We start from the raw sequence: 115343 nt of genomic DNA, 5'->3' as shown, positions 1-115343 counted from the left end.
AGCAACTCGCGGCGGACAAGCGGTACGTCAGGGACGTGTACTGAGACGGAGACCTTTGGTAGCTGGGCAGATGCGAGGTGCAGATCCAATTTCGCTTCGCACAAGCTCGGCCAAAGTCCCATCCCGGTGTGCAGATGCGTTTGCCCGACACCGCCTCCCGGGTACCGTCTTGCGGGAGGTGGTGGCCCGTGAGCCAGTCCCTGACCCAGCCGGTCGCCGAGCTCGCCCTGACCGTGCCGGACCTGCTCGGCCGGCCGTAGCACCGGGTGCGGGTCACCTTCGAGTGCGCCACCAGCGGCCCGCAGTACCACCACTTCACGGGGCCGCGCCTGTACGACGTGCTCACCGACGCCGGACCCGGCTTCGACCCCCGCCGCCGCAAGGACAGGCTGCGCTTCCTGATCGCCGTCACCGGCAGCGACGGCCACCACGCCCTGCTGACCTGGGCCCAGATCGACCCGGACTTCGCGCACGCGCCCGTGCTGCTCGCCACGAGCATCGACGACACCCCACTCGACCGCGCGGGACCGCAACTGGTGCTGCCGCAGGACCGCTGCGGAGCCCGCTACATCAGCGGCATCAGCGCGATTCGCGTCGACGGGGGCTACGCACGCCGGTGAACAGGGCACCCTGATCGCATGCTGCTCCGCAGGCTCGAATACCTCGTCGCGCTCGCCCGCGAACGCCACTTCGCACGTGCCGCGGCCGCCTGCTACGTCTCCCAGCCGACCCTGTCCGCCGCGATCCGCCGCCTCGAACACGAACTGGACGTCCCGATCGTGCGCCGCGGCAGACGGTACGAGGGCCTCACCCCCGAGGGCGAGGTCGTACTGGCGTGGGCGCACCGCATCCTCGCCGAACGGGACGCCCTGCAACAGGAGTTGTCGGCCCTGCGGGACGGCCTGGCCGGCACCCTGCGGCTCGGTGTCGTGCCCACCGCGCTGCCCGCCGCCTCCCTGCTCACCACCCCGTTCTGCGACCGCCACCCGCGCGCCCGGGTCGCCCTGGAGTCGCTGTCGTCCGTCGACATCACCCAGGGACTCACCGAGTTCGAGCTGGACGCGGCGATGACGTACCTCGACGACGACACCCTGCGGCAGGTGCGCCGGCTGCCGCTGTACGAGGAGCGGTACGTCCTGCTCACCCCCGTCGGCGGCTCGCTCGCCGGGGTCGCGAAGGCCCGCTGGTCCCAGGCCGCCGAACTGCCGCTGTGCCTGCTCAACTCCCGTATGCGCAACCGCCGCATCATGGACGAGTCCTTCGCCGCCGACGGCGTCACGGCCACGCCCGCCATCGAGTCGGACAGCGTCGCGGGACTCTACGCCCATCTCTCCGGCGGCCGTTGGTCCAGCGTGATCTCGCACGCGTGGCTGTACATGTTCGGCGTCCCGGACGGCATGCGGGTCATACCGCTGGAAGGACCCGCGCACGGGCCGCGCGTCGGCCTGGTCGTCGCCCGCAGCGAGCCGCAATCCGTGCTGGCCGAGGCGCTGTTGAAGGTCGCACGGGAGGCCGGGGTGCGGGACGCGCTGGACGAGCTGCTGCACACGTATCTGAGCGACGGCGCCTGACGGACCCACGCTGCCGAGGGGGTTGATAGCCGTCGGCTATCCCGACATCACAAAGAACGCTTTGACCAGCACGATTGTCCGCGAGCATCGTGAACAGCATCTTCCCGCAACGCCAGTTGAGGAGCCGCGACATGGCCAAGGTGCTCTGCGTCCTGTACGAAGACCCCACCGACGGTTACCCGACCACGTACGCCCGCGACGACCTCCCCGCGATCGACCACTACCCGGGCGGCCAGACCACCCCGACCCCCGAGGCGATCGACTTCACCCCGGGCCAGCTCCTCGGCAGTGTTTCCGGCGAACTCGGCCTGCGTTCCTACCTGGAGAAGGCCGGCCACACCCTCGTCGTCACCTCCGACAAGGACGGCGCCGGGTCCGCCTTCGACCGTGAGCTGGCCGACGCGGACGTCGTGATCTCGCAGCCCTTCTGGCCGGCGTACCTCACCCCGGAGCGCATCGCCGCCGCGAAGAACCTGAAGCTCGCCGTCACCGCCGGCATCGGCTCCGACCACGTCGACCTGGACGCCGCGATCGCGCACGGCGTGACGGTCGCCGAGGTGACGTACTGCAACAGCATCAGCGTCGCCGAGCACGTGGTGATGATGACGCTGTCCCTGGTGCGCAACTACCTGCCCTCGCACCAGGTGGTCCTCGACGGCGGCTGGAACATCGCGGACTGCGTGGCCCGTTCGTACGACCTCGAAGGCATGCAGGTCGGCACGGTCGCCGCCGGGCGGATCGGGCTCGCGGTGCTGCGCAGGCTCGCGCCCTTCGACGTGAAGCTGCACTACACCGACCGGCACCGGCTGCCCGAGGACGTCGAGCGTGAGCTGGGGCTGACCTGGCACGAGAGCGCCGCCGCAATGGTGCCGCACTGCGATGTCGTCACCATCAACGCGCCGCTGCACCCCGAGACGGAGGGCCTGTTCGGCGACGAGTTGATCGGCACGATGAAGCGCGGCGCCTACCTCATCAACACCGCGCGGGCGAAGATCGCCGACCGGGACGCCGTCGACCGCGCCCTGCGCAGCGGGCAGTTGGCGGGCTACGCCGGTGACGTCTGGTACCCGCAGCCGGCCCCCGCCGACCACCCCTGGCGGACCATGCCGCACCACGGCATGACCCCGCACATCTCCGGCTCCTCCCTCTCCGCGCAGGCCCGTTACGCGGCCGGCACCCGGGAGATCCTGGAGTCGTGGTTCGCGGGCCGGCCGATCCGCGACGAGTACCTGATCGTGGAGGGCGGCCAGTTGGCGGGCACCGGAGCCCACTCGTACTCCGTGTCGGAGACCGAGGAGGAGAAGGGCTGACCCGGAGGCCGTGAAGTGGGGTGGGGGGCCGGTGCCCGGCATCGGCCCCCCACCCGCACGGTCAGCCCTTGCCGAGCAGCTTCTTCATCTCGGCGATCTCGGCGGTCTGGCCGGTGACGATGTCACCGGCCATGTCCTTGGCGGGACCGTAACCGCCCTTGTCCTTCTCGGTGTCGGCCATCTCCACGGCACCCTGGTGGTGCTCGGTCATCATGGTCAGGAACATGGTGTCGAAGCCGGTGCCGGACGCCTTCTCCAGCTCGGTCATGTCCTTGTCGGCCATCATTCCCGGCATCCCGGAGTGCGCCGAGTCGTCCATGCCGGGCATGGCGGAGGACGTGGCCGAGGGCACGTCCTCGCCCCAGGCCTTCAGCCAGCCGGACATGGTCCTGATCTCCGGGTCCTGGGCCTTCTCGATGCGCGAGGCCAGATCCCTGACCTGGGTGGACGAGGCCCGGCCGGCGGCGAGTTCGGCCATCTCCAGGGCCTGCCGGTGGTGCGGGATCATGCCCTGCGCGAAGACCACGTCCTGGGCGTTGTGGCTGCCGGCGGCGGTCGAGGACGCCGAGGAGGACGGGGTGGAGCCGTGGCCCTCGCGGCCGCTGTCACCGTCCTCACTGCCACAGGCGGCGAGGACGAGTGCGGCGGACACGGCCGCGGCCACCAGGGCGACGCGGCGGATCGGGAACGTACGAACGGTGTTGCGCATGCGGGAACTCCTGCTGTGCGAAAGGGATCTGAGGTGTGAGGGCGCGCAGGGGCACACCACGTCGCCCGACGGCGGGGCGCGGTGTGCGCAACGGCCTCTAGATCCGCAGGAGTTGGAGTTCGGCCAGGTCCGGTGGCGCACGGCCGCCGTCCGGCGCGGTGACGGCGTACGAGCACGGCGCCTCGGCGGGTACGACGGCGGCCATCGGGTCGGGCACGAGCGCGGGCAGTGCGGGCCCGCCGCTCACCGCTCCGGACGCGCAGGTCCGGTCGGCGTGATGCATCTGCCCCGAGCCGCAGTCGCCACCGGCGCAGTCCCCGTGCGCGGCGGCCGTGGCCGTCATGTGCCGGTCGGCGGAGTGCTCGTGCATACCGCCGCCGGGAGCCAGCGCGTGCATGCCCAGCAGACCGACCAGCAGCCCCAGCACGAGCAGCGCGCGCCACCGCACGGAGGGCGGCGCGATGCGTTGCTGTGCGCGGGCTGTCATGCCGCCCATGCTACGCACACCGCTTCGGACGGTCGACGATCACCCTCGGCCGGCGCCGCCGGTCACTCCCGACCGTCGCCGTCGCTCTCCGCCGTCCATACGATCCGCGGCGGCACCACGCGCGCGCAGAGCGGCCCGCCCCGGGCGTCCGTCAGCCCGAGCCGCCCCACCAACAGCCCCGAGCGCACGGCGGTGTCGAGCACCTCGGCCGGCACCGCGTCGAGCATCAGCTTGGCGCGCCGGAACATGGCGAAGCCACCGGCCTCGTCGACCGACCCCCACGACAGATAGACGAACCGCCCGCCCGGCCCGCCCTGCACATACGGCCCCCTCACATCCGTACCGTCCGCCGAGACGACGAAGGCGCACTCCAACGTCCAACTCGCGGACCCGGCGTCGCCGGGCGTGGCACCGAGCAGCTCGGCCGGACGGTTCCGGCGCTGCACGGCGACATGGATGTTGGTGTACGACGGGACGCCCTCGGCGGGTCCGCGGGCGCGGCCCGGCAGGTCGACGGCGTCGATACGGATGCGCAGACCGGCACTCACGCCGTCACCGCCTCGGTTCGTGGCCCTGTGGGTCTCCAGTGTGCGGCTGTGGGCTTCGGCATCCGCGGGGCGGGGCCGCACCGGCGCGTGGCAGGATCGGGCGCCATGAGGGCGTCTCCTTCGGTACGCGTGCTGCGCGCGGCGGTGTTCGCCGCGCTGTGCGTGCTGCTCGCCGCCGGGGGACACGCGTTGGCGACCGGTGCGGCACCGCCCGTGTGGGCGCAGGCCGCCGGGTTCGCGCCGGTCTTCGGGGCCGGGTACCTGCTGGGCGGCCGGGAGCGCTCGCTGGCCGCCATCGGCGCCGGCACCCTCACGGCCCAGGGCGGACTCCACCTGACCTTCGACGCCGCCCGCGCCCACGGCCTGGGCTCCCTGCGCTCGATGACCTCCATGCAGGGGATGTCGGGGATGCACGGCACGGCGTCCGCGCACGGCATGCGGATGGCCGCGCACGCGCAGGTCCACAACCACACCCACGCCCTGACCCCGCACGCCACCGCCGCCCACGTCACGGCCGCGGTCCTGCTCACCTGGTGGCTGCGGCGCGGCGAGGCCGCGCTGTGGTCGCTGCTGCGCCGGGCCGCCACGCTGGTGCCGGGACTCGCCGCGTGGTGGCAGGTGCGCGACGGCGCGCGGGGCGTGCCGGCCGCGCCGGACGCCGTAGCCCTCTGTGCCGTCCGGCCACGACCGCTCGGCCGGCGACTCCTCCTGCGACATGCGGTGCAGCGGCGCGGGCCGCCGCTGGGGACTTCGTACGCGATCTGACCCCAACACACCTTTCCAGTACGGAGATCCACCCACCCATGTCCCCAGTACGCACCAGCCTGCGCCGCGCCGGAATCGTCACCGGACTCGCCGCCACCGCGATCATGACCGCCGCGGGCATCGCCTCCGCGCACGTCACCGTCCACCCCGAGAGCTACGCGAAGGGCGCCACGGACGGCGTCCTGACCTTCCGCGTGCCCAACGAGGAGGACACCGCCAGCACCACCAAGGTGCAGGTCTTCCTGCCCACCGACCACCCCGTCCTCGGCGTGCTCGTCTCCCCGCAGGACGGCTGGACCGCCAAGGTCACCACCACCAAGCTCAAGACACCGGTCAAGACCGACGACGGCAACATCACCGACGCGGTCTCCGCGGTCACCTGGACCGGCGGGAAGATCGGGGCCGGCCAGTACGAGGACTTCAACATCGCCTTCGGTCAACTCCCAGACGACACCGACCAGTTGACCTTCAAGACCCTCCAGACGTACTCCGACGGCAAGACCGTGCGCTGGATCGAGGAGGCGCAGTCCGGCGACGAGGAGCCGGAAAACCCGGCGCCGGTCCTGAAGTTGACCGCGAAGGAGGCCGCGGAGGACGGCGGCACGGAGGCCGCGCCGACCGCGTCCGCGACCACACAGGCGTCCGCGTCCGACAGCCCGGGCAGCTCCGACGCCAGTGACTCCACCGCACGCGGGCTCGGCATCGCCGGTCTCGTCGTGGGCGTACTGGGCCTGGCGGCGGGCGCGTTCGCCGTGGTGCGCGGTCGCCGCTCGACCTCGTAGGCGATGCCCGTCCTCGTCCTCGTGTCCTGGATCACAGCCTGTGGGTTGAGTGTGGTGGCCTGTGCATTTCCGTACTCCCACCTGCCGGTGAGGACCCGGATGCGAGGATGAGGCGCATGAGGCCAGGGTGGTTTTCGCGCACGATACGGACCGCGGTGTTCGCGGCCGTGTGCGTGCTGCTCGCCGCCCTCGGCCACGTGATGATGTCCGGCAGCGAGGTGCCCCCGTGGGCGCTGGCCGCCGGAGCGGCCGTGACCGGCGCCGCCGGCTGGTGCCTGGCGGGCCGTGAACGCGGGCTCCCGCTGATCGTGGCCGTCGTGGTCACCGCCCAGACCCTGCTCCACTCGGCCTTCTCGCTCGCGCAGTCGGCGCACGCGGCGGCCGGGCACACCATGGACTCCATGGACATGGGCGCCATGCACATGTCCTCGACGGACTCCATGGACATGGCCTCGATGGGTGCGACGGCGTCCATGTCCGGGGGGTCGGCGGTTTCCGCCGGTTCCATGGACATGGGCCTCTCCACCGATGGCACCTCGTCCTCCCTCGGCATGCTCGCCGCCCACCTGCTGGCCGCGCTGCTGTGCGGTCTGTGGCTGGCGTACGGGGAACGGGCGGCCTTCCGCATCCTGCGGGCCGTCGCCGCCCGGCTGATCGCCCCACTCCGGCTGCTGCTCGCGCTGCCCGCCACCCCGAACCGCCCGCGGGTACGCCCGCAACGCCGACGCTCCGACCGGGCGCCGCGTCTGCTCCACCTCACCCACGCGATCACCTCTCGCGGGCCGCCCGTGGCCACGGCTGTCGTCTGAGGACAGCTGGTTCCCGGGGCGGCCCCTGCGCACGCCCCGGCCACGGCCGTACGCGCGCATCGACGCCGTAGGGCCGACCTCCCCTTGACCGGACCGCCCGCGCCCTCGCGCGCCCGCGGTCCGGATCGCGGATCCCGAGAAGGACCCCAGGTGATCACTCCTGCCCTGCCCGCGCGGCCCGTCGAAGGCGACCCGGCCGACGCCCTGCACACCCTCGACGAGTCCATAACCGCCTGGGCCCTCGCCGCCCGGACCGGCGACCAGGCCGCCGTCGAACGCTTCGTCCACGCCCTGCACCGCGACGTCCGGCGCTACGTCGCCCATCTGTGCGCCGATCCGCAGGCCGTGGACGACCTCGCGCAGGACACGTTCCTGCGGGCGCTCGGCAGCCTGCACCGGTTCGAGGGCCGTTCCTCGGCCCGCTCCTGGCTGCTGTCCATCGCCCGCCGCGCGGTGATCGACGGTTATCGGTACGCCGCCGTCCGGCCCCGGCGGAGCGACGCGGCGGACTGGGAGCCGGCCGCCGAACGCGCCCAGCCGCGCGGCCTGCCCGGCTTCGACGACGGCGTCGTCCTGCTCGACCTGCTGGCCGCGCTGCCGGACGAGCGCCGGGAGGCGTTCATCCTCACCCAACTCCTCGGTCTGCCCTACGCGGAGGCCGCAGCGCTGAGCGACTGCCCGGTGGGGACGGTCCGTTCACGGGTGGCCCGGGCGCGGGCCACGCTCGTGGACCAACTGGCGGACGCGGACGCGGTGTTGATGGCGTGAGCCGAACGCTGCGCCCGCTGCGCGATGGCTGAGCGGGGCTTGGCCGATCGCCTGCCGGGCGCGGCGCTCACCCTCCGGTGGCTTGAGCGTGGTCTTCACAGTGCGGTGGCCCGGACGCGGCCGTCCCCATCCGGTGGCCCGCGTCGGCACCCACCACACGTTGGCCGAGCGCGACCCGCGCCGCCCGGCCGCCGGTCGGGCGCTCACCACTCGGCGGGGGCTCGGCGACGGCGCTCGCCACTTACCGGGCCCCGACGACGACCCCCGCCACCGAGCGGGGACCCCACGCCCACGGCGCCTCCGCTACTCCGCGGTCGGCGCCCCGCTGTCCGTCCTCTGCGCCAGGTCGGGCAGCAGTCCGCACACCGCCTCCCGCTCGGCCGGTCCCACGAAGCGGGCGAGCGCCTTGCTGACGGTCTCGGTGAGGACGCCGGAAGCCCCCTGGAGGAGGTCGCGGCCCTTCTCGGTGAGGGCGACCTGGACGCCCCGCCGGTCGCCGGAGACCGAGGTGCGGGTGACCAGGCCGGCGTGCTGGATGCAGGCGATCTGGTAGGTGAGCCGGGTCTTCGGGCGGCCCAGGAGCTCCGCGACCTGCGTCATCCGCAGCCCCGTCCTGGGCTGCTCGGCGAGCAGGCACAGGATCAGGAACTCGTCGTGCGAGACGTCGAGCCGCTCCTTCACGACCGCCCGCAGCTGCTGCTCCACCGCGCCCGTCGCCGCCAGCAGGACCATCCACGCCCGCAACTCCGGGGGCAGCAGTCCCTCACCCTGCGCGGACGGGCATTGGGGCAGGTCGGTGGGGTGCTCCTCGCGGTCGGCCATGTCGCCCAGTCTACCTGTTGTCCAATTTTGGACAGGAGGGTTGTTCAGATTTGGATGATGGACTAGCGTGGCAGTCATCCAAATTTGAAGCAACCAAATTTGAACTACCCGGACTGGAGAACGATCATGACCGTCGCCGTGGAAACAGGCCTGTGGCAGCTCGACACCACCGCCTCCACCGTCGCCCTGCGGCACAAGACGATGTGGGGCATGGTCACCGTGAAGGGCACCCTCGACGTCGTCGGCGGCCAGGGCGAGGTGAGCGCCGACGGGTCCGCGACCGGCACCGTGACGCTGAACGCGGCCTCCATAGACACCAAGAACCGCAAGCGCGACGAACACCTGCGCTCCGCCGACTTCTTCGACGTGGCGAACCACCCCGAGATCACCTTCGCCGTCCGCACCGCGGAGCTGCGGGAGGGCGAGACCGTCGAGGTCGCCGGTCAGTTGACCGTGCACGGCATCAGCCGCCCGCAGCCCGTCACGGCGAAGCTGACCGGCGCGAGCGCCGACTCGCTCACCCTGGACACGGAGTTCACCGTGGACCGCGCCGAATTCGGATTGGACTGGAACCAGATGGGCATGATCCGCGGCCTGACCACGATCACCAGCACGCTCCGCTTCGTACGCGCGCAGGCCTGACGCCCATCAACGGGCCGTCCCCCGCGTTCACTTGACGTCCCGTCAACCGCCCTTGTGGACCCGCGTGATGGCGGCGCGGTCCACGAGACGCACGTACGCGCTGGACAACGTCTCCGGCGTCGCCGTGAACGCACGCAGTCGTATGCGCGCGCTCCGCTTCGTCGACAGGGCGAACTTCCCGGCGGCCGGCCTGATCTCGACCCGTTCGGTGCGGTGGGCGGGAATGGTGGCCGGGCCCGCCACCACGGACCAGTACGTGCTGGAGCCCTGGCTCATGGTCAGCATGTAGTGCGGGGTGAGGGCGGTGCCGTCCCTGTTGGTGACGCGCAGGGTCAGCCGGGTGAGGACGTTCGCCCGGATCCCGTGCGCGGCGGCGCGACCCACCGCGGCCACCTTCATCTGCAGCGGCGCCGAACCGCTGACCGCCAGAGCCGCGCTCAACAGCGCCGGGGTGAGCGCGAGTACGGCCGCGGCACCCAGGGCCGTACGGCGGTGCGGACCGGAAAACAGGCGCGGGCGCGGCTGCCAGGCACCGTCGAACTCCGCCGGGGGAGCGGTCACCGCAGCCGCGAGCCACAGCGGCGTCATCAACAGGTAGTAGCCGTCCTGCGAGCGGGTCGCCAGATAGAAGGCGCACCACGGCAGGACGGTCGCCGCGGGCCCGAGCCGGCGCATGAACAGCACCATCAGCACGAGCAGCCCCGCCGCCAGCAGCACACTCGCGTGCCCGTACCAGCCGAGGCGGTCGCTGCCGTCGGTGAAGTAGAGCGAGATGTCCGCGAGGCCCTGGCCGTGCAGCGTCGCGCCCTGCGTCAGCGGCAGCGCGACGCCCCTGATCCAGGTGCCCGGCTCGCTCACGATGAAGTAGGTGTTGATCAGCAGCCACACGGTGGCCGCGACGCCGGCGATCCGCAGCACCAGCAGCCCCGCCGCCCGGCTGCCCAGCTCGCCCCGGCGCACCGCGTAGACGCCGGCCAGCAGGAACGGCGCGAGGAACCACGGCAGTTGCTGTGCCGCGCAGGCCGCGCCCAGACACGCGGCACGGGCCAGGTCGGCCGCGCCGAGCCGGCCGCCGCGGCCGATCCGGGGCCAGCGGACCACCACCGGGATCAGCAGGGCCAGCGCGGTGATCGCCGGGTAGCCGAGCCGGGCGTACATCGGCAGGAAACCGAAGCCGAGGCACGCCATGGTCGCCGCCGAGCGCCACGGCACGGGCAGCATCCGCCACAGCACGACCGTGCCGACGAGCAGCGAACCCGTGCCCACCGCCGTCGCCGGGATGGCGCCGTGGCCCAGCCACAGCAGCGGCGCGGTCAGCAGCGGGACCAGTGGGGGATAGCCGTACGTCAGGTCGTAGCCGCCGGACACCGTCGGAGTGAGGGCGGCGCCGTGGCCGAAGAGCCAGGGCCAGGACTGTCCGTAGACGGGGTGTCCCGCGACCAGTGAGCGGGCGGCCTGGGTGGTCAGCAGGGCCTCGTCGGAGCCGCCGTGGTTCATGACCCAGGTGCACAGGGCGAGGGTGATCGCGGTCGCGAGGACGCACAGGTCCAGGCGGGCCAGCGAGCGGGCCCGGCGGACCACCAGGGCGAGCACCCCGGACACCAGGATCGAGACGTAACAGAGCGAGACCACCCCGGCCACGGGGAGGCGGTGGCTGGCGCCCTGGGTCCACACCGAGCGGGCGCCGATGAAGAGGCTGATGTCGGCGAGCAGGGTCAGGACGCGGTGCCATTGCGCGGGGGATTCCGGAGCGGCGGACACCGCCGACCGGGTTCGCCGACCGGGTGCCACCAGCTGAGTTTCTGCCAAGTGCACGTCACGGGACGCTAGTCGCGTCCGGTGAGCGGGGCGTCGCCGGACGTGAAGAGTCCGGTGTGAGGCCGGTAAGGGGTTCCTCCGTGGCCTCTCTACGGTCCTTCCGAGGGGTCGCGGACCGTGTCGCTGTTAGGCCGAACGGGTGACATGGCGTAAGAATGGCTGGTGCAGCAGTTGAGGACGAGTCAGTTCGGGGGGAGCCGGTGAACAGCCACGACGTCACCGATGAACAGTGGGAAGGGCTCGCCCAGGTCGTGCCACTGCGTGGCCGGGACGCCTGGCCGTCGGCCGTGGACCACCGCGCGCTGCCCGACGCGGAGACGGAGACGCGCCGCCGCTTCGTCGTCCTGCGGGTCAACATCTTCGCCGACGCCCGCGAGGTCGCCGAGACCCTCATGGCAGGCATCCCGGTCCTGCTCGACCTGAGCGGCGCGGAGACCGACGTCGCCAAGCGCGTCCTCGACTTCAGCACCGGCGTCGTCTTCGGCCGCGCCAGCGGCATGCACCGCGTCGACCGCAACGTGTTCCTGCTGACACCGGCGGACACCGAGGTCACGGACCTGATCGAGGATACGGGAACCGCGGGCACCTGAGCCGGTCCGCCGGCAACCTGTCGTCCGGCACTCGGTCCCTCGATCGTAGGAAGGTCTCCCGGGCGGAACGGTTCGCCTTCAGGCGGAGCCCTACGGTCCGGTCATGACCGTGCCTTCCGCGCGCCCCGAACCGGACGCAGCGCCTCCGCCCACCGACCGCCCGAGCGACACCGCCCCACCCCAGCTCGGCGGGCTGTCCACCGGCGAGAGCCATCCCTTACGAGGCGCCGAACCGCCCGCCTCGCCGAACGGCAGGGCGCATCCCGTCCGCCCCTGCGTCACCGAGCTCCGGCTCTCCGCGTTCGCCGGGCATCGGCAGGCCGGGCTCACCCTCGGGCCCGTCACGTTGTTCGCGGGGCCCAGCGGGGCCGGTAAGACGACAGCCCTGCGGGCGTACGAGGCCTTGGCGCGACTCGGCGGGGGCGGTGCGGTCGAGGAGGTGTTCCCCGATGCCGGGGACTGTGTGCCCGAGCGGGCCCGGCCCGACGCCCAGCGGCGCCGGGGCTTTCGGATCGGGTGCACCGCCGACGGGCCGCAGGGGCCGGTCCGGCTCGACGTCGCCGTGCAGGCCGAGCCCGAACTGCGCATCGTGGGGGAGCGGTTGACGGCCGGCGGGCTCGTGCTGCTGGAGACCGCGCTGCGCGACCCGTCACGCCCGTTCGTGCAGGCGGCCTGGCACACGGCGGGCTCGTCCCCCGTGACCAGGGCCCCGCTGCCCGACGACCGGCTCGGTACCGCGCTGCTGCCGCTCCGCGTGGCCGGCAAGACCGACGGCCAGCGCCGCGTGCTGGCCGCCGCCGAGCAGATGGTGGTCGCCCTGCGCTCCGTCTTCGCCTGCGCCCCGATCCCCGGCCGGATGCGCAACCCCGTGCCGACCGGCTCCGGCCGACTGCTCGGCGGCTGCGACAACCTCGCCGACGTCCTGTGGCGCACCCAGGCGGAGTGCGGCCGACGGCACGCGCAGCTCGTCGCCGCGGTGCGCGCCGGATGCGCCGGCGCCGTGACGGACGTACTCGCCGAACCGCTCACCGACGGCATGGTCCGGGCGCTGCTCGACCGGGGCGACGGACACCGCACGGCCCTGCGCCGGCTCGGGGACGGTGAGTTGAGATACGTCGCCCTCGCGCTGGTTCTGCTGACCGGGCCCGGGGTGCTGGAGGTGGACGCGGCCGGTGAGGTGCCCGCGGCGATGCAGGCGCTCACCGTGCTCGCGGACGGGTTCGACCACTGCCTGGACCCCGGCCAGCGGCGCGAACTGCTGCGGCTGGCCACGCGGATGGCCGCCCGCGGCCACATCCGTTTCGTCGCCGCGGTGAGCGACGCGTCCTGGGCCGAGGGGACGCCGGGTGCCACAGTGGTACACCTGGAGCCGTGACAGAACCACTCGACACCGGGCCCCTCGACGTGCCGAAACTGCAGCGCAGGCTGGCCGACTTCGCCGCCGCCCGCGACTGGCAGCCGTACCACACCCCCAAGAACCTCGTCGCGGCCCTCAGCGTGGAGGCCTCCGAACTGGTCGAGATCTTCCAGTGGTTGACGCCGGAGGAGTCGACCCGCGTGATGGACGACCCCGGCACGGCCCACCGCGTCACCGACGAGGTCGCCGACGTCCTCGCGTATCTGCTCCAGCTGTGCGAGGTGCTCGGCGTCGATCCGCTGGCGGCGCTGGACGCGAAAATCGACCGCAACGAGCGGAGGTTCCCGGCCCCGTAAGGAGCCGTTCGATCCGTTTTCACTCTCCGCAGTCGAAATCCCGCTCGAAATCGATTTGTTGTCCACAGATTTCCGTCTTCCTCTGGCTTTTCGCCCGACACGCGCTCACGCTGGGTAGTGGACAGCGGGGTTCGAGTGGACGTGCGGACAGCGCGTCGTGGCAGACGGGGACAGCGCATGGACGCGGTGCGGCTCATCGTGACGAGCAGACGTGCCCTGGCGGGAACCGGCGGTACGCCGGAGACCTTGACGGAGGTGTGGCAGGCGCAGGCCCTGGCGCAGGCGATAGGCAGTCGCCTCGCGGTCCACGGTCCGCCCGAACTGCGGGGCGAGGCGCTTGGATTGACGGAGCTGGCGGGCCGGGGCTGCGGCGTCCTGGACGCGCCGCAGCTCGCCATCGAGGACTTACGCGCGGCCCAACTCACCGAACTGGGCGACGCCCGCCAGACGCTGAGCTACCTCGGCGGCCTCCTCGGCGAGGTGGGCATCGCCCTCGTGGGCCTCGCCTGCGCCGCGGACGACGAGGGCACCTACTGGCAGTGCATGGAGGCCATCGACGCGGCGGACGAGTCCAGGGACCGGGTCCGGGAGATGCTGCGCAAGCTCACGGATGTGGACCAGCGGTTGACGGAGAAGGAGGCGGGCTAGCTTCTCGGGTGGTTGGTGGTTGGTGGTCGGTACCAGGTTGCGGTGGGCTTCAAGGCCGGCCGGATGGGAAGAGCGCGACGCCGAGCCGGCCTGAAGGTGATCCGCTCAGCCGGCCTCGGGCTCGTCGCCGACTCGGCCCGCCGACTGCAGGTCCGCGTCCAGTGCCGACAGGTCCGCGTTCAGCGCCGCCATGAGCTCCTCCATCTGCTGCAGCAACCCCTTGGGCTGGCCGGTGCCCCCGCCCTGCTGCGGCACGGATTCTTCGGACATGACGGCCTCCTAGGCCTGCCGGCCCCCGGGGAGGCCGATGCGGGTGACGCACCGGTGACGACGACCGACCGGTGCGGGTGCCGGTCGGCCCGGCTCCGCTCCGGCCAACGATCACTGTCGGGCCGGGTCACTGGCACGAGCACCCCGCGTGCACGGCGTTGACGCAATTTCACCCGACCGGGGACGGCCGTGCCCAGGGGGACCGGTGGGGTTGACCGGCACCGGAGCGTGCAGGATGGACGCATGGATCTTCGCATCTTCACAGAGCCCCAGCAGGGCGCCACCTACGACACGTTGCTCGCCGTGGCGAAGGCCACCGAGGACCTCGGATTCGACGCATTCTTCCGCTCGGACCACTACCTCCGCATGGGCTCGACGGACGGCCTCCCCGGCCCCACCGACGCCTGGATCACCCTCGCCGGCCTGGCCCGCGAGACCAAGCGGATCCGCCTCGGCACGCTGATGACCGCCGGCACCTTCCGGCTGCCGGGCGTGCTCGCCATCCAGGTCGCCCAGGTCGACCAGATGTCCGGCGGCCGGGTCGAACTCGGCCTGGGCGCGGGCTGGTTCGAGGAGGAGCACACGGCGTACGGCATCCCCTTCCCGAAGGAGAAGTTCGCCCGACTGGAGGAGCAGCTGGCCATCGTCACCGGCCTGTGGGAGACCAAGCCGGGCGACACCTTCGACTTCCACGGCACCTACTACGACCTCAAGGACTCGCCCGCGCTGCCCAAGCCCGCGCAGCAGAGGATCCCGGTCCTGATCGGCGGCCACGGTGCCGTTCGCACCCCGCGCCTGGCCGCACGGTACGCCGACGAGTTCAACATCCCCTTCGCCTCCGTCGAGGACAGCGAGCGCCAGTTCGGCCGGGTGCGTGCCGCCGTCGCGGAGGCCGGCCGCCCCGCCGACGCCCTCACCTACTCCAACGCGCTGGTCGTCTGCGTCGGCAAGGACGACCAGGAGGTCGCCCGCCGCGCCGCCGCCATCGGCCGCGAGGTCGACGACCTCAAGGCCAACGGCCTGGCCGGCTCCCCGGCCGAGGTCGTCGACCGGATCGGCAGGTTCGCCGAGATCGGCTCCCAGCGCGTCTACCTCCAGATCCTCGACCTCTCCGACCTGGACCACCTGGAGCTGATCTCCGCCCAGGTGCAGTCGCAACTGTCGTAGCGACGATCGGGCGCGGCGACAGACAGCGGCACCGGACGGCCGCAATAAACAAAGGCGCCGGTCGGTGCCGTGTGCCAAGGTGAGACGGTCGTCCTGAAGGCCCCCAGGATCACCCCCTGGGGGCCTTCGCGCGCACGGCACCGCACCAGTCACCCATCCGTCATCCACCCATCCCCGTCCTCCCATCCCATCCCCCGTCCACCCGGCCGGAGAGGCCCACCGCATGTTCCTGACGATCACCACCACCGGCACTCCAGACCGCCCTGCCACCGACCTCGGTTACTTGCTGCACAAGCATCCCGACAAGGCGCAGGCGTTCTCCACCTCCTACGGCACGGCGCACGTCCTCTACCCCGAGGCCGATGCCGAACGCTGCACGGCGGCGCTGCTGTTGGAGGTCGACGCGGTGGCGTTGGTGCGGCGAGGGAAGGGCAAGGGGCGCGGCGGGGCGCCCGACGCGGCGCTCGCGCAGTACGTCAACGACCGCCCGTACGCGGCCTCTTCGCTGCTCGCGGTGGCGCTGAGCAGCGTCTTCTCCAGCGCGATGAAGGGCGCCTGCCAGGCCCGCCCGGAACTCCCGTCGCAGGCACGGCCGTTGCGCGTCGAGGTGCCCGCGCTGCCCGCCCGCGGCGGCCCGGACCTGGTACGGCGTCTGTTCGAGCCGCTCGGCTGGACGGTCACCGTCGAACCGATCGCCCTGGACACGGAGTTCCCGGAGTGGGGCGACTCGCGGTATGTGCGGCTGGTCCTGGAGTCCGAGGCGCTGACCCTCGGCGCGGCCCTGCGCCACCTCTACGTGCTGCTTCCGGTGCTCGACGACGCCAAGCACTACTGGGTCGCCCCCGACGAGGTCGACAAGCTGCTGCGGGTCGGTGAGGGCTGGCTGCCGGAGCACCCGGAGCAGAAGCTGATCGTCGGCCGCTACCTCTCGCGCCGCTGGTCGCTGACCCGCGAGGCGATGGAGCGTCTTGAGCTGGTGCGGCTGGCCGAGGCCGACGACAGCGAGGTCGAGGCCATCGACAACGCCGTCGAGGCGGAGACCGAGACGGAGGAGAAGCCGACGCCGCTCGCCGTGCAGCGCAGGGACGCGATCGTCGCCGCGCTGCAGACGTCCGGCGCGGCCCGCGTGCTCGATCTCGGGTGCGGACAGGGCCAGTTGGTGCAGGCGCTGCTGAAGGACGTGCGGTTCACCGAGATCGTCGGCGTCGATGTGTCGATGCGCGCCCTGACCATCGCCTCCCGGCGGCTCAAGCTGGACCGCATGGGGGAGCGGCAGGCCTCGCGCGTCAAGCTGTTCCAGGGCTCGCTCGCGTACACCGACAACCGGCTCAAGGGGTACGACGCCGCCGTGCTCAGCGAGGTGATCGAGCACCTCGACCTGCCCCGGCTACCGGCCCTGGAGTACGCGGTGTTCGGCGCGGCGCGCCCGCGCACGGTCCTGGTGACCACCCCGAACGTCGAGTACAACGTGCGCTGGGAGTCCCTGCCGGCCGGCCACGTCCGGCACGGCGACCACCGCTTCGAGTGGACGCGTGAGGAGTTCCGCACCTGGGCGGGCGCGGTCGCCGAACGGCACGGCTACGGCGTGGAGTTCGTACCCGTCGGACCGGACGACCCCGAGGTGGGACCGCCCACGCAGATGGCCGTGTTCAAGGCCGAGAACGCGAACGAGAAGAACGACAAGAGTGTGAAGAACGACAAGAGCGACAAGAGCGAGAAGGAGGCGAAGGCGGCATGACCGAGACAACCGACACCCAGGTGTCCCAGAGGCGGGGCCGGGTCCTCCCCGTCACCGACCTCTCCCTCGTCGTCCTGGTCGGCGCCTCCGGCTCCGGCAAGTCCACCTTCGCCCACCGGCACTTCAAGCCGACCGAGGTCATCTCCTCCGACTTCTGCCGCGGCCTGGTCTCCGACGACGAGAACGACCAGGGCGCGACCAAGGACGCCTTCGACGTCCTGCACTACATCGCGGGCAAGCGCCTGGCCGCCGGCCGTCGCACGGTCGTGGACGCGACCAGCGTGCAGCAGGACTCCAGGCGGCAGTTGATCGACCTGGCCAGGCAGTACGACGTGCTGCCCATCGCCATCGTGCTGGACGTGCCGGAGGAGGTGTGCGCCGAGCGCAACGCGGGCCGTACCGACCGGGCCGACATGCCGCGCCGGGTCATCCAGCGTCACATCCGCGAACTGCGCCGCTCCGTACGCCACTTGGAGCGCGAGGGCTTCCGCAAGGTGCACGTCCTGCGGGGCGTCGAGGACATCGAGGGCGCGACGGTCGTCACCGAGAAGCGCTTCAACGACTTGACCCACCTCACCGGCCCCTTCGACATCATCGGCGACATCCACGGCTGCGCCGCCGAACTGGAGTCGCTGCTGGGCAAGTTGGGCTACGTGGACGGGACGCACCCGGACGGCCGTACCGCCGTCTTCGTCGGCGACCTGGTCGACCGCGGCCCGGACTCGCCCGGCGTGCTGCGCCGCGTGATGTCCATGGTCGGCTCGGGCGACGCCCTGTGCGTCCCCGGCAACCACGAGAACAAGTACGGCCGCCACCTCAAGGGCCGCAAGGTCCAGCACACCCACGGCCTCGCCGAGACCGTCGAGCAGATGGCCGGCGAGAGCGACGAATTCGTCGCGCAGGTAAGGGAGTTCATCGACGGGCTGGTCAGCCACTACGTCCTCGACGGAGGGAAGCTGGTCGTCTGCCACGCAGGCCTGCCCGAGAAGTACCACGGCCGCACCTCCGGCCGGGTCCGCTCGCACGCCCTGTACGGCGACACGACCGGCGAGACCGACGAGTTCGGGCTGCCGGTGCGCTACCCGTGGGCCGAGGACTACCGGGGCAGGGCGGCGGTCGTCTACGGCCACACACCCGTCCCGGAGGCGACCTGGCTCAACAACACCATCTGCCTGGACACCGGTGCCGTCTTCGGCGGCAAGCTCACCGCGCTGCGCTGGCCGGAGCGGGAACTGGTCGACGTACCGGCCGAGCGGGTCTGGTACGAGCCGGCCCGCCCGCTGCGCACGGAGGCACCCGGCGGACACGACGGCCGTCCGCTGGACCTGGCGGACGTGCACGGCCGACGGGCGGTGGAGACCCGGCACGCCGGCCGGGTGGCGGTCCGCGAGGAGAACGCGGCGGCGGCCCTGGAGGTCATGAGCCGCTTCGCGGTCGACCCGCGTCTGCTCCCGTACCTCCCGCCGACCATGGCCCCGACGGCGACCTCGCAGATCGAGGGCTTCTTGGAGCACCCGGCGGAGGCGTTCGCGCAGTTCGCACAGGACGGTGTCGCGCGGGTCGTGTGCGAGGAGAAGCACATGGGCTCGCGGGCGGTGGCACTGGTCTGCCGGGACGCGGAGGCGGCCGCCAAGCGCTTCGGCGTGGACGGCCCCACGGGTTCCCTCTACACCCGCACGGGCCGCCCCTTCTTCGACGACCAGTCGGTGACGGACGACATCCTGAACCGCCTCCGCACGGCCGCCACCGAGGCCGGCCTGTGGGACGAACTCGCCACGGACTGGCTCCTGTTGGACGCCGAACTGATGCCGTGGTCGCTGAAGGCGTCCGGTCTGCTGCGCTCGCAGTACGCGGCCGTCGGCGCCGCGTCCGGCGCGGTGTTCCCGGGTGCGCTCGCCGCACTGGAGGGCGCGGCGGCACGGGGTGTGGAGGTGACCGACCTCCTGTCCCGCCACCGCGAACGGTCCGCCGACGCGGCCGCGTTCACGGAGGCGTACCGCCGCTACTGCTGGCAGACGGACGGCCTGGACGGCGTACGCCTGGCACCCTTCCAGGTCCTCGCCGTCCAGGGCCGCAGCCTCGCCGCCCTGCCGCACGACCAGCAACTCGCTCTGCTGGACCGCCTGGTGGAGCACGACGGCAGCGGCCTGCTCCAGACGACCCGCCGCCTCTACGTCGACACCGCCGACCCGGAATCGGTCCGGGCCGGCGTCGACTGGTGGCTGGAGATGACCGGCCGCGGCGGCGAGGGCATGGTCGTCAAGCCCCTCGACGCGCTGACGCGCACCGCGGAGGGCCGCCTGGTCCAGCCCGGCATCAAGTGCCGGGGCCGGGAGTACCTCCGGATCATCTACGGCCCGGAGTACACCCGCCCCGACAACCTCACCCGTCTGCGCCGCCGCTTCCTCAACCACAAGCGCTCCCTTGCGATCCGCGAGTACGCCCTGGGCCTGGAGGCCCTGGACCGACTGGCGGAGGGGGAGCCGCTGTGGCGGGTGCACGAGGCGGTGTTCGGGGTGCTGGCGTTGGAGTCGGAGGCGGTGGATCCTCGGCTGTGAACAGGCGGACGGCTCCACAGCCGTTGCCCAGGGTGGCCGGGCCGGTTCCGGCCGGGCCACCCAGCCGTAGGCATACCGGCCCGGTGCGCTCTTGTGAACTTCACCTGGTTCAGCCGAAGTCGGCGTGCTAGCTTCGCTGGTCAGTCAGGTGAACCGGCTCATGGGGGAAGGTCGGTGGAAACGGCGGCGGGATTAAGTGAGTTCGGGCGCGCACCGGGCAGGGACCTGCTGTTCCGTCTGACCGAGGCCCTGTGCGGGCTCGGTTGCCTGGAGGACCAAGCCGGTCGCACATACTTTGCGACGTTGCTTTCCGAGCAGTTGAACCTGCGTGTCGACCTCCGCGGTGTCAAACAGCGCGAGGACGTCATCGCCATGGCTCGGGCGGCGCTCAGCGTCATGGCGGGGGAGCGCATCCTGATCGATGTCGTCCGCGTCTTCGAGGGAGCTTCGGTCGCCGACCGATTCGAGCAGTTGCTCACATCCCCTGCCGCGTCCACCGGCATCGCCTCGCCACTGTTCGGCCCACTCACCGAGGAGGACGTCGGTTCCGCCCTCGCACTTCTGGACGATGCCGAGACGAGGCTGTCCGAGATCGGGCTGCGGGACGGGCTCGCTGGTGAGCTGCATCTCGACCTCCCTTTACACCTGTCTGTGATCCAACTCTTCAGCTTTGTGCTGGAGTTGAACGTCCAGCCCGACGGGTTGCCTCCCGCCGTCCTGCTGATGGAGCACGCGGCACAGCAGTCCAGGACCCCGGGACGCAGGCTCTCCTTCTCCGCCTGGGCCCACCGTTGGGCCGACCGCGCCGGCCTGCTCGCGGAACTCGAGCAACGCAGGTCCGAACGGTCCGTTGTGACAACGGACGCGTCGATTCCCAGGTGCCTGGTCGTCGCCGTCGACCCGGCACGCGACGGCTCCGGAGACATCGTCGTCCGTCCGTGGCTGAACACCGTTCCCGGGCGTTGGCACCCGCAACCCGCCGAACCCGAGACGACCGGCCTCGACGGGCTCGGCCCGGCGGTCGAGCGCGCCCTGCGCCAGGTGATCCGCCTCTCGCCCAGGCGGCAGGAGCAAGTCCCGTTGGGCGTTCCGCAATCGCCTCCCTACGTCGAGTTCGTGCTCCCCTATGACCTCCTCAACCACGATGTGGCCGGGTTGAAGCTGCGGTCCGGTGACGGCAAGCCCTTGCCGCTGGCACTGAAGTACGGGGTGCATCTGCGCAGTCTGGAACGGATGCGCACGGACGACGCCCTGGTCCGGACGCAGTGGCTGGAGCGCTGGAACACCCTGCAGAGCCAGGGCGTCGGCGTGCACGGCTGGCAGGCACGTGACGCCGACCGTCTCGACGAGTGGCTGGCCTCCCTGGCTGCCGAGCCGAGCCGTACGGCTGTGGTGATCGACGCCCCTGACGGCGGCGCCGCGACGGATGCGCTCAAAGCGGCCATCGCGGAAGGGGTCGGCCTCGCCGTCTGGGATCGGCGCGGCGAGTTCCTGGAGGAGCGGCGCGAGGTGGTCACGGCAGTGTTCGCCGCGGTACCGGCGTGTGCCCAGATACCCATTGCGATTCACCGTTTGCGCCGTACGGCCGAGCTCGATGTCGCCGGACTGCTTCTGCTGGGCCGCCATATCGCGTTCTTCTGGGACGACCCGTATCGGCTGGTGGACATCCAGGTCGTCGTGGACGACGTCGCCGTGAGCGGTAAGAGCGCCGAGAGCACAGACAGCGAGGAGAGTCCGTGATGAGCGTGCCAGAGGCACAGGGGCGGCAGGAATGGCACGTCTTCCATGCCACCGGACGCGCCCCCGACGGCATGCCGCCGGAGATGCCGGAGCCACCGCCCTGGCGCAGGTTCCGCGGCGGACCGCCTCTACCGGCGCCGCCCGACGACGAGGAAGCCGCACTGCGCCGTCTGGGGCCCGGCGACGTGATACGGCAACTCGGCGCCGAGGAGAGCGACATCATCAACGCGGCGCTTCTGCTGCGCCGGCCGCTGCTGATCACCGGGCCGCCCGGCATCGGGAAGTCCACCCTCGCCTTCCTCATCGGACGCGAACTCGGCCTTGGGCGTGTCCTCGAATGGAACATCGTCAGCCGCACCACGCTGCGCGACGGACTCCACACGTACGACGCCCTGGGACGGGCACAGGCCATCGCCGCCTGGCGAGCGGGACTGAGGGAAGCGGTCGGCGAGGAGCCCGGAGAAGAGGCGGTCGACGACATGCAGAGCGTCCTCCCGCCTGACCGTCAACCGACGCCCACACTGGGGGAGTTCATCTCGCTCGGCGCTCTGGGGACTGCCCTGCTGCCCTACGGCCGTCCCCGCGTCCTGCTCATCGACGAGTTGGACAAGAGCGACATCGACCTGCCCAACGACCTGTTGCACGTCCTGGAGAACGGAAGCTACGAGATCCCCGAACTGGTGCGTGACGCGGCCGAGTCGGCCCGTGTCCACACCAGCGACCCCGGCGGGCACGCGGTGGTGCGTGAGGGCCGGGTGGAGTGCCAGGAGTTCCCTGTCGTGGTGATCACCAGCAACGGGGAGCGGGAGTTCCCGGCGGCGTTCCGCCGACGCTGCCTACCACTGGAGATGCGACCGCCCACCCGAGAGCAGCTACTGGCCATCGTGGAGAGCCACTTGAGGGCGCGCCCGGAGGGGGCGGAGCGCCTGGTGGACGAGTACATCCGCCGTGTACGGAGTGGGGGCACCCACTCGCTCGACCAGTTGCTGAACGCAGTGCAGTTGACTACTGCGGGTGGTTTCCAAGCCGACGCCGACGGGCGTAAGCTCGTTGAAATGCTGCTCCGCGACCTCGCGAAGGGCCGCTGAATGACCGGCTTACCCCGGGAGCGGGCACCTGGACCCGACGAATTCGGTGCGGGGCCAGGGGATCCTGCGTATGAGCCGGGAGGGGCGTCAGCCCCTCTCCCGGACCGTTCCGAATCCGCTCCCCACTGGCAGGAGCTGGCGGACGCAGTCTGGCTGAGCGCGTACTGGCACCGGACAGGACGGCACACCCCGCCGGCTGCGGTGGAGGACACCCAGGAGAGCGAGCCCAGCGGCGGGACACCATCGTCAGCACCCACTCCACCGCTCGGAGAACGCCCCGAACAGTCGAACGACGAGAGCTTCCCGGTCTCTCGGCCGTTACCCGCGCCCGACCCGGAGGGTCCCGACCAGGTACATCTGGGGCGGCCCGTCCTGACACGCCCCGACAGCGCGCCGGGGTCGGGGCGTCAATCCGCACTGCTGGCCCGTGCACTGCACCGACTGGCGCGCCGTGTGCCGTCGCACACCGCCGTGCAACTGGACGAAGAGGCCACGGCCGAGCGGGGAGTTTCGGACGGGCTGTGGATGCCGTGGTTCCAGCCGGCCACCTCGACGGCGTTCGATCTCGTTCTCCTGGTCGACCATGCTCCCACCATGGCGGTCTGGCGTGAGTCCACGGCCAGTCTGTCCCTCGCCGCAGAACACAGCGGCGCTTTCCGGGCCGTACGCATCGTCGGGCTGGACGTGCCTCGTATCGGACAGCCGACACTGCGGTGGGGCGCGGAACGCATCACGGCCGATCTGGGGGAGATCCTCAGCGGGAGGGGAGACCGGGTCTTCCTGGTCGTCACCGACGGGCTGGGGCACGGGTGGGCCGGACCCGCCGCCGACCAGTTGCTCGAGTGCCTCGGCCGGGCCGGTCCGACGGCCGTCCTGCATCTGTTGGCGCCCTATGCGCGGCATCGGTCGTCCCTCTATCCGTACCACGTGATGCTGGAAGCCGGAGGTTTCGGGGCGCCCAACCGACGCCTCGGCGTACGGCTGCCATGGGGCGGATCCGACCCCATGCGTCCTCTGCCGGAGGCTCGGGACACCACCGTGCCGGTCCCGGTGCTCTCCTTGAAACCGGGGTCCATCGGAGCCTGGGCCGAACTGGTCACCGGAGAGCCGGGGGTAGGCCGTGAGTTGCCCATGGTGCTGGCCGGAACGCTGGAGAAGGGAGCACCGGCACCCGGCTTGCGCGCACCCCGTCATCCCCGTGCCGCTGCCGCGGCGGTAAGGCGCTTCTTCACCCTGGCCACGCCCACGGCCCGTCGGCTTGCCACCCAACTGGCTGCCGTTCCCTTCGAGTTCGACCTCATCGACGAGCTCCGCAAGCGGACGATGCCGGAGAGCGGACCTGATCATCTGGCCGAGATCCTGATGGGCGGACTGATCGACTGGGGTGGCTTCGGTACGGAACCCGAATTCGCCGAAGGAGTGCGCGAGGCTCTTCTTGCCACGACCACCCGCTCTCAACTGGCCGCCATAGTCAGCATTCTGGGCGAGCTGCCTGCCGCCGGCGCACGCGGTGTAGCACTCCGTGCCGCCTTGCGCGATCCGGCGGGAGCCACCCTGCCCGATCCGAGTGCTCGCGGCTGGCACCACTCCGAACTCGCCGTCATGCGCGCGCTTTCGGGGCCGTACTCCGAGCGGGCCCGTCGGATAGAGGAGAGCAACCCGGCTGTTGACGGAACCCCGTCGGCGCTGGAGGGACTTCAGGGTGATCAACCGACGACGGGGACATCACTCGAAGACGAGCAAGGACCGCGTCCCGACCGGACTGGGAACCTCACGGAGGCACGGCCAGGCATGGAGATGAACTCGACGGGAGGGCCCGCCCTCCTGGTGAACGTTCCGCTGAGGAACACGTCGTTCGTGGGCCGCGCAGCTCTGCTGCAGGCAGTCGAGGAACAGCTCGCGGGGCAGGACACCGCGGCCGTGCTGCCGCACGCGTTGCACGGAATGGGGGGCGTGGGGAAGTCCCAACTGGCGCTCGAGTACGTGTATCGGCACCAGCTCGACTACAAGGTGATCTGCTGGATCCCCGCCGAACGGGAAAGTCTCATCCTGACCGCGCTCGCCGGTCTGGCCGCGCGGTTGCGGCTCCCCCTCGCGGGGCAGGACGGCGGCGGTGCTCCCGCGGCCAACACGGCTGTGCCGGCGGTCCTGGAGGCGTTGCGCACGGGAGTGCCGTACGACAACTGGCTGCTGATCTTCGACAACGCCGAGGACGTCGAGGCCGTGCGCAGCTACTTCCCTGCAAACGGTCCTGGGAAGATCATCGTTACGTCCCGCAACCGCGAATGGGAGCGCGTGGCAACCCCGCTGCCGGTGAACGTGTTCGAGCGCGAGGAATCGATCGAACTGCTCCAGAAGCGCTCCCCGGACCTGTCCGAAGTCGATGCCGACCGGCTCGCCTCGGCCCTGGGGGACCTACCGCTCGCCGTGGAGCAGGCGGGGGCCTGGCGTGCGGTCACGGGGATGCTGGTCGACGACTACCTCGAACTGCTGAATAGGCGCAGCCCCGAAATCCTGCATCTCGACCCGGCCCCCGACTATCCGGTTTCGGTCGCGGCGGCGTGGGACATCTCGCTGGAGCGGATCAAGGAGAACAGCCCGGGAGCCCGAGAGCTCCTCGACATCTGCGCCTGCATGGCTCCCGAGCCGGTCCCACTGGCCATGCTGCGCAAGGGCCGCGGCATCGACATCACACCCGAGGTCGACCCCATTCTGCGAGAGTCGATCAAACTGAGTCGGGCCATCCGTGACTTGACCCGGTTCTCGCTGGTGAAGCTGGACCTTCGGTTCGACACGCTGCAAATGCACCGACTGCTGCAGAACGTGCTCCTCGCCAAACTGGGTCCCGAGGAACGTGAGCGCATGCGGAACGCGGCCCACCAGCTCCTGTCGGCGGCCAAACCCGGCCACTACGCCTCCTCTCAGGAATGGCCCGCCTACCAGGCCCTGTTGCCGCACGCATTCAGCTCGCAGACGGCGACGAGTACGGACACGTATGTACGCGACCTGGTCTACGACACCGTGCTGTTTCTCTACTACTGGGGCGATCACCAAAGCGCTGTCGATTTCGCCAGGCAGGCCTACTCCGCATGGCTCGACGCGTCGGGCGAGGAGAACATCCACGTCATCCGTATTTCGAAGATCCTGGCGTTCCTGCTGCGCGTCGTCGGCGAGGCCGGTCAGTCCATCCCGCTCAACGAGACGGCGCTGGAGGTCTCGCGCCGGGTGGACGTCGACCCGGAGGATCTCATCGACTCCATGATCGAGCTGGCCGACGCGCGGCGCTACCAGGGCAGGTTCGCGGAAGCGCGAGATCTGGGGAAGGAAGCCACCGAATGGGCCCGTACCGAGGTCGGACTCTATGACCAGGTCACGCTGCGGGCAGCGCACAGTTGGGGGGTCGACCTGCGGCTGTGCGGTCAGTTCCGTGAGGCGCTGCCTATGAACCAGGAGACAGCACGGCTGCGCGAGGAACTGTTCGGCCCGGCCAGCTCGCTGACGCTCAACACCCTCAATGGCGTTGCGATCGACATGCGAGAGAGCGGCGACTACCCCGCCGCCCGTGTCTTTCTGGAGGACGTCTACCGCCAGGCGCATGCCTCGCTCGGCGAGGACAACCCCCTCACGCTCCGCATCGCAGGCAATCTCGCCGTGTGCCGGCGCCGTGACGGAGCGATCGCCGATGCCGCCAAGCTCGCCGAGCAGGTTCTGCGCCATCTGGTGACCGCCTACGGCCCTGATCACACCGACACGATGTCGACCGCTATCAATGTCACCGTGGATCGCCGCGTCGCCGGTGATCTCGAGGGTTCGCGATGGCTTGGTGAGGACACGATACGGCGCCTCACCCGACGATTCGGTGAGAACCACGGGCACACCTTGCTTGCCAAGGCGAATCTTGCCGCCACGCTGCAGGACCTCGGCGACCTCGACGCCGCCCAGCAATTGGAGGACGACGCGGCTCGCAGACTTGCCGAGGTGGTCGGTCCCCACCATGTGACCACGCTGACAGTCGACCTGGGCAGGGCCAACGCGGCGTACGCACGCCTCGACTTCGGACAGGCCCACGAGATGGACCGTGCCAATCTTCCGCTGCTCACCCAGGTCGCGGGCGAAGACCACCCACTGACCTTGTCCTGCATCGCGAACCTGGCCCTGGACCTGCGCGGGCTGGGCCGTGGTGCCGACGCGGACGAGATGGAGCGCAGGGCGGTGGAGGGATTCACGCGGGTGGTGCGTGGGGATCACCCGTGGCTCCAGGCGGCACGGCTGCGCCGACGGATTCAGTGCGACATGGCGCCCATGCCGCTGTGACGGGACCAACGGTGGCCTCCGGCTGCCGTCTTGAGCCCTGCATCGACGGGCCCCGACCTGGGCGCCAAGGCGTGCTTCGGCGCCACAGAGCGCCGTGAAGAGACACAGGGAATCTTGTGCAATGATCTGGCGGGGCTTCGCCGCAACCCACCGGCACAGTTGGCCCGTAGACCGCCATGAGAACGAAGGGGGAGGCACCTTGCACCGGCCGCTGACCCATGTGCCCGACGTCCAAGCCACCGTCGGTGAAGGGGTTTCCAGCGTCGGAGCCCGGGTCTGGGAGTCGGATCTGACCGACCTCGCCCACCTGCCTCTCACCGCCTTCGACACCCTGACGCCACTCGGTCGCAGCGACCGCCTCCTGGCGGAAGTCCTGCGCCCGCGCAGCAGTATGCGAGGCGGCGGCGAGCCGGGGAGAGCGGAATAGCGAGGGTGCGGCCGCCCCGCCCCACACGCGAGGAGCGGACAGTTCCTCCCGCCTGATCGCACGCACGACGGAGGTTCTCCGGCAATGACGACCGAGCAGCCCCAACCTCCGTTGCGCATGCCCGACCACCTTCTCGCCGAACTCGCCACCGGTGGCGGCTCGTACGAGGCCCTGGCCTTCCTCGAACGCGGCGAACGAGTGCGGCGGCTCCTGCTGTTGCGCACCGTTCAGGAGCACCTCGAATCCCTGCCGACACCACTCACTCCGCATTCCAAAGCCTGGCGCGTCCTCCAGGCCGCGGCCGGCCAGGCTCCCGAAGCGGTCGAGAGGCTCATCCTGGCCCCCCAGGTCGGCAGCTGGCTGACACACGTACTGCGGCGCCTGCACGGCATCTCGGAAGGCCCGCTCCTGTGGGCAGAAGCCGGCCGACTGGGGGCACTGGCCATCACGGCGGCACTCCGCGCCCGCATCGAGGCGGACCTCCTGGTTCCGCTCACCGACGGTGCGCTGCACCTTCCCTGCCTGGGAATGGCTCAACTCGCAGCCGCGGAAGCCGGGGTGACGGTCGCCAGGGCGCAGACGCGCGACGGCGAGCTGACCTTGACGCTCCCCGCGGTCGCGGGCTCGGAACCCTCCGAGCCGGGCGCCGTACTCACCTGCCGCCCCTCGACGGCTCCGGCTCGCGGGGAGACCGATGCTGTCGGCACCGGCACGCGTTGGGTCCCGCTGCGCACACTCGTCCACTCCGGACCATCGGGCGCCGTCGACATCCCGCTCGACGACCTGGACCCGTACCGCGATCTCGACGAGCCCATCGCGCCGGCTCGACTGGACGCCGACGAGGCCGCTGTCTGGCAGACGTTGTTCGAAGAGGCCGCGGGACTTCTCACCGGGGCGGAAGAGGAATCAGGACTGGGTCGGCTCGACCCTACGGCGATCCGGGCCGTCGTCCCGTGGGGGCGAACGAGCACCACTCCGCCGCCACCCCCCGACGTGCGGGTCTCCGCCACCAGTGGTGACTCCTACGGCGCCATGGTGATCGCTCGCCCCTCCTCCTCACTCGCTCTCGCCGAGGCTTTCATCCACGAGTTCCAGCACAGCAAGCTGGCCGCGCTGCTCCATCTGTTTCCGCTCCTCGACGACGACCGCGAGGAGCGCTACTACGCTCCATGGCGCGCCGATCCACGGCACCTCACGGGGCTCCTGCACGGCGCCTACGCGTTCATCGGCGTCGCCGGCTTCTGGCGGGAACGTCTGGCCGATGCGGAGCATGCCGAGACGGCCGCGTACCACTTCGCGCTGCGCCGGCTGCAGGGCCGACTGGTCGTACGCACCTTGCTGGCGAGCGGCAGGCTCACGGCCCAGGGGCGGGTGCTCGTCGCCGGGCTGGCCCGGACGCTCGACGGCTGGCTGCGTGAACCCGTGGACCGGTCCGCCCTCCACCGGGCCCGTACCGCGGCCGCGCTGCACCGCACCGAATGGCGACTGCGGAACGTCGCACCGCACTCCGTCGCGGCGAACGATCCGGCCGGCCTCCGTTTCCGTCCCGACCGAGGGTCCTGGCCCGACGTACGCACCTATGCGTTCGCCGACCGTCCGAGTGCCCCCTTCACCGCAGACGAGCACTTGGCTGCCGGAAACCCGGCCACCGCACTCGCCCGATACGCCGACGCGCTGGACGCCGATCCGGCCGAACCGCACGCTCTCGCGGGCTGGATCGTCGCCCGCGCGGCCCTCACCCCGGGCCGGACGTCCCGCCACATGCTGGCCCGTCCCGAACTGCTCCAGCCACAGCACAGAGCCTGACGGCTCCTGCCGCCCCAACTTGTCTTCTGTCGAGTTGAGTTCGGCTCAACTCGGACCTCTGGTAACCGTGACCGTTCAGCAAGAGTCCCGGAGGCTGAGTCATGCAGAGCACCACGTCCGCAACGCCAAATATGCCCGATCTTATGGTGAATGTTCCGCTGCGGAACGCCTCGTTCGTCGGTCGGCAGGCGCAGCTGAGACTGTTGGCGGATCAGCTGGGAGCCCACGAGACTGCGGCCGTACTGCCGCACGCGTTGCACGGGCTGGGCGGCGTGGGCAAATCTCAGCTTGCGCTGGAGTATGTGCACCGCCATCAGCGGGAGTACAAGGTGATCTGCTGGATCCCTGCCGGACGGGAAAGTCTCATCCTGACCGCGCTCGCGGGTCTGGCCGTGCGGCTGGGGCTTCCCCTCGTGGGGCAGGACAGCGGTGGCGTTCCCGCGGCCAACACGGCTGTGCCCGCGGTCCTCGAAGCGTTGCGCAGGGGAGCGCCGTACGACAATTGGCTGCTGGTCTTCGACGACGCCGAGAACGTTGACGTGGTCCGCTCCTTCTTCCCCGTCAGCGGTCCGGGGAAGATCATCGTCACGTCGCGCAACCGGGACTGGGAGCGCGTGGCGACACCTCTGCCGGTGACCGTGTTCGAGCGGGAGGAGTCGATCGAGCTGCTTCAGAAGCGCTCTCCGGATCTGTCCAAAGTGGATGCCCACCGGCTCGCCACAGCCCTGGGCGACCTGCCGCTCGCTGTCGAACAGGCAGGAGCCTGGCGCGCGGTCACGGGAATGCTAGTTGAGGAGTACCTCGAACTGCTGGAACAGCGCAGCCCCGAGATCCTTCACCTCGACCCGGCCCCTGACTATCCGGTCTCCGTAGCGGCGGCATGGGACATCTCGCTGGAGCGGATCAAGGAGAACAACCCAGGAGCCCGCGAACTCCTGGACATCTGCGCCTGCATGGCTCCCGAACCGGTCCCGATCTCGATTCTGCGGAAAAGCCGTGGGATCGACATCACTCCCAACGTCGACCCCATTCTGGGCAAGGCCATCAAACTCGCCTGGGCCATCCGCAACCTGACCCAGTTCTCCTTGGTGAAACTGGACCTTGGAACCGACACCCTGCAGATGCACCGTCTTCTACAGCATGTGCTCCTGGCCAACCAGGCACCCGAGGAGCATGAGCGCCTGCGAAATGCTGCCCACCAGCTCCTGTCGGCGGCCAAACCCGGCCACTACGCCTCCTCCCAGGAGTGGCCCGACTACCAGGCACTGCTGCCCCACGTGCTGAGCTCCCAGGCGGTGACGAGCACAGACACCTTTGTCCGTGAACTGGTCTACGACACCGTGCTGTTCCTCTACTTCTGGGGTGACCATGCAGGCGCCGCCGATCTCGCACGGCAGGCCTACACCTCATGGCTCGCCGCGTCGGGCGAGGAGAACATCCACGTCATCCGTATCTCGAAGATCCTGGCGTTCCTGCTGCGCGTCGTCGGTGAGGCCGGCGAGTCCATCGAGCTCAACGAGCGGGCGCTGGAGCTCTCGCGCCGAGTGGAGGTCGACCAGGAGGACCTCATCGACTCCATGATCGAGCTGGCTGACGCGCGACGCTTCCAGGGCAGGTTCGCCGAGGCCCGGGACCTGGGACGGGAAGCCACCGAACGGGCCCGCTCCCAGCTGGGACCGGACGATGCGATCACCTTGCGAGCCGCCCACAGCTGGGGCGTCGACCTGCGGCTGTGCGGGCAGTTCGCCGAGGCGTTGCCCATGGACCAGGAAACAGCGCGGTTGCGCGAGGAGTTGCTGGGTCCCGCCAGTTCTCTCACCCTCAACACGCTCAACGCCTTGGCGATCGACATGCGTGAGAGCGGCGACTACCCAGGCGCTCGCGCCTTCCAGGAGGACGTCCACCGCCAGGCCCGCGCCGCCCTGGGCGATGAGAATCCCCTCACTCTGCGCATCGCCGGCAACCTGGCGGTGTGCCGACGCCGTGACGGCGAGATCACCGCCGCCGCCAAGCTCTCGGACGAGACACTGAACAGCTTCGAGACAGGACTCGGCCGCAATCACCCGGACTACCTCTCCACGGCGATCAACGTCAGTGTCGACCAGCGCCTCACCGGCGACCTCGACGGCTCGCGTCAGCTGGGCGCCCAGACAATGGAGTACTGCACCAGTCGCTTCGGCCCGAACCACGCCTACACCCTGCTCATGAGGGCTAATCTGGCCGCCACCCTGCGGGTCCTCGGGGAACCGGCCGCCGCGCAGGAACTCGAGGACGATGCCGCCACCAGGCTCGCGGCGACGGTCGGCCCCCACCACGTGACGACACTGACGGTCGCGATCGGTCAGGCGAACACGGCGCATCAGCAGTTGGACTTCGCCTTGGCCCACGAGATCGACGAGGCCAATCTCCCGCTGCTGGCAGAGGTGGCGGGAGCAGACCACCCCCTGACTCTGTCCTGTACCTCGAACCTGGCGCTCGATCTGAGGGGATTGGGCCGCGGAGGAGAGGCGAACGAGTTGGAGCGGCGAGCGGTGGAGGGCTTCGAGCGAGTGGTTAGCGAGAATCATCCCTGGCTCATCGAGGCCCGTCGCCGTCGACGGATCGAGTGCGACACGGCGCCCATGCCGATGTAACCGACCCACCAACCGCAGCGGAATATGCGTTACTTGGAGTCGCATCGGCAGTTGCTCGCGTCGTGCGGCAGGGCAGGCATCGGTGCCATGGGGGGCACATGACGGCGGTCGTCTTCATCCACGGAACAGGGGTGCGTGAGCCGGGCTTCTCGGCGCTCGCGGGACGCGTCGCGGCAGGGCTGACCGAGTTGCGGGACGGGCTGCGCATCGTGCCGTACTACTGGGGAGGCGCGCACGGCGCCACGCTCGCCGCGGGCGGGGCGAGTCTGCCGCCGCAGCCGGGGAGTACGGCCCGTGGCCTGGCCGACGCTCCTGGCGGACCGGCCGACGACGACACGGCCGCCCCCTGGGCCGTGCTCTATACCGATCCGTACGCCGAACTCGCCCTCGCGGCGGCGGGCGCGAAGGCGTCCGGTGAGCGTCCGCCGGGGTTCGTGCCACCGCAGCAGAGGCTGCAGTCGCAGTTGGCCGCGTTCGCCGCTCAGGGGGACTCGGCCGCCGCGGAGTTGGGCCCCGGCCTGACCCGTGCTGCCACGGACCTGGCCGCCCACCCGCTGCTGAGCCTCGCCGCCGGCGCTCTCGACCCGGATGACCTGGCGGTCCTGGCTGCACGCAGCCTGGTTGCCCGCATCATCGCCGACGCTCTCGACGCGGACGCGCCGCTCGTGCCGACCGGCGAGACGCGGGACGCCGTCGCCGACCGGCTCGCCGAAGGCCTCGGAGCGCCGCCCCGAGGAACCGAACGGGGCGTGCGCTCCCTGCTGTTGCGGGCGGCGGGCTCCACGGCCTCTCGTGCCGTCGTGCGCCGCAGACGCGCCCTCACCGAGGCCGCCCACCCTGCCGCCGGGGACATCCTGCGCTACCTCAGTCACGGCGATGCGTTCCGCGCCGACCTGCGCACGCTCGTCGCAGGCCTGGAACCGCCCGTGGCGCTGGTCGGTCACAGCCTCGGGGGCATCATCGCCCTGGACGCCCTGATCTCGGCCCGGATTCCCCAAGTCCGGCTCCTGGTGACGGCCGGTTCCCAGGGCCCCTTCCTGTACGAATCCGGCTCGCTGCCCTCCCTCGAACATCCCGCCCCGCTCCCGCCGCACGTCCCCGCCTGGCTGAACCTGTACGACCCCCGTGACCTGCTCGGCTACCTTGGCGGAGGGCTGTTCCCGGGCCGCGTCACGGATGTCGCCGTCGACAGCAAGCAGCCGTTCCCGGCGGCCCACAGCGCGTACTGGACCAATCCGGCGGTCTACCGGCACATCGTGGATCGTCTGCCGTGACCGGCTCCGTCGTCACGACGCACGGATCCGCAGTAGTCCCGCCCGTCGACCCGGCCCGGGTACACGCCCTGGTCGTCGGCATCGAGGCCTACGACGCCGGGGACGGCTGGAGTCTGCCAGGGCCCGCCCGAGACGCCGTTGCGCTGCATCGACTGCTGCGCGTGGCGGGCGTGCCCGAGGCTCAACTCCGGCTCCACCTGGCCCCGTTGCCGTCGTACGTCCCTGACGTTTCGTTCGCGCCCGCCGACCAGGCCACCCTGCGCCGGGTCCTTGTGCGAGAGCTGTCGCCGGCGCACGGTGACGTGCTGTGGGTGTGGTGGGGCGGGCACGGCGTCCTCGACCGGTCCGACCGGTTGCGGCTGTTCTGCGCGGACGCCACCACGGCCGACAAGCTGGCCATCGATCTGGACTCCGCGCTCGCCCGCTACGCCAGCGACGCGGTGCCCGCTCTTGCCGAGCAGCTGTGGGTCGTGGACGCCTGCGAGACGTTCGAGGAGGATCTCGACTTCCGTGAGCAACTGCCGCCCGACGCCCTGCCGATGGGGCGGCGCACGCTCGTGCACCGGCAGACCGTGCTGCGTGCCGCGGGCCGTGGACGGGTCGCCGGAAACGATCCGGTGCGTGCCACCGGACTCTTCTCCGACGTCCTCCTGGGTCTGCTCGCGGAGCGCGCCGACTCCCTGCCCGCGCTGCCCGATCCGGAAGAGCTGTTTCCCGCGGTGCAGACTCGCCTTGCGACCCTCAGGGAAACGGGCCGAACCTTGCAGCATCCCGAGATCAGGCTGCAGAGCCCCGAACGCACCGAGATCCTGGCGCCTGCGGGCGATGACGTGGGGGAGCGGTCGGCCTCGCCGCTGCAACGGGCGGTGGACGTCCTGCTCGCCTATCCGTTGATGAACGACCCCACCGAGCGACAGACGGTGATCAGCACGCTGAATCCAGACATCACCGGCACGCTGCCCCGTCACACCAAGGCCCGCACCGACGTCGCGGGGATCCTCACCGGACTCGCCCGGCACCACTCGGAGGCGCTGTGGGAGCTCTTCGACGCCGTGGTGTCCATCGACGACCACTCGGGCCGTAGGCGCGAACTCGCCCAGGCCTTGCGCGAGTTCGAGGTGGCGGCGCGGCGCCCGCGTGGCCGCTGGTGACCGGTCGGGGCGACCGCGCGGTCTTCGACTCCTCGGACGGGCGTCGACTTCCTCGGCGGGGGAGCGCGATACGCCGGGCACCATTCACCCCACTAACCGCAACCGCTCCCCACAAACCCCCACCCGCACCGTCTGCCCCCACGTCAACTCCACCGCGTCCCCCTCCATCCCGTCCCCGAACGCGATCAGTCGCTCGGACTCGACGGTGAGGGTGAGGTGGGACGAGGCCGAGAGGTGGCCGGCGACGCGGGAGGTGCCGGTGGCCGGGGAGGGCCAGGCCTCGCGGACGAACCACACCAGGCGGTCGTCCGTGGGGCGGGGCAGGGGCAGGTCGCTGCCCCGCTCCTGCCACACCGACCGGAGCCAACCCGTGGCTCCGGTGCCGGTCCCCACCAGCACCCCGGATGAAGCCTGGGCCTCGACGACACCCCCGTCGCCCTCCAGGCCCAGGCGGTATCTGGCCGTCTGATGTCCGACGGCTCCGACATAGATCTCGTTGAGCGCGACCAGCCGCTGCGTGTCGTCGGCGACGGCCTCGACCATGGTGAGTTCGTCCACGCCGGTGCCGGCCGCGTGGGCCGACTTCAGCAGGGTGGCGGCGGCCGACGGGCGGTGCCGTACCAGGACGCCCGGGTTGCGTCCGGGATCCGTGTCGAACCCCAACACCGGTTGTCCGGTGAGGTACTTGGCGACGTTCGCGACCAGGCCGTCCTGGCCGACGACGACCACGACGTCCTCCGGGGCGAACAGGAAGCGGTCCAAGTCGACGCGCTCGACCCGTGCTTGACGCCAGGTCAGCGGGATCGCCGAGGAGACCTCGGCCAGGGCCCGCCGGGTCGCGCGGTGGCGTTCGGCGATCTCCTCGATGTCCCGTCCCCGCGAGGCGAGGAAGAAGGCGGCCTGGCCGTGCGTGCCGTGCCGGGCCACCAACTCCTCGTACTCCGTGGTGCGATGGACCAGGACGACCCGCGGTGCGAGACTCACGCCCGCTCTCCGCCGCCTAGCCTGGCGAGCAGGCCCGTCAGTACGTCGGGGGAGACGGTGACGCTCTCGATGTTCGGCAGGTTCTCCGCGAGCCGCGTCCCGGTGAGCGCGTGCAGGGTCGCCACGTCCACGTCGCCGTGCACCCGCAGCCACGCCGCCTGGGCCTGCGCCCGTGCCTCGCCCACCTCGCGCGCGCTCTCCGCCTCCGCGCGGGCCAGCCGCACCGACCGGGCGGCCTCGGCGTCGGCCAGCTTCACCGTGCGCGTGGCCTCCGCCTCGGCGAGCTTGACCGAGCGCTCCGCCTCCGCCTCCGCGAGCTTCACCGACCGGGACGCCTCCGCGCCCGCCCGTACCGCGTCCGCCGCCGCGTGCTCCTCCGCCTCGCGGCGGGTGTTGATGCCGCGCTGGTCGACCAACTGCTCCTCGCGGCGGGCGAGTTCGATCTGGCTGGCCAGTTCGTTCTCGGCGATGGTGCGCTCCCGCTCGACGGCCACCGCCCGCCGCTCGTAGGTGGCCCGGTCGGCCTCCTGCTGGATCTGTTCCCGGGCCGGCGTGCGCAGCGCCCGCTCCACCTCCGGCTCCGGACGCAGCGCCACCACGCGCACCGCGACCACCTCGATGCCGGTGGCCGGAAGGCGGGGCTCCGCGGCCAGCCCCGCGGCCACCCGCTCGCGCACCGACGCCACCCCGTCGACCAGCGCCGCCGACAGCGTCGTACGGGCCAGCACGTCGAGCGCGTGCTGCTGGGCCGTCTCCGTCATCAGCGTGCCCAGCTGCTCCAGCGGGGCGCCCCGCCACACCCCGGTGTCCGGGTCGATGGAGAAGTCCAGCCGGGCCGCGGCGAGCGCCGGGTCGCTGACCCGGTAGGTGACCGTCGCCTGCACCGCCACGTCCTGGAAGTCGGACGTACGGGCGTGGAAGGTCATCGCCAACTCCCGGTCGTCGACCGGTACTTCGGAGAGCGCCGCGGTGAGCGCGCGGTACCAGAAGCTGAGCCCCGGGCCGTCGTGCAGCAGCTTCCCGTCCCGGTGGTGGCGGACGTGTGCCGTCGGCGCACCGCGCAGATGGCGCCAGCCCAGGCGCCGGGTGATGTCGGCCATGTGTGTGCGACCCCCTCCATGTTTTTCGTCAGCACGACGATAATCGCGACCGACTGTAATCGTCAAGAGGACGAGAACTGGAAATCGAAGGAAAGGTGGTGCCCGGCTCGCGGCAACGGCGGTACCGGGCTCGCAGAAACCGCAGAGCCGGGCTCGTGGAAACGGTCGAGTCGTGGGTGAAGACGGTCATCGGTGGTCAGGATGGAGACATGGGATTCCACGTCGACTCCGAAGCCGGGCGGCTGCGCCGCGTCATCCTGCACCGGCCGGATCTTGAGCTCAAAAGGCTCACCCCCAGCAACAAGGACGCCCTGCTCTTCGACGACCTGCTCTGGGTGCGTCGGGCGCGGGCCGAGCACGACGGCTTCGCGGACGTCCTGCGCGATCGAGGGGTCACCGTCCACCTCTTCGGCGACCTGCTCACCGAGGCCCTGGAGATCCCGGCGGCCAGAACGCTCGTCCTGGACCGGGTCTTCGACGAGAAGGAGTACGGCGTCCTCGCCACCGACCACCTCAGAGCCGCCTTCGAGAACCTGCCCTCGCCGGACCTGGCCGAGGTCCTCATCGGCGGGATGACCAAGCGCGAGTTCCTGGACGCGCACCCGGAGCCGACCTCCGTGCGCTTCCACGTGATGGACCTCGACGACTTCCTGCTCGGCCCGCTCCCCAACCACCTCTTCACCCGGGACACCTCCGCCTGGATCTACGACGGCGTCTCCATCAACGCCATGCGCTGGCCGGCCCGGCAGCGCGAGACGGTCCACTTCGAGGCGATCTACCGGCATCACCCGTTCTTCCGTGACGAAACGTTCCGCGTCTGGTCCGAGGGGCAGGCCGACTACCCCTCCACCATCGAGGGCGGGGACGTCCTCGTCATCGGCAACGGCGCCGTCCTGATCGGCATGAGCGAGCGCACCACGCCCCAGGCCGTCGAGATGCTCGCGCACAAGCTGTTCGCCGCCGGGTCCGCCCAGTCGATCGTCGCCCTGGACATGCCGAAGGCGCGCGCGTTCATGCACCTGGACACCGTGATGACGATGATCGACGGCGACACCTTCACCCAGTACGCGGGCCTCGGCATGCTCCGCTCGTACACCATCGAACCGGGCGTCGGCGACAAGGAGCTCAAGGTCACCGACCATCCGCCGGAGCACATGCACCGCGCGATCGCCGCCGCCCTCGGCCTCAACGAGGTCCGCGTCCTGACCGCCACCCAGGACGTGCACGCGGCCGAGCGCGAGCAGTGGGACGACGGCTGCAACGTCCTGGCCGTCGAGCCGGGCGTCGTCGTCGCCTACGAGCGCAACGCCACCACCAACACCCATCTGCGCAAGCAGGGCATCGAGGTCATCGAGATCCCGGGCAGCGAACTGGGCCGGGGACGCGGTGGACCGCGGTGCATGAGCTGCCCGGTCGAACGTGAGGCCGTATAGAGGCCAGAAGGGGCTGTATAGAAATTCGAATCATCGTATAGACTTCCAGGGTTCCCGTTCCCGCATTCCCTCGCACTCCTGGAGCGCCCCATGGCGACAGTCCCGACCGCCCTCGCCGGCCGCCACTTCCTCAAGGAGCTCGACTTCACCGCGGCGGAGTTCGTCGGCCTGGTCGAGCTGGCCGCCGAGCTGAAGGCGGCCAAGCGGGCGGGGACCGAGACGCGGTACCTGAGCGGCCGGAACATCGCGCTGATCTTCGAGAAGACCTCGACGCGCACGCGCTGCGCGTTCGAGGTCGCCGCCGCCGACCAGGGCGCCTCGACGACGTATCTCGACCCGTCGGGCTCGCAGATCGGGCACAAGGAGTCCGTGAAGGACACCGCGCGGGTGCTGGGGCGGATGTACGACGGCATCGAGTACCGCGGGGACAGCCAGGCCGCCGTGGAGGAGCTGGGCGCGTACGCGGGTGTGCCGGTCTACAACGGGCTGACCGACGACTGGCACCCCACCCAGATGCTCGCCGACGTGCTCACGATGACCGAGCACACCGCCAAGCCGCTGACCGAGGTCACCTTCGCCTACCTCGGCGACGCCCGCTTCAACATGGGGAACTCGTACCTGATCACCGGCGCCCTGCTCGGCATGGACGTACGCGTCGTCGCCCCGAAGTCCTACTGGCCGGTCCAGGAGATCGTCGACCGCGCCCGTGAGCTGGCCGAGTCGAGCGGCGCCCGCGTCACGCTCACCGAGTCCCTGACGGAGGGCGTCCAGGGAGCCGACTTCGTCGCCACCGACGTCTGGGTCTCCATGGGCGAGCCCAAGGAGGTCTGGGACGAGCGGATCACCGCTCTGGCCCCGTACGCCGTGACCATGGACGTCCTGCGTGCCACCGGCAACCCGGACGTCCGGTTCCTGCACTGCCTCCCGGCCTTCCACGACCTCGGCACCAAGGTCGGCCAGGAGATATACGAGACCCATGGCCTCGATTCACTGGAAGTGACCGACGAGGTGTTCGAGTCGGCCCACTCGGTCGTCTTCGACGAGGCGGAGAACCGCCTGCACACGATCAAGGCCATCCTCGTGGCCACGCTCGCCTGACCTACCGCAAACACGCAAACGCGCAGGTCATGCCGGACGCCGCTGCGGCGGCACCGCCGACAGCCTGAACCAGACCGCCTTGCCCGACTCGGTCGGACGGTGTCCGCAGGACGAGCTGAGGGCGCGGATCAGCAGCAGTCCGCGCCCATGTTCCTGCCACGGGTCGGGCTCCCCGCGGTCGGGCCGGGTCAGGTCCCCGGGTGGCGCCGGGTCCGGGTCGTGCACCTCGACCTGACAGCCGGAGGGCAGCAGCTCCACGACGAGTTCTATCGGGGAGTCGCCGGTGGTGTGCTCCACGGCGTTGGCGACCAGCTCGGCCGTGAGCAGCTCCGCGGTGTCACTGTCGGCCCCGTGCTCCAGCTCGGTCAGCGCCGTGCGCACCAGCGCACGGGCAACGGGCACGGCCGCGGCGGAGTGCGGCAGCGCGATGCGCCAGGAGGCGGCGGAGGACGAGGGGCGATCGTACAAGGCGGTTCCGTTCATGAGCAGGCTGTCCTGCTTTCAACCTTATGTATGGTACGGCGCCGCCCGGCAGAGTCGTCCGACGGGCACCGTACGGGACCTTCGACCCCGTACCGAGCGGCTTACCCAGTCCAACGCCCCGCCTCGCATGAGTGAGCCCGTTGTTACCGCGTTATTGACGAGCGGTGACAATGGCGAATCGCGAAGGTTTGTACCGTCATTCTGACGTCAGCAAAGAAGGTGGGTGGGGAGCTCGGGAACTACAGCTCCACCATGCCCGCCGTCAGCGTCGCCCCGTCCGCCGGGTCGATCACGATGAACGCACCGGTGCGCCGGGAGACCGCGTAGTCGTCGAGCGCCAGCGGCTCCGCCGTACGCAGACCGATCCGCCCCAGATCGTTCGCGCGCAGCTCGCTCGCCCCGCCCAGGTCCTTGACGATCGCCTTGACGGTCCTGGTCGTGTGTCGGACCAGCACCCGGTCGCCGACCCGCAACGGCCGATCGGCGAGATGGCAGACGGCCGCCCGGACCTCCTGCGTCAGCGCGGGCACCTCGACCCCGGTCGTGAGCATGTCGCCGCGCGAGATGTCCCGCTGATCGGCGAGGCGCACCGCGATCGACTGCGGCGCGAACGCCACCTCCGACTCGGTGCCGAGCAGGTCGATGCCGGTGATCTCGGAGCTCGCGCCCGAGGGGTGCACGGTCACCCGGTCACCGACCCGCAGCGAGCCCGACACCAACTGGCCCGCGTAGGACCGGAGTTCGCCGTGCCGGATGACGTACTGCACCGGGAAACGGGCAGGCGCGTCGACCTTCTGCGTGCCGACCGGGACGTTCTCCAGGAAGTCCAGCAGGGATGGCCCTCGGTACCAGTCCATGCGCGCCGAACGCTCGACGACGTTGTCGCCGACCAGTGCCGAGACCGGGATCGGCGTGAAGCCGGGCAGTCCCAACTCGGCCGCGTGGCCCGCGAAGTCCTCGACGATCCGCTGGAAGTCCTTCTCCTCGTACCCGACCAGGTCCATCTTGTTGACGGCGAGAACCACGTGCGGGACCCGGAGCAGGGCGGCCACGGCCGCGTGCCGACGGGTCTGCTCTACGACTCCGTTGCGCGCGTCGATCAGGACGATGGCCAGCTCGGCGGTGGAGGCACCGGTGACCATGTTGCGGGTGTACTGCACGTGGCCGGGGGTGTCGGCGAGGATGAACCGCCGCTTGGGGGTGGCGAAGTAGCGGTAGGCGACGTCGATGGTGATGCCCTGCTCGCGCTCGGCGCGCAGGCCGTCGGTCAGCAGCGCGAGGTCGGGGGTGTCCTGGCCGCGATTGCGGGAGGCGTGCGCGACGGCCTCCAGCTGGTCGGTGAGGATCGACTTGGAGTCGTGCAACAGGCGCCCGACGAGCGTGGACTTGCCGTCGTCGACCGAACCGGCGGTCGCGAAACGCAGGGTGTCGATGGTCGCGCCGGACATGCCGGTCGTGCCAGTGGTACCGGTCGTGCTGGTGCTGGCGTTCATGACTAGAAGTACCCCTCGCGCTTACGGTCTTCCATCGCGGCCTCGGACATCTTGTCGTCGGCGCGGGTCGCGCCGCGCTCGGTCAGCCGGGAGGCGGCGATCTCGGCGATCACCTTCTCGATGCCGTCGGCGTCGGAGTCGACGGCGCCGGTGCAGGACATGTCGCCGACCGTGCGGTAGCGGACCTGCCGTTTCTCCACGCTCTCCCCGGACTTGGGGCCGCCCCACCCGCCGGCGGTCAGCCACATGCCGCCGTGGTTGAACACCTCGCGGTAGTGGGCGAAGTAGATGTCGGGCAGCTCGATCCGTTCGCGGGCGATGTACTGCCAGACGTCCAGCTCGGTCCAGTTGGAGAGCGGGAAGACCCGGACGTGCTCACCGGGCGCGTGGCGGCCGTTGTACAGGTTCCACAGCTCGGGCCGCTGCCGCCGCGGGTCCCACTGCGAGAACTCGTCCCGCAGGCTGAACACCCGCTCCTTGGCCCGGGCCTTCTCCTCGTCGCGTCGCCCGCCGCCGAACACCGCGTCGAACTTCTCGTGCTGGATCTTCTCGGTCAACGGCAGGGTCTGCAGCGGATTTCGGGTCCCGTCCGGACGTTCGCGCAGCACACCACGGTCGATGTAGTCCTGCACGGAGGCCATATGGAGCCGCAGCCCGTACAGCTCCACCGTCCGGTCCCGATACTCAAGAACCTCGGGGAAGTTGTGTCCCGTATCAACGTGCAGCAGTGAGAAGGGAATTGGCGCGGGCGCGAACGCCTTCAGCGCGAGATGCAGCATGACGATGGAGTCCTTGCCGCCGGAGAAGAGAATCACCGGCCGCTCGAACTCGCCCGCCACCTCCCGGAATATGTGCACCGCCTCGGACTCCAGAGCGTCCAGATGGGAGAGGCTGAAGCCCTGTGCCGCGCTCACACCAACCCCCGCTCCGCCAGCACCGCGTACACCGCGTCCGCCGACTCCTCGGGCGTCTGCACCTGCGTCGGCAGCACGAGGTCCGGGTCGAAAGGTGGCTCGTACGGGTCGTCGATCCCGGTCAGGCCGGTCAACTGGCCGGCGGCCTGGCGGGCGTAGAGGCCCTTCACGTCCCGCTCGCTGCACACCTCGACCGGGGTGGCGACATGTACCTCGATGTACGGCGTCGAACTGGCCTCGTGCCGCTTGCGCACGGCCTCGCGGCTGTCGGCGTACGGCGCGATGACCGGGACGACGGACAGGACACCGTTGCGCGCGAGGACCTCGGAGACGAGGCCGATGCGCTGCACGTTGGTGTTGCGGTCGGCTCTGGAGAAGCCGAGGCCGGCGGAGAGGAAGCGGCGGACCTCGTCGCCGTCCAGGACCTCCACGCGATGCCCCTCGGCCTTCAGCCGATCCCCCAGGTGGCGGGCGATCGTCGTCTTGCCCGCGCTCGGCAGCCCCGTCAGCCAGACCGTGGCTCCCTGAGTCCTTGGCGTGGTGGTCATGCGCAACAGTCCTCTTTCCTACCCGGCGTACGACGCATGGAACGGTAGGTAAGAAGTCTGAGAGGAAGTGTTAAGGAGGCTGAGGTTTAGCTGAGTGACTCATGGTGCGCAAGGGATCACCTTCACTTGCCATGATCTGTTCACAAATCGCGGCACCCCCTGCACCCACCCCGTCATACGCCCGCGAAGCCGGCCCCCGCCGCCCTGAGCCGCTCGTGCAGCCCCCGGAACACCGCCGCCGACCGGGCCCCCGGCCAGTCCTCGGGGAGCAGTCGAGCGGGCAGTCCGGGGTCGACGTAGGGGAGGTGGCGCCAGGAGTCCAGGGCGAGGAGGTAGTCGCGGTAGGCCTCCTCGGGCGGGGTGTCGGATGCCGCGCGCCCCTGCCAGTCCCGCAGCACGCGCGCGTGGCGGTCGAGGAACGCGTCGTGCTCCTTGGCGATGGCGGCCAGGTCCCACCAGCGGGCGACCGCCTCGACAGTGGGCGCGAAGCCCAGGTGCTCGCCGCGGAAGAGGTCGACGTACGGGTCGAGCCGCAGCCGTACGAGGGTGTGCCGGGTCTCCTCGTACAGCCGGGCCGGGGCGATCCACACGCCCGGTGCCGCGCTGCCGAAGCCGAGACCGGCCAGGCGGGAGCGCAGGACGTGCCGCTTCTGTCGCTCCGACTCCGGTACGGAGAACACGGCGAGCACCCAGCCCTCGTCCTCGGGCGGCACATCGGCGTAGATGCGGCGGTCGCCGTCGTCGAGCAACTGGCGTGCCTCCGCCGAGAGTTCGTACCCCGCCGTGCCCTGGGCCGTGCGTGACGGCAGCAGCAGTCCGCGCCGTTTTAGACGGGACACCGAGGAGCGTACGGAGGGCGCGTCCACGCCGACCGCGGCGAGCAGCCGGATCAGTTCGGCGACGGGCACGGGGCCCGGCACGAAGCGGCCGTACGCGCCGTAGAGCGTGACGATGAGAGACCGTGGGGCAGGCTGGTCGGACACGTTGATCATCTTAGGTCTTCGACATCACTGCTGGTCACCATCGGTGTCAACTCCGGGGTGATCTTCGATGCGCAATCTGAACCGCTGCAGCTTGCCGGTGGCGGTGCGTGGCAGCGCCTCCAGGAAGACGATCTCGCGGGGGCATTTGTACGGCGCCAGCTCGGACTTGACGAAGGCGCGCAGGGCCTCGGCGTCCCGTTCGGCGCCCTCCTTGAGGACGGCGTAGGCCACCACCACCTGACCGCGGGCCTCGTCGGGCCGCCCCACGACCGCCGCCTCGACCACGTCCGGGTGACGCAGCAACGCGTCCTCGACCTCCGGTCCGGCGATGTTGTAGCCGGCCGAGATGATCATGTCGTCCGCGCGGGCGACGAAGCGCAGGTAACCGTCGCTCTCGCGCACATAGGTGTCGCCGGTGACGTTCCAGCCGCCGCGCACGTACTCGCGCTGGCGCGGGTCGGCCAAGTACCGGCAGCCGACCGGCCCTTGCACGGCGAGCAGCCCCGACTCCCCGTCGGGCAGCGGCGTTCCGCCCGCGTCCTGCACGCGCGCGTGCCACCCCGGCACCGGCTTCCCCGTCGTGCCGGGCCTGATGTCCTCGTCGGCGGCGGAGATGAAGATGTGCAACAGCTCGGTGGCGCCTATGCCGTTGATGATCCGCAGCCCGGTCCGCTCCCGCCAGGCCTGCCAGGTGGCGGCGGGCAGGTTCTCCCCGGCGGAGACGCAGCGGCGCAGGGACGAGACGTCGTGCGCGTCGAGTTCGCCGAGCATCGCGCGGTAGGCGGTCGGCGCGGTGAACAGCACCGAGACCCGGTGGGCGGCGATCGCGGGCAACAGCTGCTTGGGGCCCGCCTGTTCGAGCAACAGCGAACTCGCGCCGACGCGCATCGGGAAAATCACCAGCCCGCCCAGCCCGAAGGTGAAACCGAGCGGCGGACTCCCCGCGAAGACGTCGTCCCGACGGGGCCGCAGCACATGCTTCGAGAAGGTGTCGGCTATGGCCAGCACGTCCCGGTGGAAGTGCATGCACCCCTTGGGGCGGCCGGTGGTGCCGGACGTGAACGCGATCAGCGCGACGTCGTCGGCCGCCGTGTCGACGGCCGGGTACGGGGTGTCGGGCGCCGGACGACGCAGGAGGTCGTCGGGGGAGTCGCCGCCGTACGTCGTGATGCGCAGCCCCGGTATCTCCGCCTTGGCGAGGTCGTCGACGGCCCGTATGTCGCACAGGGCCTGCCCTATGTCGGCGATCCCGCACATCGTGGCCAGCTCGTGCGGCCGCTGCTGCGCCAGCACCGTCACGGCGACCGCGCCCGCCTTCAGCACCGCCAGCCAACAGGCCACGAGCCACGGCGTGGTCGGCCCGCGCAGCAGCACCCGGTTCCCGGGGACCACACCGAGGTCGCCGGACAGGACATGCGCGAGCCGGTCGACGCGGGCGCGCAGATCGCCGTACGTCCAGGAGGGTCCTGCGGGGGTGTGGAACACCGGGCTGTCGGCGTCCGGGCCGGTCAGAAGCTCGGCGGCACAGTTCACCCGATCGGGGTACCTCAGCTCCGGCAGCTCGAAGCGCAGCTCCGGCCACTCCTCGCGCGGCGGGAGGTGATCGCGCGCGAAGGTGTCGACATGCGCCGAGTCGATCATGGCGATGCGCCCCCTTGCCTGGTGGCGGGGTCTGGGCTCGCGCATCGAGCGTATCGCCTTGGTGACGACAGTCAACGGGGCGCGATACCGTGCGCGGAGGGAACCGGCGATGCCCTCATCCTCGCTCGAACCGTCTCGGGCCGCCTGGTGTGCGGCTTCTCGCGGACGCGGTCAGTTCGTCCGGGAGGAATCAGCCTCGAAGCGATCTGCCGGAAGTGCGGAGAGAGCCTCAAGAGGAACCAGTTCAAGTCCGCTGGTGTACGCGATGTCGAAGGCGTCGCGTCCGAGTTCCGTCACCAGCCGGTCCCGAAGTGACTCGTACTCAATGGCGTCATCGGGGTCGAGCTGATCATTGTCCGCCAAGGCCGTCGTGACCACCGCGAGAAGTCGAGCGGCTTGCGGGTACGCGCCGTCGCGAACGGCTATGGCCGCAGCGTCCAATACCGCGTACGGGATGAACGCCTGATAGTCATTCCGTGCCACGTAGCGCCGTACCGCCGCGAAAAGGTCGCGAGCCCGGTCGATATCGCTCGAATGCAGTTCCATCCAACCGAGATTGTGTCGCTCGCGCACCGCCCGGTCCTCGTTCCCGAGGGACTCGTTGAGAGCGATGCTCTCCTCGTACAGGACTCGGGCCGTCGCGACATCACCTGCCATACGCGCCGCTCCTGCCAACATGTGGCGCGGCGCTTCTTCGAGGCTCTTGTCGCCGGCACGCAGCGCCACCGCGAGAGCTTCCTCGCCCAACTGCCGAGTTCTCGTCGCGTCATGAGCTCGCATGGCGACAGCGGCGAGTCCATAGAGTGCGTTGATCTCGCCCGCCGGGTCGCTGTTTTCGCGTGCACGGGAAAGCTCGGCGCGGCTCATTCGCTCTACTTCGTCCGTCTCGCCGCGGGTAAAGGCGGCGCGCATTTCCTCGATGAAACTCATTGCGCCGGTCCAGAGTATGTGGGTCGGACACTCACAGTGTGCCGCGAGCTCTTTCGGCGGGCGGCGGTGGGGTCCGAGGGTGGTGCGGCGGCGAGTGGGCCGGTCGCGAATGTGGGCGCGGCGCGGTCGCCGGATCTCTGGGTGGTGCGGTGCGCTTCGCGCCGGGGCATCTGCTCGAACACCTCTACCGAGAGGTGCGAGGGCCGGCGGGGTTCAACGCGGGCTCATCTCAAGGAAGTCGTGCGTGACCGTGCCTCAGGCCGCCATCGTCAGCGAAGCGACCCGGTGCGGCGCGACCGCGCGGCCGTCGGGGGTCAGTTCACCGGAGTCGTCGAACACGATCGCCCCGTCGCAGAGCAGGCTCCAGCCCTGCTCGGGGTGGGCGGCGACGACATGCGCGGCGCAGTTGCCGGAGGAAGAGCTCGAAGGCTGGTGGGAACACATGTCGCACCTCCACGTCGGTGGGGTGTCGCCGGTCGGCGTCCCCGTAGAAGAGACCATCCTCCGGCCGTGAACTCATCGGAACCGTCCGCCGGGAAGCGTGACAACACGCGGACAACACCCGGACGGATCCACGACCGTCGGTGCGGACTCGCCACCGAAGGAGTGACGATCACGGCTGTGGACGTGTGCGCCCGGTACCAGTGGAGGCCCCATCCCCAGGAGGTTCTCCGATGTCCCTGCGCCCCGCTCTGCGCCCCGCGGTTCGTACCGCCGCCTGTGCCGCGCTGTTCCTGCTGGCCGCCGCTCCCGCCGCGCCCGCGTCCGCCGACCCGTTCGAGACCGTGACCGTCGACCCGACGGGGTACATCGCCCCCGACGGGACCGTCACCCTCTCCGGCACCTACCGCTGTCTCGGCAGCGCCGGCCCGGTCTTCGTCAGCTCCTCGGTCGCCCAGAACTCCCCGAACGTCCGCCACGGCATCGGCGGCACCCGTGCCGTGTGCGACGGCATGGAGCACCGCTGGGAGAACACCGGGACGACCTCGGCGGACAAGCTCGAACCCGGCACGGCGAACGTCGAGGCGACGCTGATGGAACTCAACGCCCAGGGCGGCCTGCCGCTGCCCCGCTTCCACGCGGCCCAGCGAGAGGACGTGACCCTGACGGAGAGCTGACGGCCCTGGCGGGCGGTTGGCTGCGTGTGCCCCGGTAGCGGAGGGTGTGGACCCCTCGGCCATCGGGGCACACGTGCGACCGGGCCCTGCCGAGGGGGCGCAGGCCGTGCGGCTCGGGTGCCGGCTCTGTCGCCATCGCCTCACGGACCCTTGGCGAGGACAGAAACATGTGACATTGTACTGGCGTGAGCAGCCCACTGACCTGCGACGTCGTAGTCATCGGGGCCGGAATGGTGGGCGCGGCCTGTGCCCTCTACACGGCCCGGGCAGGCCTGCGGACCCTCCTCGTGGACCGCGGCCCCGTGGCTGGCGGCACCACCGGAGCCGGCGAGGGCAACCTGCTCGTCTCCGACAAGGAACCGGGTCCCGAACTCGACCTCGCCCTCCTGTCCCGACGCCTCTGGAACGACCTCGCCGCCGAACCCGGCCTGGGCGCCGCCGTGGAGTTCGAGCCGAAGGGCGGAGTCGTCGTCGCCTCCTCGCCCGAGGGCATGTCCGCGCTGACCGACTTCGCCGCCGGACAGCGGGCCGCCGGAGTCGACGCGCAGCTCGTGACCGCCGACCAACTCCCCGACCTGGAGCCGCACTTGGCCCCCGGACTCGCAGGCGGAGTGCTTTACCCCGAGGACTGTCAGGTGATGCCGACCCTGGCCGCCGCCCACGTCGTACGAGCGGCCCGACGCGCCGGCTCCGACCTGCGCACCGGCACCGCCGTCACCGGCATCCTGTGTGCGAAGGACGGTTCCGTGCGCGGCGTACGGACCGCGCACGGCGACCTGCACGCCCCGGTCGTCATCAACGCGGCCGGCACCTGGGGCGGCGAGGTCGCCGCGCTGGCCGGCGTCCACCTGCCCGTACTGCCGCGCCGCGGCTTCGTGTTGGTCACCGAACCGCTGCCGCGCGGGGTGATCCGGCACAAGGTGTACGCCGCCGACTACGTGGCCGACGTCGCCAGCGGGGACGCGGGGCTCCAGTCCTCGGCGGTCGTCGAGGGAACGGACGCGGGCCCGGTGCTGATCGGTGCCAGCCGCGAACGGGTGGGCTTCGACCGGACGTTCTCGCTCCCGGTCGTGCGCAGACTGGCCGCGCAGGCCACCGCGCTCTTCCCGATGCTCGGCACGGTCCACGCGATGCGCGGCTACCTCGGCTTCCGGCCCTATCTGCCGGACCACCTGCCGGCCATCGGCCCCGACCCCCGGGTGCCGGGGCTCCACCACGCGTGCGGTCACGAGGGCGCGGGCATCGGACTCGCGGTCGGTACCGGGCACTTGATCGCCCAGACGCTGACCGACCGGACACCGGACCTCGACCTGACGCCGTTCCGCCCGGACCGTTTCGAGGAGGGGCAGTGAGAGGAAGGTCAGCGAAGGGAAGGTCAGTGAGGAGAAGTGCCTTGAGAAGCCGGGGAGTTGGCGGCGGGCCCGGAGGCGCAACCCCGCAGGAGCTGGCCCGGGCCCACCCCGAACCGGCCTTCACCGTCACCGTCGACGGCCGCGAGATCGACGCCCTGCCCGGACAGACCGTCGCCGCCGTGCTCTGGACGGCCGGCATCACCTCCTGGCGCGGAACCCGGGGAAGCGGCGCACCCCGCGGAGTCTTCTGCGGCATCGGCGTCTGCTTCGACTGCCTGATCACCGTCAACGACCGCCCGAACCAACGGGCTTGCCTCGTCCCGGCCCACCCCGGCGACACGATCCGCGCCCAGGAGGGCACCGGCCATGACGACCTCGTCCACGACGACGCCGACCATGACTAGGGCCGACCTCGCCGTGATCGGCGCGGGCCCCGCCGGGCTCGCCGCCGCGCTCACGGCCGCCGATCGGGGCGTACGGGTCGTGCTGCTCGACGCGGGTGCACAGGCGGGCGGGCAGTTCTACCGGCAGCCCGCCGCCGGACTCGGCGCCCGCAGACCGCAGGCGCTGCATCACGCGTGGGGCACCTGGGAGGCGCTGCGGGACCGGGTGGCCACGCATGTTGCGGCGGGCCGGATCACACACCTGGCGGACCGTCATGTCTGGTTCGTGGAGCCGGAGTTCGGGGAGTTCCGCTTCGGCGTGCACGCCCTGCTCGGTCCCGATCAGCAGGCCTCGGAGACGGTCACCGCCGATGGCGTCCTGCTCGCCACCGGTGGCTACGAGAAGGTGTTGCCCTTCCCCGGCTGGACCCTCCCCGGAGTGGTCGCCGCGGGCGGTGCGCAGGCGATGCTCAAGGGCGGGCTCGTCCTGCCGGGGCGCACGGTGGTCGTCGCCGGGACCGGCCCGCTGCTGATGCCGGTCGCGGCCGGGCTCGCCGCGGCGGGCGCCGAAGTCGTCGCGTACGTCGAGTCCGTACGCCCCGCCGGTTTCGTACGGCACGCAGCGACCCTCGCCGCGCACCCGGGCAAGGTGGTCGAGGCGGCCGGGTACGCGGCCCAACTCCTGCGCCACAAAGTCCCGGTGCTGGTCCGGCACGCCGTCGTGGCAGCCCACGGCACCGACCGGGTCGAGGCCGTCACCGTCGCCGCGCTCGACACCGCCGGCCGGGTCAGGCCCGGTACCGAGCGGCGGATCGCCTGCGACACCTTGGCAGTTGGACACGGCATGCTCGCGCACACCGACCTCGCGGAGTCCCTGGGCTGCACGATCGACGACACCGGCGACCCGTTCGTGGTCACCGACGCGGAGCAGCGCACCGACGTCGACGGAGTCTGGGCGGCGGGTGAGGCCACCGGGATCGGGGGAGCGGTGCTGGCGCTCGCCGAAGGTGAGATCGCCGGGTACTCGATCGCCGCCCGCCTCAAGGGAGTTCACCTCCAGGGAGTTGAAGCCCGGCCCGCGGACTGGGCGGCGGCTGCCCGTACCCGGTCCCGGCTACGGCACTTCTCCGCCGCCCTCGCCACCGCTTACGCCCCGCCCGCCCACTGGGCGGAACAGGTCACCGACGACACCGTCGTCTGCCGCTGCGAGGAGGTCCCGGCGGGCGCGATCCGCACGGCCACCGCCGAACTCGGCGCCACCGACCTGCGTACCGTCAAACTCCTCACCCGCGCCGGAATGGGCTGGTGCCAGGGCCGGATCTGTGCGCCCGGCGTCAGCGGAGTCGCGGGCTGCCCGCCGGGGCCGGCCAAGCGGCCCTTCGCGCGGCCGGTACCGCTGGAGGTCCTGGCCCGGGAACCGGAGGGGCCCTGAGCGGCTGATTGACGAGGCCTCTCAACCACCGCCTGACAAGGCCTCTCACCACCGTCACCCAAGACATCCGTCAGTGATATGTCCTCCCAAGTGATATGTCCCCCCATAGGAAAGCCGAGGCTCCCATGACCGCCACGCACCCCGCCCCCGACTCTCACCCCCACCCCGTCTGGCGCGGCGTCCTCGTCGCCACCGCGCTCCCGCTGCACGACGACCTGAGCGTCGACTTCGACGGGTTCGCGGACCACTGCCGGTGGCTCGTCGAGAACGGCTGTGACGGGGTCGTCCCCAACGGCTCGCTCGGCGAGTACCAGGTGCTCACCGACGAGGAGCGCGCCCGGGTCGTCGAGACCGCCGTCGCGGCCATCGGTGGCGACAAGGTCATGCCCGGTGTCTCGGCCTACGGTTCCGCCGAAGCCGCCCGCTGGGCCCGGCAGGCCAAGGAGGCGGGCTGTGCCGCCGTCATGCTGTTGCCGCCCAACTCCTATCGGGCCGACGGGCGTTCGGTGCGTGCGCACTATGCCGCCGTCGCCGAGGTCGGCATCGACATAGTCGCGTACAACAACCCGCACGACACCAAGGTCGACCTCACGCCCGAACTGCTCGCCGAACTGCACGCGGCCGGGCTCATCAAGGGCGTGAAGGAGTTCTCCGGCGACCCCCGCCGCATCTACCAGATCCAGGAACTCGCCCCCGAACTGGACGTGTTGATCGGCGCGGACGACGTCCTGCTGGAACTGGCCGTGGCCGGCGCCAGGGGCTGGGTCTCCGGCTACCCCAACGCCCTGCCGAAGTCGACGGTCGAGCTGTACCACGCGGCGGTCAAGGGCGACCTGGCCACCGCCCTGCCCCTCTACCGGCAACTGCACGCGCTGCACCGCTGGGACTCCAAGGTGGAGTTCGTCCAGGCGATCAAGCTCTCCATGGACATCGTCGGGCGGCGCGGCGGCCCGGTCCGGCCGCCCCGGGTGCCGTTGCTGCCGGACCAGGAGAAGGCGGTCCGCGAGGCCACCGAGAAGGTCGTCGCCCTCGGGCTCTCCTGACCCGGGCCACTTCACCGAGGCCGCGCCCCACCGGGGCCGTTCCACCGAGAGGAACTCCCATGCGCAGCAAGCTGGTTCTGCACGCCGTGGACTCGCACACGGAGGGCATGCCCACCCGCGTCGTCACCGGAGGCATCGGCACCGTCCCCGGTGCCACGATGGACGAACGTCGGCTGTGGTTCCGCGAACACCGCGACGACGTACGGAACTTCCTCATGAACGAGCCCCGCGGGCACCCCGCGATGAGCGGGGCGATCCTCCAACCGCCCACCCGCCCCGACTGCGACTACGGCGTCGTCTTCATCGAGGTCTCCGGCTACCTCCCGATGTGCGGCCACGGCACGATCGGGGTGGCCACCGTCCTCGTCGAGACCGGCATGGTGCCGGTCGTCGAACCGGTCACCACCGTGCGCCTGGACACCCCCGCCGGCCTGGTGGTCGCCGAAGTGGCCGTCGAGGACGGCGCCGCGAAGGCCGTCACCATCCGCAACGTGCCGTCCTTCGTCGTCGGCCTCGACCGCAAGGCGACCCTCGCCGACGGCCGCACGGTCACGTACGACCTGGCCTTCGGCGGCAACTTCTACGCGATCCTGCCGCTCGACCAGTTCGAACTGCCCTTCACCCGCGACCGCAAGGACGACCTCCTCGCCGCCGGACTCGCCCTGATGGAAGCGATCAACTCCGAGGCCCCGCCCGTCCATCCGGAGAACCCGACCATCGATGGCGTCCACCACGTCTACCTCGCCGCACCCGGCTCGACGGCCACGCACTCGCGGCACGCGATGGCCATCCACCCGGGCTGGTTCGACCGCTCACCGTGCGGTACCGGCACCTCGGCCCGCATGGCCCAACTGCACGCACGCGGCGAACTCCCTCTGCACCAGGACTTCTTGAACGAGTCCTTCATCGGTACGTCCTTCACCGGCCGCCTCGTCGAGACCGCCGAGGTCGCCGGCCGCCCCGCAGTGGTGCCCACCATCACCGGCCGGGCCTGGATCACCGGCACCGCGCAGTACCTCCTCGACCCGACCGACCCGTTCCCGTCCGGCTTCGTCCTCTGACCCTGACCCTGACCCTGACCCTGGCTCTGACCGTGTCTCTGTCTCCGCCTCCGGCGGCTTGATCGCGTCGGAGATACTGGCGATACGTGACATGGCATGGCACCTGGAAGGACCCCACATGGCCGCGCAGCGCAACAGTGCAGGCGGCGCCAAGACCGCGGCCAGGACAGGTTCGGCCAAGGCCCCAGCCAGGCCCGGCCCCACCCTGCCCCTCCTCGGCGGCCCCCGCCCCAGCTACCGCGAGAGTGTCGCCAACGCCCTGCGGGCCGCGCTCGTCGCCGGTGAACTGCGCCCCGGCGAGGTCTACTCCGCCCCTTCGCTCGCCGCCCGCTTCGGCGTCTCGGCGACCCCCGTGCGCGAGGCCATGCTCGACCTCGTCAAGGAGGGCCTGGTCGACCCCGTGCCCAACAAGGGCTTCCGGGTCACCGCCGTCTCCGAGCGGCAGCTCGACGAGTACACCCACATCCGCTCACTGATCGAGATCCCCACGACCACCGCACTCGCCGCCACCGCCGACCCGGCCGCCCTCGAAGCGCTGCGCGCGGACGCCGAGGAGATCGTCGGCGCGGCGGCCGACGGCGACCTCATCGCCTACGTCGAGGCCGACCGCCGCTTCCACCTGGGCCTGCTCGCGCTGGCCGGCAACCAGCACCTCGTCGAGGTCGTCGGCGACCTGCGCAAACGGTCCCGCCTGTACGGCCTGACCGCGCTGGTCGAGCGAGGGCTGCTGACCTCCTCGGCCGAGGAACACCTGGAGATCCTCGACGCGCTTCTCGCCCGGGACGAGGACCGGGTCCGGGCGGTCATGACCCGCCACCTCGGCCACGTGCGCGGCGTCTGGGCCCACTGACGGCGCCGGCTCCGACGCCGATGTGGTCCGCCGGGCGGCACCGGGCGGCGTAGCGCATCATGGTCATGGCACCCGCGGGGACAGCGGAGCGCTGCGCACCTGCGGGAAGAACAGCGCCGTAGGCCCGCGTCTGCGGTCATATCTCTGCCATCACCTGGGCAGATGCGGTTGTCGTCCGCAGTCGCTCGGGTACGGTCGTCCGGGAGGTGGTGGCCCGTGATCCAGATCGTGGAGCACGCGCAGGGCGAGGGGCCCTACGCCATCGGCGCCGCGTTGGCGGCGGCCGGACTGCCGTACCGGATCTGCCGAACCTGGGCCGGGGAGCCGGTGCCGGACGCGGTCGACGGGCTGGCGGGCCTGGTCGTGATGGGCGGGCCGATGGCGGCGTACGAGGACTTCCCGGGTCGCTCCGCCGAGTTGGCGCTGCTCGTTGCCGCGCTGGAGGCCGAGGTGCCGGTGCTCGGAGTGTGTCTGGGGGCGCAGCTGCTGGCGGTCGCCGCGGGCGGTTCCGGCCGCCCCGGGTCGGGAACACAGGTCGGCTGGAGCGACGTACGGATGGCTCCGGCCGCGAGCGCGGACCCCCTGTTCGCCGCCGTCCCCGAGCGGCTGCGGGTGCTGCACTGGCACAGCGACACCATGGACCTGCCGGCCGGTGCGACGTTGCTGGCCTCCTGCGACCGGTATCCCGTGCAGGCGTTTCGGGTCGGCGGCTCGGCCTGGGGGATGCAGTTCCATCTGGAGGCGGACAAGGCGACGGTCGACGTGTTCGTCGCGGCCTTCCCGGAAGAGGCGGCCACCGCCCCCGGGCTGCTGGAGTCCGCGCCCGCTGAGCTGGCCGTGGTGGCCCCGCACCGCGACGGCGTGTTCGAGCGTTTCGCCGCGTTCGTGGCGGGCCGCGCCGAACTGACCGCCACCCGGGCCTTCTTCACCCGCCGGGCGGCCACCTGGGAGGAACGCTTCGCGGCCGACCAGCCCCGGTACACGGCCGCGGTCGAGCGGATGGGACTGCGTCCGGGACAGTCGGCCCTCGACGTCGGCTGCGGTACCGGCCGCGCGCTGCCCGCCCTTCGCGCGCAGGTCGGTGACGAGGGCGTCGTCCTCGGTGCCGACCTCACGCGCGCGATGCTGACGGCGGCGCAGCGCGAAGGCCGCGCGGACGTCGGCCAGTTGCTGCTCGCCGACGCGGGCCGGCTGCCGCTGGCGACCGCGACCGTGGACGGCATCTTCAGCGCGGGACTCGTCGACCACGTCCCCGACCCCGCGGCGGCGCTCCGCGAGTGGGCCAGGGTCACCGCACCCGGCGGCGTCCTGCTGCTCTTCCACCCCTCCGGCCGCGCCGAACGCGCCGCCCGCCACGGCCGCCCCCTCGACCCCGACGACCTGCTGGCCGAGGAGAACCTCCGCCCGGCACTCCGGGCCGCAGACTGGGACCTGGCCCACTACGAGGACGCCACCCACCACTTCCTGGCCCGCGCGATCCGCGGCGGGAGTGGCGAAATCACATTGCCGGAAACGATCTGACGCCCTTACGTTCGCCTCATGGCGGACGACGAACCCACGCGCTCAGCACGCTTGCTGGACGCCCAGGCGAAGGCCGAGCGCCTCTTCGCGGAGATCGAGACGCGCGGGCTGGTCGCGCCGGGCGAGGGGGAGCGGGCGGTCAGCGACCGGATCCGCGACCTGGCGAACGACCTCTTCGGCACCACCCGGCACTGGCACAAGCGCATCGTCCGCTCCGGCCCGAACACCCTCATGCCCTACCGCGAGAACCCGCCGGACCGCGTGATCGGCGCCGACGACATCGTGTTCGCCGACTTCGGCCCGATCTTCGAGGAGTACGAGGCCGACTTCGGACGCACCTTCGTGCTCGGCGACGACCCGGTCAAGCGGCGCCTGCGCGACGACCTGGCGACCACCTTCGCGGCCGGCCGGCGCTTCTTCGAATCCGACCCCGACATCACCGGCGCCCGCCTCCACGCCGAGGTCGCCCGCCTCGCCGAGGAGGCCGGCTGGGAGCTCGGCGGCTGGCACGCCGGACACCTCGTCGGCGAGTTCCCGCACGAGACCATCGACGGCGCCGACACGGAGTCGTACATCACCCCCGCCAACGACACCCCGCTGCGCCGCACCGACAAGGCCGGCCGCACCTGCCACTGGATCCTGGAGATCCACCTCATCGACCGCGAACGAGACTTCGGCGGCTTCTACGAGGAACTGCTCACCCTCTGACTCAGCCGGGCGGTGTCCCGTCCGTCCCGGTCCCGGAATCGGGCTTGGGGGACGACACCTGCACCGCCCGGCTCCCGCAGCGCGGGCAGACCGCCACCGCCAGCGGCGACCGCAGGGGCTCGTCGTTCTCGTCGACGTACTCCTGGATGTCAGGGCGGCCGGGGTCGGTGAAGAACATGAGCTTGAAGGTCCGTTCCCAGGTGTGGCCGCAGTCTCCGCAGGTGAAGGCGAACGTCTCGGTCACCGCGTCGGGCTCGGCTGTCATGGCGCAAGGCCATCATCCGACCGAGGCCGGCACCACCGCCCGGACCCGTCCGGGTGAGCGACCGCCGATGGGGTGACGGCGACCGCCCACAGGCGCGGCGGGCCCCGGCGTCGGCCGTCCGTCGCGCAGGATCCGGGCCATGTTGCCCGGACTGTGGACCAGGACGGTCGCGCTGCTGCTCGGCCGGGAGGGACGCTCGCTGCATCTCAGGGCCGCGGGCGGAGCGACCGCCGTCCTCGCGGTGGTGATGGCGGTCGGCTCGTACGCGGTCGTGGCCGCCGAGCACGGTGCGCGCGGGGCGCAGATCACCTCGTACCCCAGGGCGTTGTGGTGGTCGATCGAGACGGCGACCACGGTCGGATACGGCGACTTCTACCCGGTGACCCCGTGGGGCCGCGTCATCGGGACGGTGGTGATGGTCGTCGGGATCACCGCGTACGGCATGGTCACCGCGGCCCTCGCGACCTGGTTCGTGGGCCGCGATCAGAAGCGCCGCCATCACCTCGCGCGCGAGGCCGAGGACGCGGCGCGCGCGGTGCGCGAGGAGGCGACCCGGGCCCTGCACGCACGCTTCGACCGCCTTGAGCGCCTGCTGGAGGACCGGGGAACCCCGTAGGACAGCCGTTCCCGCGATGCCTGTGGTGCCGGGGGTACTGTCGGTCGTATGCGGAACGCGCCTGTCAACGCTCTCGGGGACTTCCTGCGCGCCGGCCGTTCCCGCCTGGAACCGTCCGATGTCGGACTGCCTGTCGGCGGCGGTACCCGTCGGGTCAAGGGGCTGCGGCGGGAAGAGGTCGCCGTGCTGGCGGGTGTGAGCGCCGACTACTACATCCGGCTGGAACAGGGCCGCGAGACCAACCCCTCGCCGCAGGTCGTGGACGCGCTCGGCAGGGCGCTGCGCCTGGACGCCGACGCGCGCGGTCACCTGTTCCGCCTGGCCGGCATCAACCCCCGCACCAAGGCCGACGGCCTGCGCGACCAGGTGCATCCCGACCTGCTGCGGCTGCTCGACGCCTTCCCGACGGCCGCCGCCTACGTCCTTGGCCCGGCGTTCGACATCCTCGCCACCAACGTCATCGCCGACGCGCTCCTGTCCCCCTTCGAGGGGGAGACCAGCATGCCGCGGATCCTGTTCACCCACCCGCTGGCCCAAGAGGTCTTCCCCGACCGGCAGTTGGTCACCTCGGCGACCGTGTACGCGCTGCGTCTGAACGCGGCCAGGTTCAGTGACGCCCCCGAGATCGACGCCCTGGTCCGTGAACTGCTGGAGATCTCGGGGGAGTTCAGGACCCTGTGGAACGACCAGACGGTCCGGGCCCTCACCCGCGCCTACAAGGTGTTCGTCCACCCCGAGGTCGGACGCGTCGAACTCACCTACCAGAGCTTCGACGTACGTGCCGCACCCGGCCAGGAGCTGCTGGTCGGCTCGGCGGAGCCGGGCAGCCGCAGCGCGGAAGCCCTGACGTACCTCGCGTCGATGGCTGTTCCGCGCCGTTGACGCGCGCCCCGGGATACGTCCAACGGCCCGCAGGGCAACGTCAGTTCTGGACCGTGGGCCGAACGACGATCTCGTTCACGTCGACGCCCGCGGGCTGGGCGATCGCGTAGCCGATGGCCTCGGCGACTGCCGAAGCCGGCAGCCCGATCAGCTCGGTGGCGCTGCGTGCCGCGCCCTGCGCCTGGGGGTCGCCGCCCTTGTCGGCCAGTTCGGAGCGGGTGAAGCCGGGGCTGACGACCGTGACCCTGATCTCGGAGTTCTCCTGCCGCAGCCCCTCGGACAGCGCCCGCACCGCGTACTTCGTCGCGCAGTACACCGCGGCCGTCGGGTCGACCCGATGGGCGGAGGTGGACGCGACGTTGACGACATGCCCGGAACGCCGCTCCAGCATCGACGGCAGCACAGCCGCGATCCCGTACAGCACACCCCGCAGATTCACGTCGATCATCTGGTCCCACTCCGCCACGTGCAGGGCGGCCAGCGGCGCGAGCGGCATCACCCCCGCGTTGTTGACCAGCACGTCGACGCGCCCGTGCCGAGCCAACGCCGCCTCGACGAAAGCACGGACGCTGGCCTGGTCGGTGACGTCCAACTCGCCGTATTCGGCGCCGTGTCCGACCTCCCTCAGCTCCTTGGTCAGCAGCGCGAGGCGGTCGGTGCGGCGGGCCCCGAGGACGACATGGTGGCCGGCCGCGGCCAGCTGACGGGCGGTCGCCTCGCCGATGCCGCTGGACGCTCCCGTCACGAGAACGATCTTGCGGTCGGCCGGGGCGGAAGCGGTGTTCACGGCAGTCTCCTGGGGGAGTCGGACTCGGAGCCGGCGATTGCCGACGATCCGAGTCTTCGCCCGCGCGCCTCGTACAGGAAGGCCGTACGGAGGGGGGTGCCGTACACCCTCCCTCGCGGTGGGCGTACCTCTGAGGAGGTGGTGAGGTCGGTCCGAACTGCTGGTGGAGAACGTCCCTCAGTTCGACTCGGGCCAGTCCGCGTACCGGATGCGCCGCAGGTCCACAACCTCCCCGAGGGTGCCCCACTCGTCCTTGCCCAGGCGGGACAGCGGGCGCATCCGGGTGACCGCCGGGTGGTCGCCGTCCAGGACGGTCTCGTCGACGGCGATGTGAACCACCCGTCCGAAGACCACGGTTGAGTCACCCAGCCGGAGCGTGCTGTGCAGTTCGCACTCCAGCGCCACGGGGGAGCCGGCGACGCGTGAGGCCTTCACCCGGGCGGCGGGCTCGCGCGCCACTCCCACGGCGTCGAACTCGCTGACGCCGTGCGGGAAGTCGGTGGCGGTCTTGTTGACCTCGTCGATGAGCGACTCCGGGGCGAGGTTGACCACGAACTGCCCGGTGGCCTCGACGTTGCGCAGGGAGTCCTTGCGGCCGACCGAGGTGAACTGGACGATCGGCGGTGTGGCCGACGAGACCGTGAAGAAGGAGTGCGGGGCGAGGTTGTCGACGCCGTCGGCGGAGACGGTCGAGACCCAGGCGATGGGGCGCGGCAGGACCGACGACGTGAGCAGGCGGTACACGACGGTCGGTTCGAGCTGGGCCAGGTTGAATTCGGTGCGCATACCAGCGATATATCAGACGCTCGCGGGGTGACGTCCGGCCGTGCCTACGGGTCAGACCGGACGTCACGTCCACCGAGAAGGATTCTGCGCCGCCGCGCAAACCGTCGCGGCGGCATCCGCCGGTCAGATGTCCCGGAAGATCTCGATCTGCGCCCCGATGGAGTTCAGGCGCTCGGCGAGGTCCTCGTACCCCCGGTTGATGACGTAGACGTTGCGCAGCACGGACGTGCCGTCGGCCGCCATCATCGCCAGCAGGACGACCACGGCGGGGCGCAGCGCCGGCGGGCACATCATCTCGGCGGCGCGCCAGCGGGTCGGGCCCTCGACCAACACGCGGTGCGGGTCGAGGAGTTGGAGCCGGCCGCCGAGGCGGTTGAGGTCCGTGAGGTAGATCGCGCGGTTGTCGTAGACCCAGTCGTGGATGAGGGTCTTGCCCTGCGCGACCGCCGCGATGGCCGCGAAGAACGGCACGTTGTCGATGTTCAGGCCCGGGAACGGCATCGGGTGGATCTTGTCGATCGGCGCCTCCAGCTTGGAGGGCCGGACGGTCAGGTCCACCAGGCGCGTACGGCCGTTGTCCGCGAAGTACTCGGGCGTACGGTCGTGGTCCAGGCCCATCTCCTCCAGGACCGCGAGCTCGATCTCCAGGAACTCGATCGGCACTCGGCGCACCGTCAGCTCCGACTCCGTGACCACCGCGGCGGCCACCAGGCTCATCGCCTCGACCGGGTCCTCGGAGGGGGAGTAGTCGACGTCGACGTCGATGTTCGGCACGCCGTGCACGGTCAGCGTGGTGGTGCCGATGCCCTCGACCCGGACGCCGAGCGCCTCCAGGAAGAAGCACAGGTCCTGGACCATGTAGTTGGAGGACGCGTTGCGGATGACGGTGACGCCGTCGTACCGGGAGGCGGCCAGCAGCGCGTTCTCGGTGACCGTGTCCCCGCGCTCGGTCAGCACGATCGGGCGGTCGGGCCGCACGCTCGGGTCGACCTGCGCGTGGTACTGCCCCTCGGTCGCGGCGATGTCCAGGCCGAACCGGCGCAGCGCGATCATGTGCGGCTCGATGGTGCGCGTACCGAGGTCGCAGCCGCCGGCGTACGGCAGCTTGAAGCTGTCCATGCGGTGCAGCAGCGGGCCCAGGAACATGATGATCGAGCGGGTGCGTACGGCCGCCTCGGCGTCGATCGCCGCCATGTTCAGCTCGGCCGGCGGCACGATCTCCAGGTCGACCCCGTCGTTGATCCACCGGGCGCGCACGCCGATCGAGCTGAGCACCTCCAGCAGGCGGTAGACCTCCTCGATCCTGGCCACCCGGCGCAGCACTGTGCGCCCCTGGTTCAGGAGCGAGGCGCACAGCAGTGCCACGCAGGCGTTCTTGCTGGTCTTGACGTCGATGGCGCCGGACAGCCGACGACCACCGACGACCCGCAGATGCATCGGGCCCGCATAGCCCAGAGAGACGATCTCGCTCTCCAGCGCTTCACCGATTCGAGCGATCATCTCAAGGCTGATGTTTTGGTTACCGCGCTCGATGCGGTTGACCGCGCTCTGACTGGTGCCGAGCGCCTCCGCGAGCTGCGCCTGTGTCCAGCCACGGTGTTGCCGGGCATCACGAATGAGCTTGCCGATGCGTACGAGGTAGTCGTCTGCCATGAGGTTGAGGCTATCTCAGATATGAGATGACGCCTCTTGAGGGGGCCGTTCAGGTGACGGCCGGTCAGTCGTGCTTCTTGGTGCGCGTCTTGCGCCACCCGAAAGGTCCGGGCAAATCCATCGATGTCGTACGTCGTCCGGTCGTGCTGCGCGTGTGCCGCGGGCCGTGCGCTCCACCTGTCGTGAAGGACATCGATCGCCGGTTGATGTTCAGTCGGAGCCAAGGGAGGATCCGGAAACTCTTGCGGAACGTGAGCGGCATTCCCGCCCCCTTTCGTCCTGGAGCGGGTACCCCGAAGGTGCGCGGGTATGGCAGGTCACTGCGGCCCGGGCATGACCAGTCCGCCCCCATGTACTAGAGTTATCTCGACATCGAGATATCTGCACCAGGAGCACCGCAGCCGCACACCACCGCCGACCCGGCGGTAAGGCTTGCCTAACTTAGCCTTACCTTAGCGGATCGGCCAAGTAGCCGTGGCGGCAGGATCGTGGTGAGTGAGTACGCGCACATCAATGAAGGAGACTGTCGTGTCGGCGAACAGCTTCGACGCCCGCAGCACGCTGCAGGTGGGCGACGAGTCGTACGAGATCTTCCGGCTGGACAAGGTGGAAGGCTCGGCTCGCCTTCCGTACAGCCTGAAGGTGCTGCTGGAGAACCTGCTCCGCACCGAGGACGGCGCGAACATCACCGCCGACCACATCCGTGCCCTCGGCGGCTGGGACTCGCAGGCTCAGCCCAGCCAGGAGATCCAGTTCACGCCGGCTCGCGTGATCATGCAGGACTTCACCGGCGTGCCCTGTGTCGTGGACCTCGCGACCATGCGTGAGGCCGTGAAGGAGCTGGGCGGTGACGCGGCGAAGATCAACCCGCTGGCCCCCGCCGAGCTGGTCATCGACCACTCCGTCATCGCCGACAAGTTCGGCACCCACGAGGCCTTCGCGCAGAACGTCGAGCTGGAGTACGGCCGCAACCGCGAGCGCTACCAGTTCCTGCGCTGGGGCCAGACCGCGTTCGACGAGTTCAAGGTCGTCCCGCCGGGCACCGGCATCGTCCACCAGGTCAACATCGAGCACCTGGCGCGTACGGTCATGGTCCGCAACGGCCAGGCCTACCCCGACACCCTGGTCGGCACCGACTCCCACACCACCATGGTCAACGGCCTCGGTGTGCTGGGCTGGGGCGTCGGCGGCATCGAGGCCGAGGCCGCGATGCTCGGCCAGCCGGTCTCGATGCTCATCCCGCGCGTCGTCGGCTTCAAGCTCACGGGCGAGCTGACCCCGGGCACCACCGCCACCGACCTCGTGCTCACGATCACCGAGATGCTGCGCAAGCACGGTGTCGTCGGCAAGTTCGTCGAGTTCTACGGCGAGGGCGTGGCCGCCACCTCGCTCGCCAACCGCGCCACCATCGGCAACATGTCGCCGGAGTTCGGCTCCACCGCCGCGATCTTCCCGATCGACGCCGAGACCATCAAGTACCTGAAGCTGACGGGCCGCGACGCCCAGCAGCTCGCGCTCGTCGAGGCGTACGCCAAGGAGCAGGGCCTCTGGCTCGACCCGGCCGCCGAGCCCGACTTCTCCGAGAAGCTGGAGCTCGACCTCGCCACGGTCGTCCCCTCGATCGCCGGACCGAAGCGCCCGCAGGACCGCATCGTCCTGGCCAACGCCTCCGAGCAGTTCAAGAGCGACGTGCGCAACTACGTCGCCGACGACGACGAGGCGGGCAAGGAGTCCTTCCCGGCCTCCGACTCCCCGGCCGCCAGCAACGGCGTCCCGTCGAACCCGGTCACCGTGACCGCCCCCGACGGCTCGACCTACGAGCTGGACCACGGCGCGGTGACGGTCGCGGCCATCACCTCCTGCACCAACACCTCGAACCCGTACGTCATGGTCGCCGCCGCGCTCGTCGCGAAGAAGGCCGTGGAGAAGGGCCTGACCCGCAAGCCGTGGGTCAAGACCACCCTCGCCCCGGGCTCCAAGGTCGTCACCGACTACTTCGACAAGGCGGGGCTCACCCCCTACCTCGACAAGGTCGGCTTCAACCTCGTCGGCTACGGCTGCACCACCTGCATCGGCAACTCCGGCCCGCTGCCGGAGGAGGTCTCCAAGGCAGTCAACGACCATGACCTGGCCGTGACTTCGGTGCTCTCCGGCAACCGCAACTTCGAGGGCCGGATCAACCCGGACGTCAAGATGAACTACCTGGCGTCCCCGCCGCTGGTCGTCGCGTACGCCCTCGCGGGCTCCATGAAGGTGGACATCACGCGCGACGCCCTGGGCACCGACCAGGACGGCAAGCCGGTCTTCCTGGAGGACATCTGGCCCTCCGAGGCCGAGGTCAACGACGTCGTGGCGAACGCCATCGGCGAGGACATGTTCAACAAGTCCTACGCCGACGTCTTCGCCGGTGACGCCCAGTGGCAGGCGCTGCCGATCCCGACCGGCAACACCTTCGAGTGGGACGCCGAGTCGACCTACGTCCGCAAGCCCCCGTACTTCGAGGGCATGACGATGGAGACCACCCCGGTCTCGGACATCGACGGCGCCCGCGTCCTCGCCAAGCTGGGCGACTCGGTCACCACCGACCACATCTCCCCGGCCGGCGCGATCAAGGCCGACACCCCGGCCGGCAAGTACCTCACCGAGCACGGCATCGAGCGGCGTGACTTCAACTCCTACGGCTCGCGCCGGGGCAACCACGAGGTCATGATCCGCGGCACCTTCGCCAACATCCGCCTGCGCAACCAGGTGGCGCCGGGCACCGAGGGCGGCTTCACCCGCGACTTCACGCAGGCCGACGCGCCGGTGTCGTTCATCTACGACGCCTCGCGCAACTACATCGAGCAGGGCATCCCGCTGGTCATCCTGGCCGGCAAGGAGTACGGCTCCGGCTCGTCCCGCGACTGGGCCGCCAAGGGCACCGCGCTGCTCGGCGTCAAGGCCGTCATCGCCGAGTCCTACGAGCGCATCCACCGCTCCAACCTCATCGGCATGGGCGTCATCCCGCTGCAGTACCCGGCGGGCCAGTCCGCCCAGTCCCTCGGGCTGACCGGCGAGGAGGCCTTCTCCATCGCCGGCATCACCGAGCTGAACGACGGCACCACCCCCGCCACGGTCAAGGTCACCACCGACACCGGCGTGGAGTTCGACGCGGTCGTCCGCATCGACACCCCCGGCGAGGCCGACTACTACCGCAACGGCGGCATCCTGCAGTACGTGCTGCGCAACCTGATCCGCAAGTAGCCGATCCGGTACGGCAGTTGGGCCGCATCCCTGGTGACAGGGGTGCGGCCCTTCCGTTTACGCACGGCTGTCCCTCAGCCGGAACACAGCATTCCCTCAGCCAACCGGGACAGGATCAGGACATGGCTGGCATCTCCGGTACCCGTGGCGGACGGGTTCGCGTTCTGATCGTCGACGACGAACCCGCCCTCACCGAAGTGCTGTCCGTGGCCGTCACCGAGGCGGGCTGGCGGCCCTATCCGGCCGGCGACGGACAGAGCGCGCTCAGGATCGCCCGCGGCTGCGCCCCGCACGCCGTCGTGCTGGACGGAATGCTGCCCGACCTGGACGGCATCCAGGTACTGCGCCGCCTGCGCCACGAGAACCCGAAGCTGCCCGTGCTGATGCTCACCGCCCGCGACGCCATCGAGCACCGCATCGACGGACTCGACAACGGCGCCGACGACTACGTGACCAAGCCCTTCTCCCTGGAGGAGGTCGTGCTGCGGCTGCGCGGACTGCTGCGCCGGGCCGGCACCGAACGCGCCCCGGCCGACGACTCCGTACGCGTCCTCGGCGACCTCGTGCTGACCGAGGAGACCCGCGAGGTGCACCGCGCGGGACAGCAACTCCAGCTCACCGCCAAGGAGTTCGACCTGCTCAGCCTGTTGCTGAACCATCCGCGCCAGGTGCTGAGCAAGGCCCAGATCCTCGACCACGTGTGGAGCAGCTCCTTCGACGGCGGCGGCAACCTCGTCGAGGTCTATATCTCCAGCCTGCGCCGCAAGATCGACAAGGGTCGCGCGCCGATGATCCACACCGTGCGCGGCATGGGATACGCGATCAGGCCCGTGGAGGACGGGAGATGACCGTACGACCGCGCGGACGCTCCCTGCGGACCCGCCTGCTCCTGTTCATCGGCGCGATCCTCGTCGCCGTGTGCGCCGCGATGGCGCTCACCACCGTCTACGCCCAACGCGCCTATCTCCTCGGCAACCTGGACCAGCGCGTCGCCGACGCCGCCGACCGCAGCCTGGGCGGCGCCTCGCTCCATCCCGACCTCGACCGGGACCTCACCTTCCTCTACGAGAGCGGCCATCCCGCCGGCATGCTGGCCGCCCGGCTCGACACCGACGGCGCCATCGTCTCGGCGGCGGTCGTCAGCCAGGACGCCGCCCCGCAGCCACTCACCACCGCCCAGCGCACCGCCCTCGCGGGCCTGACGGCCGACGGCGGCAAACACACCCGTACCGTGCCCGGCCTCGGCACCTACCGCGTCACCGTCCTGGACAGCGACGGCGTCCGCGTCCTGACCGGACTCCCGATGGAGGACGTACAGGACATGATCACCAAACTGATGGTGGTCGAGTCGGTCGTGGCCGTCGTCGGACTCGGCGCCGCGGGAGTCGTCTGCGCGGTGGTCATACGACGTCAACTGCGGCCCCTGGGCCGGGTCGCCGCCACCGCGGTCGAGGTCTCCCGGGCGCCGATGGACCGCGGCGAGGTCACCGGCCTCACCCGCGTCCCCGCCCGGGACACCGACCCCGGCAGCGAGGCCGGCCAGGTCGGCGCCGCGCTCAACCGGATGATCGAGCATGTCGAGTCCTCGCTCGCCGAGCGCCAGCGCGGCGAGGAGGAGATGCGGCGCAGCGAGGAACGCATGCGGCGCTTCCTGGCCGACGCCAGCCATGAACTGCGTACGCCGCTCGCGTCCATCGCGGGCTACGCGGAGCTGATGAACCGCGGCACCGACCGGATCGAGCCGGTGCTGGCCTGGCGTCGGGTCTCGGCGGAGTCGGCACGGATGACCGGTCTGGTCGAGGACCTGCTCCTGCTCGCCCGGCTCGACGAGGGGCGGCCCCTGCACGCCGCCGAGGTCGATCTCGCCGCGGTCGTCGCCGAAGCGGTGTGGGACGCGCGCGCGGCGGGCGACGGTCACGACTGGCAGCTGTCGCTGCCCCTGGAAGCCCCCGCTCTGGTCGTCGGTGACGAGGCACGGCTCCATCAGGTGGTGGCCAACCTGTTGGCCAACGCCCGTGTGCACACGCCTGTTGGCACGGCGGTGGTGGCCGAGGTGGGGGCCGTGGGGGAGCGGTGTGTGATCCGCGTACGGGACAACGGGCCCGGGATTCCGGCCGAGTTGCTGCCGAGGGCCTTCGAACGCTTCACCCGGGCCGACTCGTCCCGCGCGCGGGCGTCCGGGTCGGCGGGCGGCGCGGGGCTGGGGCTGGCCATCGCGTCGGCCATCGTGGGCGCGCACGGCGGGCGGATCGACGTGGAGAGCCGGCCGGGCCGCACGGAGTTCACGATCGAACTTCCGGCGGCCCAACTCCCGCCCGCCGAAACGGCGATGAGCGCCCGCACGGCGCCGGTGCGGGAGAGCACCGCGCGCCGGGCGGACGCCGTCGTCGAAGGTCGGGCCGGCGGTGTCAGGACCTGACCACCGGGCCCGGACCGGACTCCCGCCCCGGATCGCTAGGGAGTGGTCGTGAACGAGTCGAAGTCGGCCTCGCCGGTGGTGCCCGAGGCGTGCGAGGTCTGGGTGAGGCCGACGTCCTGGGTGGCCGCGGCGGTCGGGACGGTGATGGTGCCCACCAGGTTCCAAGTGGCGTTGTCGGTCGAGTAGTAGCCGCTGTACGAGGTGCCGTCGCGGACGAGCTTCAGCCACGAGGGGTAGGTGGCGGTGCCGGCGGAATCCTGCGAGTCCAGCAGTCCGTCGCCGTCGCTGTCCCAGTCGAGCAGGTAGCCGTTGCCCGGGGTCGCGACCAGCGCCAGATAGCCGGGAGACGTGTTGGGCTTGGTGATGTCCTTGCGGACCATGATCCCGGCCTTCGCCCAGACGTCCGTGTTCGACTGCGAGTCGAGCTTCACGGTGGTCACCGAACCGTCGTGCTCGGCTCCGGGCAGATAGATCGAGCCGTACTCGTTGGTGCCGTTGTACAGGTCAGCGCCCTGCGCCCGGATACCGAGTTGAGTGCCGGACTGGCTGAAGCTCGCCGTGGTGGAGGCGAACGTCCGGTACGGGGCGGTCACTTGGTGGTTGACGGTGATCGTGTCGCCCGCGGTCAGCCGGGTCCTCCCGTCCGACCGGAAGCGGTAGGTCGCCGTCCCCTGGAAGTCGCTGGAGGCGAAGAGCTTCGCCGAGGGCGGGATGGACACGGAGTAGGTGGCCTTCAACGCGTGGCCGCCACGGATCGTCCGGGCCCGCGTCACGGAGTGCGTGGTGATCTTCGCGCCGGCCGGCCCGGTGAGGGTCAGGGCGGCATCGGTGACCGGCCGCGACCCGTTGTCGGACAGGACCGCGGTCACCGTACGCGTGGTGCTGTCGCTGGGCGCGGGCGCCCAGTTGAGCCCGAACGAGACGTCCGGGGCCGCGCCGGGCACCGTGCGGTGGGTGCCGTGGACCCGGTACAGGACCACGCCGTGCGGCGGCACGTTGGCGGCGATCCGGCCCGCGGACTCGGTCAGCCGGTGGCTCCACAGATCCCGCAGGGAGTAGTCGCGCGCCTTGGCCAGACCCAGCGCGGACGCGGACGTGGCCACCTCCCGGGGAGCCGACCCGGTGTTGAACAGACCGACCACGACGTCCCCGTCGGGTTCGGTCTTGGCGAACACCTGCGCGTTCGCGTCCGAGGAGATCCGCTTGGCGTCGATGCCGTCCTGATCGACCGCGAGGACGTCGGTGTTCTTCAGCAACGCGAGGTCGGCCGGGTCGAGATGGGTGAGGTCGGTGCCGAGGATGAGCGGGGAGGCGGCCAGCGACCACAGGCTCATCTGGGTCCTGCGCTCGTCGGGCGCCAGGCCGTTGTTCGCGCCGTTGCCGATCTCCAGGGAGTCGTAGTCGTTGTATCCGCCGGGACCGCCGTACGGTGCCCACGCGGCGACCTGGTCGAACCGGGAGGCGATGGAGGCCCAGGTGGTCAAGGGGTAACTGCTGCCGTCCGGACCGCAGTAGCACTCGATGTCGCCGCCGGTGCGCCAGCCGTTGGAGAGCTTCTTCCAGGTGGCCGCGTTGTTGATGTCGAGGTTGTTGGACAGCTCCAGGTGGATCGGCCGGCCGGTGTGCCGCAGCGCGTCCGACCAGGCCTGGACGTCCTGTTGGTCGGGCGTGCCGACACCGTCGATCTTCAGGTAGTCGATGCCCCAGCCGGCGAACTGACCGGCCCACGAGTCGATGAAGGTCTGCGCGCCGGGCTTGGTGTAGTCGATGCCCACCATGCCGCCGCAGTTGTAGTTGCTCTCCGTCGCCGTGGTGGCGATGTCCCGGGCGTGGTACGGCGTTCCCTTGATCTCGGTGTTCTTGGCGACCGCCTGCTGGGAGATGCCGGGAGTGACGTACAGGCCGAACTTCAGCCCCAGGGAGTGGACGTAGTCGGCCACGACCTGGATGCCGTTCTCGCCACCGCGGGGCGGGAACCTGACGGGGTCGGTGACCCAGCGGCCGTACTGGTCGACGTCCGGCCCCTGGCTGCCCGGGCACTGGTACCAGAAGTCGTCGATGTTGGCGTAGACGAAACCATTCCTCGCAAGGCCGCTGGCCTTGAGCGCCTTCGCCTGCGCCTCGATGGTCTGCGCGGTCGGATCGCGGCGGACGAAGCTCCAACTGCTCCATCCCAGCACGGGTTTCAGCCCGACACCGTTGTCAGAGGCCTGCGCGGGCTCGCTGCCGGTCGCGGTGATTCCCATCGTGAGCAGCAGCGCTCCGGTGAACGCGGCCAGTACACCGCGGATCCTTCTTCTCATGAGCTGTTCCTCCATCGCAACGCCCACGCGACTCAGAAAACGTCAAGAACCAACCCCGTAGACGCGACAAGTGAACATGGCCGAACGCCAGTCACCACATAGCGTGCTTGGCCAAGAACGAGTCAAGTCTGTGGGGTCACTGTGGCGAGACCGCTCGCCGTTTACAGTCACCCCACTTCGCGCTAACTTCCCCATAGGTGGGGTGGGAGCGCTCCCATGTTGCGCGGACCGGAACCCGCCGCACCATGGACGTCCTCCACCCCACCCCTCCGCATGGACGCATCCACATGGCCGTACCCGAAGGAAGCCGACTGTCATGATCCTGACAAGAATGGAAACGGCGCCACGTCGATTAACCCTCTCCACCCGCACCCGAGCCCTCTTCCTGGTCCTCGTCTCACTCCTCGCCACCGTCCCCGCCCTCGCCCTGGTCATGGCGGCCGGCGGCCCGGCGGAAGCCCACGGCACCCCGATGAAGCCCGCCAGCCGTACCTTCCTGTGCTGGCAGGACGGGCTGACGGACACCGGGGAGATCAAGCCGGTCAACCCGGCGTGCAAGGCGGCCCAACAGGTCAGCGGCACCACGCCGTTCTACAACTGGTTCTCGGTGCTGCGCTCCGACGGCGCCGGCCGCACCCGCGGCTTCGTGCCCGACGGTGAGCTGTGCAGCGGCGGCAACACCAACTTCACGGGCTTCAACCTGCCGCGCAACGACTGGCCGTTGACGCATCTGACCTCCGGCGCGACCGTCGACTTCTCCTACAACGCCTGGGCCGCACACCCGGGTTGGTTCTACGTCTACATCACCAAGGACGGCTTCGACCCGACGAAGACGCTCACCTGGGACGACATGGAGGCCACGCCCTTCCTCTCCGTCGACCACCCGCCGCTCAACGGCACCCCGGGCACGGTCGAGGCCAACTACTCCTGGACCGGGCAGCTTCCGGCCGGCAAGTCGGGGCGGCACATCATCTACATGGTGTGGCAGCGCTCGGACAGCGCGGAGACCTTCTACTCCTGCTCCGACGTCGTCTTCGACGGCGGCAACGGCGAGGTCACCGGCATCCACGACCCGGGTAACCCGACCGACCCGGTGCCCGGCGAATGCGCGGCCACCCGTCGCACCAGCGGGAGTTGGAACGGCGGCTACCAGTCCGAGGTGACCGTCACCAACACCGGAGACGTCCCGATGCTGGGCTGGATGGTCGACTGGACGCTGCCCGGCGGACAGAAGGTCGAGAGCCTCTGGAACGGCAACCCCACGTACACGGGACAGGACGTGATGGTCCACAACGCCGACTGGAACGGCTCCCTGAGTCCGGGACAGAGCACGACCTTCGGCTACGTCGTCACCGGCAGTGGAGGTGACTCGGCGACGACTCTGCCCTGCCAGGTCGGCTGAGGCGACCCGGCAGGAGTGAGCAGCTCTGGGCGGACCCCGGTGGTGGTCGGTGTACCACCGGGGTCCGCGAGCCGACCGGTGCCAATGGGGGAGCGGTACCGGGCGGGGTGAGAGCCCCCTGTGCCCGACCTGACCGGGCACTGAGGGGAGGGCGGAGAGAGTGGCGCGGCTTGTGGCGACGCTGCAAGTGCGACAACGTTGTCGAGTGGTCTGCACATGACTTTACTCCTCCAACCGACAACGATGTCAAGCCAGTTGCCGAAGTGCGCGGAAGTGGCCCGTACGGGTGGTTCCTCCGTGGGCCATCCCGTCCGTACGCGCTCTTCCGTGGTACGGGTGGCGCACGTTACTGTCCCTGCGGCTTGTGCGACCTGTGGTGCGCGACCCGTCCGAAGGAGGAGGGGCCGCGTCATGCGTTTCCGTCCTACGTCCCTGCTGCTGGCCGCCGCTCTGGCGATCGGCGGCGCCACCCCCGCCCTCGCGGCTACCGCCGCGCCGCCCCAGCTCGTCGACGACCCGACCGCGTACGTCGATCCCCTCATCGGCACCACGAACGGCGGCAACGTCTTCCCCGGCGCCGTGGTGCCCTTCGGCATGCTCTCCTGGAGCCCGGAGAACACCAGAGGCAACGCCACCAGTACCGCCGCGCCGGGCGGTTACCAGTACGACGCCACCCGCATCCGCGGCTTCAGCCTCACCCACATGTCCGGCACCGGCTGCGCGGGCGGCAGTGGCGACATCCCGTTCTTCCCGTACGCCGGTGAGGTCACGTCCTCCCCGGCGAGCGACACCAAGGACGCCGTCTACGCCTCCGACTTCAGCCACGCCGACGAGACCGCCGAGCCCGGCCACTACAAGGTCGGCCTCGCCTCCGGGGTCACGGCCGATCTGACGGCGACGGCCCGGACGGGCTCGGCGCAGTTCACCTACCCCGCCGACAAGGCGGCCTCGCTGCTGATCCGTACCGCCAACTCCGAGGTGGGCTCGACCGATTCGACGGTCACCATCGACCAGGCGACGCGCACGGTCTCCGGCTCGGTCACCTCCGGCGACTTCTGCGGGTACCTGGACCCCGAGGGTCAACGGGCCTACTACACCGTCTACTTCACGGCAAAGTTCGACCGCGACTTCAAGACGACCGGCACCTGGCAGGACGACAAGCTGACGCCGGGTTCGACCTCGGCGAGCGGCGGCACCGGCGGCTTCTCGGGCGGCGGTCGGCCGGTCGCGGGCAAGGGCGCCGGCGGCTACGTCGAGTTCGAGCCGGGCGACGGGCCGGTCAACGCCAAGGTCGGCATCTCCTATGTCAGTCAGGCCGGCGCCACCGCCAACCTGGCCGCCGAGAACCCGCCCCGCCGCTCCTTCGACGCGGTGAAGAAGGCCGCCCACCGCGCCTGGCGGGACCGCCTCGACGCGATCCGGGTCGGCGGCGGCACCGACGACGAGCGCACCACCTTCTACACCGCGCTCTACCACGCCCTCATCCACCCGAACGTGATCAGCGACGCCGACCGCAGATACCGCGGCAGCGACGGCGAGGTGCACAAGGTCTCCCGGGGCCACGACGCCCAGTACGGCACCTTCTCCGGCTGGGACGTCTACCGCGACCAGGTGCAACTGCTCACCCTGCTCAGTCCGCGCACCGGCTCGGACATCGCGCAGTCGCTGTACGAACTCGCCCAGCAGAACGGCGGGATCTGGGACCGCTGGCTGCACGGCGCGAGCGGCACGCACGTCATGAACGGCGACCCCTCGCCGACCGCCCTGGCCGGGATCCGGGCCTTCGGCGGCACGGACTTCGACCTGCGCGGCGCGCTGAACTCGCTCGTCAAGGCGGCGACCGTGCCGACCGCACAGGACCTGTCCTCGTCGGGCAAGCCGGTCCTGTCGGTGGGCCAACGGCCCTCCCTCGACAAGTACTTGGACCTGCACTACATGCCCTCGGTCTCCAACGCCTGGGGCGGCGCCGCCGAGACGCTGGAGATGTCCACCGCCGACTTCTCCCTCTCCCAACTCGCCGCCGCGGCAGGGAAGAAGGACACGGCGGCCACCTTCGCCAAGCGCTCCCAGTGGTGGCAGAACAACTTCAACATCGCGGCCGACCCGACGGGCGGCTACATCGCCAACCGCAAGGCCGACGGCAGTTGGGTCACCGGCTTCACCCCGGCCACCGGCAACGGCTTCGTCGAGGGCACGGCGGCCCAGTACACGTGGATGGTCCAGCACAACCCGGCCGGGCTGTTCGCGGCCATGGGCGGCAAGGACGCGGCCCTCAAGCGCCTCGACACCTTCTTCCACGAGGACGACGGCAGCTGGGCGTTCACCGGCAGCGGCGGCGACAAGTCCGAGCTGGACAACGAGCCGTCGATCAACGTGCCCTACCTGTACGACTACGCGGGCGCGCCCTACAAGACACAGGAGACCGTCCGCGCCGCGATGACCCAGCTGTGGTCCACGAAGACCAACGGCATCCCCGGCAACGACGACCTCGGCGCCATGTCGTCCTGGTACGTCTTCTCCGCGCTCGGCATGTACCCGCAGGTGCCCTCGCGCGCCGAACTCGTCCTCGCCTCACCGCTGTTCCCGCGCATCGAGATCGACCGGCCGCAGGGCAACGACATCTCGATCCGCGCGAACGGCGCCGCCGCCGACGCCCCGTACATCCAGTCGCTGAAGGTCAACGGCCGGTCCAGCGACCGCTCTTGGCTCCCGGCGTCCTTCGTGCGCGACGGCGGACGGCTCGACTACACCCTCTCCGGCACCGCCGACAAGGACTGGGGCACCTCCCAGGCCCCGCCGTCCTTCCGTGAGGGCGAGCAGCCGTACCAGATCGGCGTCGGTCCGACCACGGCGACGATCGCACCCGGCGAGAGCGCCGAGGTGGACATCCGCGCGCTGGCCGTGAGCGGCGGCGCCGGACCCGAGGTGCGCTTCAAGGTCGAGACCCCCGACGGGATCTCGGCGTCCCCGGCCGAGGGCACGGTGACCGACGGCTCGCAGAAGATCACCCTGTCCGCGGCGAAGGACGTCAAGCAGGGCTTCTACGAGGCGAAGGTCACGGTGACCTCCGGCGACGACTCCTACGTCCAACCGGTCGCCCTCACGGTGGCCGCCCCCGGCACCCTGCTCGCCGCGTACAACAACACCGGCGTCTCGGACGACGAGGGCGACCACGACGAGGCCGACTACGACGGCGGCGGCTGGAGTTACTCGCGCCAGGCCCTCGCCGCCGCCGGTCTCACCGCGGGCGGGCAGGGCACGGTCGACGGACTGACCTTCACCTGGCCGAACTCGCCCGCCGCCCGTCCCGACAACGCCTACGCGACCGGACAGACCGTCCGACTCGACCAGCCCGCCGCCAAGTTGTCCTTCATCGGCAGCGCGGTCAACGGCAACCAGCAGGCCAGCGCCACGGTCACCTACACCGACGGCAGTACCGGCACGATCGACCTGTCCTTCACCGACTGGACCGTCGGCGGAGGCGGCGGCACCGTTCAGTACGGCAACGTGGTCGTCGCCAAGGCCCTCTACCGGAACGTGGCGGGCGCGGACAAGGACCCGGTGGCGACGTACGTCTTCGCCACCAAGTCGTTCACCGCACCGGACGGCAAGACGATCGCGAGCGTGAAGCTGCCGCAGAACACGGACCTGCACGTGTTCACGCTCGCGACCGGCTGACCTCCAACACCTCGGCCAACCAGGCGAGTTGGCGGCGTACGTGCACCGCGTCGCCGCCCTCGTGGCCGTTGTACGGATAGCAGTGCAGTTCCTTGCGGGCGGCGCCGCCGGTCAACTCGGCATACCGGTTGAAGGCGGCGTACGCCCCGCTCGGCGGGCACACGGTGTCCCGCAGGCCGACCCCGAAGTGGGCCGGGGCGCGGGCCCGTCGGGCGAAGGAGATGCCCTCCAGATAGGCGAGGGTGCGGTAGACGGCCGTCTCGGCGCCCCGGCGCACGGCGAGAAAGGCCGCGATCTCCCCGTAGGGACCGCCGTCCGTGAGGTCCAGCGCGCGCCGGATGCCGCACAGCAGCGGCGCGGTGACCAGCACCGCTGCCAGATCCGGGACCAACCCCGCGACGGCCAGGGCGAGTCCACCGCCCTGGCTGTTGCCGACGACCGCTGTGCGGGTGCCGTCCACGCCGGGCAGTGTGCGTACCGCGGCGACCGCGCGGACCGCGTCCGTGATGAGCCGGCGGTAGTGGGCGTCGCGCGGGTCGAGCAGGCCGCGCACGGCAGGGCCTGGCCCACCGAGCGCCGCGGCGTGCGGGTCGGGTGTGCCGCCGCCGCAGCCGTACTGGTCGCCCTGGCCCCGGTTGTCCATGAGCAGGTGCGCGTACCCGGCGTTCACCCAGGTCAGCCGCTCGTGGGGGAAGCCCCGGCCGCGACCGTAACCGGCGTACTCGACGACCGCCGGCAGGGCCCGTGAGCCGCCCGCCGGCCGGCTGAACCAGGCCCGTACCGGATCCCCGGCGAAGCCCCGGAACGTCACGTCCCACGACTCGGTCAACCGCAGGCCGTTTTCCGCCGGCGTCACGGAGATCACGGGATCCCACTGTCCGGCCTCCTTCAGGGTGTCCTGCCAGAAGGCGTCGAAGTCGGTGGGCTCCGCGGGAACCGGACGATGGCGCTCCAACTCGCTCAGGGGTAAGTCGAACGCGGGCACGGGGCACCTCGCAGGAGTCGGGCTAGAGAAGGAAACTTGCGGAGATCGCAGTGCCGGGCTCCCGTGTTCTACCCCGCCCGCCGCGGCTTCCAACTCCGGTGCCGGTGACCGCTCCTGTACCAGCAGACCGCTAAAGACCGCTGTGACACCCATTGACAGCGCTTTCTTAGTGCCTTTAAGTTGCCGCGCAGTTACCGGTAGAAGCTCGAAAGTTTCGGTTCCGTGCCTCCGTCTGAGAGGACCGAGCATGAGCACCTCCGTCAAGTCGGCCTCCCCACCCGGCACTCAGGACCCGCCTCGGCCCCCGCCCCGTCGGGTGCGCCCGACCGCACGCCGTGGCTGGTGGCGGGCGCTGCGCCGCGACTGGCAGCTGTACTCGCTGGCCGTGCTGCCGCTGCTGTTCTTCCTGGTCTTCCGCTATCTGCCGATGATCGGCAACGTGATCGCCTTCCGCCGCTTCGAGCCCGGCGGTTCGATGTTCGGCGAGCAGTGGGCGGGCCTGCGCTATGTGCGGATGTTCCTCACCGACCCCACCTTCTGGCAGGTCTTCCGCAACACGCTGTGGCTCGGCGGGCTCACGCTCGTCTTCTGCTTCCCGATCCCGGTCGTGCTGGCGCTGCTGCTCAACGAGGTGCGCCGGCGCCCCCTGAAACGCTTCGTGCAGTCGGTCTCGTACCTCCCGCACTTCCTGTCGATGGTCATCGTCGCCGCCATGACCATGCAGATGCTGGCCGGGGACGGCCCGGTCAACCACGTCCTGGGCTGGTTCGGGCACGACCCGATCCGCTTCATCCAGGAACCCGGCTGGTTCCGCACGATCTACGTCGGCTCCGAGATCTGGCAGACCGCCGGCTGGGGCACGATCCTCTACCTCGCCGCCCTCACCACGATCGACGAGGATCTCTACGAGGCCGCGCGCATCGACGGTGCGAACCGCTGGCGGCAGATCTGGCACGTCACGCTGCCCGGCATCCGCCCCACCATGGTCACGCTGCTGATCCTCAACATCGGCACCTTCATGGCGGTCGGCTTCGAGAAGGTCCTGCTGCTCTACAACCCGCTGACCTACCCGACCGCCGACGTGATCTCCACGTATGTCTACCGGACCGGTGTGGAGTCCAACATCTTCAGCCTCGCCGCCGCCATCGGGCTGTTCGAGGCGGTCATCGGCCTGGTGCTGATCACGACCGCGAACCAGCTCTCGCGCCGCACGGTCGGGACGAGCCTGTGGTGAGGCCGAGCCGCTCCCACCGGGTCTTCCAGGGCGTCAACGGCGTGATCCTCACCCTCGTCGTGCTCCTGACCCTGTACCCGTTCGTCAACATCATCGCCCGATCGTTCAGTGGGGAACGCCAGATCAGGGCCGGTGAAGTGACCCTGTGGCCCAAGGGGTTCAACCTCACCACGTACAACATCGTGTTCCACGACGGGATGTTCTGGCGCAACTACGGCAACACCGTGTTCTACACGGTCGTCTCGACGGTCCTGGCGATGGTTCTGACGACCTGTTACGCCTACGTCCTGTCGAAGAAGAACCTCAAGGGGCGAGGCGTGCTGGTCGGCATCGCCGTGTTCACCATGTTCTTCACCGGCGGGCTGATCCCCAACTACATCCTGATCACCACCCTCGGCCTGAAGAACGGCGTCTGGGCGCTGGCCCTGCCGAACGCCATCAGCGTCTTCAACCTGCTGGTGATGAAGGCCTTCTTCGAGAGCCTGCCGGCCGAACTGGAGGAGGCCGCCCAGATCGACGGCCTGAACACCTACGGCATCCTGCTGCGGATCGTGCTGCCGCTGTCCAAGGCGGTCGTGGCGACGATGGTGCTCTTCTACTCGGTGTCCTTCTGGAACTCCTGGTTCGGGGCCTTCCTCTACCTGGACCGGACCGATCTGATGCCGGTCACCGTCTATCTGCGCAACCTCATCGCGGGCGCCACCGGCGGCGGCAACGCCGGTGCCGCGAACGACCAGTTGAGCCAGGTCGGCGCGAACATCCAGGCGGTCACCATCGTCCTCACCGCCCTGCCGATCATCTGCGTGTACCCGTTCGTCCAGCGCTACTTCGTCTCGGGCGTGACGCTCGGCGCGGTCAAGGGCTGACGGTCCCTCACCTCACGTACGGCCCAGGTCTCTTACGGAACAAGGGAGTATCCGTGAAGAACGAAGGACAGCTGTCACGGCGTCAGATCCTCGCCGCCGCGGGCTTCGTCGGCCTCGCCACGCTGACCGGTTGCGGCGGTGACGGGGACGGCGGGGACGGCAAGGACCTCTCCAAGAAGCAGAACGGCGCGATGAAGGAGTACCGCGTCGGCCAGCAGTTCAAGGCCGCCGGTGCGCTGTCCTTCTCGATGCTGCACAACGACAACCCGGTCTACCCGCTCAAGAGCAGCTGGCTGTTCTGGAAGGAGGTGACCAGGCGCACCGGGATCACCCTGAAGCCGATCGACGTCCCGCTGGCGGACTACGAGAAGAAGCGCAGCGTCCTGATCGGCGCGGGCGACGCCCCGTTCCTGATCCCGAAGACGTACCACCCCTCCGAGGTCGCGTTCGTGTCCTCGGGCGCGATCCTCCCGGTCAGCGAGTACGTGCACCTGATGCCCAACTTCCGGGACAAGGTGAAGAGATGGCGCTTCGAGCCCGAACTCGACTCCATCCGCCAGTCCGACGGCAAGTACTACCTGCTGCCCGGCCTGCACGAGAAGGTCAAGTCCGGCTACTCGCTGTCCTTCCGCACCGACGTCCTGGACCGGCTCGGGCTGAGCCTGCCGTCGACCTGGGACGAGGTGCACGACGTCCTCACCGCGCTGAAGCAGGAGTACCCCGACAAGTACCCGTTCTCCGACCGCTGGAGCACCAACACCCCGTTCCCCTGCGGCGCCCTCTTCGGCTATCTCGGCCAGGCTTACGGGGTCAGGGCCGGCTGGTCCTACGACAACATCAGCTTCGACACGCAGGCGAAGAAGTTCGTCTTCACCGGCGCCACCGACGGGTACCGGCAGATGATCGAGTACCTGCGCACCCTGGTCGCCGAGAAGCTCATGGACCCCGAGAGCTTCAGCCAGACCGACGACGCGGCCGTGCAGAAGCTGCTGGCCGAGGACTGCTACGCGATGAGCGCCAACCCGCAGGAGCTGGTGCAGAACTACCGCTACAACCTGGAGAAGCAGGTCGAGGGCGCGAAGATCGAGATGATCCCGGTACCCCTCGGTCCCGCGGGTCCGGTGGTGCTGAGCGGCACCCGGATGGAGAACGGCGTCATGATCGCCGCCAAGGCTCTCAAGAGCGACAGCTTCGTCGCGATGATGCAGTTCGTCGACTGGCTCTGGTACTCGGACGAGGGTCAGAAGCTCTGCAAGTGGGGCGTCAAGGGCGTCACTTACACCGAGTCCGGCGGCAAGTACACGCTGGAGCCCGGCATTTCCCTGATGGGCTCCGACCCGGACGCCAAGAAGGACCTGCAGAAGGACTACGGCTTCTTCAACGGCGTCTTCACCTACGGCGGCAGCTGGTCCCTGGTCTCCTCCTCGTTCGGCCCCGACGAGCGGAAGTTCCAGACGGCCATGGCCCAGCGCAAGGAACTCCCCATCGACCCGGCCCACCCGCTGGAGTCCGTGGAGCAGGAGCAGGCCTCGCTGTGGGACACCCCGCTCAAGGACCACACCGTCCAGAACACCCTCAAGTTCGTCCTCGGCAAACGCCCGCTGTCCGAATGGGACTCCTACGTCGCCGAGTTGAAGGCGAAGAACATGGACCGCTTCGTCGACCTCCACAACAAGGCCTACGAGCGCTTCAGGAAGGAGAACGGGTGATCCGCGTCCCCGCCGAACCGGCCGGCCGCTTCTCCGACGCCTGGCGGCGCTGTGTCGGCACGGGCCGCGTCGAACTCGCCCTGCGCCGCGACTACCAGGACTCCCTGCGGCTCCTCCAACAGGACATCGGCTTCCGGCACATCCGGGGCCACGGCCTGCTCAGCGACGGCATGGGCGTGTACCGGCCCTACGAGTGGCAGGGCGAGCGCCGGGTCCGGCACTCCTTCTCCTACGTCGACCAGGTGATCGACGCCTACCTGGAGCTGGGCATCCGCCCGTTCCTCGAACTCGGCTTCATGCCGGGTGAGTTGGCGTCGGGGGAGCAGACCGTGTTCTGGTGGCGCGGCAACGTCACCCCACCCCGCTCGCACCAGGAGTGGGCCGCCCTCGTGCGGGTCACCCTCACCCACCTCGTCGACCGCTACGGCCTCGACGAGGTGCGGACCTGGCCCATCGAGGTCTGGAACGAACCCAATCTCCCCGACTTCTGGCAGGACGCGGACGAGTCGGCGTACCACCGGCTCTACGAGGTCACCGCGCACACCGTGAAGGAGGTGGACGCGGGACTCCAGGTCGGCGGCCCGGCGATCTCACCCGGCGCCGACGAGTGGCTCGACCGCTTCGCCGAGTTCGCCGAACACCGGGACGTGCCGGTCGACTTCGTGTCCAAGCACGCGTACAGCTCCGGTCCCGCCCAGCACGTCCCGTTCGGCGTCCACCAGACCCTCGCCCCGGTGTCCGACCTGCTGGCCCAGTTCGCCACGCCCCGCGACCGGCTGAAGGGCACGCGGCTCGCCGAACTCCCCGTCCACATCACCGAGTTCAACTCCTCCTACCGCCCCGACAACCCGATCCACGACACCGCCTTCCACGCCGCCTACCTCGCTCCGGTGCTGGCCGCCGGCGCCGACCACGCCGACTCCTTCTCGTACTGGACGTTCAGTGACATGTTCGAGGAGGCCGGCGTCCCGACCGCGCTCTTCCACGGCGGCTTCGGCCTCCTCACCCACCGCCAGGTCAAGAAGCCGACGTACCACCTGTACGCGTTCCTGGCCCGCATGGGCGAGGAGTTGCTGACCCGGGGCGAGGACCACCTGGTGACCCGGCACGCCGATGGTCGGGTCACCGTCCTCGCCTGGGCTCCGGTCGACCCGACCGGCGAGACCCCCGGCCCCGAGCGGCACACCCTGCGGCTGTCCGTCCCGATCGGCGCGGGGGAGGCGTTCGCGCTCCGCTCCACGGTGGACGAAGAGCACGGCAACGCGCGCACCGCGTGGCAACGGATGGGCAGCCCGCGCTCGCCCCGGCGGCACCAACTCGACGTACTCCACGAGGCGTCGGAGCCGGGACGACGTCACGAGCGGCTTCCGGTCGAGGACGGACGAGTGGATCTCGCCCTCACGCTCGCCCGCCACGAGGTGACCCTCGTCGAGCTCAGCCCTGTCGAGGAGGAGGCGCCGGAGTGGTGGGACGAGGGGCGGTTGCTGGGGAGGGAGCCGCAATGAGCGGCGCGCGTACGGCAGTTGGCGGCGCTACCTGGGAAGCGGGTAGTCGGCCGGAGTCGACGCCCGCCGCCCACGCCGGGCCGCCCCGCAGGGCCTCCACCGCATCGCCCTCCTTCGGCACAGGCCCCCTCTCCCGAGCCGCCGCCCTGATCCACACCCTCCTCACCATCGAGGCCCTCCTCCTCGCCTCCTCCTCCCCAGGCCTCGCGGGCCTGCTGCTCCTCGGCCCCGACCCCGCCAACCTCCCCCTTGCCGCCGGCTGCCTGCTCCCCCTCGGCCCGGCCCTCTCCGCCGCCCTCTACGCCCTGCACCACCGCACCCGCGACCTCACCGACCTCCACCCGGCCCGCGCGTACGCACGCGGCTGGCGGCTCAACGCCCTCCCCGCCCTGAAGCTTTGGACACCGCTGCTCGCCTGGCTCACGGTCATCGGCTTCACGCTCACCCACTTCGCCGCCACCGGCCTGCCCGGCTGGTGGGCCGTGCTGCTCGCGGCCGTCGGGATCGCGTCCCTCCTCTGGGGCGCCCACGCCCTCGTCCTCACCTCGCTCTTCACGTTCCGTGCCCGTGACACCGCCCGCCTCGCCGCGTACTTCCTCGTCCGGCACGCCCGCGCCACCCTCGCCGCAGCCTCGTTGCTCGTCCTGGCCGCCACCGGTACCGCCCTGCTGACCGAGGCGTTGCCCGCGCTGCTGGCCGCCCCGCTGCTCATGTCCCTGCTGCACAGCAGCCGTTCGGTGATCGTCGAGACCGAGGAGGACTTCACGGCATGACGGACAAGATCCGGTACGGCGGTGACTACAACCCGGAGCAGTGGCCCGAGGAGGTGTGGGACGAGGATCATCGACTGTTCGGCCGGGCCGGGATCGACACCCTCACCGTCGGCGTCTTCGCCTGGTCCCTCACCCAACCCGCCGAGGACACCTACGACTTCACCGTCCTCGACCGCATCCTCGACCGCGCCGCCGCCGAGGGCCGCCAGGTCTGCCTGGCCACCGGCACGGCCGCCCTCCCGCCCTGGCTCGCCAAACGCCACCCCGAGGTCAACCGCACCGACTTCGAGGGGCGCCGCCACCGCTACGGCCAGCGGCACAACTTCTGCCCCAGCTCACCGGCGTACCGGACGGCGGCCACCGCGTTGGCGGGACGGCTGGCCGAACGGTACGCCGAGCACCCGACGTTGATCGCCTGGCACCTCAACAACGAGTACGGCGGCGCCTGTTACTGCGACCTGTGCGCCGACGCCTTCCGGGACTGGCTGCGCGACCGGCACGGCACTCTCGACGCCCTCAACGACGCCTGGTGGACCACCTTCTGGTCGCACCGCTACACCGACTGGGACCAGATCGAGCCGCCGAGCGCACTCACCGAGCACTGGCGCGGCACCGACCACACCGCCTTCCAGGGCATCACCCTGGACTACCTCCGCTTCACCACCGACGCCCTGCTCGGCTGCTTCCTCGCCGAGAAGGAGGCGATCCGTCGGCACGACCCGGACAGGCCCGTCACCACCAACTTCATGGGCCTGTACCGCCCGCTCGACTACCACCGCTGGGCACCCCACCTCGACCTCGCCTCCTGGGACAACTACCCGCCCCTGGACGCCCCGCCGACCCGGGCCGCCCTCGCCCACGACCTGATGCGGGGGCTCAAGGACGGCGCCCCTTTCTGGCTGATGGAACAGACCCCGTCGACGACGGCCTGCCGTGACGTCAACCCGCTGCGCCGCCCCGGCGAACTCCGCCTCGCCACCTTCCAGTCCATCGCCCACGGCGCCGACGCGGCCCTCTACTTCCAGATGCGCGCCTCCCGTGGAGCCTGCGAGAAGTACCACGGGGCGGTCATCGGCCACGCGGGCCGCGACGACACCCGCGTCTTCCGTGAAGTGGCTGAGACCGGAAGGGAGTTGGAGCTGCTCGGCGGTGCGACCCTGGGCGCCCGGACACCCGCGCGTACCGCCCTTCTCTTCGACTGGGACAGCTGGTGGGCCCTGGAGATCTCCGACGGCCCTTCCCGGCACGTCCGTTACGTCGAGGTCGTCCACGCCTACTACCGGGCCGCCCGCGAGGCCGGCGCCGACGTCGACGTCGTCCCGCACACCGCCGACCTCACCCCGTACGACGTGGTGCTCGCGCCCGTCCTGCACATGGTCAAGGGCGACCTCGCCACCCGTCTCGAAACCGTCGCGTCGCGCGGCGGCACCGTCCTGACGACGTTCCTGTCCGGCCGGGTCGACGAGCACGACCGCGCGTTCCTCACCGACGTCCCCGGACCGCTCGCACCCCTCATGGGCATCCGGGTCGACGAGTGGGACGCCCGTCCGCCGGACGTCGTACAGCCCGTGCGGCTGGGGGAGTTGAGCTGCGAGGCCCGGCTCGTCTTCGAGATCGTGCTGCCGTGCGACGCCGAGCCGGTCGGCACGTACGGCGCCGACTTCTACGCGGGCACCCCGGCGGTCACCCGGCACCGCTTCGGCGCGGGCGAGGGCTGGTACGTGGCCACCGCGCTGGACCAGCCGGGCGTCGACGCGGTCGTACGCCGGGTCCTCGACCGGCACGGGCTGCTCGGCCCGTACGCGGACCACCCCGCCGTGGAGACGTCGACCCGGGTCGCCCCCGACGGCACCCGTCTCCTCTTCCTGCTCAACCACGCCCCGGAACCTGCGCGGTTGACCGCGCACACCCCCGCGACCGACCTGCTGACCGGCAAGCGGGTCGAGGAGGGGGAACCGCTGCTCCTCGACCCGCTCGGCGTGGTGATCCTGCTCCTTCAGTTCGAGGCGGCGAACATGCCGACCTCGTAGGAGCCGCCCTTCTGGTGCACGATCACGGCGAGCCGGTTGGCCGCGTTGATCAGGGCCACCAGGCAGACCAGCGCGGCGAGTTGGTCGTCGTCGTAGTGCTTGCGCACCAGGTCCCAGGTCTCGTCGGACACACCCAACTGAGCGTCCGCCATCCTGGTGCCCTCCTCGGCGAAGGCCAGCGCGGCCTGCTCGGCCTCGGTGAACACGGTGGACTCGCGCCACGCGGCCACCAGCATCAGCCGGACCGAGGTCTCACCGGCCGCCGCCATCTCCTTGGTGTGGTAGTCGACGCACCAGCCGCACCCGTTGATCTGGCTCGCGCGCAGCGACACCAGCTCCTGGGTGGACTTGGGCAGCGGCGACTGCTCGATCACCAGGCTGCTGTTGGCGAACCGCTTGGCGAACTTGGCGGAGATCTCGTTCTCGAACAGGTTGAATCGGGCTTCCATGATCTCGTCCTCACTCGTGGCGTCGCGATGCGCTGTGCTGCGCTGCGTCGGATGCACAAGAGATGCCGGCGCCCCGCTCCGTGTGACAGGGCGGCCGTGTGACGTACGCCACCGCTTCGGGGTGTCACAGGAGTGCGGTGGCCGGCGTCTTGTGCGCGTGACATCGTCGAGAACGAGCAGGCAGGAGCAGCCGGTGATGAGCGAGAACAGCGAGCCCACGCAGGACACGGCCACCGAGGCGTTCGTCGCCCACCGCAACCTGCTGTTCACCGTCGCCTACGAGATGCTCGGCTCGGCCGCCGACGCCGAGGACGTCCTCCAGGAGACCTGGATGCGGTGGTCAGGTGTCGACCTGGACACGGTGCGTGACCAGCGCGCCTACCTGGTCCGGATCACCACCCGCCAGGCGCTGAGCCGGCTGCGCACGCTCGCCCGCCGCAAGGAGTCCTACGTCGGCTCCTGGCTGCCCGCGCCGCTGCTGACCGCCCCGGACGTGGCCGAGGACGTCGAGCTGGCCGACAGCGTCTCGATGGCGATGCTGCTGGTGCTTGAGACCCTCGCGCCCACCGAGCGGGCGGTGTTCGTGCTGCGCGAGGTGTTCGACCTCGACTACGACGAGATCGCCGGGGCCGTCGACAAGACCCCGGCCGCGGTCCGCCAGATCGCGCACCGGGCGCGGGCGCACGTCGCTTCGCGCCGGCCGCGCGGGGCCGTCTCCGCGATCGAGACCCGGCACGCGCTCGACGCGTTCCAACGGGCCGCCAACACCGGTGACTTGCAGAGCCTGCTCGACATCCTCGCCCCGGACGTCGTCTTCCTCGGCGACGGCGGCGGGGTCAAGCAGGCCGTCCTGAAGCCCGTCGTGGGCGCCGACAAGGTGGGCCGGCTGCTGGCCACCGGGCTGGGCCGGGTCACCGACGCGCAGCTGGGCCTGGCGCAGGTCAACGGCTTCCCGGCGCTGGTCTTCCGGTTCGACGGCGAGGTCGACACCGTACTGGCGGTGCGCATCGACGACGGCCTCGTCACCGGCCTCTACGCCGTGCGCAACCCCGAGAAGCTGTCGCACATGGACCAGGAGACGACCCTGAGCCGTTGAGTCGAGGGGGCAACGGAACCAAGGGATCAGTGGATGACCCGCCCCGCCGCGTCCGGCACCCCCGACTTCCGGAAGAAGTAGCTGTTGATCTGATCGCGCCATTCGCGGGCGCTCCGGAGCTGCTCCGCATACCGCTCCGCCACCCGCGCATGGCGCGCCGGATCCACCAGCCCGGCAAGCGAGTTCCACACCTCCATAGCCGCCTCCACCTCCGCCACGCCCTCGAAGTGCGTGTCGTAGATGTGCTGGATCACGGTCTTCCCGCTCTTCAACTCGTGCCCGTACGGCACATGGTGGAAGAACAGCAGCAGTTCGTCCGGGCAGGTCTCCGGCGACTCGTACACCTCGGCCCACGCCTTGGTGTACTGCCCCGCGTACCCCGTGCCGGTCGCCGCGCTCCGGTCGACGCCGACGCCGTCCCGGTCGGCGAAGTGGTATGTCCCCCACGGGCTGTACTCGTATCCGTCCACGCTCGGCCCGTAGTGGTGCCCCGGCTGCACCATGAAGCCCACCCCGAGCGGCGCGGTGTACTTCTCGTACGTCCGCCAGGACCCGCTCAGTACCTTCCGTAACGCCTCCCACAGCCCCGTGGAGGCCCCTGGGTACGTCAACCCGACCCACTCGTCCAGGAGTTGCCCCGGGTCCGCCTGCGGGCTCCAGGCGAGTCCGCCGAAGGTGTAGAGGTTGGCCTGGGCGAGCGGATGGCCGGTCCAGAACGGGTCGTCGCCGACGTTGGACACGGCCACCAGGCCGCCGCGCGCCAACTCCCCGACGGACGCGCCCTCTTCGGGCCGCAGCCGCAGCACCTCGCTCCACATCGGCCCGAGCCAGCACACGTGTCGCTGCTGCCCGGTGTACTCCTGGGTGGCCTGCAGCTCCACCGCGAGCCGGGTGTGCGGCATCGCGCCGATCAGCGGCGAGACCGGCTCCCGTACCTGGAAGTCCATCGGTCCGTGCTTCACCTGGAGCACCGCGTTCGGGGCGAACTCCCCGTCCAGCGGCACGAAATGGTCGTACGCGGCCCGTGCCCGGTCCGTGGTCCGGTCCCGCCAGTCCTGGCGGTGGTCGTAGACGAAGGCCCGCCAGTGCACGGTGCCGCCGTGCGGGGCGAGCGCGGCGGCCAGCATGTTCGCGCCGTCCGCGTGACTGCGCCCGTACGCGAACGGCCCCGGCTGCCCCTCCGAGTCGGCCTTCACCACGTACCCGCCGAAGTCGGGTATCGCCTCGTACACCTGCGCCGTCGCCCCGGCCCACCACTCCCGCACGCCCTCGTCGAGCGGGTCGGCGGTCGCAAGGCCCCCGAGCACCATCGGCGCAGCGAAGGTGACCGACAGGTGCGTGCGGATGCCGTACGGCCGCAACGCGCCCGCGATGTCCGCCACTTCACCGATCCGGTCGGTCAGCAGGTGCGCCTCGGTCGCGTGCACGTTGACGTTGTTCACGGCCACGGCGTTGATCCCGCAGGCCGCCAGCAGCCTCCCGTAGGCCCGCACGCGCTCCAGGTCGCCCCGGGCCCGCCCGTCGGCCCAGAACAGCGAGCCGCCCGCATAGCCCCGCTCCACCTGCCCCATGACCGGGTGCACGGCCACGTTGTCCCAGTGGTCCAGCATCCGCAGCGTCAACGCCGGGCTGTGGCGCTCGCGTCGGTGTTCGCCGCGGAAGGCGGCCTCGCCGAGCCGTACGACGTGGAAGAGGCCGTACAGCAGCCCGGACGGGCCGGACGCGGTGACGGTCGTACGGCCGGCGCCGCGCTCGAACGTGAACGCCTCGGCGGCGTCCGTGCCGGTCAACTCCAGTGACAGGTCGAACGGTTCGGGGGACGCGTCACGATCGACGCGTCCCCCGAACCGTTCACAGGCCGCCGCCACCTCCCCGTGCACCGTGTCCACCAGCGGACCCGATCCACGGATCAGGACCCGCCGGGTGCCGAGCGGCCGGAACGCCTGCTCCGGCAGCCAGGCCGGGTCCACACCCTCGGGCGGTACGGGCACGGGAAGCGGCATGCGACCCCCAACTCAGCGGCTCACGAGAGCAGTTCGACCTCCGAGACCACCGCCTCGGCGTCGAACACCAGGCGGTACTTCCCGTACGTACCCGGCGAGCCCACGCTGAACGCCCGGGTCTGCCGGTCCCAGGTGAAGGACTGGCCGGACCGCTTGTCGAGCGTCTTCCACGTGGTCCCGTCGTCGGAGCCCTGGAGCGTCCAGCCGGTCGGTGCCTTGGTGTGGTCGGCGGACGAGGTCAGCGTGTACTGGAGGCCCTTCGTGCTGTCGGTGACCGGCAGATCGACCGACGTCACCGTCGCGCTCGTCGCCGAGGTGTTGTCGAACAGCGCCCCGTCACCCTTCAGCACGTCCGCACGCGGCGTCGGCGCCTTGTCGTCCTGGGTGATCGACACGGGCGCCGCGTTCTTGCCGGTGCCCCACGAGGACGGCTTCGACCCCATGTCGAAGTTGAGCACCCCGCCCTCCTCCAGCAGCGAGTGCGGGAGCGAAGTCGACGTCCAGTTGCGGCCGTTGACCTTCAGGCCCTGCACGTAGATGTTCTTGTCGCTGTTCTTCGGTGCCTTGACGACGAGGTCCTCGCCGTTCTCCAGATGCACCGTGACCTTCTTGAACAGCGGGGAGCCGATGGCGTATTCGCCGCTGCCCATCACCAGCGGGTAGAAGCCGAGCGCGGAGAAGAGGTACCAGGCCGACTGCTCGCCGTTGTCCTCGTCGCCGTGATAGCCCTGCCCGATCTCGCTGCCGGTGTAGAGGCGGGAGAGCACCTCGCGGACGTTCTTCTGCGCCTTGTAGGGCTCGCCGGCCGCGTCGTACATGTAGATGACATGGTGGGCGACCTGGTTGGAGTGCCCGTACTGGCCCAGGCGCACGTCGCGCGCCTCCGTCATCTCGTGGATGACACCGCCGTAGGAACCGACGTTCTCGGGCGAGGCCGTCTCGGGGGTCGAGAAGTACTCGTCGAGCTTGTCCCCGAGGGCGCCGCGGCCGCCGTACAGGTTGGCGAGCCCCCGGCTGTCCTGCGGCGCGGTGAAGGCGTAGCCCCAGCCGTCGGTCTCCGTGTAGTCGTAACCCCACACCTTGGGGTCGTACTTGGCGGAGTCGACGCGCCAGTTGCCCTTGGCGTCCTTGCCCTGGAAGAAGCCGGCCTGGGAGTCGTAGAGGTTCACGTAGTCCTGGGCGCGGTTGAGGAAGTACTCCGACTCCTCCTTGTAGCGCTTCTCGCCGGTCTTCTTGTAGAGGGCCTTGCCCATCTGCGCGATGCCGTAGTCGTTGACGTAGCCCTCCATCGCCCAGGAGAAGCCCTCGCCGGTGTCGGTGCTGGTGTAGCCGAGGAACGGCGAGGTCGCCATGCCCTTGCGGCCCACACCGGACGACGGCGGCACGACGGTCGCGTTCTTCACGGCCGCGTCATAGGCCGACTTGGCGTCGAAGTGGACGCCCTTGACGTACGCGTCCGCGAAGGCCACGTCCGAGGAGGTGCCGGTCATCAGGTCCGCGTAGCCGGGGGAGGACCAGCGCGAGGTCCAGCCGCCGTCCTTGTACTGCTGCACGAACCCGTCGACCATCTCGCCCGCCTGAGAGGGCGTCAGGAAGGAGTACGCCGGCCAGGTGGTCCGATAGGTGTCCCAGAAGCCGTTGTTGACGTACACCTTGCCGTCCACGATCTTCGCGCCGGTGTGCGTCGGGGTGTCGGGCCCCGGCATCGGCGAGAACGGGGACGCGTACTGGTACTTCGAACCGACCTTCTCGAAGCCGGAGTTGGGGTACAGGTACAGCCGGTACATGCTGGAGTACAGCGTGGTCAGCTGGTCCTGCGTGGCACCCTCCACCTCGACCTTGTCGAAGATCCTGTCCCAGGTGCGCTGGGCCTTCTTCTTGACCGAGTCGAAGGACGTGCCGTCCGGGATCTCCTGGCGCAGGTTGTCCTTGGCCTGGTCGATGCTGATCAGCGAGGTGGCGATGCGCAGCGTCACCGTGCGGTCGGCGCCGGCGTCGAACTTCATGTACCCCTTGACCCCGGTGGACGAACCGTCCTTCACGGGCTTGTCGAAGGTGCCGTAGACGAACAGCCGGGTCGCGCCGGTCGACAGCCCCGACTTGACGTCCGAGTAGCCGGTGAAGGTGCCGGTCGCCGGGTCGAGCGTGAGCCCGGCCTGGTCGGTGACGTTGTCGAAGAGCACGCTCGCGTCGTCACCGGGGAAGGTGAAGCGCATCGTCGCCGCGTGGTCGGTCGGCGTCATCTCGGTCTTGAGACCGTTCTCGAACGTCACGCCGTAGTAGTACGGCCGCGCGGTCTCGTTCTCGTGCTTGAAGGCCAACTCCCGTGCCTCACGGCCGGTGTCCGGAGTTCCGGAGGCCGCCGAGGGCATCACCTGGAAGGTCTGCCGGTCGCCCATCCAGGGGCTCGGTTCATGGCTAGCGCTGAACGCCTGGATCGTCGGCAGGTTGTCGTCGTTGTTGGCGCGTGCGTAGTCGTACAGCCAGCTCAGCGACGACGCGTTGGTCACCGGCGTCCAGAAGTTGAAGCCGTGCGGCACGGCGGTCGCGGGGAAGTTGTTGCCGCGCGAGAAGCCGCCGCTGGAGTTGGTGCCACGGGTGGTGAGGGCGTAGTCCGACAGATGGGCCTTCGGCTTCGCCGGCGCCGCCTTGTCGATCGTGAGGTCGTCCAGCCAGCCGCGGAACTTCGCCGGGCCCTTCGCGGAGTCGTACGCCACCAGGATGCGGTCGACGGTCTTGCCGGACGCGACCGACCCGATCCCCGAGACCACGTTGTTCCACTGGTTGACGTAGAGGATCTTCGCGGCCCCCTGCGCCTTCGGCGTCAGACCGAAGCCGTGCTGATCGGTCGCGCCCAGGTCGCTGAGGTAGGTGCCGTCGGTGAAGGCCAGGTCGACGGAGACGTTCGTGGCGTCGTAGTCGAGGTCACCGTCCGCCATCGACGGGAAGATCCGGTACGACAGCTCGGTGTCACGCCGCACGGACACGTTCACATCGAAGATCTTGTTGTACGAGTACGCCTGCCCGTCGGCGGTGTGGCGCCCCGCGTACCGCAGCGCGCGCTTGCCGGTGAAGCCGGCGCCCGCCTTCGCGGTCGGCGAGCCGGCCGGGCCGCGGTCGACCAGCGTCAGCATGTCCTGCGGCACCGGGCCGCCGCTGCCGCCGGTGGAGAACTGCACGTCGGCCAGTTGCAGGATGTCCGAGGCGCCGTTGTTCTTGGTGATGTCCAGCCGGAAGTGCTGGTACTCGGCCGGCTCGGCGAGGTCGTACGACTTGGTCTGGAAGCGCTCGGAGAACGTCTCACCGGTGCGGGTGTCGACGGTCTTCCAGTCCTTGCCGTCGGTGGAGCCCTGCAGGGTCCAGTCCTTCGGGTCGCGCTCGTCGAAGTCGTTGGCCGAAGTAAGCGCGTACGTCACGATCTTGGCCGGCTTGTCGAGGTCGAACTCGACCCAGCCGGTGGGCGCGAAGGTCAGCCACTTGGTGCCGGCCTCGCCGTCGACGAGGTTCTCCTTCACCTCGCCGCCGTTCGTGTTCTCCGAACTGGCCCGCACGTCCGTGACGTGGTCGGACACGTTGCCCGGGATGCCGGTGCTGTAGCCGCCGTCGACGCCCGAGGCCCGCTTGGATCCGTCGGGCGCGGTGTCGACCGTGTTCAGCCAGTCCGGCGCCGGATCACCCGCCTCGAAGGAGGACGAGAACTCCCGGTCGGCGGCCGGGGGCTTCGCGGTGAGCGCTGTCGCCGCCCCCTGAGATCCCACCGCCAATGCAAAAGCGGCCGTCAGCACGACCGCTGTTCCCCATCTGTGTCTCGTTCTGTACCGCACCATCTCCGGCACCCTCCCTGCGCGATCGGACAACGTTGTCACCTTCCAGGCGCAGAACCCAGTAGTGGGCCAAGTGACCAGCGATGTCAAGGGTGTTGAGTGTGGCATTCGGGGCCTATGTCGCGGATTTTTCCGGCAAGGCGCCCACGGGGGGCTCATATTTCCGCGAGGTCTCAACTCGGATAAGACCAACGGCCAACCTTGCATTCGATCTTGCTCCGTTGGCGGGAAGTGGACTATACCTGTCGGCGATTCACCCGATGCGTTCATCATGATCCGCACGGCATGATTCGTTACTCCTGCACGACCCTGCTTGACCTGACCGCGGTGCCGGGAGGATCCGGTTCACCGCCTGAGTCCTGGAGAAGGCGAGGACTTGAGCATGGGATCCACTTCCGCCGAGAACAGCGGTTCCGACCACAACGATGCGGCGGGTGTCGGCCGTCGCGATCTGATCCGGCGGTCTGCCGCACTGGGTCTGATCGCCGTCCCCACGATGAGCTTCCTGTCGGCGTGTGCCAGCGGTGGCGGGGACGACGACTCGGGCGACAACGACAGCCAGGGCAAGACGTCCAAGTCGAACCCGTTCGGGGTGAAAAAGGGCACCAAGCTCGACGTGGTCGTCTTCAAGGGCGGTTACGGCGACGACTACGCCAAGGCGTGGGAGGCCAGCTTCAAGAAGAAGTGGGGCATCACCTCCACCCACACCGGCACCCAGGAGATCACCGGCAAGCTCCAGCCGCGCTTCAACGGCGGCACCCCGCCGGACATCGTCGACGACTCCGGCGCCCAGCAGATCAAGATCGACGTCCTCAACCGCAACGGCCAACTCCTCGACCTCGCCGTGGTCCTGGACGCCCCCTCGGTCGACGACCCGTCCAAGAAGGTGCGCGACACCGTCATCCCGGGCACGCTCGACCCGGGCCTGCAGGAGGGCAAGATCGTCGCCCTCAACTACATCTACACGGTGTGGGGTCTGTGGTACTCCGGCAAGCTCTTCAAGGAGAAGGGCTGGGAGGAGCCGAAGACCTGGGACGACTTCATCGCCGTCTGTCAGGCCGCCAAGAAGGACGGCATCGGCGGGCTCGCCCACCAGGGCAAGTACCCGTACTACATCAACGTCGCCATCATGGACCTGATCGCCAAGAAGGGCGGTCTGGACGCCATGAAGGCGATCGACAACCTCGAACCCAATGCCTTCGTGGGGTCCGAGGCGGCGCAGGCGGGTGTCGAGGCGATCTACGAGGTCGTCGAGAAGGGCCTGTTGATGCCCGGCACCAACGGCCTGACCCACACCGAGTCGCAGACCCGCTGGAACCAGTACAAGGCCGCCTTCATCACCTGCGGTTCCTGGCTGGAGAACGAGCAGCTCAAGCAGACGCCGACGGACTTCGACATGAAGTTCATGCCGATGCCCCTGCTGCCCGACAGCGAGCTCCCCTTCGAGGCGATCCGGGCCGGCTCCGGCGAGCCCTTCATCATCCCGAAGAAGGCCGGCAACCTGGCCGGCGCCAAGGAGTTCATGCGGCTGATGCTCTCCAAGGAGTGGTCGACGACGTTCGCCAAGGAGGCCAACTCGCTGACCATCCTCAAGGACGGCGTCGACCCGAGCGTCAAGCTGCGCCCGGGCACCCAGTCCACGGTCGAGGCGTCCACGGCCGCCGGCGACAACACCTTCCGCTTCCTCTACACCGAGTGGTACAGCGAGATGGGCACCGCCATCGAGGCCGCGTCCAACGAGCTGATGGCCAAGCGCATCCAGCCCAAGGAGTGGCTCAAGCGCTGCCAGGCCGCGGTCGACAAGCAGGCCAAGGACCCGGCCTCGAAGAAGAACCACCGCGACTAGCAGGGGCAGCACGTCGTCCGGCACCCGCGTCCCCCTCGGGGGGCGTGGGTGCCGACCGGAGCATCAGGGGCAGGAACGCCAATGCGCAAAGGGCAGTACAGGTTCGTCGCGGGATTTCTCTTCGCCCCCGTGGCGCTCTATCTGATCTTCGTCATCTGGCCGTACATCCAGACGTTCGGCTATTCGCTCACCGACTGGCAGGGCGAGTCGCAGACCTTCAATTTCGTCGGTCTCGACAACTACAAGGCGCTCTTCCAGGACGACATCTTCCTGAAGGCGATCTGGCACAACATCCTGTTCCTGGTGTTCATCCCGGTGATCACCATTCTGCTCGCCCTCTTCTTCGCCTTCATGCTGAACGCGGGCGGGCGATCACGCGCCGGCGGTGTCGAGGGCGTCGCCGGATCCAAGTTCTACAAAATCATCTACTTCTTCCCGCAGGTCCTCTCGCTCGCGATTCTCGCGGTGCTGTTCAACGCGATCTACCGCAGTGACGAAGGCGGCCTGCTCAACGGCGTCCTGACGAAGATCGGGCTGGTCGACTCACAGAATCCGGTGGAATGGCTCAACGAGCCCAACCTCGTTCTGTGGGCGCTGATGCTGGTCGTCGTCTGGCACGGCGTCGGCTTCTATCTGGTGCTGTTCTCGGCCGCCATGCAGTCCATTCCGCGGGACATCTACGAGGCCGCCCTGATCGACGGCGCGGGCCGCTCCCAGTCCTTCTTCCGCATCACCCTGCCCCTGCTGTGGGACTCCGTACAGACCGCCTGGGTGTACCTGGGCATCGTGGCGATGGACATGTTCGTCCTGGTCTCCTCGATGACCGCGAACATGGGCGCGTACGGCGGCGGCCCCGACCACGACAGCGAGGTCATGGCCACCGTGATGATGCGCAACTTCCTCTACTACGGGAAGAGCGGCTACGCCTGCGCCATGGGCGTCGTGATGCTCCTCCTGACCCTGGTCCTGTCCGTGGTCACGCTGCGCGCCACCCGCCGCGACCGCATCGAGTACTGAGCGGAAGAGACGACGATGAGCGCACCTCTCAAGGAGACGACCCCCACGGGCGGTTCGGTCCCGCCCCGGCCCACGGTCGGCAAGACCCCGACGGATCCCGGCGAGGGGCGCGGCGAAGGCACCGTGCTGAACGTCTTCTCGCACGGCTTCCTCGCCCTGTGGGGCCTGCTGATCGTGCTGCCGCTGCTGTGGCTCGTGCTCAGCTCCTTCAAGACCGACACCCAGATCGGCGGCTCCGCCTTCGGGTGGCCGCAGCACTGGTCCTTGAGCGTCTTCTCCCGTGCCTGGGACAAGGGCATCGGCGACTACTTCATCAACACAGTCATCGTGCTGGTCTTCTCGGTACCGCTGACGATGCTGCTCGGTTCGATGGCGGCGTACGTGCTGGCCCGCTACGAGTTCTGGGGCAACCGCCTGCTGTACTACTTCTTCGTCGCGGGCGCGATGTTCCCCGTGTTCCTGGCCCTGGTCCCGCTGTTCTTCATGGTCAAGCGGCTGGACATGCTGAACACGTACCAGGGTCTGATCCTCGTCTACATCGCCTACTCGATGCCGTTCACGGTGTTCTTCATGCACGCCTTCTTCCGAACGCTGCCGACGGCGGTCTACGAGGCCTCGGTGCTGGACGGGGCCTCGCACACCCGGACGTTCTTCCAGGTCATGCTGCCGATGGCGAAGCCGGGCCTGATCAGCGTCGGCATCTTCAACACCCTCGGCCAGTGGAACCAGTTCATCCTGCCGACGGTGCTGATGCAGCCGCAGAAGGGCGGCGATCCGGAGCGCTACGTCCTCACCCAGGGCCTCATCCAGCTGCAACAGCAACAGGGGTACGCCTCCGACCTGCCCGTTCTCTTCGCGGGCGTCACGATCGCCATGATCCCGATGCTGGTGGTCTACCTGTCCTTCCAGCGCCAGGTGCAGGCCGGACTGACCTCTGCGACGCTGAAGTAGCGCTCCGCAGTCGCCCGTGCGCGCGCCGCCCCCCGGCCCGGGGGGCGGCGCGCGCACGTGTGGGGGCGCGTACCCCGATCCGGTTCAACCTCTTGACGGGAGGCGACCCGAACGGCTCAGCTTAGAGTTCACTAGTTGGACATAGACGGGGCCTCATCGAAGCGGTCCCGTGCGCAGGAGGTCGTCGTGGAGACTCCGGGGTCGCAGTCGTCACTGCACCGAGCCAACCTGGAACGGGTGGTCCGGGCCGTCCGGCTGGCCGGGTCGCTCACGCAGGCGGAGATCGCCAGGACCACGGGCCTGTCGGCCGCCACGGTCTCCAACATCGTCCGGGAGTTGAAGGACGGCGGAACCGTCGAGGTCACACCCACCTCGGCCGGCGGTCGCAGAGCCCGCAGCGTGTCCCTGAGCGGGGACGCCGGCATCGTGATAGGCGTCGACTTCGGACACACGCATCTGCGCGTCGCGGTCGGGAACCTCGCCCACCAGGTGCTGGCCGAGGAGTCCGAGCCGCTGGACGTGGACGCCTCCTCGACGCAGGGCTTCGACCGGGCGGAAGAGCTGGTCAACCGCCTGATCGCGGCGACCGGCGTGGACCGCTCCAAGATCGCCGGGATCGGCCTCGGCGTGCCCGGACCGATCGACGTCGAGTCCGGCACCCTGGGCTCCACCGCGATCCTGCCGGGCTGGACCGGCACCAAGCCCGCCGAGGAGCTGCGGGGGCGGCTCGGCGTGCCGGTGCACGTGGACAACGACGCCAATCTGGGTGCACTGGGCGAGCTGGTCTGGGGCAGCGGCAGAGGCGTGCGTGATCTTGCATACATAAAGGTCGCGAGCGGTGTCGGGGCCGGTCTGGTGATAGACGGGAAGATCTACCGCGGGCCCGGTGGGACTGCGGGAGAAATCGGACATATTACACTTGATGAATCCGGTCCCGTCTGCCGCTGCGGGAACCGGGGATGTCTGGAGACGTTCACGGCGGCGCGCTACGTACTTCCGTTGCTCCAGTCGAGCCACGGCACCGACCTGACCATGGAAGGCGTCGTGCGGCTGGCCAGGGACGGAGACCCGGGCTGTCGTCGGGTGATCGCCGACGTCGGCCGACACATCGGCAGTGGAGTCGCCAATCTCTGCAATCTGCTGAATCCGAGCCGAGTGGTCCTTGGTGGTGATCTCGCCGAGGCCGGTGAGCTGGTGCTCGGCCCGATCAGGGAGTCTGTCGGCCGCTACGCGATCCCCAGCGCGGCACGTCAACTGTCTGTTCTCCCGGGGGCACTTGGAGGCCGTGCGGAGGTGCTCGGAGCACTCGCTCTCGCGCTCAGCGAGATGGGTGATTCGACCCTTTTGGACGGTTCGCTCGCTACGGCGGCACCTGCCTTCACTTAGAGAACGGATGGCACCGTTGCCAACCCGTTAAGGATTTACTTCTTGACGTCGCACGTGCGGCCGAGTTGACTTCCAGCCACCTCGGCCGCAACGACGCGGCCTCGTCAGGGAGGTTTCTGAAGTGAACACGCGTATGCGTCGTGCCGCCTTTGCCGTCGCCGCCAGTGCGATGGCAGTTTCCCTCGCCGCCTGTGGCAGTGCGAAGGAATCCGGTGACAAGGCCGAGTCCTCCGGCTCCGCCAGCAAGGGCGACAACATCAAGGTCGGTCTCCTTCTCCCCGAGAACCAGACCGCGCGTTACGAGAAGTTCGACCGCCCCTTGATCGAGAAGAAGGTCAAGGAGCTCACGAACAACAAGGGCACGGTCGTCTACGCCAACGCCAAGCAGGACGCCAGCACGCAGAACCAGCAGGTCGACACCATGATCACCAACAAGGTGGACGTGCTGATCGTCGACGCGGTGGACTCTGCGGCCATCAAGAACTCGGTCCAGAAGGCCAAGGACGCCGGTATCCCGGTCGTCGCCTACGACCGTCTGGCCCAGGGCCCGATCAGCGCCTACACCTCGTTCGACAACGAGACCGTCGGCAAGACCCAGGGTGAGGCCCTCCTCAAGGCGCTCGGCACCAAGGCCAAGTCCGGCAAGATCGTCATGATGAACGGTGCGGTCACCGACCCGAACGCCGCCCTGTTCAAGAAGGGCGCTCACTCCGTCCTCGACGGCAAGGTGAACATCGGCAAGGAGTACGACACCAAGGACTGGAAGCCGGAGAACGCCAACGCCAACATGGAGGCGGCGATCTCGGCCCTGGGCAAGAAGAACGTCATCGGCGTCTACTCCGCCAACGACGGCATGGCCGGCGGTATCATCACCGCCCTCAAGGCCGCCGGTCTCAACGTCCCGGTGACCGGCCAGGACGCCGAGCTCGCGGGTGTGCAGCGCATCGTGTCCGGCACGCAGTACATGAGCGTCTACAAGCCCTACCCGGAAGAGGCCAACACCGTCGCAGAGCTGGCCGTCGCCGTCGCCCAGGGCAAGGACCTCGCCTCGGTCGCGCCCGACAAGGTCGACAGCCCGTCCGACAAGGGCATCCCGTCCAAGATCATCGGCGTCGTCGCGCTGACGAAGGACAACATCAAGGACACCGTCATCAAGGACGGCATCTACACGGTGTCCGACATCTGCACCTCGGCGTACGCCGCGGACTGCAAGAAGATCGGTCTTGAGTAAGTAGCCGCAAGTCCCTTTCCAGGTAGGGGAATTCGCTCTTGAATTCCCCTACACGGCTCCCTCCAGGGGAGACGGGGACCGCACCACCCGGACTCCTCCGGCGCCCCGCACCAACAGCCCCGCAAGCTAAGCGGGGCGCCGGACGGAACATTCCCCCCAAATTTTTCTGCACAACCTCCCGCCGGGTCAGGCGGCGAAGGAGATGGTTCACGTGTCCGCTACGCCCGTGCTGGCGTTGCGCGGGGTCTCGAAGCGATTCGGTGCTGTTCAGGCGCTCACCGATGTAGAGCTCGAGGTCCACGCCGGTGAGGTGGTCGCCCTGGTGGGCGACAACGGCGCCGGAAAGTCCACGCTGGTCAAGACGATCGCCGGCGTGCACCCCATCGATGAGGGCATCATCGAGTGGGAAGGCCAGGCCGTACAGATCAACAGGCCGCACGACGCCCAGAACCTGGGCGTCGCGACGGTGTACCAGGACCTCGCGCTGTGCGACAACATCGATGTCGTCGGCAACCTCTACCTGGGCCGGGAGATCCGTAGGTTCACGGTCCTGGACGAGGTCGAGATGGAGCGCCGCTCCCGCGAGCTCCTCGACACGCTGTCCATCCGCATCCCCAGCGTCCGCATCCCGATCGCCTCGCTCTCCGGCGGTCAGCGCCAGACCGTGGCCATCGCCCGCTCGATGCTCGGCGAGCCCAAGCTGGTCATCCTCGACGAGCCCACCGCCGCCCTCGGCGTCGAGCAGACCGCCCAGGTCCTCGACCTCGTCGAGCGGCTGCGCGAGCGCGGCCTCGCCGTGCTCCTCATCAGCCACAACATGGCCGATGTGAAGGCGGTGGCGGACAAGGTCGCCGTACTGCGGCTCGGCCGCAACAACGGCGTCTTCGAGGTCAAGTCGACCTCGCAGGAAGAGATCATCTCCGCCATCACCGGTGCCACGGACAATGCCGTGACCCGTCGTGCGGCGCGCACCACTGGGGAGATCAACAAGTGAGCATCGACAAGACCTCCCCGTCGTCTGCCGAGGACGGCGTCGTGGAGAACCCCGAGGCGGCGGCCGGCGCGGCCACCGTCGTCGACCCCCGGCTGCTGGTGCGCGAACAGGGCTTCGCGGGCTACCTCACGGAGTTCAAGCGGAAGATGAAGGCCGGTGACCTGGGCGCGATCCCGGTCGTCATCGGTCTGGCGATCATCTGGATCATCTTCCAGAGCCTCAACTCCAACTTCCTCACCGCGGGCAACCTGTCCGACATCTCCGTCGCCATGGTCGGCACGGGCATGATCGCCGTCGGCATCGTGTTCGTCCTGCTGCTCGGCGAGATCGACCTGTCGGTCGGCTCGGTCTCCGGTGTCGCGGGCGCCGCCTACGCGGTGCTCACCGTCACGCACGGCATGGCCGCGTGGCTCGCCCTGGTGCTGGCCATCCTCACCGGCACGGTCGCCGGTGCGCTGCACGGCTTCTTCTTCGCGAAGATCGGTGTCCCGGCGTTCGCCGTCACCCTGGCCGGTCTGCTCTTCTGGAACGGCTTCATGCTCCAGATCCTGGGCGACAGCGGCACCATCAACCTGGACAGCGAGGGCCTGGTGGCCAAGCTGACCGGTTACTACTTCACCGACGTGGCCGCCTCCTACGGTCTGGCGATCGCCGTGGTGGTGCTGTTCTTCCTCAGTTCCTTCCTCGGCAACCGGCGCCGCGAGGCCGCCGGCGTGCCGTCCCGGCCGCTGAGCGAGACCCTCCTGCGCACGGTGTTCCTGGCGATCCTGGCGTTCGCCGCCGCGGCCGTCTACAACCAGTACAAGGGCCTGCCGCTGGCCGTCGTGATCTTCGTCGGCGTGCTGCTGATCACGGACTTCGTGCTCCGCCGCACCACCTACGGCCGCAAGATCTTCGCCCTCGGCGGCAGCGTCGAGGCGTCCCGGCGTGCCGGTATCAACGTGGAGATGATCCGGATCTCGGTCTTCGCGATCTCCGGCACCTTCGCCGCGATCGGCGGTCTGTTCATCGCCTCGAAGATCGCCTCCGCCAACCAGGGTGCGGGCGGCGGTGACCTGCTGATGAACGCGATCGCCGCGGCGGTCATCGGCGGTACCTCGCTGTTCGGTGGCCGTGGCCGCACGTGGAACGCCCTGCTGGGTGTCCTCGTGATCGTCTCGATCCAGTACGGCCTGGCCCTGGAGGGCATCGCCTCCCCGGTCCAGTACATGATCACCGGTGGCGTGCTGCTGGCGACCGTCGTCATCGACGCGGTCACCCGTAAGACGCAGAAGACCGCGGGTCGCGCGTAACAGTCCCACTCGGTACGACAAAGCCCGGCACTCCACAGGTGCCGGGCTTTGTCGTGCGCCCGGGAAAACCGTCGTGTCATAGGTAAAGGTGTTCTTGGGTACAGCCGATCGCGTGACGTACGACGCACAGCCCGGGCGCGGTCCGCAAAGACGGAACATTAGACTCGACAAGCCCGGCAACAGCTTTTACTGCAAGGAGGCACGGGTGCCGCTGCTGACCCGCATCACGGGACCGCGCGATCTGGACCGGCTCAGCCTGGAGCAGCTGGACCAGCTGGCCGAGGAGATCCGGACCTTCCTCGTCGACGCGGTCTCCAAGACCGGCGGCCACCTCGGCCCCAACCTCGGGGTGGTCGAGCTGACCCTCGCCCTGCACCGAGTCTTCGAGTCCCCCAAGGACCGGGTGCTGTGGGACACCGGGCACCAGTCCTACGTGCACAAGCTGCTCACCGGCCGGCAGGACTTCTCGAAGCTGAAGATGAAGGGCGGCCTGTCCGGCTACCCCTCGCAGGCCGAGTCCGAGCACGACGTCATCGAGAACAGCCACGCCTCCACCGTCCTCGGCTGGGCCGACGGCATCGCGAAGGCCAACCAGATCCTGAAACGCGACGACCACGTGGTCGCCGTGATCGGTGACGGCGCCCTCACCGGCGGCATGGCCTGGGAGGCGCTGAACAACATCGCCGACGCCAAGGACCGCCCCCTCGTGATCGTCGTCAACGACAACGAGCGGTCCTACGCGCCGACGATCGGCGGCCTCGCGAACCACCTGGCGACCCTGCGGACCACCGACGGCTACGAGCGCTTCCTGGCCCGCGGCAAGGACCTCCTGGGGCGTACTCCGGTCGTCGGCAAGCCCCTCTACGAGACGCTGCACGGCGCGAAGAAGGGGCTGAAGGACTTCATCGCCCCGCAGGGCATGTTCGAGGACCTCGGCCTGAAGTACGTCGGCCCCATCGACGGCCACGACATCGAGGCCCTGGAGTCGGCGCTCGCCCGCGCCAAGCGCTTCGGCGGCCCGGTCATCGTGCACTGCCTCACCGAGAAGGGCCGCGGCTACCAGCCCGCCCTCCAGGACGAGGCCGACCGCTTCCACGGCATCGGCCCCATCCACCCCGACACCGGCCTGCCGATCAAGGCCTCCGGCGCCGACTGGACCTCCGTCTTCGGCGACGAGATGGTCGCGCTCGGCAAGGAGCGCGAGGACATCGTCGCGATCACCGCCGCGATGCTCCAGCCGGTCGGCCTGAAGAAGTTCGCGGACGCCTTCCCCGACCGGATCTACGACGTCGGCATCGCCGAGCAGCACGGCGCCGTCTCCGCGGCCGGCCTCGCCACCGGCGGCGTCCACCCCGTCTTCGCCGTCTACGCCACCTTCCTCAACCGCGCCTTCGACCAGGTCCTGATGGACGTGGCCCTGCACAAGTGCGGCGTCACCTTCGTGCTGGACCGGGCCGGCGTCACCGGCACCGACGGCGCCTCCCACAACGGCATGTGGGACATGTCGATCCTCCAGGTCGTCCCCGGCCTCAGGCTCGCCGCCCCGCGCGACGCCGACCAGGTCCGCGCCCAGCTGCGCGAGGCCGTGCAGGTCGAGGACGCGCCGACCGTGGTGCGCTTCTCCAAGGGCGCGGTCGGTCCCGCCGTACCCGCCGTCGGACGCGTCGGCGGCATGGACGTACTGCGCGAGCCCGGCACCGACACGCCCGATGTGCTCCTGGTCTCGGTGGGCGCCCTCGCCCCCATGTGCCTGGAGATCGCAGGGCTCCTCGACAAGCAGGGCATCTCCACCACCGTCGTCGACCCGCGCTGGGTCAAGCCGGTGGACGAGGCCATGGCCCCGCTCGCCGAGCGGCACCGCGTGGTCGTCACCGTCGAGGACAACTCCCGCGTCGGCGGCGTCGGTTCGGCCATCGCGCAGGCCCTGCGCGACGCGGGCGTCGACGTGCCCCTGCGCGACTTCGGCATCCCGCCCCGCTTCCTCGACCACGCCTCCCGCGCCGAGGTCATGGCGGAGATCGGCCTCACCGCACCCGACATCGCCCGTCAGGTCACCGGCCTGGTCTCCAAGCTGGACGGCCGCTACGACCGTGCGGCGAGCGAGGTCGAACCCGCACGGGACTGACGTACACGGCAATGGGCCACTTTCACCACCGGCAAGGGTGGTGAAAGTGGCCCATCCGCGTGAATCCGTCCGCGCCGGGGCATACGCTCCCCCAGCCTCGGCTTTGCTCGACCGGGGGGACCCCCATCGCCCCCTCTCGATCATGTCGAGGACGACACAGCGTGGGAGGTACGCCCGTGAGCAACGCCCTCTTCAGGACGAAGAACATCGAACAGTCCATCAAGGACACCGAGGAACCCGAACATTCGCTCAGAAAGTCCCTGTCGGCACTGGATCTGACGGTGTTCGGCGTCGGGGTCATCATCGGCACCGGCATCTTCGTCCTCACCGGCACGGCCGCCAAGAACACCGCGGGACCCGCCGTCTCCCTGTCCTTCGTCGTCGCCGGCGTGGTGTGCGGGCTCGCCGCCCTCTGCTACGCCGAGTTCGCCTCGACGGTCCCGGTCGCGGGCTCGGCGTACACCTTCTCGTACGCCTCGCTCGGTGAGTTCCCCGCCTGGATCATCGGCTGGGACCTGGTCCTCGAACTGGCCCTGGGGACGGCGGTGGTGGCCGTCGGCTGGTCCGGCTACATCGCCTCGCTGCTGGACAACGCGGGCTGGCAGCTGCCCGAGGCGCTCAGCGGCCGGGACGGCGCCTCCGGGTTCGGCTTCGACATCCTCGCCGCCGCCCTGGTACTGCTGCTCACCGCCATCCTCGTGGTCGGCATGAAGCTCTCCGCGCGGGTCACCACGATCGTCGTCGCCATCAAGGTGGCCGTCGTCCTCGTCGTCATCATCGCGGGCGCCTTCTTCATCAAGAGCAGCAACTACGACCCGTTCGTCCCCAAGGCGCAGGCCGTGGAGGCGGGCGGCAACCTCAAGGCCCCGCTGATCCAGCTGATGTTCGGCTGGGCGCCCTCCGACTTCGGCGTCATGGGCGTCTTCACCGCCGCGTCCGTCGTCTTCTTCGCCTTCATCGGCTTCGACGTCGTGGCCACCGCCGCCGAGGAGACCCGCAACCCGCAGCGGGACGTGCCGCGCGGCATCATCGGCTCCCTGATCATCTGCACCACGCTCTACGTCGCCGTGTCGATCGTGGTGACCGGCATGCAGAAGTACAGCTCGCTGTCGATCGACGCCCCGCTCGCCGACGCCTTCAAGTCCACCGGGCACCCCTGGTTCGCGGGTCTGATCAGCTTCGGCGCCGCCGTCGGCCTGACCACGGTGTGCATGATCCTGCTGCTCGGCCAGTCCCGGGTGTTCTTCGCGATGAGCCGCGACGGCCTGCTGCCCCGGTTCTTCTCGCACACCCACCCGAAGTTCCGCACCCCGTACCGGCCGACCATCCTGCTCGGTGTCGTCATCGCGATCGTGGCGGGCTTCACCAGCCTCAGCGAACTCGCCGAACTGGTGAACATCGGCACGCTCTTCGCCTTCATCATCGTCGCGATCAGCGTCGTCATCCTGCGCCGGAGCCGCCCCGACCTGGAGCGCTCCTTCCGCACCCCGCTGGTGCCGGCCCTGCCGATCGTCTCGGTGCTCGCCTCGCTGTGGCTGATGCTCAACCTGCCCGCCGAGACCTGGCTCCGGTTCGCCATCTGGATGGCCATCGGTTTCTTCGTGTACTTCTTCTACGGCCGCACCCACAGCCGCCTCGCACACGAAGAGAAAGCATCCGTGAAGTAGAGAAGGCATCCGTGAAGTGACGAGCAGTAGTCACCAACGGTAGTCAACTGCCCTGTCGCCACGACCCCGTATGTCCCGCTCAGGTGCGGACTGCGGGGCCGGACAGCGTGCGTCCCATGCGCGCCGAGCTCCTCGCCCCGCCACGCTCCGTGTCCACGGCGCGGCCCGGGCCCGCCTACTGGAGACGGCTGCTGCCCCTCCTCGCGACACTGGTCTGCGCCACCCGCGCCCCCTCCTTCGCCCACCCGCTGTGGAACTCCGACGGGGCTGTCTCGCCGTCCTGGCACGGTTGCTGGCGCACGGCGGACAGCTCTACGAGTCCGTCGTGGACCGAAAGCCACTCCTCGTACCGTGGCTGTACGAGGGGGCGTTCGCCCTCGCCGGCTCCGAATCGCTCGCGCCGGTACGGGCGTTGGCGATCGGTGCCCAACTCCTCACCGCCGCCTTGCTCGCCTCCCTCGCCCGGCGCCGCTGGGGCGACCCGGCGGGCCGCACGGCCGGGGTGCTGTATCTGCTGGTCTCCGTCGGGCTCAACCCCGAGGACGCGCAGGCAGCCGGCTTCGAGGTGTTCATGCTGCGGGCACCGCCGCCGCGATGTGGTGCGCGGACCGCCGCCGCTGGGGCCCGGCCGGAGCGGTCGTCGCCTTCGCCTTCCTGGCCAAACAGACCGGCGGGGCCGTGCTGTTGCCGGTGCTGTGGCTGTGCGGGACGCGCCGGGGGCCGCTGTTGCGGCTCGCCGCGGGCCTCCTGGTGCCGGTACTGGGCTCGGCGGCGGTGACCGACCCGGCCGGGTTCCTGTTCTGGACGGTCACCGGATCGGGGGCGTACGCCTCCTTCACCGGCTCCGAACTCCATGTCCTGGGACGGGGATTGACCAACACGGCGATCCTGGCGGCGGGTTGCGCCGGGCTGCTCCCACCGGTCGTACGGGTGCTGCGCATCGCCCGTACGGGGGCGACGGACCTGTGGCTGTGGCTCGCCGCGTCGGCCGACGCGGTCCTGCTCGGATTCCACTTCTTCGGCCACTACTACCTTCAACTCATTCCGCCCCTGGCCCTGTTGGCGACCGCCGCGCTGCAGATCCTGCCCCGCGAACGGCTGTCGGCCGCGGTGTTCACCTCCGCCTGCTGCTGTGCCCTCTTCCTGGCCTGGGGACTGCTCGCGCCCCGCCCCGGCCTCGACCACGCCCGCCGCCTCGCGGACGCCGTCGACCGACGGACCGGTCCCGGCGAGCGCGTCCTGATCTGGGGGATGCACCCGGAGACGTACTGGCTCGCCGACGGCACCCTCGCCAGCCGCTACCTCACGGCAGGCCTCCTCACGAACCACAGCGGTGGCCGCGACGGACCGCAGGTGGGGGAGCGGTACGCCGTCGAAGGCACCAGGCCGGTCTTCCGCGCCGAACTGACCGACCGCCCACCGGCGTTGGTCCTCGACGACTCACGCGGCCAGCCGTACGCGCCGGACCGGCGGCGGCTGCTCGCTGCGGGGCACGAGGAGGCAGGGGCGGTGGACGGGGCGGTGCTGTACGTGCGGGTGCCGTGACTAGGCGGGCCGGACCGTGCGCGGTCCCGTGACCTCCGCGCCCAACTCCGTGACCCTGCGCCGTAGTTCGCGGTCCGCCGTGACCACCATGACGTGGCGTTCCCCGGCCCGGGCGACCAGGTCGACCATGTGGTCGTCCCCGCTGCCCGGCGCGGACTCGACGTCGACGCCGGGCACGGACTCCAGACCGCGGGCCGAGCCCTCGACCACCAGGACGATCTCCACGGGACCGGCGTGCCCCGGGAGCCCGTCCGCGGCCAGCCTGTCCCGCAACCGTTCCGCGGCACCCCGCCGGTCCCGCCACCAGCCGTCGGGCACCGACCCGACGACGTTCGCGGCGTCGACGATCAGGAGCAGGGGAGTGTTCTCGTCCATACGGCCAGGTTCGCACGGCGGAGCTGCGCCGGCTCCCCCCTCACTCCCCTTGCTCACCCACCCGACCCCGCTCACCTCACCGCGCTCACTCCACCGGCTTCTCGTCGAAGCTCGCGAAGTACGCCGCGGCCATGTCCTCGTCCGCGTGACCCTGCGCCGCCGCCCTCTCCATGCGCTCGGCGCTCGCGGTGGCCACGTCCAGGCGTACGCCGTGCTGCCGGCCGGCCTCGACGATCAGACGGGCGTCCTTGCCCGCGGTGGCGACCGCGAACTGGGCCGGGGTCAGCCGGTCCTCCAGGATCATCGCCGTCTTCGCCTTGAGGTAGCCCATGTCGAGCGGGCCGCCGGCGATGAGGTCGAAGAAGTGCTGCGGGTCGACGTCGAGGGCCTGCGACAGTGCCAGCACCTCACCGGCCGCCGCCGTGGCCGCGAGCACCCAGCTGTTGGCCACCAGCTTCAGCCGGGTCGCGGTGCCCGCCCCGCCGTCCTCGCCGGTCCACATCGTGCGCGCGCCGACCGCGTCGAACACCGGCTCGACCACCGCCCGCCCCTCGACAGGACCGGCCGCCAGCACGGTCAGCTGACCGGCCTCCGCGGGCTGGCGGGTGCCGAGCACGGGGGCGTCGTAGAAGACCAGGCCGTGCTCGCGGGCGAGCGCGGCGAGCTCGACGATCCCGTCGAGGCCGGCGGTGGTCGACTGCACCCAGGTGACACCGGGACGCAGCGCGGGGGCCGCCTCGCGGACGACGTCGAGGGTGGTCGGACCGTCGTAGAGCATGGTCAGGATCACATCGGCGCCCTCGACCGTCTCGGCGGGCGTGTCGGTGACCCGGACGCCGTCGGTGGCGAGCGGCTCGGCCTTGGCGCGGGTGCGGTTCCAGGCGCGGACGGTGTGTCCGGCGCGGGCGAGGTTGCGGGCCATCGCGGCCCCCATGATGCCCGTGCCCAGGACACCCACGGTGAGCTTGTCGGTCATGAGGTCGACTTCCTTCTCGTACGGCGTCTGCTGGGGACCAGCCTGCCCCCTCGGCGCCGATCGCCCCCACCCGACCGGCCCTGCGCGGGTGATCGGGCGGGGCCGGGCCGCGCGGAGTGCGGGCTGCCGCTTAGAGTGAACCGGTGAACGGCGACTGGTTCATACGCGGCCGCGACGGCCGGCTCAGTGTCTACCTGCCGACGGACGAGGCCCTCCTGTGCCGGGCGGAGCGCCTGCCGGGCGGCCCCTGGGCATCCGCGCAGACGGTCGGCGGCAACCAGAAACTGACGGCGGTGCCCGCGGTCGGCCACGGCCCCGACTGCTACGCCCATCTGGTCTCATGGCGGCCCACCGTCGCCGGCGAGGCCGGCCTCGTGCACTCCACCCACTACCGGCCCCGGCTGGCCGCGCTCGACTGGGTGCCGATCGGGCACCCGAACAAGAAGGGCGACGTCACCGGTACGCCCGCCGTCGCGGTGGACGCCCAGGGCCGCGCCCATGTCTTCGTGCGCAACCGGGGGCGAGGGGTGAGCATGCTCGCCCAGAAGGAGAAGGGCGGTTGGGGGCCCTGGCGCGACCTCAAGGGGAGCAAGGTCGAGGAGGACCTGGCGGCGGTGACGGGGGAGTCCGGGCGCATCGAGCTGTACGCGGCCGTCCCCGGCGGCATCGTGCACTGGCGGCAGGAGAAGGCGGGCGCGACGCCCGTACTGGCGGAGGCGCTGGAGACCCCGGTCCGCCCGGGCACCCTGTACGCCCTCGCCACCTCGCCCGACAGCACCACGCTCTTCTACACCGACCAGTCGGGCGACCTGTGCGCCTGGCGCCCCGGCGGCAAACCGGCCGCGCTGCTGTCCTCCGCCGGGCCCGGCCGGGTCTGTGCCGTGCGCTGCGAACTCGACGGCCACGACTGTACGTTGATCGCCCAGCGCTCGGCGAGCGGGCGGGTCGCCTTCGCCGCGTACCCGACCGAACTGGAGTCGGCGGGCGCCTGGTGGACCGAGTCCGGACCCCAACTCCCCGCCGACGCCGAGGTGTCACTCGCGGTGGACGAGGAGGACCGGGTGGTGGCGGCGACGCTCTCCCCGTCGACGGGACAGCTGCTCGTCACCCGCCGCAAGGACGAGCCGGGGCTGGCGCTGGAGGCGTGGCGGGCGGTGTGAGCGGGTGATGCGGGACCGGTTCCACGGCTTCCGTTTCTGCGTCCGCTGCTGTTCCGTTTCCCGTTCCGCTTATGGCTGTCGGTAACGGGTGACACACAACGTGCGTCGAGGGTTGTACGAATACCCCTGGCCCGCTCGGCCGCGGCGGCCGGACTGAGAGTCGTCGGTCTCGACCGCAACAGCACCGTCGTCGAGGCGCTGAACGCCGGCCGCTCCCACGTGGACGACATCACGGACGCCTAGGTCTCCGCGATGTTCGAGCAGCCGACGGCCGCCTGGACGCAGTTGAAGGCGTACGAGCCGCCGTCCGCGGTGAAGTAGTACCGCAACGCCACGTCGCTCAGCGGCAGCGCCTGCTTGGACTCGTTGAAGACCTCGAGGGACGGCTCGGCCGCGGCGGCCGTCGCCGGCGTCGCGGTCCGGTACCGGACGGCCAGCTCGGGCGGGTCCGGGTTCGCCTTGCGCCAGAGCGGATACAGCGCCGTGGCGCCCGCGGCCACAACGACAACGAGAAGCAGCAGCTTGACCTTGGGCCACACCCGACGTCGGGGTTGCTGGCGGCGGGTGGACGCCACGGAAAGCCCTCCGCAAGAAAGGGGGACGTTCCGATCCGGCTCTGATCAAGAACGTCTGGTGAATGTGAACATTTGATCTGACTGTGTGCAGATCCTAACCACAGGTGCACGGCAAAAGGGGCGGGCCGCATGGATCGATACCATGCGGCCCGCCCCCTGCACTCAAGCGTGGTTACGCCGGGACGCTCGCCACGCCAGCAGCCAGGAACCGCTTCCCGTTCACACGCTCCGAGACGCCTTCGCGGTCCAGGTACGGCGTGATGCCGCCCAGGTGGAAGGGCCAGCCGGCGCCCGTGATCAGGCAGAGGTCGATGTCCTGGGCCTCGGCGACGACGCCCTCGTCGAGCATCAGCCCGATCTCCTGGGCCACCGCGTCCAGGACGCGCTCGCGCACCTGCTCCTCGGTCAGCACGGAGTCGCCCTGCTTCAGCAGCGCGGCGACCTCCGGGTCCAGCTCGGGCCTGCCGCTGTCGTAGACGTAGAAGCCGCGCTTGCCGGCCTTGACGACGGCCGCGAGGTTCGGGGAGACCGTGAAGCGGTCCGGGAAGGCCCGGTTGAGGGTCTCCGAGACGTGCAGACCGATCGCGGGACCGACCAGCTCAAGCAGGACCAGCGGCGACATCGGCAGACCCAGCGGCTCGACCGCCTTCTCGGCGACCGCGACCGGGGTGCCCTCGTCGATGACGTTCTGGATCTCGCCCATGAAGCGCGTGAGGATGCGGTTGACGACGAACGCCGGGGCGTCCTTCACCAGAACCGCCGTCTTCTTCAGCTTCTTGGCCACCGCGAAGGCGGTCGCGAGCGAGGCGTCGTCGGTCTGCTCGCCGCGCACGATCTCCAGGAGCGGCAGCACCGCGACGGGGTTGAAGAAGTGGAAGCCGACGACCCGCTCGGGGTTCTTCAGCTTCGACGCCATCTCCGACACCGACAGGGACGAGGTGTTGGTGGCGAGGATCGCGTGCGCCGGGGCGACCGCCTCGACCTCCGCGAACACCTGCTGCTTGACGCCGATCTCCTCGAAGACGGCCTCGATGATGAAGTCGGCGTCGGAGAAGCCCTCGGCCTTGTCCAGGACACCGGTCACCAGCGCCGTGAGGCGGTTGGCCTTGTCCTGGTTGATACGGCCCTTGCCGAGCAGCTTCTCGATCTCCGCGTGGACGTAGCCCACACCCTTGTCGACGCGCTCCTGGTCGATGTCCGTGAGGACGACCGGTACTTCGAGGCGGCGCAGGAAGAGCAGGGCGAGCTGCGAGGCCATCAGACCCGCGCCGACCACGCCGACCTTGGTGACCGGACGCGCCAGGGACTTGTCCGGGGCGCCCGCCGGACGCTTGCCGCGCTTCTGCACGAGGTTGAACGCGTAGATACCGGCGCGCAGTTCGCCACCCATGATCAGGTCTGCGAGCGCCACGTCCTCGGCGTCGAAGCCCTGCTGGAAGTCCTCGTTCTTGGCGGCGGCGATGATGTCGAGGGCGCGGTAGGCGGCCGGAGCGGCCCCGTGCACCTTGGAGTCCGCGACGAAGCGGCCCTTGGCGACGGCCTGGTCCCAGCCCTCACCGCGGTCGATCACAGGACGCTCGACCTTGATCTCGCCCTTGAGGACGCCCGCCGTCCAGATCAGCGACTGCTCCAGGAAGTCCGCGCCCTCGAAGAGCGCGTCGGCGATCCCGAGGTCGAAGACCTGCTGGCCCTTGAGCTGCTTGTTCTGGTTGAGGCTGTTCTCGATGATCACCGAGACGGCCCTGTCGGCGCCGATCAGGTTCGGCAGCAGCGTGCAGCCGCCCCAGCCGGGCACCAGACCGAGGAAGACCTCGGGCAGCGAGAAGGCCGCGATGTGCTTGGACACCGTGCGGTACTCGCAGTGCAGACCGACCTCGACGCCACCGCCCATCGCAGCGCCGTTGTAGTACGTGAAGGTCGGTACCGCGAGGGCCGCGATGCGCTTGAAGACCTCGTGGCCGCCCTTGCCGATGGCGAGCGCGTCGTCGTGGTTCTTGAGGAGCTCGACGCCCTTGAGGTCCGCGCCGACGGCGAAGACGAACGGCTTGCCGGTGATGCCGACACCGACGATGTCGCCGGCCGCGGCCTCCTTCTCGACCTGGTCGATGGCGCTGTTCAGGTTCGCCAGCGAGGCCGGGCCGAAGGTGGTCGGCTTGGTGTGGTCGAAGCCGTTGTCGAGGGTGATGAGCGCGAACCGCCCGGCCCCGTACGGCAGATCGAGGTGGCGGACGTGCGCGGACGTCACGACCTCGTCGGGGAACAGCTCGGCCGCACCCTTCAGAAGCTCGGTGGTGGTGCTCACTTGTCCCCCTCGAAGTGCGGGTTCTCCCAGATGACCGTCGCGCCCATGCCGAAGCCGACGCACATCGTCGTCAGGCCGTAGCGGACGTTCGGCTGCTCCTCGAACTGGCGGGCCAGCTGCGTCATCAGACGCACACCCGACGCGGCCAGCGGGTGGCCGTAGGCGATGGCGCCGCCGTACTGGTTGACGCGCTCGTCGTCGTCCGCGATGCCGTAGTGGTCGAGGAAGGCCAGGACCTGGATCGCGAAGGCCTCGTTGATCTCGAAGAGGTTGATGTCCTCGATCGACAGACCGGCCTTGGCGAGGGCCTTCTCGGTCGCCGGGATCGGGCCGTAGCCCATGACCTCGGGCTCGACGCCCGCGAAGGCGTAGGAGACCAGGCGCATCCGGACCGGCAGGTTGTTCTCCCGCGCGAAGTCCTCGGACGCGAGGATCGAAGCGGTGGCACCGTCGTTCAGACCGGCCGCGTTGCCGGCGGTGACCCGCCCGTGCACACGGAACGGCGTCTTGAGCCCGGCGAGGTTCTCCAGGGTGGTCCCGGGCCGCATGGGCTCGTCGGCGGTGACCAGACCCCAACCGGTCTCACCGACCTCCGCGTTGGTGTTGCGCACCGAGACCGGCACCAGGTCCTGCTGGATCTTGCCGTTGGCGTACGCCTTGGCGGCCTTCTCCTGCGAACGCACGGCGTACTCGTCGGCGCGAAGCTTGGTGATGTGCGGGTAGCGGTCGTGCAGGTTCTCCGCCGTCATGCCCATGAACAGGGCGGACTCGTCGACCAGCTTCTCGCTGATGAGCCGCGGGTTGGGGTCGACGCCCTCGCCCATCGGGTGGCGGCCCATGTGCTCCACGCCACCGGCGATCACGGCGTCGTAGGCGCCGAAGGCGATCGACCCGGCGGTGGTGGTGACGGAGGTCAGCGCACCGGCACACATGCGGTCGATCGAGTAGCCGGGCACCGACTGCGGCAGCCCGGCGAGAATGCCCGCGGTCCGCCCCAGGGTCAGCCCCTGGTCACCGATCTGCGTGGTCGCGGCGATGGCGACCTCGTCGATCTTCTTCGGGTCGAGTCCGGGGTTGCGGCGCAGCAGCTCCCGGATCGCCTTCACCACGAGGTCGTCGGCCCGGGTCTCGTGATAGATGCCCTTCGGGCCCGCCTTGCCGAACGGGGTGCGGACGCCGTCGACGAACACGACGTCCCTGACGGTACGAGGCACGATTGGCTCTCCTCCACGGTGCGGGTTGGCACTGCTGCGGCACGCATCCACTGAGCGCGCGCTCAGTCCCCATGCTACTTATGAGTAACGTAGCTGCCCACCCCTGACGCCGCGAGCGGCGAAGGTCACACCCGGTGGCCCGTAGATCTTGGCGCAATCTAGACGGTCCATCCTGAGACGCGTTCGGGGCATCGACCCTTCAGGGGCGCGGGGCTGTATCGATGTGCGGCTCCGCCGCGTGGGCGCGACCAGCCACGACGGGCCCGCACCCGCCCAGCAAGAGATCCCCTGCGGCGCCTAGGCGGAAAGCGCAGCCACAAGAACCGGCGTCACTTGCTCAACCTGCCAAGGCCGGGCCCCGTACCCCGCCAGCGCACTGCCGACAGAATCCGCGTCGACAACCTTCGGCGGCTCCCAACAAACCCGCCGCACGGTATCCGGCGTAATGAGGTTCTCCTGAGGCATGTTCAACTGCTCGGCCAACGCCGAAACAGCAGCCCGAGCAGCCGAAAGCCGCGCAGCAGCCGCAGGGTCCTTGTCCGCCCAGGCGCGCGGCGGCGGAGGCCCGGTAACCGGCTGCCCCGGCGCCGGCAACTCAACATCCGCCAAAGCCTTCGCACGATCCACCGCGGCCTGCCACTGCTCCAGCTGCCGCCGCCCCATCCGATGCCCGAACCCGTTCAACGCGGCGAGCGCATGCACGTTGGCCGGTATGGCCAACGCCGCCTCGACGATGGCCGCGTCGCCCAACACCTTGCCCGGCGACACATCGCGCCGCTGCGCGACCCCGTCCCGCGTCTCCCACAGCTCCCGCACCACGGCCAGCTGCCGACGCCGCCGCACCTTGTGCATCCCGGACGTCCGCCGCCAGGGATCCTTGCGCGGCTCGGCCGGCGGCGCGGACGCGATCGCGTCGAACTCCTGCTGGGCCCACTCCAGCTTGCCCTGCCGGTCCAGCTCCTTCTCCAGCGCGTCACGCAGGTCGACCAGCAGCTCCACGTCCAGCGCCGCGTACCGCAGCCACGGCTCGGGCAGCGGCCGCGTCGACCAGTCGACGGCGGAGTGTCCCTTTTCGAGTACGAAGCCGAGGACGCCCTCGACCATCGCGCCCAGGCCGACCCGCGGGAATCCGGCGAGCCGCCCGGCCAGCTCGGTGTCGAAAAGCCGCGTCGGCATCATGCCTATCTCGCGCAGACACGGCAGGTCCTGGGTGGCCGCGTGCAGCACCCACTCGACATCGTCGAGCGCCTCGCCGAGACCGGAGAGGTCGGGACAGGCCACGGGGTCGATCAGCGCGGTCCCCGCGCCTTCACGCCGCAGCTGCACCAGATAGGCGCGCTGTCCGTAGCGGTAGCCGGACGCTCGTTCGGCATCGACGGCGACGGGTCCTGCGCCGGCGGCGAAGGCGGCGATCGTCCGCGCGAGGGCGTCAGCGTCGGCGATCACGGCCGGAATACCGTCGCGCGGCTCCAGCAGAGGGATCGGCGCCTCCGCAGCAGAAGATCCGCCGTCGTCCGGAGGGGCGCCTCCGGTGGTTCGCAGTGAAACGTCTGCTGCGGTCTCTTGGGCGTCGGTCACATGTCAAGGGTATCTGTGTATGGACAGCGCCTGCCGACGGAACGTTCCGTCGGCAGGCGCTTGAGGGTCGTAAACCAGTCAGCTCGGTGAAAGCTCCGATTCACGTCCGTGCATGTGAGGGGACGGGGGTCAGTGGATGATGCCGGTACGCAGGGCCACCGCGACCATTCCGGCGCGGTCGCCCGTGCCGAGCTTGCGGGCGATCCGGGCGAGGTGGCTCTTGACGGTCAGTGCGGACAGGCCCATGGAGACACCGATCGCCTTGTTCGACTGGCCTTCCGCGACCAGTCTCAGCACCTCGACCTCACGGCCGGAGAGCTCGCGGTAGCCGCCCGGGTGGCTCGGGGCACCCGGGGGGCGGCGGTGCATACGGGCGGCGGCGGAACCGATGGGGGCGGCTCCGGGTCGGGTGGGGAGCCCGACGTTGGTACGGGTGCCGGTGACTACGTAGCCCTTGACCCCTCCGGCGAGGGCGTTGCGGACGGCGCCGATGTCGTCGGCGGCGGACAGGGCCAGGCCGTTGGGCCAGCCCGCGGCACGGGTCTCGGACAGCAGGGTGAGGCCGGAGCCGTCGGGCAGGTGGACGTCGGCGACGCAGATGTCGCGGGGGTTGCCGATGCGGGGACGAGCCTCCGCGACGGACGAGGCCTCGATGACGTCGCGCACACCGAGCGCCCACAGGTGGCGGGTGACGGTGGAACGGACGCGGGGGTCGGCCACGACCACCATGGCGGTCGGCTTGTTCGGGCGGTAGGCGACCAGGCTTGCGGGCTGCTCGAGGAGAACGGACACCAGGCCTCCTGGGGTGCGGGACGGCTTTGAAGGTCACAGACGTCTTCGGCACCGAACCGGGAGTCCTTTAGAGAATGATCACGATCTAGTGAGTAACAATTGGTGCAATTCGGACGTGCGATCGATCATTCGGTGAATGAATCGGTTCGTTCGAGGGTTCACTCCTGACTGAAAGTGGCCGTATCGACAAAGAGACGGTCAATCGGCCACCGTCAGTGGAACCCATCGGGTCAGCGGGACTGCTGCGGTCCGCGGCGCTGCGGCAGCGTGACCACCGACGCGTCGCCGGGACCGGCCGGCGGAAGGCCCGCCACCTGCGCCAGGAGGTCGCACCAGGAGGCCAGGTGCGCGGCCGTGTCCGGGACTCCGCCGAGGCCCTCACGGGGCGTCCAGGAGGCACGGATCTCGATCTGCGAGGCGGCCGGCCGCTCCGACAGCCCGCCGAAGTAGTGCGAGCTCGCGCGCGTGACGGTGCCGCTCGGCTCGCCGTACGACAGCCCGCGCGCCTGGAGCGCACCGGTCAGCCAGGACCAGCACACCTCCGGCAGCAGCGGATCGGCGGCCATCTCCGGCTCCAGCTCCGCGCGCACCAGCGTCACCAGCCGGAAGGCACCGTGCCAGGCGTCGTGCCCGGCCGGGTCGTGCAGCAGCACCAGCCGGCCGTCCGCCAGGTCCTGGTCGCCGTCGACGACCGCGGCCTCCAGCGCGTACGCGAACGGAGCGAGCCGCTGTGGCGCGCGCGTCGGCTCGATCTCGACCTGCGGCCGAAGCCGACTGTTCCGCAGGGCCTGGACCGCGGCCTGGAAAGCCGGCGGAGCCCCACCGCTACCGTCCCGGTCACCCTCCTTGGTGTCGTCCATTCCGTCAGCGCCGTCCGACAGTCGTCCTTGAGCCGCAGCCATGCGGGAAGGTTAAGGGGAACGGAGGGCTCGTGCGGGACTAGACACCCCCTCTTGGGCCCACCGGGCCGCGCAAAACGCCTTCCGCGGCCGTGCGAGACTTGCCCCGTGAGCGCCAACGAGACCCCCGCGGGGCAGCCGCCGACAGCCACGTACGACTCCGCCTTCCTCAAGGCGTGCAGGCGCGAACCCGTGCCGCACACGCCCGTGTGGTTCATGCGTCAGGCCGGGCGCTCCCTGCCGGAGTACCACAAGGTCCGCGAGGGCATCGCGATGCTCGACTCCTGCACGCGGCCCGAGCTGGTCGCCGAGATCACCCTCCAGCCGGTGCGCCGGCACGACGTGGACGCGGCGATCTACTTCAGCGACATCGTCGTCCCGCTCAAGGCCATCGGCGTCGACCTCGACATCAAGCCCGGCGTCGGCCCGGTCGTCGCACAACCCATCCGCACCCGTGCCGACCTGGCACAACTGCGCGCGCTCGAGCCCGAGGACGTCTCCTACGTCACCGAGGCGATCGGCCTGCTGACGCGCGAGCTGGGCCCGACCCCGCTGATCGGTTTCGCGGGCGCGCCTTTCACCCTCGCGAGTTACCTCGTCGAGGGCGGTCCGTCTCGCACGTACGAGAACGCCAAGGCGATGATGTACGGCGACCCCGAGCTGTGGGCCGACCTCCTCGACCGCCTCGCCGACATCACGGCGGCCTTCCTCAAGGTGCAGATCGAGGCCGGCGCGAGCGCCGTCCAGCTCTTCGACTCCTGGGCCGGCGCGCTCGCCCCCCTCGACTACCGCCGCTCGGTGCTGCCCGCCTCCGCGAAGGTGTTCGACGCGGTCGCCGGGTACGGCGTCCCGCGCATCCACTTCGGTGTCGGCACCGGTGAACTCCTCGGGCTGATGGGCGAGGCCGGCGCGGACGTCGTCGGCGTCGACTGGCGCGTCCCGCTCGACGAGGCCGTCCGCCGTGTCGGCCCCGGCAAGGCGCTCCAGGGGAACCTCGACCCGACCGTGCTGTTCGCGGGACCGCGGGTCGTGGAGACCAAGGCCCGCGAGGTCCTGGACTCCGCCGCCGGTCTCGAAGGCCACGTCTTCAACCTCGGCCACGGCGTCATGCCGTCCACCGACCCGGACTCGCTCACCCGGCTCGTGGAGTACGTCCACACGCAGACCGCCCGCTAGGACCTGGTCACCACGTGTGCCGGGGCCGGGCCCGCCTGCCGAACAGCAGGCCGCGCGGCTCCGGCGGCGGGGGCGTGCCCGCCTTGAGCGGCCAGGCGAGCACCATGCCGACGAGGAAGCCGACCACGTGCGCCGCGTACGCCACCGTCCCGGCGGTGGAGACGCCCTCGCCGGACGAGTAGAACGCCTGGAGCACGAACCAGAAGCCCAGCACCATCCAGGCCGGCAGCCGCAGCGGCAGGAAGACCAGGAACGGGACCAGGACCCAGACCCTGGCCTTCGGATACAGCACCAGATACGCGCCCAGGACACCGGCGATGGCCCCCGAGGCGCCGATCAGCGGGTCGTTGGAGTCGGCGTTCAGCAGCGCGAAGCCGTACGAGGCCGCGTAGCCGCAGACGACGTAGAAGAGCGTGAAGCGGATGTGGCCCATGCGGTCCTCGACGTTGTTGCCGAAGATCAGCAGGAACAGCATGTTGCCCAGCAGGTGCAGCCAGCCGCCGTGCAGGAA

General features: G+C 70.1%; 94 protein-coding genes and 2 pseudogenes (2 of these 96 cut by a window edge). 61 read left to right on the top strand and 35 right to left on the bottom strand.

Annotated features, from left to right (window positions below; translation table 11 throughout):
• The 4 genes from M2283_RS30440 to M2283_RS30425 form a co-directional block, all read left to right on the top strand.
• Window positions 1-44 carry the 3' portion of a bifunctional nitrate reductase/sulfite reductase flavoprotein subunit alpha gene (locus M2283_RS30440; RefSeq protein WP_280879641.1) on the top strand. It extends 4108 nt beyond the left edge of the window, so only the last 44 of its 4152 coding nucleotides appear in the window; the start codon falls outside the window, past its left edge; it ends in the stop codon at window positions 42-44.
• Between the two features lie 222 nt (window positions 45-266).
• Window positions 267-620, top strand: coding sequence for a hypothetical protein (locus tag M2283_RS30435; RefSeq protein WP_432423148.1), 354 nt, complete (start codon window positions 267-269; stop codon window positions 618-620).
• An 18-nt stretch (window positions 621-638) separates the two neighbouring features.
• Entirely contained in the window at window positions 639-1571 is a 933-nt protein-coding gene (locus M2283_RS30430; protein ID WP_280879640.1) for a LysR family transcriptional regulator, read from the top strand.
• Between the two features lie 131 nt (window positions 1572-1702).
• Window positions 1703-2881: an NAD-dependent formate dehydrogenase gene (locus M2283_RS30425; RefSeq protein WP_280879639.1), complete on the top strand. Its 1179-nt coding sequence runs from the start codon at window positions 1703-1705 to the stop codon at window positions 2879-2881.
• Window positions 2882-2942: 61 nt separating this feature from the next.
• Here the strand turns inward: M2283_RS30425 and M2283_RS30420 are convergent, their stop codons facing one another.
• The 3 genes from M2283_RS30420 to M2283_RS30410 form a co-directional block, all read right to left on the bottom strand.
• Entirely contained in the window at window positions 2943-3590 is a 648-nt protein-coding gene (locus tag M2283_RS30420) for a DUF305 domain-containing protein (protein WP_280879638.1), read from the bottom strand.
• A gap of 97 nt (window positions 3591-3687) precedes the next feature.
• Entirely contained in the window at window positions 3688-4077 is a 390-nt protein-coding gene (locus M2283_RS30415) for a DUF6153 family protein (RefSeq protein WP_280879637.1), read from the bottom strand.
• A gap of 62 nt (window positions 4078-4139) precedes the next feature.
• Window positions 4140-4625: a DUF5990 family protein gene (locus M2283_RS30410; RefSeq protein WP_280879636.1), complete on the bottom strand. Its 486-nt coding sequence runs from the start codon at window positions 4623-4625 to the stop codon at window positions 4140-4142.
• 105 nt (window positions 4626-4730) lie between these two features.
• Between M2283_RS30410 and M2283_RS30405 the strand changes: the two genes are divergently transcribed.
• From M2283_RS30405 to M2283_RS30390, 4 genes are all read left to right on the top strand, one after another.
• Window positions 4731-5390, top strand: a complete 660-nt coding sequence (locus M2283_RS30405) for a hypothetical protein (RefSeq protein ID WP_280879635.1) — start codon at window positions 4731-4733, stop codon at window positions 5388-5390.
• A gap of 38 nt (window positions 5391-5428) precedes the next feature.
• Entirely contained in the window at window positions 5429-6172 is a 744-nt protein-coding gene (locus M2283_RS30400; RefSeq protein WP_280879634.1) for a YcnI family copper-binding membrane protein, read from the top strand.
• 116 nt (window positions 6173-6288) lie between these two features.
• Window positions 6289-6981 carry a hypothetical protein gene (locus M2283_RS30395; protein ID WP_280879633.1) on the top strand — a complete coding sequence of 231 codons (693 nt, stop codon included), beginning with the start codon at window positions 6289-6291 and terminating at the stop codon, window positions 6979-6981.
• 150 nt (window positions 6982-7131) lie between these two features.
• Window positions 7132-7749 carry a sigma-70 family RNA polymerase sigma factor gene (locus M2283_RS30390; protein ID WP_432423147.1) on the top strand — a complete coding sequence of 206 codons (618 nt, stop codon included), beginning with the start codon at window positions 7132-7134 and terminating at the stop codon, window positions 7747-7749.
• Between the two features lie 303 nt (window positions 7750-8052).
• Here M2283_RS30390 and M2283_RS30385 read toward each other — a convergent pair whose 3' ends face one another.
• The gene (locus M2283_RS30385) at window positions 8053-8571 is read right to left on the bottom strand and encodes a MarR family winged helix-turn-helix transcriptional regulator (protein ID WP_280879632.1); all 519 of its coding nucleotides are present in this window, start codon (window positions 8569-8571) and stop codon (window positions 8053-8055) included.
• 126 nt (window positions 8572-8697) lie between these two features.
• On the opposite strand from M2283_RS30385, the gene M2283_RS30380 reads away from it, so the two are divergent.
• Window positions 8698-9213, top strand: a complete 516-nt coding sequence (locus tag M2283_RS30380; RefSeq protein ID WP_280879631.1) for a YceI family protein — start codon at window positions 8698-8700, stop codon at window positions 9211-9213.
• 42 nt (window positions 9214-9255) lie between these two features.
• Here the strand turns inward: M2283_RS30380 and M2283_RS30375 are convergent, their stop codons facing one another.
• Window positions 9256-10974, bottom strand: a complete 1719-nt coding sequence (locus M2283_RS30375) for a hypothetical protein (protein WP_280879630.1) — start codon at window positions 10972-10974, stop codon at window positions 9256-9258.
• Between the two features lie 212 nt (window positions 10975-11186).
• Between M2283_RS30375 and M2283_RS30370 the strand changes: the two genes are divergently transcribed.
• The 4 genes from M2283_RS30370 (at window position 11187) to M2283_RS30355 (ending at window position 13982) form a co-directional block, all read left to right on the top strand.
• Entirely contained in the window at window positions 11187-11621 is a 435-nt protein-coding gene (locus M2283_RS30370; protein WP_280879628.1) for a cell division protein SepF, read from the top strand.
• Window positions 11622-11724: 103 nt separating this feature from the next.
• On the top strand, window positions 11725-12996 hold the full coding sequence (locus M2283_RS30365) for an AAA family ATPase (RefSeq protein WP_280879627.1): 1272 nt from the start codon (window positions 11725-11727) through the stop codon (window positions 12994-12996).
• On the top strand, window positions 12993-13334 hold the full coding sequence (locus M2283_RS30360) for a nucleotide pyrophosphohydrolase (protein WP_280879626.1): 342 nt from the start codon (window positions 12993-12995) through the stop codon (window positions 13332-13334). Before M2283_RS30365 ends, M2283_RS30360 begins: the two co-directional genes overlap by 4 nt.
• 177 nt (window positions 13335-13511) lie before the next feature.
• The gene (locus M2283_RS30355) at window positions 13512-13982 is read left to right on the top strand and encodes a DUF6099 family protein (RefSeq protein WP_280879625.1); all 471 of its coding nucleotides are present in this window, start codon (window positions 13512-13514) and stop codon (window positions 13980-13982) included.
• Window positions 13983-14087: 105 nt separating this feature from the next.
• Here M2283_RS30355 and M2283_RS30350 read toward each other — a convergent pair whose 3' ends face one another.
• Window positions 14088-14252 carry a hypothetical protein gene (locus M2283_RS30350; protein ID WP_280879624.1) on the bottom strand — a complete coding sequence of 55 codons (165 nt, stop codon included), beginning with the start codon at window positions 14250-14252 and terminating at the stop codon, window positions 14088-14090.
• 243 nt (window positions 14253-14495) lie between these two features.
• Between M2283_RS30350 and M2283_RS30345 the strand changes: the two genes are divergently transcribed.
• From M2283_RS30345 to M2283_RS30295, 11 genes are all read left to right on the top strand, one after another.
• Complete coding sequence (locus M2283_RS30345) at window positions 14496-15419, top strand: LLM class F420-dependent oxidoreductase (protein WP_280879623.1); 924 nt, start codon at window positions 14496-14498, stop codon at window positions 15417-15419.
• A gap of 223 nt (window positions 15420-15642) precedes the next feature.
• Entirely contained in the window at window positions 15643-17157 is a 1515-nt protein-coding gene (locus M2283_RS30340) for a 3' terminal RNA ribose 2'-O-methyltransferase Hen1 (RefSeq protein WP_280879622.1), read from the top strand.
• The gene (locus tag M2283_RS30335; RefSeq protein WP_280879621.1) at window positions 17154-19715 is read left to right on the top strand and encodes a polynucleotide kinase-phosphatase; all 2562 of its coding nucleotides are present in this window, start codon (window positions 17154-17156) and stop codon (window positions 19713-19715) included. The genes M2283_RS30340 and M2283_RS30335 overlap by 4 nt, the downstream gene beginning before the upstream one ends.
• Window positions 19716-19889: 174 nt before the next feature.
• Window positions 19890-21455, top strand: a complete 1566-nt coding sequence (locus tag M2283_RS30330; RefSeq protein WP_280879620.1) for an effector-associated domain 2-containing protein — start codon at window positions 19890-19892, stop codon at window positions 21453-21455.
• Complete coding sequence (locus M2283_RS30325; RefSeq protein ID WP_280879619.1) at window positions 21455-22543, top strand: MoxR family ATPase; 1089 nt, start codon at window positions 21455-21457, stop codon at window positions 22541-22543. The genes M2283_RS30330 and M2283_RS30325 overlap by 1 nt, the downstream gene beginning before the upstream one ends.
• Window positions 22544-26857: an FxSxx-COOH system tetratricopeptide repeat protein gene (fxsT, locus tag M2283_RS30320; protein ID WP_280879618.1), complete on the top strand. Its 4314-nt coding sequence runs from the start codon at window positions 22544-22546 to the stop codon at window positions 26855-26857.
• Window positions 26858-27056: 199 nt separating this feature from the next.
• Window positions 27057-27284 (top strand): hypothetical protein, encoded by a 228-nt coding sequence (locus M2283_RS30315; protein ID WP_280879617.1) that lies wholly within the window; start codon window positions 27057-27059, stop codon window positions 27282-27284.
• Between the two features lie 84 nt (window positions 27285-27368).
• Window positions 27369-29090: an HEXXH motif domain-containing protein gene (locus M2283_RS30310; protein WP_280879616.1), complete on the top strand. Its 1722-nt coding sequence runs from the start codon at window positions 27369-27371 to the stop codon at window positions 29088-29090.
• A 101-nt stretch (window positions 29091-29191) separates the two neighbouring features.
• Window positions 29192-31723, top strand: coding sequence for an FxSxx-COOH system tetratricopeptide repeat protein (gene fxsT / locus M2283_RS30305; protein WP_280879615.1), 2532 nt, complete (start codon window positions 29192-29194; stop codon window positions 31721-31723).
• A gap of 98 nt (window positions 31724-31821) precedes the next feature.
• A complete protein-coding gene (locus M2283_RS30300; RefSeq protein WP_280879614.1) occupies window positions 31822-32997 on the top strand; it encodes an alpha/beta fold hydrolase in 1176 nt (391 codons plus the stop codon).
• Window positions 32994-34148 carry an effector-associated domain 2-containing protein gene (locus M2283_RS30295; RefSeq protein WP_280879613.1) on the top strand — a complete coding sequence of 385 codons (1155 nt, stop codon included), beginning with the start codon at window positions 32994-32996 and terminating at the stop codon, window positions 34146-34148. Before M2283_RS30300 ends, M2283_RS30295 begins: the two co-directional genes overlap by 4 nt.
• Before the next feature lie 84 nt (window positions 34149-34232).
• Here the strand turns inward: M2283_RS30295 and M2283_RS30290 are convergent, their stop codons facing one another.
• Together M2283_RS30290 and M2283_RS30285 are read right to left on the bottom strand one after the other, a co-directional pair.
• Entirely contained in the window at window positions 34233-35132 is a 900-nt protein-coding gene (locus M2283_RS30290; protein ID WP_280879611.1) for a hypothetical protein, read from the bottom strand.
• Window positions 35129-36232: an SPFH domain-containing protein gene (locus M2283_RS30285; protein ID WP_280879610.1), complete on the bottom strand. Its 1104-nt coding sequence runs from the start codon at window positions 36230-36232 to the stop codon at window positions 35129-35131. The genes M2283_RS30290 and M2283_RS30285 overlap by 4 nt, the downstream gene beginning before the upstream one ends.
• Before the next feature lie 209 nt (window positions 36233-36441).
• Here M2283_RS30285 and M2283_RS30280 point away from each other — a divergent pair, with 209 nt between their 5' ends.
• On the top strand, window positions 36442-37665 hold the full coding sequence (locus M2283_RS30280) for an arginine deiminase (RefSeq protein ID WP_280879609.1): 1224 nt from the start codon (window positions 36442-36444) through the stop codon (window positions 37663-37665).
• A gap of 90 nt (window positions 37666-37755) precedes the next feature.
• Window positions 37756-38763: an ornithine carbamoyltransferase gene (gene argF, locus M2283_RS30275; RefSeq protein ID WP_280879608.1), complete on the top strand. Its 1008-nt coding sequence runs from the start codon at window positions 37756-37758 to the stop codon at window positions 38761-38763.
• A 27-nt stretch (window positions 38764-38790) separates the two neighbouring features.
• On the opposite strand, the gene M2283_RS30270 is transcribed toward argF, so the two are convergent.
• The 8 genes from M2283_RS30270 to M2283_RS30235 all read right to left on the bottom strand — a co-directional run bounded on the left by M2283_RS30270 (window position 38791) and on the right by M2283_RS30235 (window position 46199).
• On the bottom strand, window positions 38791-39246 hold the full coding sequence (locus M2283_RS30270; protein WP_280879607.1) for an ATP-binding protein: 456 nt from the start codon (window positions 39244-39246) through the stop codon (window positions 38791-38793).
• A gap of 239 nt (window positions 39247-39485) precedes the next feature.
• The gene (locus M2283_RS30265; protein WP_280879751.1) at window positions 39486-40694 is read right to left on the bottom strand and encodes a sulfate adenylyltransferase subunit 1; all 1209 of its coding nucleotides are present in this window, start codon (window positions 40692-40694) and stop codon (window positions 39486-39488) included.
• 47 nt (window positions 40695-40741) lie between these two features.
• Window positions 40742-41653: a sulfate adenylyltransferase subunit CysD gene (gene cysD / locus M2283_RS30260; protein ID WP_280879606.1), complete on the bottom strand. Its 912-nt coding sequence runs from the start codon at window positions 41651-41653 to the stop codon at window positions 40742-40744.
• The gene (gene cysC, locus M2283_RS30255) at window positions 41650-42201 is read right to left on the bottom strand and encodes an adenylyl-sulfate kinase (RefSeq protein ID WP_280879605.1); all 552 of its coding nucleotides are present in this window, start codon (window positions 42199-42201) and stop codon (window positions 41650-41652) included. Before cysC ends, cysD begins: the two co-directional genes overlap by 4 nt.
• A gap of 173 nt (window positions 42202-42374) precedes the next feature.
• Window positions 42375-43193, bottom strand: a complete 819-nt coding sequence (locus M2283_RS30250) for a PaaX family transcriptional regulator (protein ID WP_280879604.1) — start codon at window positions 43191-43193, stop codon at window positions 42375-42377.
• A gap of 15 nt (window positions 43194-43208) precedes the next feature.
• Window positions 43209-44870 (bottom strand): AMP-binding protein, encoded by a 1662-nt coding sequence (locus tag M2283_RS30245; RefSeq protein ID WP_432423146.1) that lies wholly within the window; start codon window positions 44868-44870, stop codon window positions 43209-43211.
• A 126-nt stretch (window positions 44871-44996) separates the two neighbouring features.
• The gene (locus M2283_RS30240; protein WP_280879603.1) at window positions 44997-45755 is read right to left on the bottom strand and encodes a hypothetical protein; all 759 of its coding nucleotides are present in this window, start codon (window positions 45753-45755) and stop codon (window positions 44997-44999) included.
• Window positions 45756-46010: 255 nt separating this feature from the next.
• Window positions 46011-46199, bottom strand: coding sequence for a DUF5999 family protein (locus M2283_RS30235; RefSeq protein ID WP_280879602.1), 189 nt, complete (start codon window positions 46197-46199; stop codon window positions 46011-46013).
• A 230-nt stretch (window positions 46200-46429) separates the two neighbouring features.
• Between M2283_RS30235 and M2283_RS30230 the strand changes: the two genes are divergently transcribed.
• The 9 genes from M2283_RS30230 to M2283_RS30190 all read left to right on the top strand — a co-directional run bounded on the left by M2283_RS30230 (window position 46430) and on the right by M2283_RS30190 (window position 55223).
• The gene (locus M2283_RS30230) at window positions 46430-46873 is read left to right on the top strand and encodes a DUF6299 family protein (RefSeq protein ID WP_280879601.1); all 444 of its coding nucleotides are present in this window, start codon (window positions 46430-46432) and stop codon (window positions 46871-46873) included.
• Window positions 46874-47058: 185 nt separating this feature from the next.
• Window positions 47059-48225, top strand: coding sequence for an NAD(P)/FAD-dependent oxidoreductase (locus M2283_RS30225; RefSeq protein ID WP_280879600.1), 1167 nt, complete (start codon window positions 47059-47061; stop codon window positions 48223-48225).
• Between the two features lie 41 nt (window positions 48226-48266).
• On the top strand, window positions 48267-48629 hold the full coding sequence (locus M2283_RS30220; RefSeq protein WP_280879599.1) for a (2Fe-2S)-binding protein: 363 nt from the start codon (window positions 48267-48269) through the stop codon (window positions 48627-48629).
• The gene (locus M2283_RS30215; RefSeq protein WP_432423145.1) at window positions 48592-50040 is read left to right on the top strand and encodes an FAD-dependent oxidoreductase; all 1449 of its coding nucleotides are present in this window, start codon (window positions 48592-48594) and stop codon (window positions 50038-50040) included. The genes M2283_RS30220 and M2283_RS30215 overlap by 38 nt, the downstream gene beginning before the upstream one ends.
• 125 nt (window positions 50041-50165) lie before the next feature.
• Window positions 50166-51083, top strand: a complete 918-nt coding sequence (locus M2283_RS30210; protein ID WP_280879598.1) for a dihydrodipicolinate synthase family protein — start codon at window positions 50166-50168, stop codon at window positions 51081-51083.
• Between the two features lie 59 nt (window positions 51084-51142).
• Window positions 51143-52144: a proline racemase family protein gene (locus M2283_RS30205; RefSeq protein WP_280879597.1), complete on the top strand. Its 1002-nt coding sequence runs from the start codon at window positions 51143-51145 to the stop codon at window positions 52142-52144.
• Window positions 52145-52262: 118 nt separating this feature from the next.
• Window positions 52263-52994 carry a GntR family transcriptional regulator gene (locus M2283_RS30200; protein WP_280879596.1) on the top strand — a complete coding sequence of 244 codons (732 nt, stop codon included), beginning with the start codon at window positions 52263-52265 and terminating at the stop codon, window positions 52992-52994.
• Between the two features lie 216 nt (window positions 52995-53210).
• The gene (locus M2283_RS30195; RefSeq protein WP_280879595.1) at window positions 53211-54515 is read left to right on the top strand and encodes a methyltransferase domain-containing protein; all 1305 of its coding nucleotides are present in this window, start codon (window positions 53211-53213) and stop codon (window positions 54513-54515) included.
• Window positions 54516-54533: 18 nt separating this feature from the next.
• On the top strand, window positions 54534-55223 hold the full coding sequence (locus M2283_RS30190) for a M24 family metallopeptidase (protein WP_280879594.1): 690 nt from the start codon (window positions 54534-54536) through the stop codon (window positions 55221-55223).
• A gap of 1 nt (window position 55224) precedes the next feature.
• Here the strand turns inward: M2283_RS30190 and M2283_RS30185 are convergent, their stop codons facing one another.
• Complete coding sequence (locus M2283_RS30185) at window positions 55225-55488, bottom strand: hypothetical protein (protein ID WP_280879593.1); 264 nt, start codon at window positions 55486-55488, stop codon at window positions 55225-55227.
• A 139-nt stretch (window positions 55489-55627) separates the two neighbouring features.
• Here M2283_RS30185 and M2283_RS30180 point away from each other — a divergent pair, with 139 nt between their 5' ends.
• Window positions 55628-56104: a potassium channel family protein gene (locus tag M2283_RS30180; RefSeq protein WP_280879592.1), complete on the top strand. Its 477-nt coding sequence runs from the start codon at window positions 55628-55630 to the stop codon at window positions 56102-56104.
• Window positions 56105-56152: 48 nt separating this feature from the next.
• Window positions 56153-56986, top strand: coding sequence for a helix-turn-helix transcriptional regulator (locus M2283_RS30175; protein ID WP_280879591.1), 834 nt, complete (start codon window positions 56153-56155; stop codon window positions 56984-56986).
• Window positions 56987-57026: 40 nt separating this feature from the next.
• Here M2283_RS30175 and M2283_RS30170 read toward each other — a convergent pair whose 3' ends face one another.
• The 4 genes from M2283_RS30170 to M2283_RS30155 all read right to left on the bottom strand — a co-directional run bounded on the left by M2283_RS30170 (window position 57027) and on the right by M2283_RS30155 (window position 60474).
• Window positions 57027-57773 carry an SDR family oxidoreductase gene (locus M2283_RS30170; protein ID WP_280879590.1) on the bottom strand — a complete coding sequence of 249 codons (747 nt, stop codon included), beginning with the start codon at window positions 57771-57773 and terminating at the stop codon, window positions 57027-57029.
• Between the two features lie 177 nt (window positions 57774-57950).
• The gene (locus tag M2283_RS30165; RefSeq protein ID WP_280879589.1) at window positions 57951-58559 is read right to left on the bottom strand and encodes a flavin reductase family protein; all 609 of its coding nucleotides are present in this window, start codon (window positions 58557-58559) and stop codon (window positions 57951-57953) included.
• Window positions 58560-58682: 123 nt separating this feature from the next.
• Window positions 58683-60212, bottom strand: a complete 1530-nt coding sequence (locus M2283_RS30160; RefSeq protein ID WP_280879588.1) for a helix-turn-helix domain-containing protein — start codon at window positions 60210-60212, stop codon at window positions 58683-58685.
• A 64-nt stretch (window positions 60213-60276) separates the two neighbouring features.
• A complete protein-coding gene (locus M2283_RS30155) occupies window positions 60277-60474 on the bottom strand; it encodes a DUF4236 domain-containing protein (protein ID WP_280879587.1) in 198 nt (65 codons plus the stop codon).
• Window positions 60475-60740: 266 nt separating this feature from the next.
• On the opposite strand from M2283_RS30155, the gene acnA reads away from it, so the two are divergent.
• The 3 genes from acnA to M2283_RS30140 all read left to right on the top strand — a co-directional run bounded on the left by acnA (window position 60741) and on the right by M2283_RS30140 (window position 65874).
• Window positions 60741-63455: an aconitate hydratase AcnA gene (gene acnA / locus M2283_RS30150; RefSeq protein WP_280879586.1), complete on the top strand. Its 2715-nt coding sequence runs from the start codon at window positions 60741-60743 to the stop codon at window positions 63453-63455.
• A gap of 122 nt (window positions 63456-63577) precedes the next feature.
• Window positions 63578-64303, top strand: coding sequence for a response regulator transcription factor (locus M2283_RS30145; RefSeq protein ID WP_280879585.1), 726 nt, complete (start codon window positions 63578-63580; stop codon window positions 64301-64303).
• Window positions 64300-65874, top strand: coding sequence for a sensor histidine kinase (locus tag M2283_RS30140; RefSeq protein WP_280879584.1), 1575 nt, complete (start codon window positions 64300-64302; stop codon window positions 65872-65874). Before M2283_RS30145 ends, M2283_RS30140 begins: the two co-directional genes overlap by 4 nt.
• Window positions 65875-65909: 35 nt before the next feature.
• Here M2283_RS30140 and M2283_RS30135 read toward each other — a convergent pair whose 3' ends face one another.
• A complete protein-coding gene (locus M2283_RS30135) occupies window positions 65910-68177 on the bottom strand; it encodes an NEW3 domain-containing protein (protein WP_280879583.1) in 2268 nt (755 codons plus the stop codon).
• A 316-nt stretch (window positions 68178-68493) separates the two neighbouring features.
• Between M2283_RS30135 and M2283_RS30130 the strand changes: the two genes are divergently transcribed.
• Together M2283_RS30130 and M2283_RS30125 are read left to right on the top strand one after the other, a co-directional pair.
• Window positions 68494-69579 (top strand): lytic polysaccharide monooxygenase, encoded by a 1086-nt coding sequence (locus M2283_RS30130; protein WP_280879582.1) that lies wholly within the window; start codon window positions 68494-68496, stop codon window positions 69577-69579.
• Between the two features lie 411 nt (window positions 69580-69990).
• Window positions 69991-73257: a GH92 family glycosyl hydrolase gene (locus M2283_RS30125; RefSeq protein ID WP_280879581.1), complete on the top strand. Its 3267-nt coding sequence runs from the start codon at window positions 69991-69993 to the stop codon at window positions 73255-73257.
• On the opposite strand, the gene M2283_RS30120 is transcribed toward M2283_RS30125, so the two are convergent.
• Window positions 73238-74242 carry an acetylxylan esterase gene (locus M2283_RS30120; protein ID WP_280879580.1) on the bottom strand — a complete coding sequence of 335 codons (1005 nt, stop codon included), beginning with the start codon at window positions 74240-74242 and terminating at the stop codon, window positions 73238-73240. The two genes, M2283_RS30125 and M2283_RS30120, sit on opposite strands and share 20 nt — an antisense overlap.
• 247 nt (window positions 74243-74489) lie before the next feature.
• Here M2283_RS30120 and M2283_RS30115 point away from each other — a divergent pair, with 247 nt between their 5' ends.
• The 6 genes from M2283_RS30115 to M2283_RS30090 are packed head-to-tail and all read left to right on the top strand — an operon-like array spanning window position 74490 to window position 82359.
• The gene (locus tag M2283_RS30115; protein ID WP_280879579.1) at window positions 74490-75476 is read left to right on the top strand and encodes an ABC transporter permease; all 987 of its coding nucleotides are present in this window, start codon (window positions 74490-74492) and stop codon (window positions 75474-75476) included.
• Window positions 75470-76342: a carbohydrate ABC transporter permease gene (locus tag M2283_RS30110; protein WP_280879578.1), complete on the top strand. Its 873-nt coding sequence runs from the start codon at window positions 75470-75472 to the stop codon at window positions 76340-76342. The genes M2283_RS30115 and M2283_RS30110 overlap by 7 nt, the downstream gene beginning before the upstream one ends.
• A 53-nt stretch (window positions 76343-76395) precedes the next feature.
• Complete coding sequence (locus tag M2283_RS30105; protein WP_280879577.1) at window positions 76396-78051, top strand: extracellular solute-binding protein; 1656 nt, start codon at window positions 76396-76398, stop codon at window positions 78049-78051.
• Window positions 78048-79556, top strand: coding sequence for a GH39 family glycosyl hydrolase (locus M2283_RS30100; protein WP_280879576.1), 1509 nt, complete (start codon window positions 78048-78050; stop codon window positions 79554-79556). The genes M2283_RS30105 and M2283_RS30100 overlap by 4 nt, the downstream gene beginning before the upstream one ends.
• Entirely contained in the window at window positions 79553-80329 is a 777-nt protein-coding gene (locus M2283_RS30095; protein ID WP_280879575.1) for a hypothetical protein, read from the top strand. The genes M2283_RS30100 and M2283_RS30095 overlap by 4 nt, the downstream gene beginning before the upstream one ends.
• Window positions 80326-82359 carry a beta-galactosidase gene (locus M2283_RS30090; protein WP_280879574.1) on the top strand — a complete coding sequence of 678 codons (2034 nt, stop codon included), beginning with the start codon at window positions 80326-80328 and terminating at the stop codon, window positions 82357-82359. Before M2283_RS30095 ends, M2283_RS30090 begins: the two co-directional genes overlap by 4 nt.
• On the opposite strand, the gene M2283_RS30085 is transcribed toward M2283_RS30090, so the two are convergent.
• Complete coding sequence (locus M2283_RS30085) at window positions 82326-82808, bottom strand: carboxymuconolactone decarboxylase family protein (RefSeq protein WP_280879573.1); 483 nt, start codon at window positions 82806-82808, stop codon at window positions 82326-82328. The genes M2283_RS30090 and M2283_RS30085 overlap by 34 nt on opposite strands.
• A 196-nt stretch (window positions 82809-83004) precedes the next feature.
• Between M2283_RS30085 and M2283_RS30080 the strand changes: the two genes are divergently transcribed.
• Window positions 83005-83904, top strand: coding sequence for an RNA polymerase sigma-70 factor (locus tag M2283_RS30080; protein WP_280879572.1), 900 nt, complete (start codon window positions 83005-83007; stop codon window positions 83902-83904).
• 26 nt (window positions 83905-83930) lie between these two features.
• Here M2283_RS30080 and M2283_RS30075 read toward each other — a convergent pair whose 3' ends face one another.
• The gene (locus M2283_RS30075) at window positions 83931-85907 is read right to left on the bottom strand and encodes an alpha-glucuronidase (RefSeq protein WP_280879571.1); all 1977 of its coding nucleotides are present in this window, start codon (window positions 85905-85907) and stop codon (window positions 83931-83933) included.
• A 20-nt stretch (window positions 85908-85927) separates the two neighbouring features.
• A complete protein-coding gene (locus tag M2283_RS30070; RefSeq protein ID WP_280879748.1) occupies window positions 85928-89731 on the bottom strand; it encodes a GH92 family glycosyl hydrolase in 3804 nt (1267 codons plus the stop codon).
• 382 nt (window positions 89732-90113) lie between these two features.
• Here M2283_RS30070 and ngcE point away from each other — a divergent pair, with 382 nt between their 5' ends.
• The 10 genes and pseudogenes from ngcE (at window position 90114) to M2283_RS30020 (ending at window position 103785) form a co-directional block, all read left to right on the top strand.
• Window positions 90114-91577 (top strand): N-acetylglucosamine/diacetylchitobiose ABC transporter substrate-binding protein, encoded by a 1464-nt coding sequence (gene ngcE, locus M2283_RS30065; protein ID WP_280879570.1) that lies wholly within the window; start codon window positions 90114-90116, stop codon window positions 91575-91577.
• 81 nt (window positions 91578-91658) lie between these two features.
• Window positions 91659-92594, top strand: a complete 936-nt coding sequence (locus tag M2283_RS30060) for a carbohydrate ABC transporter permease (RefSeq protein ID WP_280879569.1) — start codon at window positions 91659-91661, stop codon at window positions 92592-92594.
• 15 nt (window positions 92595-92609) lie between these two features.
• Window positions 92610-93545 carry a carbohydrate ABC transporter permease gene (locus tag M2283_RS30055; protein WP_280879568.1) on the top strand — a complete coding sequence of 312 codons (936 nt, stop codon included), beginning with the start codon at window positions 92610-92612 and terminating at the stop codon, window positions 93543-93545.
• 186 nt (window positions 93546-93731) lie between these two features.
• Window positions 93732-94931: an ROK family transcriptional regulator gene (locus M2283_RS30050; protein ID WP_123997108.1), complete on the top strand. Its 1200-nt coding sequence runs from the start codon at window positions 93732-93734 to the stop codon at window positions 94929-94931.
• 133 nt (window positions 94932-95064) lie between these two features.
• Window positions 95065-96162 carry a sugar ABC transporter substrate-binding protein gene (locus tag M2283_RS30045; RefSeq protein ID WP_280879747.1) on the top strand — a complete coding sequence of 366 codons (1098 nt, stop codon included), beginning with the start codon at window positions 95065-95067 and terminating at the stop codon, window positions 96160-96162.
• A gap of 202 nt (window positions 96163-96364) precedes the next feature.
• Window positions 96365-97156: an ATP-binding cassette domain-containing protein gene (locus M2283_RS30040; protein ID WP_280879567.1), complete on the top strand. Its 792-nt coding sequence runs from the start codon at window positions 96365-96367 to the stop codon at window positions 97154-97156.
• Window positions 97153-98448, top strand: coding sequence for a sugar ABC transporter permease (locus tag M2283_RS30035; RefSeq protein ID WP_280879566.1), 1296 nt, complete (start codon window positions 97153-97155; stop codon window positions 98446-98448). The genes M2283_RS30040 and M2283_RS30035 overlap by 4 nt, the downstream gene beginning before the upstream one ends.
• Window positions 98449-98653: 205 nt before the next feature.
• Window positions 98654-100573: a 1-deoxy-D-xylulose-5-phosphate synthase gene (dxs, locus tag M2283_RS30030; protein WP_280879565.1), complete on the top strand. Its 1920-nt coding sequence runs from the start codon at window positions 98654-98656 to the stop codon at window positions 100571-100573.
• Between the two features lie 176 nt (window positions 100574-100749).
• Window positions 100750-102240, top strand: a complete 1491-nt coding sequence (locus M2283_RS30025; protein ID WP_280879564.1) for an amino acid permease — start codon at window positions 100750-100752, stop codon at window positions 102238-102240.
• Window positions 102241-102356: 116 nt separating this feature from the next.
• Window positions 102357-103785: pseudogene (locus tag M2283_RS30020) on the top strand (glycosyltransferase family 39 protein).
• Here the strand turns inward: M2283_RS30020 and M2283_RS30015 are convergent.
• Both M2283_RS30015 and M2283_RS30010 read right to left on the bottom strand, forming a co-directional pair.
• Window positions 103786-104160, bottom strand: a complete 375-nt coding sequence (locus M2283_RS30015; protein WP_280879563.1) for an NTP pyrophosphohydrolase — start codon at window positions 104158-104160, stop codon at window positions 103786-103788.
• A gap of 85 nt (window positions 104161-104245) precedes the next feature.
• Window positions 104246-105154, bottom strand: a pseudogene (locus M2283_RS30010) (NAD(P)-dependent oxidoreductase); the annotation flags it as partial.
• Window positions 105155-105279: 125 nt separating this feature from the next.
• Between M2283_RS30010 and M2283_RS30005 the strand changes: the two are divergent.
• Window positions 105280-106296 carry a hypothetical protein gene (locus tag M2283_RS30005; protein WP_280879561.1) on the top strand — a complete coding sequence of 339 codons (1017 nt, stop codon included), beginning with the start codon at window positions 105280-105282 and terminating at the stop codon, window positions 106294-106296.
• A gap of 239 nt (window positions 106297-106535) precedes the next feature.
• On the opposite strand, the gene M2283_RS30000 is transcribed toward M2283_RS30005, so the two are convergent.
• From M2283_RS30000 to M2283_RS29975, 6 genes are all read right to left on the bottom strand, one after another.
• Complete coding sequence (locus M2283_RS30000) at window positions 106536-106871, bottom strand: cellulose binding domain-containing protein (protein WP_280879560.1); 336 nt, start codon at window positions 106869-106871, stop codon at window positions 106536-106538.
• Between the two features lie 172 nt (window positions 106872-107043).
• A complete protein-coding gene (locus tag M2283_RS29995; RefSeq protein WP_280879559.1) occupies window positions 107044-109173 on the bottom strand; it encodes a 3-hydroxyacyl-CoA dehydrogenase NAD-binding domain-containing protein in 2130 nt (709 codons plus the stop codon).
• Window positions 109170-110387 carry a thiolase family protein gene (locus M2283_RS29990; protein WP_280879558.1) on the bottom strand — a complete coding sequence of 406 codons (1218 nt, stop codon included), beginning with the start codon at window positions 110385-110387 and terminating at the stop codon, window positions 109170-109172. The genes M2283_RS29995 and M2283_RS29990 overlap by 4 nt, the downstream gene beginning before the upstream one ends.
• 297 nt (window positions 110388-110684) lie before the next feature.
• The gene (locus M2283_RS29985) at window positions 110685-111965 is read right to left on the bottom strand and encodes a ribonuclease D (protein WP_280879557.1); all 1281 of its coding nucleotides are present in this window, start codon (window positions 111963-111965) and stop codon (window positions 110685-110687) included.
• A gap of 129 nt (window positions 111966-112094) precedes the next feature.
• On the bottom strand, window positions 112095-112757 hold the full coding sequence (locus tag M2283_RS29980; RefSeq protein WP_019073943.1) for a response regulator transcription factor: 663 nt from the start codon (window positions 112755-112757) through the stop codon (window positions 112095-112097).
• Window positions 112758-112987: 230 nt separating this feature from the next.
• Window positions 112988-113659, bottom strand: coding sequence for a DUF3000 domain-containing protein (locus M2283_RS29975; RefSeq protein WP_123997094.1), 672 nt, complete (start codon window positions 113657-113659; stop codon window positions 112988-112990).
• A gap of 105 nt (window positions 113660-113764) precedes the next feature.
• On the opposite strand from M2283_RS29975, the gene hemE reads away from it, so the two are divergent.
• Window positions 113765-114832, top strand: a complete 1068-nt coding sequence (hemE, locus tag M2283_RS29970; protein WP_280879555.1) for a uroporphyrinogen decarboxylase — start codon at window positions 113765-113767, stop codon at window positions 114830-114832.
• Between the two features lie 7 nt (window positions 114833-114839).
• Here the strand turns inward: hemE and M2283_RS29965 are convergent, their stop codons facing one another.
• Window positions 114840-115343 carry the 3' portion of a rhomboid family intramembrane serine protease gene (locus tag M2283_RS29965; RefSeq protein WP_280879554.1) on the bottom strand. 321 nt of this gene lie beyond the right edge of the window, so only the last 504 of its 825 coding nucleotides appear in the window; its start codon lies beyond the right edge, outside the window; its stop codon occupies window positions 114840-114842.

Origin of the sequence: Streptomyces pseudovenezuelae, from assembly GCF_029892565.1 — a bacterium.
Taxonomy (GTDB): domain Bacteria; phylum Actinomycetota; class Actinomycetes; order Streptomycetales; family Streptomycetaceae; genus Streptomyces; species Streptomyces pseudovenezuelae_A.
The sequence above is the reverse complement of the archived record's forward strand: the minus strand, read 5'-3'. Positions and strand labels throughout refer to the sequence as shown.

Excerpts from the sequence above, each read along its gene's own strand:
- M2283_RS30205 (WP_280879597.1), top strand. The coding sequence starts at position 51,143 with ATGCGCAGCAAGCTGGTTCTGCACGCCGTGGACTCGCACACGGAGGGC.
- argF (WP_280879608.1), top strand. The coding sequence starts at position 37,756 with ATGGCGACAGTCCCGACCGCCCTCGCCGGCCGCCACTTCCTCAAGGAG.
- M2283_RS30385 (WP_280879632.1), bottom strand. The coding sequence starts at position 8,571 with ATGGCCGACCGCGAGGAGCACCCCACCGACCTGCCCCAATGCCCGTCC.
- M2283_RS30300 (WP_280879614.1), top strand. The coding sequence starts at position 31,822 with ATGACGGCGGTCGTCTTCATCCACGGAACAGGGGTGCGTGAGCCGGGC.
- M2283_RS30180 (WP_280879592.1), top strand. The coding sequence starts at position 55,628 with ATGTTGCCCGGACTGTGGACCAGGACGGTCGCGCTGCTGCTCGGCCGG.
- M2283_RS30325 (WP_280879619.1), top strand. The coding sequence starts at position 21,455 with ATGAGCGTGCCAGAGGCACAGGGGCGGCAGGAATGGCACGTCTTCCAT.
- M2283_RS30215 (WP_432423145.1), top strand. The coding sequence starts at position 48,592 with ATGACGACCTCGTCCACGACGACGCCGACCATGACTAGGGCCGACCTC.
- M2283_RS30045 (WP_280879747.1), top strand. The coding sequence starts at position 95,065 with ATGCGTCGTGCCGCCTTTGCCGTCGCCGCCAGTGCGATGGCAGTTTCC.
- M2283_RS30115 (WP_280879579.1), top strand. The coding sequence starts at position 74,490 with ATGAGCACCTCCGTCAAGTCGGCCTCCCCACCCGGCACTCAGGACCCG.
- M2283_RS30380 (WP_280879631.1), top strand. The coding sequence starts at position 8,698 with ATGACCGTCGCCGTGGAAACAGGCCTGTGGCAGCTCGACACCACCGCC.
- M2283_RS30160 (WP_280879588.1), bottom strand. The coding sequence starts at position 60,212 with ATGGCAGACGACTACCTCGTACGCATCGGCAAGCTCATTCGTGATGCC.
- M2283_RS30015 (WP_280879563.1), bottom strand. The coding sequence starts at position 104,160 with ATGGACGAGAACACTCCCCTGCTCCTGATCGTCGACGCCGCGAACGTC.
- M2283_RS30340 (WP_280879622.1), top strand. The coding sequence starts at position 15,643 with ATGTTCCTGACGATCACCACCACCGGCACTCCAGACCGCCCTGCCACC.
- M2283_RS30240 (WP_280879603.1), bottom strand. The coding sequence starts at position 45,755 with ATGAGTTTCATCGAGGAAATGCGCGCCGCCTTTACCCGCGGCGAGACG.
- M2283_RS30080 (WP_280879572.1), top strand. The coding sequence starts at position 83,005 with ATGAGCGAGAACAGCGAGCCCACGCAGGACACGGCCACCGAGGCGTTC.
- M2283_RS30265 (WP_280879751.1), bottom strand. The coding sequence starts at position 40,694 with ATGTCCGGCGCGACCATCGACACCCTGCGTTTCGCGACCGCCGGTTCG.
- M2283_RS30285 (WP_280879610.1), bottom strand. The coding sequence starts at position 36,232 with ATGGCCGACATCACCCGGCGCCTGGGCTGGCGCCATCTGCGCGGTGCG.
- M2283_RS30250 (WP_280879604.1), bottom strand. The coding sequence starts at position 43,193 with ATGATCAACGTGTCCGACCAGCCTGCCCCACGGTCTCTCATCGTCACG.
- M2283_RS30350 (WP_280879624.1), bottom strand. The coding sequence starts at position 14,252 with ATGTCCGAAGAATCCGTGCCGCAGCAGGGCGGGGGCACCGGCCAGCCC.
- M2283_RS30165 (WP_280879589.1), bottom strand. The coding sequence starts at position 58,559 with ATGCGCACCGAATTCAACCTGGCCCAGCTCGAACCGACCGTCGTGTAC.
- M2283_RS30200 (WP_280879596.1), top strand. The coding sequence starts at position 52,263 with ATGGCCGCGCAGCGCAACAGTGCAGGCGGCGCCAAGACCGCGGCCAGG.
- M2283_RS30420 (WP_280879638.1), bottom strand. The coding sequence starts at position 3,590 with ATGCGCAACACCGTTCGTACGTTCCCGATCCGCCGCGTCGCCCTGGTG.
- M2283_RS30055 (WP_280879568.1), top strand. The coding sequence starts at position 92,610 with ATGAGCGCACCTCTCAAGGAGACGACCCCCACGGGCGGTTCGGTCCCG.
- M2283_RS30095 (WP_280879575.1), top strand. The coding sequence starts at position 79,553 with ATGAGCGGCGCGCGTACGGCAGTTGGCGGCGCTACCTGGGAAGCGGGT.
- ngcE (WP_280879570.1), top strand. The coding sequence starts at position 90,114 with ATGGGATCCACTTCCGCCGAGAACAGCGGTTCCGACCACAACGATGCG.
- M2283_RS30060 (WP_280879569.1), top strand. The coding sequence starts at position 91,659 with ATGCGCAAAGGGCAGTACAGGTTCGTCGCGGGATTTCTCTTCGCCCCC.
- fxsT (WP_280879615.1), top strand. The coding sequence starts at position 29,192 with ATGCAGAGCACCACGTCCGCAACGCCAAATATGCCCGATCTTATGGTG.
- M2283_RS30355 (WP_280879625.1), top strand. The coding sequence starts at position 13,512 with ATGGACGCGGTGCGGCTCATCGTGACGAGCAGACGTGCCCTGGCGGGA.
- M2283_RS30185 (WP_280879593.1), bottom strand. The coding sequence starts at position 55,488 with ATGACAGCCGAGCCCGACGCGGTGACCGAGACGTTCGCCTTCACCTGC.
- M2283_RS30235 (WP_280879602.1), bottom strand. The coding sequence starts at position 46,199 with ATGTGTTCCCACCAGCCTTCGAGCTCTTCCTCCGGCAACTGCGCCGCG.
- M2283_RS30040 (WP_280879567.1), top strand. The coding sequence starts at position 96,365 with ATGGTTCACGTGTCCGCTACGCCCGTGCTGGCGTTGCGCGGGGTCTCG.
- cysC (WP_280879605.1), bottom strand. The coding sequence starts at position 42,201 with ATGACCACCACGCCAAGGACTCAGGGAGCCACGGTCTGGCTGACGGGG.
- M2283_RS30125 (WP_280879581.1), top strand. The coding sequence starts at position 69,991 with ATGCGTTTCCGTCCTACGTCCCTGCTGCTGGCCGCCGCTCTGGCGATC.
- M2283_RS30425 (WP_280879639.1), top strand. The coding sequence starts at position 1,703 with ATGGCCAAGGTGCTCTGCGTCCTGTACGAAGACCCCACCGACGGTTAC.
- M2283_RS30430 (WP_280879640.1), top strand. The coding sequence starts at position 639 with ATGCTGCTCCGCAGGCTCGAATACCTCGTCGCGCTCGCCCGCGAACGC.
- M2283_RS30085 (WP_280879573.1), bottom strand. The coding sequence starts at position 82,808 with ATGGAAGCCCGATTCAACCTGTTCGAGAACGAGATCTCCGCCAAGTTC.
- M2283_RS30270 (WP_280879607.1), bottom strand. The coding sequence starts at position 39,246 with ATGAACGGAACCGCCTTGTACGATCGCCCCTCGTCCTCCGCCGCCTCC.
- M2283_RS30155 (WP_280879587.1), bottom strand. The coding sequence starts at position 60,474 with ATGCCGCTCACGTTCCGCAAGAGTTTCCGGATCCTCCCTTGGCTCCGA.
- M2283_RS30280 (WP_280879609.1), top strand. The coding sequence starts at position 36,442 with ATGGGATTCCACGTCGACTCCGAAGCCGGGCGGCTGCGCCGCGTCATC.
- M2283_RS30415 (WP_280879637.1), bottom strand. The coding sequence starts at position 4,077 with ATGACAGCCCGCGCACAGCAACGCATCGCGCCGCCCTCCGTGCGGTGG.
- M2283_RS30145 (WP_280879585.1), top strand. The coding sequence starts at position 63,578 with ATGGCTGGCATCTCCGGTACCCGTGGCGGACGGGTTCGCGTTCTGATC.
- fxsT (WP_280879618.1), top strand. The coding sequence starts at position 22,544 with ATGACCGGCTTACCCCGGGAGCGGGCACCTGGACCCGACGAATTCGGT.
- M2283_RS30345 (WP_280879623.1), top strand. The coding sequence starts at position 14,496 with ATGGATCTTCGCATCTTCACAGAGCCCCAGCAGGGCGCCACCTACGAC.
- M2283_RS30210 (WP_280879598.1), top strand. The coding sequence starts at position 50,166 with ATGACCGCCACGCACCCCGCCCCCGACTCTCACCCCCACCCCGTCTGG.
- M2283_RS30135 (WP_280879583.1), bottom strand. The coding sequence starts at position 68,177 with ATGAGAAGAAGGATCCGCGGTGTACTGGCCGCGTTCACCGGAGCGCTG.
- M2283_RS30370 (WP_280879628.1), top strand. The coding sequence starts at position 11,187 with ATGGCTGGTGCAGCAGTTGAGGACGAGTCAGTTCGGGGGGAGCCGGTG.
- M2283_RS30245 (WP_432423146.1), bottom strand. The coding sequence starts at position 44,870 with ATGCGCGAGCCCAGACCCCGCCACCAGGCAAGGGGGCGCATCGCCATG.
- M2283_RS30365 (WP_280879627.1), top strand. The coding sequence starts at position 11,725 with ATGACCGTGCCTTCCGCGCGCCCCGAACCGGACGCAGCGCCTCCGCCC.
- M2283_RS30090 (WP_280879574.1), top strand. The coding sequence starts at position 80,326 with ATGACGGACAAGATCCGGTACGGCGGTGACTACAACCCGGAGCAGTGG.
- M2283_RS30140 (WP_280879584.1), top strand. The coding sequence starts at position 64,300 with ATGACCGTACGACCGCGCGGACGCTCCCTGCGGACCCGCCTGCTCCTG.
- M2283_RS30130 (WP_280879582.1), top strand. The coding sequence starts at position 68,494 with ATGATCCTGACAAGAATGGAAACGGCGCCACGTCGATTAACCCTCTCC.
- M2283_RS30400 (WP_280879634.1), top strand. The coding sequence starts at position 5,429 with ATGTCCCCAGTACGCACCAGCCTGCGCCGCGCCGGAATCGTCACCGGA.
- M2283_RS30310 (WP_280879616.1), top strand. The coding sequence starts at position 27,369 with ATGACGACCGAGCAGCCCCAACCTCCGTTGCGCATGCCCGACCACCTT.
- M2283_RS30335 (WP_280879621.1), top strand. The coding sequence starts at position 17,154 with ATGACCGAGACAACCGACACCCAGGTGTCCCAGAGGCGGGGCCGGGTC.
- M2283_RS30395 (WP_280879633.1), top strand. The coding sequence starts at position 6,289 with ATGAGGCCAGGGTGGTTTTCGCGCACGATACGGACCGCGGTGTTCGCG.
- M2283_RS30230 (WP_280879601.1), top strand. The coding sequence starts at position 46,430 with ATGTCCCTGCGCCCCGCTCTGCGCCCCGCGGTTCGTACCGCCGCCTGT.
- M2283_RS30405 (WP_280879635.1), top strand. The coding sequence starts at position 4,731 with ATGAGGGCGTCTCCTTCGGTACGCGTGCTGCGCGCGGCGGTGTTCGCC.
- M2283_RS29975 (WP_123997094.1), bottom strand. The coding sequence starts at position 113,659 with ATGGCTGCGGCTCAAGGACGACTGTCGGACGGCGCTGACGGAATGGAC.
- M2283_RS30190 (WP_280879594.1), top strand. The coding sequence starts at position 54,534 with ATGGCGGACGACGAACCCACGCGCTCAGCACGCTTGCTGGACGCCCAG.
- M2283_RS30175 (WP_280879591.1), top strand. The coding sequence starts at position 56,153 with ATGCGGAACGCGCCTGTCAACGCTCTCGGGGACTTCCTGCGCGCCGGC.
- M2283_RS30075 (WP_280879571.1), bottom strand. The coding sequence starts at position 85,907 with ATGCCGCTTCCCGTGCCCGTACCGCCCGAGGGTGTGGACCCGGCCTGG.